This window comes from Thalassolituus sp. UBA3500 (assembly GCF_002377545.1).
Classification (GTDB): domain Bacteria; phylum Pseudomonadota; class Gammaproteobacteria; order Pseudomonadales; family Oceanobacteraceae; genus Thalassolituus.
Genome location: NZ_DFQB01000024.1, coordinates 19800 through 135142 on the forward strand (window position 1 = coordinate 19800; position 115343 = coordinate 135142).

100 protein-coding genes and 5 tRNA genes (1 of these 105 only partly in view) are annotated in these 115343 nt (G+C 50.5%); 49 read left to right on the plus strand and 56 right to left on the minus strand.

From position 1 onward, the window contains the following. The 4 genes from B2R29_RS05135 to B2R29_RS05150 form a co-directional block, all read left to right on the plus strand. On the plus strand, positions 1-513 hold a 513-nt coding region (locus B2R29_RS05135; protein WP_301180084.1), incomplete at its 5' end, for a histidine kinase. A gap of 33 nt (positions 514-546) precedes the next feature. Continuing rightward, positions 547-1488 (plus strand): GGDEF domain-containing protein, encoded by a 942-nt coding sequence (locus B2R29_RS05140; RefSeq protein ID WP_301180085.1) that lies wholly within the window; start codon positions 547-549, stop codon positions 1486-1488. A gap of 43 nt (positions 1489-1531) precedes the next feature. Next, a complete protein-coding gene (locus tag B2R29_RS05145) occupies positions 1532-2536 on the plus strand; it encodes an AraC family transcriptional regulator (protein WP_301180086.1) in 1005 nt (334 codons plus the stop codon). 73 nt (positions 2537-2609) lie between these two features. After that, entirely contained in the window at positions 2610-5291 is a 2682-nt protein-coding gene (locus B2R29_RS05150) for a hybrid sensor histidine kinase/response regulator (protein WP_301180087.1), read from the plus strand. 2 nt (positions 5292-5293) lie between these two features. On the opposite strand, the gene B2R29_RS05155 is transcribed toward B2R29_RS05150, so the two are convergent. Next, on the minus strand, positions 5294-6142 hold the full coding sequence (locus B2R29_RS05155) for a prephenate dehydratase (RefSeq protein WP_301180088.1): 849 nt from the start codon (positions 6140-6142) through the stop codon (positions 5294-5296). 189 nt (positions 6143-6331) lie between these two features. On the opposite strand from B2R29_RS05155, the gene B2R29_RS05160 reads away from it, so the two are divergent. From B2R29_RS05160 to B2R29_RS05170, 3 genes are read left to right on the plus strand one after another with little or no spacing between them, the layout of a single operon-like run. Next, positions 6332-7267, plus strand: coding sequence for a hypothetical protein (locus tag B2R29_RS05160; RefSeq protein WP_301180089.1), 936 nt, complete (start codon positions 6332-6334; stop codon positions 7265-7267). Further along, positions 7267-8082: an HAD-IIB family hydrolase gene (locus tag B2R29_RS05165; protein WP_301180090.1), complete on the plus strand. Its 816-nt coding sequence runs from the start codon at positions 7267-7269 to the stop codon at positions 8080-8082. The genes B2R29_RS05160 and B2R29_RS05165 overlap by 1 nt, the downstream gene beginning before the upstream one ends. Beyond that, positions 8075-9301, plus strand: a complete 1227-nt coding sequence (locus B2R29_RS05170; protein ID WP_076516155.1) for a glycosyl transferase — start codon at positions 8075-8077, stop codon at positions 9299-9301. Before B2R29_RS05165 ends, B2R29_RS05170 begins: the two co-directional genes overlap by 8 nt. Before the next feature lie 78 nt (positions 9302-9379). On the opposite strand, the gene B2R29_RS05175 is transcribed toward B2R29_RS05170, so the two are convergent. Genes B2R29_RS05175 through zwf form a run of 5 tightly spaced genes read right to left on the minus strand, consistent with a single transcriptional unit; the run spans position 9380 to position 15776 of the window. Beyond that, a complete protein-coding gene (locus B2R29_RS05175; protein ID WP_301180091.1) occupies positions 9380-11122 on the minus strand; it encodes a sugar phosphorylase in 1743 nt (580 codons plus the stop codon). A gap of 9 nt (positions 11123-11131) precedes the next feature. Continuing rightward, on the minus strand, positions 11132-11740 hold the full coding sequence (gene eda, locus B2R29_RS05180) for a bifunctional 4-hydroxy-2-oxoglutarate aldolase/2-dehydro-3-deoxy-phosphogluconate aldolase (protein ID WP_301180092.1): 609 nt from the start codon (positions 11738-11740) through the stop codon (positions 11132-11134). An 18-nt stretch (positions 11741-11758) separates the two neighbouring features. Beyond that, positions 11759-13585 (minus strand): phosphogluconate dehydratase, encoded by a 1827-nt coding sequence (edd, locus tag B2R29_RS05185; protein WP_301180093.1) that lies wholly within the window; start codon positions 13583-13585, stop codon positions 11759-11761. Further along, a complete protein-coding gene (pgl, locus tag B2R29_RS05190) occupies positions 13585-14286 on the minus strand; it encodes a 6-phosphogluconolactonase (RefSeq protein ID WP_301180094.1) in 702 nt (233 codons plus the stop codon). The genes edd and pgl overlap by 1 nt, the downstream gene beginning before the upstream one ends. A 32-nt stretch (positions 14287-14318) precedes the next feature. Next, positions 14319-15776 carry a glucose-6-phosphate dehydrogenase gene (gene zwf, locus B2R29_RS05195; protein ID WP_301180095.1) on the minus strand — a complete coding sequence of 486 codons (1458 nt, stop codon included), beginning with the start codon at positions 15774-15776 and terminating at the stop codon, positions 14319-14321. 327 nt (positions 15777-16103) lie between these two features. Here zwf and galU point away from each other — a divergent pair, with 327 nt between their 5' ends. The 4 genes from galU (at position 16104) to B2R29_RS05215 (ending at position 17588) form a co-directional block, all read left to right on the plus strand. After that, a complete protein-coding gene (gene galU, locus B2R29_RS05200) occupies positions 16104-16940 on the plus strand; it encodes a UTP--glucose-1-phosphate uridylyltransferase GalU (RefSeq protein ID WP_068440867.1) in 837 nt (278 codons plus the stop codon). 140 nt (positions 16941-17080) lie between these two features. Next, positions 17081-17156, plus strand: a tRNA-Asn gene (locus B2R29_RS05205). Between the two features lie 10 nt (positions 17157-17166). After that, positions 17167-17243 (plus strand) — tRNA-Pro (locus B2R29_RS05210). Positions 17244-17285: 42 nt separating this feature from the next. Then, positions 17286-17588: a hypothetical protein gene (locus B2R29_RS05215; protein ID WP_301180096.1), complete on the plus strand. Its 303-nt coding sequence runs from the start codon at positions 17286-17288 to the stop codon at positions 17586-17588. Positions 17589-17684: 96 nt separating this feature from the next. Here the strand turns inward: B2R29_RS05215 and B2R29_RS05220 are convergent, their stop codons facing one another. Continuing rightward, complete coding sequence (locus B2R29_RS05220; protein ID WP_301180097.1) at positions 17685-18374, minus strand: FKBP-type peptidyl-prolyl cis-trans isomerase; 690 nt, start codon at positions 18372-18374, stop codon at positions 17685-17687. 441 nt (positions 18375-18815) lie between these two features. Between B2R29_RS05220 and B2R29_RS05225 the strand changes: the two genes are divergently transcribed. Further along, complete coding sequence (locus tag B2R29_RS05225; protein ID WP_301180098.1) at positions 18816-19643, plus strand: hypothetical protein; 828 nt, start codon at positions 18816-18818, stop codon at positions 19641-19643. A gap of 140 nt (positions 19644-19783) precedes the next feature. Here the strand turns inward: B2R29_RS05225 and B2R29_RS05230 are convergent, their stop codons facing one another. The 7 genes from B2R29_RS05230 to B2R29_RS05260 form a co-directional block, all read right to left on the minus strand. Further along, positions 19784-20542: a TIGR04219 family outer membrane beta-barrel protein gene (locus B2R29_RS05230; RefSeq protein WP_301180099.1), complete on the minus strand. Its 759-nt coding sequence runs from the start codon at positions 20540-20542 to the stop codon at positions 19784-19786. 147 nt (positions 20543-20689) lie between these two features. Further along, positions 20690-21400, minus strand: coding sequence for a phosphoribosylaminoimidazolesuccinocarboxamide synthase (gene purC / locus B2R29_RS05235; protein WP_301180100.1), 711 nt, complete (start codon positions 21398-21400; stop codon positions 20690-20692). A 27-nt stretch (positions 21401-21427) separates the two neighbouring features. After that, positions 21428-22195 (minus strand): MBL fold metallo-hydrolase, encoded by a 768-nt coding sequence (locus tag B2R29_RS05240; RefSeq protein WP_301180101.1) that lies wholly within the window; start codon positions 22193-22195, stop codon positions 21428-21430. Then, a complete protein-coding gene (gene bamC, locus B2R29_RS05245) occupies positions 22192-22833 on the minus strand; it encodes an outer membrane protein assembly factor BamC (protein ID WP_301180102.1) in 642 nt (213 codons plus the stop codon). Before bamC ends, B2R29_RS05240 begins: the two co-directional genes overlap by 4 nt. Positions 22834-22842: 9 nt before the next feature. Then, the gene (gene dapA / locus B2R29_RS05250; RefSeq protein ID WP_301180103.1) at positions 22843-23718 is read right to left on the minus strand and encodes a 4-hydroxy-tetrahydrodipicolinate synthase; all 876 of its coding nucleotides are present in this window, start codon (positions 23716-23718) and stop codon (positions 22843-22845) included. Between the two features lie 124 nt (positions 23719-23842). Further along, on the minus strand, positions 23843-24916 hold the full coding sequence (locus B2R29_RS05255) for an AI-2E family transporter (RefSeq protein ID WP_301180104.1): 1074 nt from the start codon (positions 24914-24916) through the stop codon (positions 23843-23845). 1 nt (position 24917) lies between these two features. Continuing rightward, entirely contained in the window at positions 24918-25151 is a 234-nt protein-coding gene (locus tag B2R29_RS05260) for a sulfurtransferase TusA family protein (protein WP_301180105.1), read from the minus strand. A gap of 162 nt (positions 25152-25313) precedes the next feature. Here B2R29_RS05260 and B2R29_RS05265 point away from each other — a divergent pair, with 162 nt between their 5' ends. Next, on the plus strand, positions 25314-26762 hold the full coding sequence (locus B2R29_RS05265) for a M48 family metalloprotease (RefSeq protein ID WP_301180106.1): 1449 nt from the start codon (positions 25314-25316) through the stop codon (positions 26760-26762). 5 nt (positions 26763-26767) lie between these two features. Here the strand turns inward: B2R29_RS05265 and nadA are convergent, their stop codons facing one another. Continuing rightward, positions 26768-27805 carry a quinolinate synthase NadA gene (nadA, locus tag B2R29_RS05270; RefSeq protein ID WP_301180107.1) on the minus strand — a complete coding sequence of 346 codons (1038 nt, stop codon included), beginning with the start codon at positions 27803-27805 and terminating at the stop codon, positions 26768-26770. Positions 27806-28563: 758 nt separating this feature from the next. Here nadA and B2R29_RS05275 point away from each other — a divergent pair. The 21 genes from B2R29_RS05275 (at position 28564) to B2R29_RS05375 (ending at position 58876) form a co-directional block, all read left to right on the plus strand. Beyond that, the gene (locus B2R29_RS05275; RefSeq protein ID WP_301180108.1) at positions 28564-29151 is read left to right on the plus strand and encodes a DUF4255 domain-containing protein; all 588 of its coding nucleotides are present in this window, start codon (positions 28564-28566) and stop codon (positions 29149-29151) included. Next, on the plus strand, positions 29151-29942 hold the full coding sequence (locus tag B2R29_RS05280; protein WP_301180109.1) for a hypothetical protein: 792 nt from the start codon (positions 29151-29153) through the stop codon (positions 29940-29942). Before B2R29_RS05275 ends, B2R29_RS05280 begins: the two co-directional genes overlap by 1 nt. 12 nt (positions 29943-29954) lie before the next feature. Next, positions 29955-32105 (plus strand): phage tail sheath subtilisin-like domain-containing protein, encoded by a 2151-nt coding sequence (locus tag B2R29_RS05285; protein WP_301180110.1) that lies wholly within the window; start codon positions 29955-29957, stop codon positions 32103-32105. A 62-nt stretch (positions 32106-32167) separates the two neighbouring features. Next, positions 32168-32629: a phage tail protein gene (locus B2R29_RS05290; RefSeq protein ID WP_068435592.1), complete on the plus strand. Its 462-nt coding sequence runs from the start codon at positions 32168-32170 to the stop codon at positions 32627-32629. A 7-nt stretch (positions 32630-32636) separates the two neighbouring features. Next, positions 32637-34136: a hypothetical protein gene (locus B2R29_RS05295; protein ID WP_301180111.1), complete on the plus strand. Its 1500-nt coding sequence runs from the start codon at positions 32637-32639 to the stop codon at positions 34134-34136. After that, positions 34129-34662, plus strand: coding sequence for a phage tail protein (locus B2R29_RS05300; RefSeq protein ID WP_301180112.1), 534 nt, complete (start codon positions 34129-34131; stop codon positions 34660-34662). Before B2R29_RS05295 ends, B2R29_RS05300 begins: the two co-directional genes overlap by 8 nt. Next, positions 34659-35537 (plus strand): hypothetical protein, encoded by an 879-nt coding sequence (locus B2R29_RS05305; RefSeq protein ID WP_301180113.1) that lies wholly within the window; start codon positions 34659-34661, stop codon positions 35535-35537. The genes B2R29_RS05300 and B2R29_RS05305 overlap by 4 nt, the downstream gene beginning before the upstream one ends. A gap of 32 nt (positions 35538-35569) precedes the next feature. Continuing rightward, a complete protein-coding gene (locus tag B2R29_RS05310; protein ID WP_301180114.1) occupies positions 35570-35734 on the plus strand; it encodes a hypothetical protein in 165 nt (54 codons plus the stop codon). Positions 35735-35739: 5 nt separating this feature from the next. Beyond that, positions 35740-36792 carry a phage late control D family protein gene (locus tag B2R29_RS05315; protein ID WP_301180115.1) on the plus strand — a complete coding sequence of 351 codons (1053 nt, stop codon included), beginning with the start codon at positions 35740-35742 and terminating at the stop codon, positions 36790-36792. Beyond that, positions 36789-37427 carry a phage baseplate assembly protein V gene (locus B2R29_RS05320; RefSeq protein ID WP_301180116.1) on the plus strand — a complete coding sequence of 213 codons (639 nt, stop codon included), beginning with the start codon at positions 36789-36791 and terminating at the stop codon, positions 37425-37427. The genes B2R29_RS05315 and B2R29_RS05320 overlap by 4 nt, the downstream gene beginning before the upstream one ends. Positions 37428-37440: 13 nt before the next feature. Further along, complete coding sequence (locus tag B2R29_RS05325) at positions 37441-39150, plus strand: hypothetical protein (RefSeq protein WP_301180117.1); 1710 nt, start codon at positions 37441-37443, stop codon at positions 39148-39150. After that, positions 39147-39542 (plus strand): GPW/gp25 family protein, encoded by a 396-nt coding sequence (locus B2R29_RS05330; RefSeq protein WP_301180118.1) that lies wholly within the window; start codon positions 39147-39149, stop codon positions 39540-39542. Before B2R29_RS05325 ends, B2R29_RS05330 begins: the two co-directional genes overlap by 4 nt. Positions 39543-39557: 15 nt before the next feature. Next, the gene (locus B2R29_RS05335) at positions 39558-41819 is read left to right on the plus strand and encodes a baseplate J/gp47 family protein (protein ID WP_301180119.1); all 2262 of its coding nucleotides are present in this window, start codon (positions 39558-39560) and stop codon (positions 41817-41819) included. After that, positions 41819-44167, plus strand: coding sequence for a phage tail protein (locus B2R29_RS05340; protein WP_301180120.1), 2349 nt, complete (start codon positions 41819-41821; stop codon positions 44165-44167). The genes B2R29_RS05335 and B2R29_RS05340 overlap by 1 nt, the downstream gene beginning before the upstream one ends. A 37-nt stretch (positions 44168-44204) precedes the next feature. Further along, positions 44205-45116 (plus strand): hypothetical protein, encoded by a 912-nt coding sequence (locus B2R29_RS05345; protein WP_301180121.1) that lies wholly within the window; start codon positions 44205-44207, stop codon positions 45114-45116. Positions 45117-45143: 27 nt separating this feature from the next. Next, positions 45144-46910: a hypothetical protein gene (locus tag B2R29_RS05350; protein WP_301180122.1), complete on the plus strand. Its 1767-nt coding sequence runs from the start codon at positions 45144-45146 to the stop codon at positions 46908-46910. 10 nt (positions 46911-46920) lie between these two features. Next, positions 46921-50571, plus strand: a complete 3651-nt coding sequence (locus B2R29_RS05355; protein ID WP_301180123.1) for a hypothetical protein — start codon at positions 46921-46923, stop codon at positions 50569-50571. 2 nt (positions 50572-50573) lie between these two features. Further along, positions 50574-52391, plus strand: a complete 1818-nt coding sequence (locus tag B2R29_RS05360; protein WP_301180124.1) for a hypothetical protein — start codon at positions 50574-50576, stop codon at positions 52389-52391. After that, positions 52384-54306 carry an ATP-binding protein gene (locus tag B2R29_RS05365; RefSeq protein WP_301180125.1) on the plus strand — a complete coding sequence of 641 codons (1923 nt, stop codon included), beginning with the start codon at positions 52384-52386 and terminating at the stop codon, positions 54304-54306. The genes B2R29_RS05360 and B2R29_RS05365 overlap by 8 nt, the downstream gene beginning before the upstream one ends. Next, on the plus strand, positions 54306-57914 hold the full coding sequence (locus B2R29_RS05370; protein WP_301180126.1) for a DUF4157 domain-containing protein: 3609 nt from the start codon (positions 54306-54308) through the stop codon (positions 57912-57914). Before B2R29_RS05365 ends, B2R29_RS05370 begins: the two co-directional genes overlap by 1 nt. Next, complete coding sequence (locus B2R29_RS05375; protein ID WP_301180127.1) at positions 57914-58876, plus strand: tetratricopeptide repeat protein; 963 nt, start codon at positions 57914-57916, stop codon at positions 58874-58876. The genes B2R29_RS05370 and B2R29_RS05375 overlap by 1 nt, the downstream gene beginning before the upstream one ends. 108 nt (positions 58877-58984) lie before the next feature. Here B2R29_RS05375 and B2R29_RS05380 read toward each other — a convergent pair. The 14 genes from B2R29_RS05380 to clpB all read right to left on the minus strand — a co-directional run bounded on the left by B2R29_RS05380 (position 58985) and on the right by clpB (position 69885). Continuing rightward, a tRNA-Lys gene (locus B2R29_RS05380) sits at positions 58985-59060 on the minus strand. Positions 59061-59147: 87 nt separating this feature from the next. Then, a tRNA-Lys gene (locus tag B2R29_RS05385) sits at positions 59148-59223 on the minus strand. Between the two features lie 95 nt (positions 59224-59318). Then, positions 59319-60101: a YbgF trimerization domain-containing protein gene (locus B2R29_RS05390; protein ID WP_301180128.1), complete on the minus strand. Its 783-nt coding sequence runs from the start codon at positions 60099-60101 to the stop codon at positions 59319-59321. Continuing rightward, a complete protein-coding gene (gene pal, locus B2R29_RS05395; RefSeq protein ID WP_297532085.1) occupies positions 60101-60664 on the minus strand; it encodes a peptidoglycan-associated lipoprotein Pal in 564 nt (187 codons plus the stop codon). Before pal ends, B2R29_RS05390 begins: the two co-directional genes overlap by 1 nt. Before the next feature lie 35 nt (positions 60665-60699). Beyond that, positions 60700-61980 carry a Tol-Pal system beta propeller repeat protein TolB gene (gene tolB, locus B2R29_RS05400; RefSeq protein ID WP_301180129.1) on the minus strand — a complete coding sequence of 427 codons (1281 nt, stop codon included), beginning with the start codon at positions 61978-61980 and terminating at the stop codon, positions 60700-60702. After that, the gene (tolA, locus tag B2R29_RS05405) at positions 61974-62936 is read right to left on the minus strand and encodes a cell envelope integrity protein TolA (protein WP_301180130.1); all 963 of its coding nucleotides are present in this window, start codon (positions 62934-62936) and stop codon (positions 61974-61976) included. The genes tolB and tolA overlap by 7 nt, the downstream gene beginning before the upstream one ends. Before the next feature lies 1 nt (position 62937). Further along, positions 62938-63387, minus strand: a complete 450-nt coding sequence (tolR, locus tag B2R29_RS05410) for a protein TolR (protein ID WP_301180131.1) — start codon at positions 63385-63387, stop codon at positions 62938-62940. Then, the gene (tolQ, locus tag B2R29_RS05415) at positions 63387-64094 is read right to left on the minus strand and encodes a protein TolQ (protein ID WP_301180132.1); all 708 of its coding nucleotides are present in this window, start codon (positions 64092-64094) and stop codon (positions 63387-63389) included. The genes tolR and tolQ overlap by 1 nt, the downstream gene beginning before the upstream one ends. Before the next feature lie 10 nt (positions 64095-64104). Continuing rightward, positions 64105-64527, minus strand: coding sequence for a tol-pal system-associated acyl-CoA thioesterase (gene ybgC, locus B2R29_RS05420; protein ID WP_301180133.1), 423 nt, complete (start codon positions 64525-64527; stop codon positions 64105-64107). Further along, a complete protein-coding gene (gene ruvB, locus B2R29_RS05425) occupies positions 64517-65548 on the minus strand; it encodes a Holliday junction branch migration DNA helicase RuvB (protein ID WP_068434573.1) in 1032 nt (343 codons plus the stop codon). Before ruvB ends, ybgC begins: the two co-directional genes overlap by 11 nt. Beyond that, positions 65545-66156: a Holliday junction branch migration protein RuvA gene (gene ruvA, locus B2R29_RS05430; protein ID WP_068434570.1), complete on the minus strand. Its 612-nt coding sequence runs from the start codon at positions 66154-66156 to the stop codon at positions 65545-65547. The genes ruvB and ruvA overlap by 4 nt, the downstream gene beginning before the upstream one ends. A gap of 70 nt (positions 66157-66226) precedes the next feature. Beyond that, positions 66227-66745: a crossover junction endodeoxyribonuclease RuvC gene (gene ruvC / locus B2R29_RS05435; protein WP_068434567.1), complete on the minus strand. Its 519-nt coding sequence runs from the start codon at positions 66743-66745 to the stop codon at positions 66227-66229. 9 nt (positions 66746-66754) lie between these two features. Then, positions 66755-67153, minus strand: coding sequence for a protease complex subunit PrcB family protein (locus B2R29_RS05440; protein WP_301180134.1), 399 nt, complete (start codon positions 67151-67153; stop codon positions 66755-66757). Positions 67154-67287: 134 nt separating this feature from the next. Then, entirely contained in the window at positions 67288-69885 is a 2598-nt protein-coding gene (gene clpB / locus B2R29_RS05445; protein ID WP_301180135.1) for an ATP-dependent chaperone ClpB, read from the minus strand. Between the two features lie 288 nt (positions 69886-70173). Here clpB and B2R29_RS05450 point away from each other — a divergent pair, with 288 nt between their 5' ends. Both B2R29_RS05450 and B2R29_RS05455 read left to right on the plus strand, forming a co-directional pair. After that, complete coding sequence (locus B2R29_RS05450; protein WP_301180136.1) at positions 70174-71031, plus strand: DMT family transporter; 858 nt, start codon at positions 70174-70176, stop codon at positions 71029-71031. A 140-nt stretch (positions 71032-71171) separates the two neighbouring features. Beyond that, entirely contained in the window at positions 71172-72068 is an 897-nt protein-coding gene (locus B2R29_RS05455; RefSeq protein ID WP_301180137.1) for a LysR family transcriptional regulator, read from the plus strand. A 2-nt stretch (positions 72069-72070) separates the two neighbouring features. Here B2R29_RS05455 and B2R29_RS05460 read toward each other — a convergent pair whose 3' ends face one another. Then, positions 72071-72517, minus strand: coding sequence for an acyl-CoA thioesterase (locus tag B2R29_RS05460; RefSeq protein ID WP_301180138.1), 447 nt, complete (start codon positions 72515-72517; stop codon positions 72071-72073). A gap of 213 nt (positions 72518-72730) precedes the next feature. On the opposite strand from B2R29_RS05460, the gene B2R29_RS05465 reads away from it, so the two are divergent. Continuing rightward, a complete protein-coding gene (locus B2R29_RS05465) occupies positions 72731-74854 on the plus strand; it encodes a carboxy terminal-processing peptidase (protein ID WP_301180139.1) in 2124 nt (707 codons plus the stop codon). A gap of 83 nt (positions 74855-74937) precedes the next feature. Here B2R29_RS05465 and hda read toward each other — a convergent pair whose 3' ends face one another. After that, on the minus strand, positions 74938-75660 hold the full coding sequence (gene hda, locus B2R29_RS05470; RefSeq protein WP_301180140.1) for a DnaA regulatory inactivator Hda: 723 nt from the start codon (positions 75658-75660) through the stop codon (positions 74938-74940). Further along, on the minus strand, positions 75644-76651 hold the full coding sequence (locus B2R29_RS05475) for a DUF2066 domain-containing protein (protein WP_301180141.1): 1008 nt from the start codon (positions 76649-76651) through the stop codon (positions 75644-75646). The genes hda and B2R29_RS05475 overlap by 17 nt, the downstream gene beginning before the upstream one ends. A gap of 151 nt (positions 76652-76802) precedes the next feature. Here B2R29_RS05475 and purM point away from each other — a divergent pair, with 151 nt between their 5' ends. The 7 genes from purM to B2R29_RS05510 all read left to right on the plus strand — a co-directional run bounded on the left by purM (position 76803) and on the right by B2R29_RS05510 (position 82481). Then, positions 76803-77852 (plus strand): phosphoribosylformylglycinamidine cyclo-ligase, encoded by a 1050-nt coding sequence (gene purM / locus B2R29_RS05480; RefSeq protein ID WP_301180142.1) that lies wholly within the window; start codon positions 76803-76805, stop codon positions 77850-77852. After that, the gene (gene purN / locus B2R29_RS05485) at positions 77849-78532 is read left to right on the plus strand and encodes a phosphoribosylglycinamide formyltransferase (protein WP_301180143.1); all 684 of its coding nucleotides are present in this window, start codon (positions 77849-77851) and stop codon (positions 78530-78532) included. Before purM ends, purN begins: the two co-directional genes overlap by 4 nt. Before the next feature lie 42 nt (positions 78533-78574). Then, complete coding sequence (locus B2R29_RS05490; RefSeq protein WP_301180144.1) at positions 78575-79354, plus strand: DUF3108 domain-containing protein; 780 nt, start codon at positions 78575-78577, stop codon at positions 79352-79354. Between the two features lie 12 nt (positions 79355-79366). Next, complete coding sequence (dcd, locus tag B2R29_RS05495; protein ID WP_068434531.1) at positions 79367-79948, plus strand: dCTP deaminase; 582 nt, start codon at positions 79367-79369, stop codon at positions 79946-79948. Between the two features lie 13 nt (positions 79949-79961). Further along, on the plus strand, positions 79962-81011 hold the full coding sequence (gene galE, locus B2R29_RS05500; RefSeq protein ID WP_301180145.1) for a UDP-glucose 4-epimerase GalE: 1050 nt from the start codon (positions 79962-79964) through the stop codon (positions 81009-81011). 85 nt (positions 81012-81096) lie between these two features. Then, positions 81097-81172, plus strand: a tRNA-Asn gene (locus tag B2R29_RS05505). A 286-nt stretch (positions 81173-81458) separates the two neighbouring features. Next, positions 81459-82481, plus strand: a complete 1023-nt coding sequence (locus B2R29_RS05510; RefSeq protein WP_068434524.1) for a sugar transferase — start codon at positions 81459-81461, stop codon at positions 82479-82481. An 87-nt stretch (positions 82482-82568) separates the two neighbouring features. On the opposite strand, the gene B2R29_RS05515 is transcribed toward B2R29_RS05510, so the two are convergent. The 23 genes from B2R29_RS05515 to gyrA all read right to left on the minus strand — a co-directional run bounded on the left by B2R29_RS05515 (position 82569) and on the right by gyrA (position 109590). Continuing rightward, complete coding sequence (locus tag B2R29_RS05515; RefSeq protein ID WP_068434521.1) at positions 82569-83666, minus strand: glycosyltransferase family 4 protein; 1098 nt, start codon at positions 83664-83666, stop codon at positions 82569-82571. 14 nt (positions 83667-83680) lie between these two features. Beyond that, the gene (locus B2R29_RS05520) at positions 83681-84760 is read right to left on the minus strand and encodes a hypothetical protein (protein WP_068434518.1); all 1080 of its coding nucleotides are present in this window, start codon (positions 84758-84760) and stop codon (positions 83681-83683) included. Between the two features lies 1 nt (position 84761). Beyond that, complete coding sequence (locus B2R29_RS05525; RefSeq protein ID WP_068434515.1) at positions 84762-85874, minus strand: glycosyltransferase family 4 protein; 1113 nt, start codon at positions 85872-85874, stop codon at positions 84762-84764. After that, positions 85871-87028 (minus strand): hypothetical protein, encoded by a 1158-nt coding sequence (locus tag B2R29_RS05530; RefSeq protein WP_068434512.1) that lies wholly within the window; start codon positions 87026-87028, stop codon positions 85871-85873. The genes B2R29_RS05525 and B2R29_RS05530 overlap by 4 nt, the downstream gene beginning before the upstream one ends. Before the next feature lie 31 nt (positions 87029-87059). Then, positions 87060-87992, minus strand: coding sequence for a glycosyltransferase (locus B2R29_RS05535; RefSeq protein ID WP_068434510.1), 933 nt, complete (start codon positions 87990-87992; stop codon positions 87060-87062). A gap of 1 nt (position 87993) precedes the next feature. Beyond that, the gene (locus tag B2R29_RS05540; protein ID WP_301180146.1) at positions 87994-89493 is read right to left on the minus strand and encodes a lipopolysaccharide biosynthesis protein; all 1500 of its coding nucleotides are present in this window, start codon (positions 89491-89493) and stop codon (positions 87994-87996) included. A gap of 26 nt (positions 89494-89519) precedes the next feature. Then, on the minus strand, positions 89520-90056 hold the full coding sequence (locus B2R29_RS05545) for a GNAT family N-acetyltransferase (RefSeq protein WP_068434502.1): 537 nt from the start codon (positions 90054-90056) through the stop codon (positions 89520-89522). Then, positions 90034-91011: a hypothetical protein gene (locus B2R29_RS05550; protein WP_301180147.1), complete on the minus strand. Its 978-nt coding sequence runs from the start codon at positions 91009-91011 to the stop codon at positions 90034-90036. Before B2R29_RS05550 ends, B2R29_RS05545 begins: the two co-directional genes overlap by 23 nt. Next, the gene (locus B2R29_RS05555) at positions 90995-92188 is read right to left on the minus strand and encodes an ATP-grasp domain-containing protein (RefSeq protein ID WP_068434499.1); all 1194 of its coding nucleotides are present in this window, start codon (positions 92186-92188) and stop codon (positions 90995-90997) included. The genes B2R29_RS05550 and B2R29_RS05555 overlap by 17 nt, the downstream gene beginning before the upstream one ends. Next, positions 92185-93276 (minus strand): DegT/DnrJ/EryC1/StrS family aminotransferase, encoded by a 1092-nt coding sequence (locus B2R29_RS05560; RefSeq protein ID WP_068434497.1) that lies wholly within the window; start codon positions 93274-93276, stop codon positions 92185-92187. Before B2R29_RS05560 ends, B2R29_RS05555 begins: the two co-directional genes overlap by 4 nt. Further along, the gene (gene rfbA / locus B2R29_RS05565; RefSeq protein ID WP_301180148.1) at positions 93273-94154 is read right to left on the minus strand and encodes a glucose-1-phosphate thymidylyltransferase RfbA; all 882 of its coding nucleotides are present in this window, start codon (positions 94152-94154) and stop codon (positions 93273-93275) included. The genes B2R29_RS05560 and rfbA overlap by 4 nt, the downstream gene beginning before the upstream one ends. After that, on the minus strand, positions 94151-95233 hold the full coding sequence (gene rfbB / locus B2R29_RS05570) for a dTDP-glucose 4,6-dehydratase (protein WP_301180149.1): 1083 nt from the start codon (positions 95231-95233) through the stop codon (positions 94151-94153). The genes rfbA and rfbB overlap by 4 nt, the downstream gene beginning before the upstream one ends. Positions 95234-95349: 116 nt before the next feature. Next, complete coding sequence (gene pyrF / locus B2R29_RS05575) at positions 95350-96042, minus strand: orotidine-5'-phosphate decarboxylase (RefSeq protein ID WP_301180150.1); 693 nt, start codon at positions 96040-96042, stop codon at positions 95350-95352. Beyond that, positions 96039-97232 carry a hypothetical protein gene (locus B2R29_RS05580; protein ID WP_301180151.1) on the minus strand — a complete coding sequence of 398 codons (1194 nt, stop codon included), beginning with the start codon at positions 97230-97232 and terminating at the stop codon, positions 96039-96041. Before B2R29_RS05580 ends, pyrF begins: the two co-directional genes overlap by 4 nt. A gap of 71 nt (positions 97233-97303) precedes the next feature. Beyond that, positions 97304-97594 (minus strand): integration host factor subunit beta, encoded by a 291-nt coding sequence (gene ihfB / locus B2R29_RS05585; RefSeq protein WP_301180152.1) that lies wholly within the window; start codon positions 97592-97594, stop codon positions 97304-97306. Positions 97595-97762: 168 nt separating this feature from the next. Further along, the gene (rpsA, locus tag B2R29_RS05590) at positions 97763-99445 is read right to left on the minus strand and encodes a 30S ribosomal protein S1 (RefSeq protein WP_301180153.1); all 1683 of its coding nucleotides are present in this window, start codon (positions 99443-99445) and stop codon (positions 97763-97765) included. A 138-nt stretch (positions 99446-99583) separates the two neighbouring features. After that, positions 99584-100279, minus strand: coding sequence for a (d)CMP kinase (gene cmk / locus B2R29_RS05595; protein ID WP_374047318.1), 696 nt, complete (start codon positions 100277-100279; stop codon positions 99584-99586). Continuing rightward, positions 100266-102506 (minus strand): bifunctional prephenate dehydrogenase/3-phosphoshikimate 1-carboxyvinyltransferase, encoded by a 2241-nt coding sequence (locus tag B2R29_RS05600; RefSeq protein ID WP_301180155.1) that lies wholly within the window; start codon positions 102504-102506, stop codon positions 100266-100268. Before B2R29_RS05600 ends, cmk begins: the two co-directional genes overlap by 14 nt. Then, entirely contained in the window at positions 102503-103618 is a 1116-nt protein-coding gene (hisC, locus tag B2R29_RS05605; protein ID WP_349677989.1) for a histidinol-phosphate transaminase, read from the minus strand. The genes B2R29_RS05600 and hisC overlap by 4 nt, the downstream gene beginning before the upstream one ends. Positions 103619-103623: 5 nt before the next feature. Then, entirely contained in the window at positions 103624-104718 is a 1095-nt protein-coding gene (pheA, locus tag B2R29_RS05610) for a prephenate dehydratase (protein WP_301180156.1), read from the minus strand. Positions 104719-104720: 2 nt separating this feature from the next. After that, positions 104721-105812, minus strand: a complete 1092-nt coding sequence (serC, locus tag B2R29_RS05615) for a 3-phosphoserine/phosphohydroxythreonine transaminase (protein WP_301180157.1) — start codon at positions 105810-105812, stop codon at positions 104721-104723. A gap of 14 nt (positions 105813-105826) precedes the next feature. Continuing rightward, complete coding sequence (locus B2R29_RS05620) at positions 105827-106987, minus strand: Wzz/FepE/Etk N-terminal domain-containing protein (protein WP_301180158.1); 1161 nt, start codon at positions 106985-106987, stop codon at positions 105827-105829. Further along, positions 106984-109590 (minus strand): DNA gyrase subunit A, encoded by a 2607-nt coding sequence (gyrA, locus tag B2R29_RS05625; RefSeq protein ID WP_301180159.1) that lies wholly within the window; start codon positions 109588-109590, stop codon positions 106984-106986. Before gyrA ends, B2R29_RS05620 begins: the two co-directional genes overlap by 4 nt. Positions 109591-109852: 262 nt before the next feature. Here gyrA and B2R29_RS05630 point away from each other — a divergent pair, with 262 nt between their 5' ends. The 5 genes from B2R29_RS05630 to B2R29_RS05650 all read left to right on the plus strand — a co-directional run bounded on the left by B2R29_RS05630 (position 109853) and on the right by B2R29_RS05650 (position 114606). Next, positions 109853-111157 (plus strand): TRZ/ATZ family hydrolase, encoded by a 1305-nt coding sequence (locus B2R29_RS05630; protein ID WP_301180160.1) that lies wholly within the window; start codon positions 109853-109855, stop codon positions 111155-111157. Between the two features lie 63 nt (positions 111158-111220). Further along, positions 111221-111940, plus strand: coding sequence for a bifunctional 2-polyprenyl-6-hydroxyphenol methylase/3-demethylubiquinol 3-O-methyltransferase UbiG (gene ubiG / locus B2R29_RS05635; RefSeq protein WP_301180161.1), 720 nt, complete (start codon positions 111221-111223; stop codon positions 111938-111940). Next, entirely contained in the window at positions 111937-112593 is a 657-nt protein-coding gene (locus B2R29_RS05640) for an HAD family hydrolase (protein ID WP_301180162.1), read from the plus strand. Before ubiG ends, B2R29_RS05640 begins: the two co-directional genes overlap by 4 nt. Before the next feature lie 68 nt (positions 112594-112661). Continuing rightward, a complete protein-coding gene (locus tag B2R29_RS05645) occupies positions 112662-113405 on the plus strand; it encodes a YciK family oxidoreductase (protein WP_301180163.1) in 744 nt (247 codons plus the stop codon). A 214-nt stretch (positions 113406-113619) separates the two neighbouring features. After that, positions 113620-114606, plus strand: a complete 987-nt coding sequence (locus tag B2R29_RS05650) for a GGDEF domain-containing protein (protein WP_301180164.1) — start codon at positions 113620-113622, stop codon at positions 114604-114606. A gap of 67 nt (positions 114607-114673) precedes the next feature. On the opposite strand, the gene rluB is transcribed toward B2R29_RS05650, so the two are convergent. Continuing rightward, positions 114674-115343 carry the 3' portion of a 23S rRNA pseudouridine(2605) synthase RluB gene (gene rluB, locus B2R29_RS05655; RefSeq protein ID WP_068439579.1) on the minus strand. Its footprint extends 164 nt past the window's final position, so 670 of the gene's 834 nt are visible here — the last part of the coding sequence; its start codon lies off the right edge, out of view; the stop codon is at positions 114674-114676.

Sequence of the window (115343 nt, forward strand, 5' to 3'; positions counted from 1 at the left end):
CTGAATGCCTATGTGGTGCTCCCTATTCCCAAAATCAGCGTGATCGAGAACAGCGATCTGAATATGGCGCTTCAGGGCGCCACCAGCGACAGCAGTGTATCCGCAGTATGCCAGGGCTTTATTGGCGCGGGTATCTCTGGCGAGGCAATGTTGATGTTCAATGATGCTTCATTCGCCAGCCTCGCGTCTCTGATGAAGTACTCAGGGCCGCTGACTCAGTCTGCAGAGCTGGAACTCCTTATGGATACTGCGTCGGTATTGATCGGTGCTTGCATCCATGGCATCGGCGATCAGCTGGAAATTGTATTTAACCAGGGGCACCCCGTCGTGCTGGGGCAACATTGCGATATGGCTGATTTGGTTGCATACGGCAATAACGGCTGGGACAAAGCCCTGGCGATAGAAATCCACTACACCATTGAGCATGTAAATATAGAGTGCGAGCTCCTCTTGTTGTTCACCGAGGAATCTGTGCGAGCACTGAACAAGAAGATTGACTACCTTCTTGATTAATACCGGTATCCGACAGAGAGAGACGCTAACCACATGAGTGATAAGGGCCAGGTAGACACGATTAAAGACATTCACTGGTTGATGGATATTCTCCAGAATATCGACGTCGGCCTGGTGGTGCTTGATCGTAATTACGAGGTTCAGCTCTGGAACGCCTTTATGGAAGGACACAGTGGTGTCAGCCCGCAACTGGCCAAAGGGAAAAACCTGTTCTCGTTGTTCCCGGATCTGGACGAAACCTGGTTTAAACAAAAAGCAGAACCGGTATTCCAGCTCAAAACGCGGACCTTCACCATTTGGGAGCAGCGTCCTTACTTATTTCACTTCAGAAACTCGCGCCCGATCACGGGCCGTAGCAAGTTCATGTATCAGAACACCAGTATCATCCCGCTGGAGTCGGTTACCCGACAGGCTGACCATCTGTGCGTCATTATTTACGATGTGACAGATACTGCCGTCGGTAAAATTGATATTTCCCGTGCAAACCAGACACTCAGTGAAATTCAGGTTCGCGATACCCTCACCGGCTTAACGAATAAATCCGCGTGGCTCAATGTTCTGGAGAACTACTACGCCAGTCAGCAGCAAGGCTGCTTGCTGTTACTCGATATGGATCACTTCCGCGACCTGAACCATGCGCTCAGCCACCAGCAGTGTGATGAAATCCTCCGCCGGATTGGGACAGGCCTCAAAACTCTCGGAGATGAACAGCACGCAGCACGTTTTGGCGGTGAAATTTTCTCTGTCATTCTCGCCGGTAAAGGTGCCGACGAGGCGATGCAGATCGCCGAAAAACTGCGCCGCTCGGTTTTAAGTCTCGGGAAAAACTCGCAATATACCATCAGCGCGAGTATCGGCGTAGCAGAACGTCTTGACGATACACCTAGCGCCAGCGAATGGCTGAGTAACGCGGACAAAGCGCTGTATCACGCCAAAGAAAGCGGTCGCAACCGCACATCCCTGTTTAAACGCTGACCTGCTATCATAGGCCCCTGACACTTCACATCAGCTTGCTGTTATGGCCTCCTTTTCAGTTCCAGCTCCGTTTATTGATGCACCTTTAAAAGGGGTTGAGCGTCATGGCTATGCCCGCGATGCAATCTTGAGAGAAGCCGGAATCGGGCCCGATTCGTTTAACAGGGATGGATCGCTTGCACCCGAGTCATACGCAAGATTGATGCTCACTATCTGGCGCCAGACTAACGATGAAGCGATGGGCCTGAACCCTGAGCCCGTTGTGTTCCGCACCTTTGCCATGATGGGGCGTTCGATTATTACCTGCGCCACGCTTGAGCATGCGATACGCAGAGCCAGTTCCTTCTACCGGCTGCAGCCTCACTCTCCCCAGATTACTATCGAGAAAGGCGAACACAGAGCCAGGCTGATTATTACCCACGAGACAGACTTCGATCCTGATCATTTTCTTAGCGAGTCTCTGCTGGTTATCTGGCACCGCTTCTGTAGCTGGCTTATAGGCCGGGGCATCCCTTTGTTAAAAGTTGAGTGCCCATACACTGCGCCACGCCATGCCGACCTGTACGATGATCTGTTCGCAACACCGGTAAACTTCAATTGCGATAGCTTGTCTCTGACGATTCCTCTACAGGCGATTCACGCCCCGGTAGTGCAGTCAGCAACCAGCCTTGAGGAATTTCTGGGGCACTCCCCGGCTGATATTCTCGCCCGCCCGAATCCGCATGAAAGCATCAGTGCTAAAGTCCGACACCGCTTGATGAGTATGGCCGGCAGTGACATGCCAGACCTTGCAGGCATGGCTGACGCATTATCATTGTCTGGAGCAACACTGCGACGCAGGCTCCGTCAGGAAGGCACAACGTATCAGACCATTAAAGACAGCGTGCGGCTGATGGAGGCCAAACGCTTACTGACCGGTTCAGAGTTAAGTGTTGCGGACATCGCAGTCACGACAGGGTTCTCGGAGACCAGCGCCTTCACCCGGGCTTTCTCACGCTGGACCGGTGACTCGCCCGCTCATTTCCGGCGCAGGAACGGCAGCCGTTAAGGCCAAAGCAATCAGTGACAATGACAGTACTGCAACTAAACTTTAAACTCAGAACATTTGCGAGAGACTTATCGTGGCGGTAAGGATACTTCTGCTTCTGCTTTTACTCCCCTCTTACGCCGCCCAGGCTCTCACGCTGACGGACGATATTGAGGGTCGCCTGCTGGGAAATTCGCTCCAGGAATGGTCTGAGTCAGAGCAAATAAACCCAGACGACATACACTCGCATGCATTGCCATGGACTCAAGTCAGGGCCATGGTCCCGAATCCCGGAGTATCAAGCCCACCTCACTGGTATCGCCTGCCAATTAATATCAATGAAATCGGAGATCGCTGGTTCGCAGATGTGGACTACCCAAGAATTGAACGTGTTGATATGAAGTTGTTCCGCGGTGATGAACTCATAGCCTCCTCAGAAGATGGCAACCCTGTTCATTCAAAAGCGACAGAAAAAGCAAAACTCTCGTTCAGTTTCGAACTACCATTTGATCAACCCGGTGACTACGTTCTTTATCTGCGCGTTGAAAACAACGTATTGCTGAACCTCCCCTTGCGCCTTTACAGAGATGCCGGGCTGCGTAGCGCACATCAGCAGAAACAACTTTATTTCGGCCTGTACTCCGGGTTTCTGTTCGCACTTCTGCTTTACAACCTGGCGGTCTACCTGGTCATACGCGAACGCTATATGCTCTTGTTCTGTGGCTTTATTTCGACCTACCTGCTGTTCTTCTGGGCCCATACCGGCTTAGGTTATCGGTACTTATGGCCGGGTTGGCCGGGGTTTGAAGAGCAGTCCAGTTTTCTGACTTCCTGCTTTGCCATGCTGTTAATCATATTATTCAGCATGAGTTTTCTGAAAGTCGCAGGGCCAAACAGGCGCGCCCTGACGCTGGTTTATAAAATCGCGGTACTGCTCACCGGTGCTGGTGCAGTATCGGCTCTGTTCACCGATGTACACACCACCGCGCTGATTATGCGGGTTGTTACAATAATGACGCCCATATTTCTGATCATCTCAGCGAGTCTGTCTCAGCCGCTGCTATCCGCATCACGAGCCGTGTATACCCTTGGCGTCTATGCGCTCGCTATCGCGATCGTTATACACAGTCTTGCGCGCCAGAGCGTTATTCCTACGAACGACATTATCGCTCATGCGGCGCATATTGGTGCAGTGAGCCTGATCGCTATACATAGCCTTGCCATTGTCCTGCGACTGTACGAGCAACGCCTCGAACAGATTCGAGCACGCAAAGATATTATTGCAGCACGCAAACGCTCGATTCAAAGTGAAGAGAAGTTACGCAAGTCAGAGGCATCGTTAGCGGAAAAAGATGCCGAAGCGAATGCTAAGTCTGCATTTCTGGCGATGATGAGCCACGAAATCCGGACCCCTCTCAATGGCGTGCTGGGGATGGTAGAACTGCTACAACACACCCGTCTCGACAACCAGCAAAAACGCTACATCAGTACCATCGCCAGTTCGGGCGAAAACCTTTTGTCACTTCTCAACGATGTACTCGATCTTTCAAAAATTGAATCGGGTAAAATGATTATCGAACGGCGACAGGTTGAGCTGGCTCCTCTAATCAACGAGTGTTTGATGCTGCACAGCCAGAAAGCCCTTGATAAGCAACTGACCTTAACGGCCGATTTGGGGACACCGCTGTACACCACCATCAATACGGACGAAATGCGTCTCCGACAAGTACTGAATAACCTGATCAATAATGCTGTGAAATTTACCGAGCACGGTCAGGTTGAAGTACGGTTGGAATGGCGGGAACCTGAGCTGCAGATTCATGTTATCGATACTGGCATCGGCATATCAGAAGAGCAACGCAGTCGCTTATTCCATAGTTTTACCCAAGCGACGCCGAACACAAGCAAGCAATACGGTGGAACAGGCCTGGGGCTCACTATCAGCCAAAGGCTTGCGCATTTATTAGGAGGCGAGATCTCGCTCAACAGCGCTCCGGGCATGGGGTCCACCTTCACCATAAGACTGCCTGATGTTGCACCGGGGGCCCCTCAGGCACTACCAGACTTGTCTGGGCGCACCTGTTTTATCGAGTTATCAAATCCTGTCGAACGACGCTTTGTTAAGATGATTGCAAACCGGCTTGGCCTCGAAGAGATGACGAGTCGCTTCCACACACCGCTGGACTGTATGATCGTCGATACGCTGCCAGTGGATAAAACGATTCCAGAAAACCTGATATGTGTTGTTGACGACTACTGGCCTCGCATCGGTATTGAACGCCAGAGCGAACGTCCTCTGCGCTCTCATGTTCTGTTGCATCAGATATCAAACCTGATACAGGTTCAAGCAGAATCCACCGATGTGACGAAGGGCTATCGCAAAGGCACAATCTGGGTCGCTGAAGACAACATCGTCAATCAAAAGGTAATTTCAGGAATGCTGCGCCACCTGAATATGGAGTGCGAGGTATTTTCAAACGGCGCTCAGATTCTCGCGGCCTATGGAAAGCGTCCGGAGCAAGTCGATCTTATTCTGATGGATTGCGAAATGCCGGTGATGGATGGCTACGACGCCTGTCGCGAAATCCGCCGCTTACAGGACAGCGACTCAAACAGCATCACCCGCCGCACGCCTATTATTGCTCTGACTGCCCATTTGGGCGGAGAGTTCGAACAAATGGCGCGTCACGCGGGGATGGATGACCTGGTGACGAAACCCATTCGCAAGAACACGCTCAGCAACCTGTTCAGCATCTGGCTGCCTGAGACGGAGTGAGTTCAGACAAACGCCGCTGACTTACGGTAGGAGTGCATCGGGTAGCTGCCCAGTATACGCACCTCCCGCGCAAAATAACGCAAGTCCTCCATGGCATTAGCAACAGCAGGTTGATCTGGGTGACCGTAGATATCCAGATGAAAATGACTCGCCTCCATCGTACCGCCATCCATATAACTCTCGAGCTTCACCATGTTCACGCCATTGGTGGCAAAACCGCCCAATGCTTTGTACAGCGCCGCCGGAATATTCCGCACAGAGAAAAGCACACTCGTAAGGTAGCGCTTCCCGGGCTCATACTTCTGATGTTCTGCCTCTTTCGAAAACACCAGAAAGCGTGTGGTATTGCCCATCACATCCTGAAAATTTTCATGAAGAACATCCAACCCGTACAGTTCGGCGGCGAGCGATGACGCAATAGCACCAACGGTAAGATCGCCCTGGTCTGCGAGCCCTTGGGCCGACATCGCGGTATCCACTGCCGCTTCCTGCTTCAGACCCAGATTGATCATCCGCTGATGACACTGAGCCAGTGCCTGAGGGTGCGAGCGGACCCGCTTAAGCTGGTCAAGTGATGCTCCGGGAAGCGCCAGTAAACAGTGATTTACGGGTTCAAAATGTTCTGCAATAACAAACAACTGCGTTCTGGGGATCAGACGATAAATCTCTTCCACGCGCCCTGCGGTCGAATTCTCGAGTGGAATCATTGCCCGTTCTGCAAAGCCATTACTTACCAGGTCGAGAGCACCGATAAAATCGTCGCAGGCAAGGTGCTCCCAATCCGGAAAGACCTTGGTACAAGCAAGATGAGAATAAGCCCCTGCTGTCCCTTGATATGCCACTCTACTCATAACTACGCCCCAAAACTGTGCGCTCTGAAATCAAAATTACTGAACGCACCAAAATAACGCACTGCAATCCCGTTTTTATCCACAAACCGCGCGCTGTGCCTGATTGCGTCAGTGTATCTCAGCGCCCTCGTAAGTGGCATAGTGCGTGCAAACAATTCAGACAATGAAAAATAACCTCGGAGTCTCGCTATGCCCGGATGGCCTACCTCGCTGCAACCCGATAGCGACACGCTGAAGAAAATACAGCAACATCCCCCGCGCGATGAACGCATACCGCCCGGCTGGCACAGCCAGTGGGACGAAATATGGGCACCGCTGGCCACTTGCCTCGCAGAAAAGATAACAGCGTCTGATACGCCTTTGATCATTGGTATTCATGGCGGTCAGGGCTCGGGCAAAAGTACCTTATCTCTGGCACTGAAAGATATCTACCAACAAGTCTTTGGCTGGAACGTGGTCGTTGTCTCTATTGATGATCTTTACCTGAGTCACGCCGACCGTACTCACCTGAGCCAGACAGTCCATCCGCTCTTACAGACGCGTGGCGTTCCCGGTACCCATGAAGTACAGCGAGGCATCGAACTTTTCAACACTCTGCGTTCTCTGGCGCCAGAGGCCAGATGCCAGATTCCGGCATTCGATAAAGCCAGTGACGACCGCCTTGCTGAAGCTGACTGGCATAGTATCACTGGTCCCGTTGATGCCATTCTGTTTGAAGGATGGTGCGTTGGTTGCCAGGCAGTGGATGATACTCTTCTGACCGCACCGGTGAATGAACTGGAAGCGCAGGAAGACCCGGATGGCACCTGGCGTGGTTGGGTTAATCAACAGCTTGCCGGTGACTACAAAGCCTGGTTCGATATGATCGATTTCCTGCTGATGCTGAAAGTACCGGATATGAGTGCTGTACAGCGCTGGCGTACAGAACAGGAAATCGGCAATAAAAAAATGGCAAAAGGTGGCACCGACCGCAGTCTGGATAACGCTGGCATCAGACGTTTCATTCAACATTATGAACGACTGACTCAACAAGCGTTGACCCGGCTCCCGGATATTGCCAATCTGGTACTCGTGATTAACGACGCGCACAAAGTTGCGGATGTCCAACCGGGAACCCCATCGTAATGAGCTCTACTCCTACATTACCTGTGATCGTCCTGACCGACCTGGACGGGACTCTCCTCGACCATAATGACTACAGTACTTCTGCCGCACGGGATGCTCTGAGTTTTCTGCAGCAACATAATATTCCGCTGATATTCAATACCAGTAAAACGCAGCCAGAAGTGACTCAATTACGGCGTCAACTGGCTAATACATCGCCCTACGTCTGCGAGAACGGTGGCGCCATCTACTACTTCGATAACGAAGACGCGTGGCATTGTGAGCTTCCGGGCGCGGGGTATACGGATATTCTGAAAGTACTCAACCAGTTGCGTAAAGACGGCTTCAATTTCCGTGGTTTTAACGACATGACAGACACCGAAGTCGCTGCCATTACCGGATTGTCTATCGATGATGCTCATCACGCGCGTCAACGAGCAGCCACGGAGCCACTTCTGTGGCGTGATGAAGAGGATAAGATTCCTGCGTTTCGCGAAGCACTAATGGCGCATGGCCTCAGACTGCTCAAAGGCGGACGTTTTTATCACGTGATGGGAGACGCCGATAAAGCCTCTGCGGTGACTTTTTTCAAAGAATTCTATCAACAACACTGGGGGCTCGATGAGGCCCCACTCGTGATTTCATTGGGCGATGGAGAGAACGACCGGGCCATGCTTGAGGCCTCCGACTACCCAGTTGTGATACCGGGCGAATCCGGTACCCTTGAACTGACGAACCCAAGGGCTCAGACAGCCGACTTTAAAGGCCCCAAGGGCTGGAACCACACCTTATTACCATTATTAGAAAAACTGCTTAAGGAGAATTGCGGTGGCTGATTTTTATCAGAACGGCATTGTAACCACGCTACACAACCTGACTGACCGTCCGGTGGAAGATCTTGAACGTGAATTAATGAGCTTTTCACGCCTGCGGCCCATGTCACTGGTTCTGCCATCTCTGTTCTCTGAACTGGAAGGCCCCGCACTGTCAAACATCATTGACGAAGTTGCTCAGGTTCCATATCTGAACGAGATCGTTATCGGCCTTGATCGCGCCGACCAATCTCAGTACGAGTTCGCTCAAAAGTTTTTTTCGAAACTGCCACAACATCATCGGATCCTCTGGAACGACGGCCCACGCCTTCGCAAACTTGATGAAATGCTTGCGGAGAAAGGCCTCTCCCCTACTGAAATGGGTAAAGGTCGCAATGTCTGGTACTGCTATGGCTATGTGCTCGCCAGTGGTCGCGCCGAATCCGTTGCACTTCACGACTGTGACATCGTCACGTACGACCGTAGTCTGCTGGCACGCCTGATTTATCCAGTTGCGCATCCAGGCTTCAATTACGTTTTCGGTAAAGGCTACTACACACGAATAGCAGAACAGAAAATGAACGGTCGCGTCAGCCGTCTGCTCGTGACACCTTTGCTTCGTGCCCTTAAAAAAGTCTACGGTTCACTCGACTTTCTCGAGTACCTGGACAGCTTCCGCTATCCGCTCTCTGGTGAGTTTTCGATGCGTGCCGATGCACTCAACGATATTCGTATTCCTAGCGATTGGGGCCTGGAGATTGGTGTTCTGTCAGAGATGAAGCGTAACTACGCAACCAACCGCATCTGTCAGGTTGATATTGCCGATGTGTACGACCACAAACACCAGCCGCTGTCAGAAGCGGATGCAAGCGCGGGTCTCTCGAAAATGAGCACGGATATCTGTAAAGCCATCTTCCGTAAGCTAGCAACGCAGGGGGAAGTTTTCACAACCGAAACCTTCCGCACCATTAAAGCGACTTATTTCCGCGTGGCTCTCGACTTCATTGAGACCTACCACAATGATGCACGGATGAACGGTCTGGAACTTGATCGTCACTCCGAAGAAAAAGCCGTTGAGCTCTTTGCCGAAAATATCATGAACGCGGGTGAGCACTTCCTGGCGAACCCAATGGAAACGCCGTTTATCCCAAGTTGGAACCGCGTAATTTCTGCCGTGCCTGATATTCTTGATCGCCTGTATGAAGCGGTAGAAGCAGATAATAGTGAGTTTGGTGATATCTGATTAGTCAGGCACACCTATACTGTAAAAACGCCCCGCAATGCGGGGCGTTTTCAGTTAAACACGTCAACAAGCATCATCTCAGGTGTTTGATAGCCACACGGTCTGATACGGATACAGAACCAGCTCATCCTCGACAATGCGTTTCTCATGCGCCAGTAAATCAGACAAACCATTCTCCAGAAAGCCGAGTGTGGCCAGCGGCAACTTCAGTATGCGCTCCGTCACGTTGGAAATCGCGAAGATTCGCTGACTATTGTCTTCGCTCGTTCGTTTCAGAATAAACAGGTCGGTATTAATTTTGACTACGTCCTGGCGAGCATCAGGGCTGAAGGCTGGCTGAGCTCGCCGAATTCTCAGCATTCTGGTCAGCTCAGTAAAGACTTCTGCCTGAGGTGTCACCGGATTCGAGAGCAGATATTCCAGCTCATGTTCCTCCCAGATACGACGATTAATCGACCGCGTACGCCCTGTTTGTTCGACGTGCTCAAGATCGTTAGGAGAGGCCGTTAAGCTGTGAATATACACGGCAGGAATACCCTGCATGGCCAACATGATTGCCTGAGAACACAAGAATCTCTGAACCTGATGATGATCTGGCCCACGGCGGGTTCCCATGCAGGCATCGAACAAAGTGATATTGATTTCATACGGGCTTTCGGAGCCGTCGCTGTTGGCTTTCATACTGACAAACCCACCGAAACGGTGCATGGAATCAATCAGGTCCTGAACTTCTCGCTCAGGCAGCAAACCTTCTACCGGTCGCACGCCAATACCGTCATGCGACGCGGTAAAATTAAGATAAGTACAACCCTCGGGCAGAGGTGGAATCGCATCCGCCCAATCACTCAGAAAAGATGCATTCCCCCGGTTCAGCGCATGCAACACCAGAGGCGGCAGCCCAAACTGATAAACCATATGGGCTTCGTCTGAATGTCCGAAGTAGCTCAGATTCTCTTTAACCGGTACATTGGTTTCAGTAATCACAACGACTTCAGGCGCTACATAATTCACAATGTCACGCAGAAGTTTTACCGCGGCATGGGTCTGACTCAGATGCAGACAGTTAGTACCCAACTGTTTCCAAAGAAACGCCACCGCATCCAGGCGAATAAAACGCGCGCCCTGCTCTATGTAAAAAAGATAGATTTTTACAAACTCGAACAGAACATCCGGGTTGGCAAAATTGAGATCAATCTGATCCTCAGAGAATGTCGCCCAGACATGACGGACCCCGCGATGCGTGTGTACAGGCGTCAGTAGCGGAGTGTTCCTTGGCCGGGTAACCAGCGACACATCGGTGCTGGGATCGACTTCAATAAAATAATCGGTGTAAGGCTCACGATTGCCGATATAGTCGATAAACCAAAGGTTCTCACGCGAGCAATGGTTAATCACCAGGTCGATCATCAGATCGAAATTATCAGCGATCGAGGCAACGTCTTCCCATGTTCCCCAATCCGGGTGTACCTGCCGGTAATCAATCACTGAGAAGCCATCGTCCGAGCTGTATGGAAAGAACGGCAGTATATGGACCGAGTTGATAACATCCGCCAGACGCTCTTTAAGAAAGTCCGACAACGTTTTTAATGGCATCTCATCGGCAGTCTGAACACTGTTGCCGTAGGTAATAAGAATGACATCTTCTTCCGACCAGCGCTTGTGATCAGTCGCGGTCGGAACATCGAGTACGCTGCGGGAAGTTTTATCTGCGAAACACTGACAAATGGTCAGAATTTCCCGCGCAATCTGTTGGTTATTCTGCGCGTCACCATAAATTTCTGTAACACGTTGGGTAAATTGATCCAGTGCCGCCTGAGCCATGCGTTTCCCTTAAATTTCTGAAGCCAGATCTTTTATGGCTTGCCAGTTCCGTGCCGACATCAGATTCGACGGTGTCAGCCAGCTACCTCCGACAGCAAATACATTGTCGAGGGCGAGAAAATCACGGTAGGTTTCGGCGCTGATCCCCCCCGTCGGACAGAAGCTCACCTCTGGCATCGGAGCTCCCAGCGCTTTCAGCATGGAGCGCCCACCGCTGGGTACCGCTGGAAAGAACTTCATTCTGCTGAAGCCCGCTTCCCGAGCTTGCATGACCTCACTCGGAGTCGCGACACCGGGGAGAAACGGCCCCCCCCACTCAGCGGCAGCCGCCAGCAGGTTGGGCGTAAAGCCTGGGCTGACAGCAAACTGAGCGCCCCGATTCAGTGCAGCGTGCAGCTGATCAGGTGATGTTACAGTGCCTACACCAATAATCGCCTCTGGTACATTGCGACTTATTTCACTGATGGCAGCCAACGCGGCCGGAGTTCGCAGTGTGACTTCAAGAAGTTTCACACCGCCGGCGACAAGCGCCTGAGCCATAGGCACTGCAGTATCAATGTCATCAATTACGATCACCGGCATCACAGGCTTTGATTGTGTTAGCCACTCATCCCACATAGTTATAACTCCACATAGTTACACGCCTCCGAGGCTGATCGCACCTTCATCCGCTGGCCCTGCCAACGTTCTGAATCCGGCAAATAATTCACGCCCGACACCCTGTGACGACGCACTGACATCAAGCGCCTCACGCGTTTCTTTTAAGCGTTCGTTAAATCCTTCCGTAACGACTTCAAGTGTTCCTGCATGACCATCCAGACTGATAAGGTCACCGTCTTCGATATAGTGCAGTGGGCCATCGGCCAGGGCTTCTGGGCTGAGATGTATTGCCGCTGGTACTTTGCCTGATGCACCCGAGAGTCGCCCATCAGTGACCAGTGCGACACGATATCCGGCCTCCTGCAGGTTAGTCAGTGCGGGAGTAAGCTGATGAAGCTCCGGCATGCCATTCGCACGCGGCCCTTGCCCTTTGACGACCACAATAACGTCCTGATTAAGCTCACCGGCCTGATAGGCCGCGAGCACCTGTTGCTGATCAAGGAAAACACGCGCAGGCGCTTCAATCACCCAGCGATCATCAGGCACCGCAGATACTTTCATCATCGCCCGACCGAGGTTGCCGCTGACCAGCTTCATACCACCTTCGCGCAAAAAAGGCGCGTTCGCAGGAGCAAGCACCGATAAGTCTGCAGATTCGCTGGCGACATTCTCCCAAATAAGCTCTCCCGCCGGATCAAGCGCAGGCCTCTTGCACCATTGGCGCAATCCTTCGCCGAGAACCGTATTCACATTCTCGTGCAAAAGCCCGGCGTCGAGCAGTTCCCGAATCAGGAACGGCATACCACCTGCCACCTCAAACGCATTCACATCGGCACTTCCGTTCGGGTACATCCGCGTCAACAAGGGAACAACGTCTGACAGTTCGGCCAGATCCTGCCAATCAATAATGATGCCGGCCATTCGCGCTATAGCGACCAGGTGAATACTGTGATTGGTTGAACCTCCTGTTGCCAGCAGACCGACCATGGCATTGACCATGACCTTTTCATCAACGATTCTGGCGATCGGCATATAGCCGGGTTCAAGCGCGGTAATCTCAGCCAGCTGATGCGCTGCGGCTCGGGTTAAGGCATCTCTTAACGCACCATTCGGGCTAACGAACGACGACCCCGGCAGTTGCAGGCCCATGATCTCCATAAGCATCTGATTGGAGTTAGCTGTTCCGTAAAAGGTGCAGGTACCCTCACTGTGGTAAGAGCCCATTTCACTCTTTAGCAGCTCAGCTTCACCGACATCGCCCTTCGCATACGCCTGACGGGTTTTGGCCTTATCTGAATTACTGATGCCACTGTGCATGGGGCCAGAAGGTACAAAGACAGCAGGCAGATGACCAAATCGCAATGCAGCCATCAGCAGACCTGGGACAATTTTGTCGCAGATGCCGAGCATCAAACTGCCGTCGAATACCTGGTGGGATAATGCCACCGCCGTACTCATGGCGATCACGTCACGGCTGAACAGCGACATTTCCATCCCTGTCTGTCCCTGAGTCACGCCATCACACATCGCAGGCACACCACCTGCAACCTGTGCAACATGATGTTTTTCTGCCAGAAAGGTTTTCAGTTTTTCTGGGTAATGACGATACGGTGCGTGCGCAGAGAGTACATCGTTATACGCATTAATGATGGCGATATTGGCGCCGCGGCTACTACTCGTAAGAATCATTTTCTCGTCATCACTGGCCGAGGCGTAGTCGTGTGCCAGATTTGTACAGCTGAGTGCAGTTCTTACTGGCCCCTGCTGTGCTGCGGCCTCCATTTGAGAGAGGTACGCAGCTCTCGTTGCGAGACTTCTTTGGCGAATTTTTTCAGTAACGTCTTCAATAATGCGATGCGTCATTACTCGCTCCGGAAAATACTTAATGGCACCTGTGACTGATACAGCACAGTTCGGACAGGCATGGCACTGATATTTTGTCGCTCATCTTCTTTCTGCGCCTTGGCATAAACGCTATTTTTTTCATCCCCCTCAAAGTGCAGGTAGAGGTGACGGCAATTAGAAAGAAGCCCCCAGGTCAACGTCATCCGAGGTAAATCCACAGGCTCATCGGTGACAGGGCAGCACCATGCAGCGTTGCCCTCATCCAGGCATTTTGGCAATGCCTCGGAACCCGGAAACCAGGATGCTGTGTGTCCGTCATTTCCCATTCCCAACACCGCAAAATCGAGCCTGACCATCAGTTCGTGCAGACTATTTTCACACTCCATAAAACCGTCAACCGGATTTGGTGCTGAGTTTTTTAATGGTAAGAAATACGCTTGCTCAGCTTCATTCTGTAACAGGTGCCTGCGTACAAGCGCAGCGTTGCTTGCCGCATCATCGAGAGGTACCCAACGCTCATCAACCAAAGTGATGCGCACTTTGCTCCAGTCGAGCTTACGTTTGGAAAGTTCTTCCATAAACCGAACTGGTGTTGAACCACCGCTCACTGCAATGCAGACACGACCACGAGCTTCGATTGCTTCGCGCATTTTTCCTGCGAGATCATCCGCTAATTGACGGGCAAGTGAATCTGATGATTTAAATCTGTTGTCTGTCATTTATCGCTTCTCCATTTTTATTATCGACGTGCTCAACTGTTCTCATCCCACAGGCGGCCATCGCGCGCAAGTAACAAGGTGGCCGCAGCCGGCCCCCAGCTACCTGCAGTATAAGGTTCTGGTCGTTGTTCCTGCTCTTCCCAGTGCTTAATAATTGGGTCAACCCAGCGCCAGGCCTCCAACAATTCATCGTCCCTTAAGAACAATGTAGCGTTTCCGCTGAGCGCATCAAACAGGAGTCGTTCATAAGCTTCCGGGACACGGGTCTGCCGTTGATTAGACGGATTCAGACTCAGGTTCATTGGCCGAACATTCATGCCAGGGCCTACGCGTTTTTCACACAACATCAAGCGTACACCTTCATCCGGCTGAAGCCTGAAGATCAACTTATTTGCCATGGTATTTTTATGCTGAAGCGGAAAAATAGAATGTGGAATTTCTTTGAACTGCACCACTATTTCACAAGCCCGCTCCGCAAGGCGCTTGCCCGTACGAAGATAAAATGGCACACCCGCCCAGCGCCAGTTATCAATTTCTACTTTGGCTGATATAAAGGTTTCGGTCAGAGATTTATGGTGCACACCCGGCTCATCACGGTAGCGCGGAACGGGCTTACCTTCGGCAACACCGGAGTCGTATTGACCACGTACTACATTCTCATTAATTGCAGTACCGGTAATCGGCTTCAGCGCCTTGAGAACTTTTACTTTTTCGTCGCGTACGGCATCCGGCTCCAGCTTGGCCGGTGGTTCCATCGCCGTAATACACAGCAATTGCAGTAAATGATTCTGAAACATGTCTCGCATGGCACCGACATGCTCATAGAAACCCGCCCGCTGCTCGACACCCAGCTGCTCAGAGATCGTGATCTGTATATGGTCGATGTAGTTCTGATTCCACTGCGATTCAAACAGTGAGTTGGCAAATCGCAGCACCATCAGGTTCTGAACTGTCTCTTTACCCAGGTAGTGATCAATGCGGTAAATCTGCTGTTCTTTAAAGTACTCTGCCACGGTCTCATTGATGGCCTGAGCCGTATCCAGGTCGTGACCGATCGGTTTCTCAAGAACAATCTTGCTGTGACTCTTAATCAGCCCCGCATCATGCAGCCCCTTGCAAACGGGCGTGTACAGGTCAGACCCCGTGGCCATGTAGTAAAGCCGGTTGATGTCTTCCGACGACAGCGTCTTACTCAGGTTTTTATAGCCCTCATGATCATTTACGTCGTGAGTAAGGCAGTGCACCTTGTTCAGGAAGCGATCGAGAGGCTCTTTTTCAAGGTAATTGGAGGGAACATGTGACTTCACCGAGCTCTCGATTTTACTGACAAACTCGTTCCGTTCCATATCACGACGGGTGACTGCGTAGATGGCGCCATCCGGGAGACGTCCATCTCTCTCCAGTAAGAACAGTGCGGGCATCAGCTTACGCAGAGCCAGATCTCCCAGCCCACCGAACAGAACCAGTTCAAACGGTGCATCTATGTGCATTCATTACCTCCGGTGATTCATTTTGGGGCGCAGCTTCATCCTCTCACGGCTTCCACTTACCTTCCAATTAATAGTTGAAGCGTGCCTGCTTCGCTTTAGCCCCCACACAGAATGCTTCATGGGCTCAGGCTAACTTCTCTTTAATAACAAGCACGTTCCATACCGTCGGCATCATACTTGCACCATTGTGACTCAGGGCGAGCGTTTTTGTGCTCGATAAAAAATCAGGGCGATACCGCAGGGTGACGCAAAACGGTAACAAATCTGCCATAATCTGCCCCCTAATCTGAGGTTACAAACTACATGTCTGAACAAGGAAAGATGCCAATGATTCGCAAATGCCTATTCCCGGTAGCCGGCTACGGAACCCGCTTCCTTCCAGCCACCAAAGCAATGCCCAAAGAGATGCTCCCAATCGTTAACAAGCCTCTCGTACAGTATGGCGTAGAAGAAGCAACTGAGGCTGGTATTGATCGCATAGGTTTCATCACCGGCCGTGGTAAACGTGCCATTGCTGACCATTTCGATATCTCTTACGAGCTCGAAAAAGAAATTGAGGGGTCAGGCAAAGAAAGCCTGCTGACCTCTATCCGTACCCTCATTGACGAGAATGAGTTCGCCTTCAAGCGCCAGAACCACATGAAAGGTCTGGGCCACGCTATTCTCTCTGGCAAATACCTGATGGGTGATGAGCCATTCGCTGTTGTGCTGGCCGATGACCTCTGTGTTGCCGGTGACGACGGTGAAGGTGTACTGGCTCAGATGGTGAAAGTCTTCTCACAGTTCCGCTGCTCTATCGTTGCAGTTCAGGAAGTACCGGAAGACGAAGTCCATAAGTACGGCGTTATTGCTGGCGAAGAAATGAAAGATGGCCTCTTCCGCGTCACTGACATGGTCGAAAAACCAGCGAAAGAAGATGCACCAAGCAACCTGGCGATTATCGGTCGTTACATTCTGACGCCGGATATCTTTGATAAGATCGAAGATACCCCTCCAGGCAAGAACGGTGAGGTACAGATCACTGATGCTCTGCTCAAGCAGGCTCAGGAAGGCTGTGTGCTGGCGTATAAGTTCCGTGGTACCCGTTTCGACTGCGGTAGCATTGATGGCTTCGTTGAAGCCACTAACTACGTCTATGAGAACATCTTTAAACAGGGTAAATAAGCCCTCGCTTGAAGTTCAGCGTCGGGGCTGCTCTGCAGCTCCGACGTTCCCTCTATCTTTTTGTTTTCTATGATTTTTTGAAACAAAGGTGTTGACGGCATCCGGCGAAATCCGTAATATTCGTCCCGCTGTTGAGATGTTCCCCGATAGCTCAGTCGGTAGAGCAGTAGACTGTTAATCTATTGGTCGCTGGTTCAAGTCCAGCTCGGGGAGCCAACACAGCATTCGGGGTATAGCGCAGTCTGGTAGCGCGCCTGGTTTGGGACCAGGATGTCGGGAGTTCGAATCTCTCTACCCCGACCATTCTTACACTTCGCACGCAATGCCCTTCAAACAATACCTTTAATGCTGTATAAATCAGCTTCAACACTTGTTATTGTTTATTTATTGCTTATGTCTTCTGTTGCTTCTGTTGTTCAGTACCCGCTGCCTTGCCCTGAGTGTAAAAACTACACATCACAGCCTGCTGAGAAATTACGGATAGATCGCAAATCCACATGCCGCGTTTGTGGCAACATCATCCGCTTAACCGACCAACAACTGGAAAGTCTGGAGAGAACCCTTTCTCACATGTCTGGTTGTGGACTGCGTGGCGGCCAAGCCGAAGAAATACCGGAAGAAACCGAAGAAGAAGCCTTTGCCCCATAGCATGGCACAAGATGCCGCCAGGCGAAGGTAACTAACAGGCACAAAAAAGCAGACACAAAAAAGCCCTCCGAAGAGGGCTTTTTCTGAAAGGCTGCCTTACTTAACAACTTCCAGAAGTTCTACCTCAAAGACCAGCGCTGAATTCGCTGGAATTTTCGGGCTTGGGCTACGAGCGCCGTAGGCCAGGTCTGCCGGGATGAAGAGTTTCCACTTCTCACCTGGCTTCATCATCTGGAGTGCTTCAACCCAACCACGAATAACGCCGTTAACTGGGAACTCAGCTGGCTGACCGCGCTGAACAGAACTGTCGAACACTTCTCCGCTGATCAGAGTACCGTGGTAGTGAACACGGACAGTATCCGTTGCCGCCGGTGATTCACCCTCTTCTACAGAGGTGATAACTTCGTACTGCAGGCCCGAATCAGTCACTTTAACTTCTTCACGCTCAGCGTTCTTAGTCAGGAATTCTTCGCTGGCTTGAGCAGCTTCATCATCCAGAGCTTTCTGCTTACGCTCTGCGTCTTCACGCAGTGACATAAATGCTGCCTGAATATCTTCATCGCTGACTTGCTGCTCAGCTTTAGATACAGAGTCACGGATGCCCGCTACCAATGCATCAAGATCAATATCTGCGCCTTCACGTTCGATCTGACGACCGATGTTCAGACCCGCACCGTAGCTCGCCTTTTGAGCGGTGGTCTCAAGTTTCACTTTTTCCTCCTGGCCGCAACCAGCCAATAGCAGTGTTCCCAACGCAATCGCTGGAACCAGTTTATTCATTTTCATAGTATTTCCTGATGGCAGTTAAAATCTAAGTACCTATGTGCAGATCAGCACACGAAATTCCCTTTCTCGGCACGCGCATCACATTCCCTTCGAATATTTTTGCACACCTGGATTTCCGGTGCCGATAACGAACTGGCCATCTGACATCTGTAGTTACGCTCTCTCAGCTCTTTGTCGGGAGTATCCGCAAAAGGGCTTTCAACCAGGCCACACCCGGAAATAAAGGTAACCATAACTATCAGTAGAGTTCGCAATTCGCACGTCCCCAAAGCATTGAAAACAGGCTGAAGAGTGTCATAGTCACCATTCTTTGTCCACAGCACGCGGATTCAGTTCAACGAGTCCCCTTTTTCGTTCGTCGACGGTATACTGTGAGCGCTTTTTACCCAGCTGAGGTCAGCATTGCTCCGGGTGGGTCAGTATAATAAGTAAGGAATTAACATGCTCCGTCTAGCTGTATTGGTGCTTTGCGCTATCGTCATTTCTGCCTGTGGTCCATCAAAAGAAGAATTACGCCGTCAGCAACTGCTGGAAGCCCAACGACTCGAAGAAGCCCGCCTTGAAGCCGAAAGACTCGCCGCCGAGCGGGATGCCCGGGTTCAGGAACGCCTGAACGATGCCCGCGAGGCATGGTCCGGCGCTGAGTACCTCTCTGTATCCGACATCGATACGTTATTCAGCGGCGACATTACTTCTGATCTCCGTGCCGGTAAAATTTACTATATCGAACTTGAACTTCAGGCAGCCAAATACAACTACGGCGAACGCAAGCAAAGCTTTGTTATTGTAGGCATGCGGAACCTCCCGAACAGCACTGTATACAGCCCGCTCTTTCCGGATAAAGACGCCGCTTATCAACCGGGTCAGAAAGCGAAATCGGTTCTGGAATTTACGCTTAAAAATCAGCAAACCGAGAACCGTCTTGGTCAGATGGTTGAACGTGAAGATGGCCAGCGCTGGGTTGCTGCGACGCTGAATTTCAAAGACTACGACGTGCTCGCCACCATGCAGAGCAGCTGGCGCTGGGAGCCGGGTTTGTTTGAAGATCTGAGCTGGTACATCAGCCCGGAAAAAGCATACGAGCACACCAGTGAGCGAGCGCTGACGATGCAGATTGGATTCCGCTTTTGCCCGCTACAGCGCTGCCGCCTGGAACATGAGTATCGTAAACATCCGATCAGTGCGATCCGCACCGATGTGATGAGCATTCTGGTTGGTAGCCGGGCATCTGACCGGGTTCTTTCTGAATTCGTCCGCGAGGACAAATAAACAGACAACTGGCATGTAGACCGAAGTGAAAGTCACGCACAGAGCGTAGCGAAAGCGGTTCGGATTAATCGCCACCGGCAAGGCGAACAAAAAAGCCGGGCTGAGCCCGGCTTTTTTTCAAATCAGCATGAGTTATGCGATCAGAAACCTACAGCAAATGACGCACCGTAGAAGATACCTGAAACATCAAAATCAGTTTCAATATCGGTGGTGTCTTTGTTGGTCTTCATGCTCAATGCGCGGTGACCGACTTCCAGCCCCAGATCAACCACTGGCACAGGAAGATCATATCCCAGCGTCAGAACGGTATCTGTCAGTGAATTACCGTCATAACCGATGGCATTGATTTCTGCTGCAGCGTAGATGCCGAACGGCGTTCCTACCTGTGCTTCAACAAAACCCATAGGCAGAGTGAAATCGAGTTCGACTTCTTCACGACGACCAGTTTTCTGGCCTTCAACGATGACGTCACCACCGAACATACGCGCTGTCAGACCCAGGTTAATATCAACGTAAGGTACTGGCAGCGGCAGCCCCCAGTAAAGAGTCGCATCTGTGTGGCTGAGATCCAGATCACTTTCAACCTGTTCAGCATAACCGATGCCATTGAAGTCTGCAGTCAGAAAGCCGGAACCGTCCATTTCGAGACTGGTCTGACGCAGTCGCACATTAGGAACAACCGGTACAGGGTGCTCAAAGAACAAAGTAATGTTAGTGCCTGAGTTTGAATCCAGCCCAAGGCCGTTATTCTCACCATCCGCAGATACTCCCTCGTCCAGCTCACCACTAGGTTCCGCAGTCCAGGAGTTTGCCTTAGCACCTACTGTGAAAAGCAGGTCAGCCTGAGCGGCGACCGGAGTCATCGCGACCAGAAAAGCCGCAAGTGCTGTCTTTTTCATGAATTATTCCCGTAATTTATTGTGTTCCAGAGCACCGGCCTATCGCCAGCGCCCTTAGTGTGCACAGAGAATCATGAAAAGCCAATAGTTATGGAAATATCCGACAAGGTTAGCCTTGTCGGATACATAAGAAGATAGATTCGGAATTCAGAATTCCATACCGAGACGACGACCAACTTCTTCGTAGGCTTCGACAACGCCACCCAAGCCCTGACGGAAACGGTCTTTGTCGAGTTTTTCGCGTGTATCTTTGTCCCAGAGGCGGCAGCCGTCAGGTGAGAATTCGTCACCCAGTACAACCTCGCCATTGAAGACACCAAACTCAAGTTTGTAGTCGACCAGCAACATATTGCCGTTCAGGAACAACTCCTTCAGAACGCCATTGACCTTAAACGTCAGCTCTTTCATTTTGTTGATTGTTGCTTCGTCTGACCAACCGAACGACTGAGCGTGATACTCGTTAACCATAGGATCACCGAGCTCGTCGTTTTTCAGGAAGAGCTCAAACGTCGGTGGGTTCAGATCCATGCCCTCTTCCACGCCCAGGCGACGTACCAGGCTGCCTGCAGCAACGTTACGAACGACACACTCCAGAGGAATCATATCGAGGCGCTTTACCAACGACTCATTGTCTGACAACAGTTTTTCGAAGTGTGTCGGTACACCTGCTTCGGCAAGCTTGTTCATGATGAACGCATTGAACTTGTTGTTCACCATGCCCTTGCGGTCGAGCTGTTCTACTTTCTTACCATCAAACGCGGAAGTGTCATTACGGAATTCAAGCACCATGTAATCCGGATCATCTGTTGTGAAAACAGACTTGGCTTTGCCTGAGTAAAGAAGTTCGCGTTTTTCCATGGGTTTCTCCGGGAATGAGGGTCGGTTTTAATCGTTCAGTGCTACCCAGTCGGACATCTCATCCTGCGACAGCAGGGGAACATCCTGAGGGGGGCACCCAATTGCTTCAGCCAGAACCTGGGCTACCAGATTCCGGTCATTGTTCTTTTCGCTGATGTGTCCTGCAGACACATGCTTCAATCCAGGCCATTTTACCCGGCGAATAAAGTCAGCGCACTGTTCATTGCTGAGATGACCGTAGGCACCCGCTACACGCGCTCGTAAGCTCGGTGGGTATGGGCCGTTCGCCAGCATCAAAGGATCATGATTGGCTTCGACCTGAAGCGCATGGCACTCACGATAACTGTTCACGACGTGCGGCGTCAGTGAGCCGAGGTCGGATAATATACCAAGCCGGCGCCCTTCTGCACTCTGAATAACAAATTGCAGCGGCTCGTGAGCATCATGTGGAACCACGACGGGCGTCACTTGCATGTCAGCAACACCAACAGGCACATCACTGACCAGACAACGCCACAAAGAATGGCCTGTCCATTCCATGCGCCGGGCAGTGCCGAACGAGGCATAAAACGGGATATTCAGGTACTCACAGAGTGACTGGATGCCTTTTGCGTGGTCACTGTGTTCATGTGTGACAAAGGCCGCCTTCAGGGCGCTGTGCTCGACGCCAGCATCAGTAATACGCTGAAGCATGGTGCGCCTGGCAAAACCACTGTCAATCAACAGGGCCTGCGAGTTGCACTCAACCAGAGTGGCATTACCTCGACTGCCACTGCCTAAGGAACGGAATCTCACTTTTCGAGCTGGAGCTTAACCTGTGTCAGAAGGTCCCGCGTCAGGCTGTCTTCCGCGAGGGTTTCTGCATCTTCCTGCAGAGTCAGATAAACGCCATCACCCGCTTCGATCATTTTCAGCTGATACGGCAGAACTTCTTCAATTTTTTCGCCCCAAAGGCGCCCCCACCAGCTACGCTCATCTTCCTCTGCCGCTGGATTCGGCAACTCAAGAAAGTAGGTACCAATGCTGCGGTTAAGGTCGGTTAACTTCACGTCGGTGGCTGCCAGTGCGTCTGCAACACGCGACCACGCCAACGCAAAACGCGCATTAATCTGCAGCGTCAGAGTGCCTGCACCGTCACGCACAAAACGAGGATTAAGCTCGCGTTTGAAATCGCTCAGAGAGGTTGGCTCAGTATCTTCACGAGCGACGGTCAGAGGGGCTGGAACAGGGATCTTAAACTCTTCTCCCGGACCCGGATTACCCTCAAGTTCAGGCACAGGAAAGCGATCGTAGGTATACAGGGTCATTCCTTCAGGAACCTGCGTTTCTGCAGCTTCCTGAGCATCAAGATACGAAAGCGCCTGGTTGTCGCCGAGAATCCAGCTGCACCCTGTTGAGAGTACAGCCAGAGCAGAGAGAAGAATAAGTCTCATTGTTTTCCGTCAGATGATGCCAGCGTCTTTCAAGGCCAGCTCTACTTTCGGCTGTAAGCGCTCGTCCAGGGTTACCAGTGGCAGGCGAATACCTGAACCACTCAGTCCCATACGCTCAACAGCCCATTTAACAGGGATTGGGTTCGCTTCAACGAACATCGCGTTGTGCAGGTGCATCATACGCTCGTTCAGGTCGCGAGCCTCGTCAGCTTTGCCATCAAGAGCCAGCATACAAAGCTCGTGCATCATAGCGGGCGCCACATTAGCGGTCACAGACACATTGCCTTTGCCGCCCAGCAGAATCAGCTCGTAAGCAGTTGCATCATCACCGGAGTAGACAGCCAGTTTATCCCCCACCAGATCAATCAGCTGACGCGCACGATCCATGTCTCCGGTCGCTTCTTTTACCGCAGTAATCTGCGGCACTTTCGCGAGCTCGGCGATCGTCTCAGGCAGCATATCGATGCCTGTACGACCAGGAACGTTATACAGCCACTGCGGAATATCCACCGCTGCAGCAACCGCTTCGTGGTGTTTAATGATACCGCGCTGAGGTGGCTTGTTGTAATAAGGTGTCACCAGCAGGCATGCGTCAGCGCCTACGCGCTTGGCTTCCTGAGTCAGCTCAATAGCTTCTGCGGTGTTGTTTGCACCGGTACCAGCGATAACCGGGCGACGGCCCGCTGCCGTCTTAACTACACGTTCAATAACCGCAACGTGTTCATCCGTTTCAAGAGTCGCCGACTCACCGGTCGTACCGACCGCGACGATGGCGTCCGTCCCTTCCTTGACGTGGAAATCTACTAATCGATCAAGGTTCTCCCAATCTACTGAGCCATCAGCGTTCATTGGAGTAACAAGAGCAACGATACTACCGGTAATCATAGTTACCTATCTCCTGATTTATTGTTATACGAGGCATTACGTGGTGATAAGGGGCGCAAGTCTAAAGGTGCCCGGTATCTGTGACAAGTCAGCCCGGGGGTCAGAGCCAGCCAATTTATCACGCTCACTGTGCCTCTTCGGTACCAGCTGACAAAGCAACCGGCCATGCACGCAACACCGCTTTAAACAGTGTCGCCAGCGGAATAGCGAAGAATACGCCCCAGAAGCCCCATAATCCACCAAAGACCAGCACTGCAACAATAATTGCCACTGGGTGAAGATTTACAACTTCAGAGAACAGCAAAGGGACAAGAACGTTGCCGTCCAGTGCCTGAATGATGGCATACACAACAAGAACCCAGGTGAACTCATCCCCCAAGCCCCATTGAAAATAGGCGACAAGTGCAATAGGAATCGTGACCACCGCCGCACCGATGTACGGCACCAGCACTGAGAAGCCCACGGCAATGGCCAACAAAGCCGCGTAATTCAAGCCGAGAATAACAAAGGCTATGTAGGTCACGCCGCCGACAATGACAATCTCAAGTGCTTTGCCACGAATGTAGTTGGCAATCTGCTCATCCATCTCTGACCAGACGTTCTTCAACAGACTGCGTTTAGCGGGCAGAAACCCTGTAATCCACATGAGTATCTGGCTGGAATCTTTCAGCAGGAAGAATACAAGAATCGGTACCAACACACAGTAAATCAAGACCGCCATCAACCCTGTAATACCGGTCAAAGAGAAGCTGACAGCCAATTGCCCAAGTGATGCGACTTCGTCACCCACTTGCTTGGTCCACTCTTTCACTTGCTCCACCGACACCAGCTCTGGGTAACGTTCAGGCAGCAAAAGAAGGAGTTCCTGCCCCTTCGAGGCCATCCTCGGAACTTCAGAAATAAACTGAATTAACTGATTCCAGGTCGCGGGCAAAATGATCAGAAGCAAAGTAAGCATCACCGCCATAAACAACAGAAATACAGCGATGGTCGCGGTAAGGTGACTGAGCCCGCGCGCCTTACAATAGTTCATAGTGCCCTGTAGCAGATAAGCAATCACAAGTGCGGTCAGAAAAGGAGCCAGTACATTGCCGAGCAGCATGACGACTAGCATCAAGGCAATCAGGATAAACAGTAGCCCCAGCGCTTCTTCATCTGAAAAGTAGCGATCAATCCACCCTTTCACGACCTTTAACATGTCATACTCCGCAGGAAATCAGAAAAATGTAACGATCGGCGTCTGCATCACTCTGACTCAGCAAAGTATGAGGACTCTTCTCCAGATAACGAGGAATATCAACCAGGCTGCCCGAATCGGTAGCCGTCACCTGAAGCACTTCTCCGGGTGAAAGATCGCGCAGGGCTAACTTAGTTTTGAGAAGAGGCATGGGACATTGCAGTCCGGTTGCATCGAGAGTCGAGTCAGGCGTCATCGGGTTAGACACTTGTATCAGGGTTTGTCATGCTCAGATTATACGGAAACAGCCGCGACAATGAACCTAAGACGCTGAAATCAGTCGAATTTTTTACTGGCTCAGGTAAGACTGCGACAGCATCAGGCAAGTTAACGACAAGATAATGAACAGGAACGGGCATTGAACATCAGGAATTGGCTATCGGCACTGGGGGTAACCTTTTGCGCGACTTTGAATCCGGTGCAGCAAGTCAGTGCACAGGATTCGCAGCAATTGCCCTCTCTTGGCGATGCAACGTCAGGACTGATCTCATTACAGGAAGAACGAGCGCTGGGGCAAAGCTGGCTAAGGAATCTGAGGTCACAGGCGCCGACGCTGGATGACCCGGTTCTTCTCGAGTGGTTCCACGACCTTATTTATCAGCTTGTTCCCGACTCTGACTTACAGATCAGTGACCTGCACCTGGTTACCGTCGACAGCCCTCAACTCAACGCGTTTGCGGTACCTGGTGGCATCGTCGGTATTAATTATGGCCTACTCCTATACGCCGACAATGAAGATCAGATCGCTTCTGTACTCGCTCACGAGCTTGCTCACCTCAGTCAGCGACACTTCGCGCGCCAGGTCGAAGCCGCCCGAAAGCGAGACCCAGTCACTCTGGCGACATTACTGGCCAGCCTGATCCTGATTGCGACCAGTAATGGCGAAGCAGGTATTGCCGGCATCATGACCTCACAGGCTGCCGCTGTTCAGGATCAACTGGCCTATACCCGCGAATTTGAACGTGAGGCAGACAGGCTTGGCATGTCGACACTGGTTAGCTCTGGCTTTTCTCCCGAAGCCATGCCCGCTATGTTTCAGAACATGCTGGATGCCGCTCGCTATCGTGGCGAGGCGCCTGAATTCCTTCAGACTCACCCACTGACAGCAACACGGGTGGCAGATGCCGCCGGTCGTGCAAGTTCATTCCGCAACGTTAGCCCATCGGCTAGCTTTCGCTTCCGGATATTAAAACTCAGCGCAGAGACCCGCCATCAACTGGGCGATGGCGCCATGACCGAACTGCAGGATCGCCTTGAGAACGCCAAAGGCGCTGAGGCCGACGCACTGAACTACATGATTGCCGTGTTGCACCACGACAAACGCCAGTATTCGGCTGCTGCAGAACAACTGGCCCTGGCTGATCAAAGCCACCTTCTGGTGAAAGTATTAAAAGAGCGGATTAACGCGTCCGCGGGTGAGACCGATAGCGCATTATCAGCGCTTGCCTCCCTAAGAAAGCTGCACCCCAACAGCCTTCCGCTGGAAAGCGCTTATGCTGACCTGCTTTCAGAAAGCGGAAATTACCCGGAGGCGACCAGAGTCCTGCGCAAGCTGACCGAAACCTACCCTGATGTACCCTCGTTCTGGGAAGCGCTCAGCCAGAATGCCAGCAAGCAGGGGGATCTGATTCTTGCCTCACGAGCACTCGCCGAGTACTACTTCACAACGGGCAGAAATCAGGAAGCCGCTCAACAGCTCAGAAACGCGATCAGAAAGGCGGAACAGGCGAAAGACCTGCAGCGGGAACTTGCTTTAAAAGAGAGATTGAAAGCAGTGGACGCACTTATACGTCCACCAAGAGGTTAAGTCTGTCAGGCTGCGCTGACAGGCTTGCGGAAGTTCAACATACGATCAAGGCTGCGTACCGCTTTCCGACGGATAGCCTCGTCGACCAGTATTTCCTGATCACCGTTCTTCAGAACATCACGTATGTTTTCTAATTGGTTCATGCCCATCCACGGGCAATGAGCACAACTGCGACAGGTGGCTCCATTACCCGCCGTTGGCGCTTCGATAAGTAGCTTACCAGGTGCTTCCTGTTGCATCTTGTAGAAGATTGCTTTGTCGGTCGCGACGATAAGGGTGTCATTCGGCAAATCACGTGCTGCGGCAATTAACTGACTGGTCGAGCCGACTACGTCCGCCAAAGCGACAACCGCATCGGGAGACTCAGGGTGCACCAGCACAGCAGCGTCCGGGTGAACCTTCTTCAGATCCTGAACGCCTTTAGAACGGAATTCATCATGGACAATACAAGCGCTGTCCCAAAGGATCATATCTACACCTGTTTGCTTCTGAATGTAGGAGCCAAGATGCTTATCTGGTGCCCAGATCAGCTTTTCACCCTGATCGTGAAGATACTGCACAACGTCCAGCGCGATACTGGAAGTGATCACCCAGTCAGCGCGGGCCTTTACCGCCGCCGATGTATTAGCGTACACAACAACGGTGCGATCTGGGTGTTGATCACAAAAGGCAGAAAACTCTTCCGCAGGACAGCCAAGATCCAATGAGCAGGTCGCCTCCAGCGTAGGCATCAGAATGCGTTTCTCAGGACTCAGAATTTTCGCGGTCTCACCCATAAAACGAACACCGGCGACCAGAAGCGTCGTGGCTGCATGATCATGACCGAAGCGAGCCATCTCCAGAGAATCTGAAACGCATCCGCCCGTAGCGTCGGCGAGCGCCTGGATTTCGGGATCGGTGTAGTAATGAGCCACGATCGCAGCATCCTCTTGCTTAAGGAGGGCACGAATTTCTTCTATCAGTGCAGCCTTCTCGGCGTCACTGCGGGGTTCCTGGCTACGGGCCCAGTATTCACGAACTACATTTTCCGGGGTCAGAGTCATGGCTATCGAATCAGTTCATCACGGTAAAGCGCTAAGATCACAAAGCGCAGAGAAAAAATAAGCGCGAAATTTTACCACACTCTTCTTAAATAGGTGCAACTGGTGAAATTTCAACCATTTATAGAGAGAAGCACCGGTCATAAGCCTTCTCAAGACCGTTCACAAGAAGACTCTGACCCGACGCCTGTTACTTCCATCGAATACAACCAGGTTGCGAGACCGTATACAAAGAGACAGCCGAAAAGCCCACAGTCTGCGAGCCTCCGCAAATGGACTACCGAGGGACCACGTATAACGCCCCTCAGGCGTGGCCCGATATGAAAAAACACATAGACCTTAAGCGACAGAATAACAAAAATTTTAGCGCAATCCTGTCAGACCAATGACGCACACCGTCTCATTCTTTGATCAATAAACAAACAAGAGCGTCCTACGGGGAATAACGCTCTATTTGTATGAACCTGAAAACCGCCTGCTCCAAAAACGAGTATCCCTTTCAAAGCAAGCACCTGATTGTTATAAAAAAATACATTTTTAACCCTTTACGACAACTGGAAGACTGGCCAAAAAAGTCTGTTTTGCTAAACATTTGCTCAGGTAATTCGGATACCTAATTATCTAGTCATATTGCGCCTCTCGAGCAATGTCGCCATAGTCCAAGGAGTCCTTGACCCCTGATTTTTTACCGTGTTTTTATCTTTGCCCGACCACAGGCACAGACCTTCGGATCTGGTCGGTAACGCAGCAAAGGAGCCTGCATGGCATCGTACAAAGGAGTACAAGGCGTTCTGACCGCACTGGAGGCGTTTTTTAAAAGCCGTCTGCCCAGTGAGCTTAGCGATGGCCCTACAAATGCCAAAGTCGAGGTACTCGGTAGCGCTGATATCGCTAACCGACTGACCGGTAACCTGCTGGGTATTTACCTCCACAGAATGACCATCGATGATCACGGTCGCAGCCGGTACTTTGCACCGAAGGGCACTGATACATCCGATGCCAGTGCCGAGCTGCCATTGAATCTGCATTTCCTACTGATTGCTAATGCGAACAGCGCCGCCATAGAAGCAGACCTGATGAGCTGGGCGATGGTGGAGCTTGCCAACCAGACTCAGCTGGATATTTCTCACCTGCAAACGTCGGACTCAGAGTGGGGAGAGTCAGAAATTCTGACCATCATTCCCGAAGATACATCGACCGAAGACCTGATGAGAATCTGGGATGTTTTTGAATCCCCTTACACCTCCACAATGGCGTACGTTGCAAAAACCGTTCGCTTGAGATTGCAGCCGCAGCGCACGGAAGGCAGCCCGTTGATTACACGGGTGATATCGGGAGGAACCGTCTGATGCGTTCGGTGAATGTACTCGAGTCCACCATTCTGCACGGAAGTGACCAGATATTCTGGCTCGATGGCAGCTCTGCTGAAAGCGTCTCTGACATGCGCAGAGTCAACGGTCAGATCCGCAGCGAAGTTACCGAAAAGCCTTCTGACCTTCATATTCGCGAAGGCGCCGGAAAGACTGTCTTATGGCGACGCTCTGTTGATTCATTTGTGTCAGGCAAACCAACCGAAGGCGAGAAGGATTTTGCTACAGCAGGCACCTACACATTTGCCGGTGTGGCTCGCGACCCCAAGGGCCTGTTTCTGCCGCGTACACTCTCTATCACTGTGGGTGATGCCCCTCCCAACGGGCATGCGGTTGTGCTCTACCCCTCGCCGGTTTCCGTACGTTTTAACTCTGCCGGCGGACTTCGCCTGACACTGGCACGCGACGCGGACGATTCAGCGCTTCCCTGGGCAATTGTGACGGTAACCGTCACCATCCCGGGATTGGGATCACAAGCCTACCGGGGGCAGACAGATCAGCATGGCGACTTGTTACTGCCCTTCCTTCGTCTTCCACCATTGCCGGAAGGCGTGAGTGATTACAGCGCTACCCTCGATGTACTCGGCAGACTCGACACTGACAGTGAAGTTCCCGCTGACCCCGACACCTTTAGCCCGCTTGATATTGGCGAGCTGAACAGCACCAGTTTTTCCCCAACCATCGGATTCTCAGTAGTACCCGGTGACATTTTAACCCTGCGGTCTGACGGCAGGAGTTTTCTTGCCCTGAAACCTGTATGCCCCGTCTGAAAGGAGAAGACCATGCCTGAATACTTAGCCCCGGGTGTGTTTGTAGAGGAAGTGAGCTTTCGCTCCAAATCAATCGAAGGCGTGGGCACAAGTGTCGCCGCCATAGCAGGCCCGACCCGTACCGGTCCGCTGCGGGGTAAGCCTGAGGTTGTTACCAGCTTCGCTGAATTCACCCGCATTTACGGCGATGTTCAAGACCTGAGTTTTTCTGGCTCAACGGTACTGAACCACACGGCATTGTCAGCCAAAGCTTTCTTCGATGGCGGCGGTAAACAACTGTTTGTTTCTCGGGTTGCTAATTTCAGCACACCTGCGTCGGGCTTCGCCTCAGCGACTGACACCAACAACCATGTCACCTTTGCCAGCCGCTTCCCCGGCGCCATGGGTAACCTGACTCTCGAACTGGACTGGCGCGACAGTGAGAACCTTCTGCTCTCTGTGATCACCAGCGCCCCCGCTGACGGTGAGGTAGTGTTCCTTGAAGCGACAGGCCTGACCGACGTTGCAACCACCGCAGACACCTCCGCAAGAGCCCACCCGTTTGAATTCCGTGGACTCGTACGCAAGGCTGGCAGCCAGTATGAAATCGTCGACGACCTCGCTGTGATCACCGATGCTAATGACGACAACGTAGCAGTAGCGGATGTTAAAACAGGCATCTATGGTCTGGAGGTGGCAGGCCTGGTGAACGATGGCACAACCAGCGTTACCTTCACCAAAGTCACCGCTCGCAGACCTTCCAGCGGTGCACTTGCTGACGGTACCGAGGCGGTGCTCTCTCTGAGCGAAATCGCAGGACTGAATGGATTCCATGAAGGTGATTGGGGGACGCTGACGACGCTTTACGGCACGTTGAACGCCGCTGGAACCGAATTTACAATCGAAGATTCTTCGCGCAATCCGGCTGTCGTAAATGCCCCCATCAAACTTTACCTGAGCGCGCTGGCGGCAGCACCCGGCAGTGTACGCGCCATGATGGTTCAGCGTTCGTTCAACATTAACGTTCGCAATGGTGGTGCCGATGGCGCGGTTATTTATACCTACGCCGACATCTCCTCTGCACCAGATGCTGAGAACAGCCTGAGTAACGTCATGAGTGCATCGCCAGCGAAGCACTACGACGAGCTCACCAGCCCCGTCAGCTGCACACTGGCGAACAGTGTCACTGGTGATCAGATCATTGCTGCGCTTTATAACATGTTCGACTCAGGGGCAATGAATCCAGGCCCGATGTCGGTTGAAGGCCCACGCTATCTGATCACCCTGTCCGGTGGCGATGATGGCAGCACGCCGGTTGCTGTGAATTATGGTGGTGAATCGGACGAAGTAAACGGTAGTACCGGCTTTGCTGCGTTTGAAGACATCGAAGACATTTCAATCGTGATGTGCCCAGCCGCTGCTGCCGATGAAACAAATCATCAGGCGATTGTCGCTGAAATGCAGAAGCACTGCCGTAAGATGCGTTACCGCGTCGGTATCGTTGACAGCCGCGAGGGCATGTCACTTTCTGAAGTGCGTGAATTCCGTTCTAACTTCGATGATAGCCGCCTGGCACTCTACTACCCATGGGTCGTCGCTGCTGACCCTCGCGGCACTCAACCAACGGTGAACCTCCCACCTGCTGGCTTTATCGCAGGTGTTTATGCCAACACAGACGTTCAGCGCGGTGTACACAAAGCACCAGCCAATGAACCTGTAATTGGTGCACTGGGCTTCACGCAGGAAATCAACCAGTTCCAACAAGAGCTGCTTAACCCTGCCGGTGTGAACTGCCTGCGTTCTTTCGCGGGTCGCGGTCACCGTGTTTGGGGTGGCCGAACGCTGTCGAGCGATCCTGAGTGGAAGTACATCAACGTGCGTCGCTACTTCCTGTACCTCGAGCGTTCTATCGAGAAATCCACTCAGTGGGTGGTCTTTGAACCTAACGGTGAACGCCTGTGGGACAACGTCCGGATTACCATCGAAAACTTCCTTTACAACGAATGGGCAAACGGTCGCCTGCTGGGGACTGCGAAAACAGCCTACTTCGTGCGTTGTGACCGGAGCACCATGACTCAAAACGATCTCGACAACGGTCGTCTGGTTTGTGAGGTCGGCGTCGCCGCTCTGAAACCAGCAGAGTTTGTGATTTTCCGCATCGGTCAGAAAACCGCCGATAGTTAAACAATATCCATCCCGACAGCGGCTTCTGCTGAAGCCGCTGGGACTAAAGAAGGAATAAAATCATGGCACAGTTTCGCGAAACCCCTTATGGCGTTTTTAACTACCTGGTCAACCTCGACGATGGTACTGAAGGTGAAGTAGCCGGAGGTTTTTCAGAAGTCTCCGGACTCAACGCTGAAGTGACCGTCGCCGAATACCGCAACGGTAATTCAGCGGTTAATTACGTCAACAAAGTACCGGCTTTACACAAAACCGGAGACGTCACTCTTAAACGTGGAGTCATCGGCGCTGGCAATATCTACGAATGGCTGGAAGAAGTTCGTGGCGGTAACGTGATGTCCAAGCGCGACGTCACGATCAAATTAAAAAACGAAGATCCAACCAGCTCTGCGGCAGTCGTCACCTGGAAACTCCGCGGCGCTATGCCGATTAAATGGACAGGCCCAACATTAACCGCCAAGGGTGGAAGTGATGTTGCGATGGAAGAATTGGTTCTGTCTGTTGAGCATATCGAGCAGGAATAAGTCGCCAATGATGCAGGATTTACTGGCACGACGGATTCAGCTGACCCCCAGGCCGCAGAACGACTCTGCGCTGCCACTGGAAGTCGCTATGCTCGGACACTGCCCGGGGCGTGTACGCCCTGAGCGGTTACTGGCGCTGAAAGATGCTCTTGCAGCCATTCGTCAGGCAGGGTTCGGTGAGGTCATTGATCAGATCCTCACCAATCCGGCCATTGCCACTTTGTATCACCTGCCGCTCCCTTTGCATTCAGCGTCGGAGTTTCACGATATCTTTCCGGATGCAGCCAGTGCGCCCGCACAGTATCGAAGTTCACTGGCAGGAAACCTCGCCTGGCTGGCTCCCTGCGTCGAAGATTTCTTTGCTAATGGAGGCCATCGGCTCTGGGTCGTAGTAATACCGGAAGAAGAATCGCAACAAGGCTTTTTCGCGACTGAGAATACCGATCTGACCGACACCAGCACCCTACGGGGCATTGCGACTCTGCTTGCAGTGCCCTCTGTGGGCTCTATTTGTCTTCCCGATCTTGAGCGACTACAGATTCCGGCAAGACTGCCCGACATTCCCCGTGTCCGTCTGGATAATCCAGAGCCAGCCTTTTTACCCTGCTCTCAGTCACTCGACGACGATCATCGCGAACGGCGGAACACCTCAGAAATGGCACTGGATGATCTTCCCGAACCGATAGAATTTCAGCGGGTTTTGCGCGAAGTCTTACACTGGCTTACCCGCTACCGCCCGGATATTCAGTGCCTGCTGACACTTCCTCTCGCCTACGCCAGTGAAATCGACAGCCCGGATGCCGATCCGGAGGCTCTTGAATTACTGACCAACATGCAACTGTCCGATGCTGCGCATCATCTACGGCAGGTACAGTTTTTTTACCCCTACCTTCGTGGTCAGGGGAGAGCACTACTCTCACCCGTTGGTATCGTATCTGGCAAACAAGCGGCGACTGCCAGGTCGGCAGGTCCATGGCGATCTATAGCCGGGCAGCCCATGGTGTCTAAAAACCTGCCCTACCCCCGCATAAAACGAGCCGGTGTCGTCAGCCTCAGGGAAAGGCCAGGAATTTCGATTCTTGAATTACGTAACAACCGGATCGAACTGGACGATGAACGGCTATGCGTCCCTGCCCTGCCTGCCGATGATTATCGCCACGCAGCCAGCCTCGATCGATTCGACGGATATCGCTCTGCCGAACTCATGCGCCTGATGGGATATCTACGCCGACAGTTGCGCCAGTTTGGTGAGCAACTCGTTTTTAATTCCGATGTTAACGACCCGCGGCCGAAACTCCTGATCGAGCATTTTTTACGGCAGCTCTGGCAAAGGGGAGCTTTGCGTGGAGAACGTTCAGAACACGCCTTTAGCTTGCGTCAGATTCCTGCAGGTGAAAGCACTCTGCTTCTGGAAATAGAAATTGCGCCGGCACTTCCGATTGACCGGATTCGACTGACGTTTACCAACTCAGGTACTGACTGGCAAACGGAGGTGCGCAGTGTCTAATCCTGTTGCCGACGTATTTGTTCCTTTCCGGTTTAAGGTCAACCTGTATGACTCAGAAGAAAATACACTCCTGTGCTCTGGAAAGTTCAGCGAAGTCAGCGGTTTCGAACTGACCATGGAACCAAAAACATTTCAGGAAGGTGGCCGTAACTGGGGCGAAATTCACCGCACGGGTCAAACCAAGTTTGCGCCCATGACACTCAAACGCGGAGTCACCAGCATCAATGATTTATGGAGCTGGTTCGATGCAACCACACGCGGTGCTAATTACGGTTATCGTCTCAGCGGCGAAATTATTGTTCTCGGACATCAGACCCAGAACGGTGAAGACAATCCAGTGATGACCTGGAAGCTCACCGGCGTGATGGCAACCAAGTTTAAAGGACCTGACCTGAATTCCACTGCCAGTCAGGTCGCGATTGAAGAGGTCCAGCTGGTTCACGAGGGGCTGGAGCTCGAGCGGACCAAGCAGGCTGATGACCAGTCTTCTACAGCAAACTCCAACACTCAAGGGGCCCTACCATGACGGTACCTGAGCGCGGCAAGCTAATCCCGGTGACGGGAGAAAACGATGAGCCGGATATGGAGAACGCCATTGATGTGCAGTTCAATCCGGTGACCTTGAAAATCAACCTGTCGAACACACTGAAAGCGAGTGAACAAAGTGGCAGCAGCAGTGCTGCTCAGTTCGTTGAAAAGAGCTCATCAAGTCTGAGCCTGGAGCTGATCTTTGATACCACACGGAAAGAAGAAGACGCGAATTACGAACAAGGCTCCGACGTTCGTAATCTGACAGGAGAAATTGCAACCCAATTCATTCAGCCAGAAAAGTCGGGCAGCGACATGAAGGCCCCGAAACGATGCTTATTTCAGTGGGGCGCGTTCGAATTCATTGGCATGATCGAAAGTTACGATGAAACGCTGGATTACTTTTCGCCGGGCGGTACGCCTCTACGAGCCAAGCTGGCCTTAAAACTGAAAGAAGATCGCTTTCAGTTCCGCCAGACCAGCGATTTTTCAGATCCTACAAAACCAGCCATGCCGCAGTTGTCCCCGCGAGGGAAAGATACGGACGCTGAATCGGGTGCTAAACCTGATACTCAGAATGATCCAGACAGCAATCAGCCTCCGGCAAAACCGAAAGCAAAAGAACAGGAAACAGAGCCTGTTCCGGGCCCGAGCGAAGGAAAAAGCAATTGGCGCGATACCGCAGAGTACAACGGGATTGAAAATCCGCGCATGCCCGGCGTACCGGTATTAGCGACGCCTACGCCAGATTGTAAGCCACGAGCCGGGCTGTCAGCGGCACTGAAAGCTGCCGTCACACTTAACGTAGAAGCAAAGGTTTCCACCTCGGTTAAATCGCGGATTAAAACGGATAACGGAGTTGGCTTTGAATAAATTCACGTCGATATTCAAGGGAAGGGAGAAACATGCCCGTCATCATTGATGAAGTTATCGCGGATGTTCCTGCAACCCCCGTTCAGACGGCTGCAGAACGACCATCATCTCAGCAGACTGTGCCACCGGTCGCGCAGGACATGCTGCGTCTGCTTGAAAAACAACAACAGCGCCAAGAACGCTTGCAGGTGGATTAATAGCAATGGCGATTCCTGAGGCATTTTACAGCAGTGCTCCGGCGATCAACGTCGACGGGGAAAATCGTGAAGACCTGAGCGATGCAATTGGCAGTATGGTAGTCAATCTGGGTCTTAGCGGCTGCGCACATGCGGAATTACAGGTGAATAACTGGGGACTCAGCAAAGACGCTCAGGAGCCGGATTTCCTGTTCAGCGATATCCTGCCCGGGGCAGCGATTGAAATTCATATCGGCCAGCCCGAGCCCGAGCTCATTTTCAGTGGCGAAATCACCGCAGTCGAAGAAGAGTATGGCCAGGGTGCTCCCCAACTGACACTTTTACTTCAGGATAAACTGCATCACCTGGCCCGCCATCGCCAAAGCCAGGCCTGGGAAGACCAGTCTCCTGACGACATACTGCAAACCATCGCCAGTGACGCCGGCCTGCAGAGTGATATTCAGGTATCTGCTATTACCGATACCTGGCACCAGATTAATGAAAGTGATCTCGCCTTTATACTGCGACTGTGTCAGCGCTTCGATATCTCTCCGCGTCTCGAGGGATCAAGTTTGCGGGCCCGGCCTGAGGCTGAAGATAACTCGCCTGTTGCGTTGGATGTTCAGGACAATATTTTACAACTGCGCCTGCTAGCCGACCTCAATCATCAGATCACCCAATCACGTACTCAGGGTTATAACCTCGCCACGGCTGAAGAAGTAAATTTCGACGCCGATAGCATGACGCCGGTCCCGGGCGAGACCTCGGCAGCTGAAAGCCTGGACCAATTATCCTGGGACGGCGAAGAGATTCTGCCCCACCCGTTTGCCCGGTCTCAGGCCGAAGCAGAAGCCTACGCTAAGGCACATTTTCAACGTCAGGCTAAGCGGTTTATATCGGGTGATATTGCATGTCAGGGCATTCCACAACTGACCTCTGGACGCGAGATCGAGCTGAGCGGTGTGTCCTCAAGGCTGCTTGGTAAATATCAGGTTATTCACTGCACGCACAGGTTTGATAGACGTTCTGGATTTGAAACACACCTGAAAGTAAATAAAGCCGACTGGAGTACGCAATGAATACGCACTCCGCCGGACAATTGCAGGCATTACAGATAGCCCAGGTCATTGATAACCAGGACCCGGACAGACGCGGGCGCGTCAAAGTCAGAATGCAGGCCAGCTCTCTCGAACTCTGGGCCAGTGTTGTCGTGCCTTCAGCAGGTCAGGATTACGGTACCAGCTTCTTACCGCGCCTCGATGAAATCGTGGTCGTCAGTTTTATCAGTCACGACATGCCCATGGTGCTCGGGAGTGTCTGGCAAGGCGCGGAAAGTCAGCCCGAAGAAGCCACACCCGTCGAAGAAAAATACGCAGTTAAAACACCATCAGGAACAGTATTTGAGTTCAGTGATGAGGAGCCAAAAGCATCCCTGACAACACGCTCTGGATACAACATCACTATTGATGAAAGCAGTGGTGGCGAAATTCGTATCGAAAGAGGCGCACAAACCGTAACGCTGAGCACATCGAGTATCGATATCGACAGCTCAGGGCCGGTGAATATCAACGCAGCTACCGTAAATGTCAGTGCATCCATGGTTCAGGTCGACGCTGGCATGTCTAAATTCAGTGGCGTCGTACAGTGCGACACCATCATTGCCACCTCCGTAGTAGGGACGACCTACACGCCGGGTGCCGGAAATATCTGGTAAAGGGGCATAGATAATGATGACTAAACGACACTCTCTGCACGATGTAAAACTTCAGCCTGCCTTCTTTGAGAATGGCCAGCAAGCGACATTATTACGCTACCTCGATCCTGATTTTATTAATCGTTTTCAGCAGGACATTCAGCAACAGCGGTTTAATGCCGTTCAGTTTGGCCGCTGGTTAGAGGAAGAGCGACACAGTCAGCACGATAGACACCCTGTGCTCAGATTACCCACCCACCGTGCCTTTCATATTGTCTGCTGCGAGGTTGCCTGTCACCGACCAGGAATGCCGGCGTTAGACCCACAAAAAATCAGCTCGGCGGGCTTTGTGATCCGTAAAGAAAAACCAACGGGACAGCAAGCCTGGATCATTGAAGAAGGGGAAGCAGTGGGATGGCAAAGCCGTCAACGCCCCGTTGCCGACCCGGATATCAACCGCAGGCTGTGCCCTAACGGTCTACTGCAAAAACGGACTTCATCCCCTGTATTCAGTGGTGAAGAAGTACACCCACTTCATCCTGTTAAGGTCCAAGACAGCAAGGGAAAGTGCCGCACCCTGCTCTTTGGATATGTACCCCTGGGTGGCTTCTATTACGAAAGAAACGTTCAGTTTGATACCAGTGATGTTCAGGATATTAATAATCTTGCTGTTGCAAACCTACCCTGGCCATTTGGATATTCAAATGGGGCCAACCAGACATGGAACCCCGATCAGGACCGCATTCACCTTGACCGTGGTCGGCCAACCGCTGCATTTGCAGAACTCTTAATGCAGTTGATACATCGGTATCACCTCGGAGAGGAAGACAGAGCGGATAACCAACAACTCGAAACCCTGTGTGATCAAATCTATTTCTATGATCCTGATGCCTGGAGACGTATTCCGATTTACCTACTAAAAATGCAGAAAATGCGCACTGGTATTCATAACCCGTTCGACTTCTCTCATGCAGAGTTTATTCCCGTTTACCGCACCACCAGCCTGATTGACTACCTACGGCTGTGCTTTGCCGATAAAGAAAATAACCCCTTGGTACGCTGGGCCGCACAGGTCAGCGATCTGGCTGATGCAGCGGGCGGCATGAATCGTCTTGGTAATATTCCTGCATTACCATTACATAACGGCCAGGGAAGCCTTAGCGATTCATTGGCATTTACCGAGAGTCAGGCGGAATCCATGCGTTCGTCACTCGGTCAGCGCCTGCGTGATCTGACTCTGGCAACCTCACTCGAAATTCCACTACCGAAATTTGCTCAGGGACCTGACGATTTATTCCGGATTATTCCCTTCGTCAGATCCGTCAATGATGAGCGGCACGAGCAGATTACCTGGGCGGATCAGAACTGTCAGTCAACGACCTTCCGTGTCGCTGCCACGTTTGATCCGGAGGCGAGTCGCCCTTCTCTGATTCCAATGCCCTCTATGCGTGACCTAAAGCGCGGCTTGGCTAAAGGCGCAAGCATACTGACTCCGGGAGACACCTTCTCTCTGGTCAACTCGCTTAAATTCAAAAAAGGCATCAGCGAAGACACGGTCAGCGGCAATTTTGATCTCGGAGCAGGCATTCAATGGATATGCTCTTTCAGCCTGCCTGTTATCACCATCGTCGCCATGATTCTGTTAATGATCATGGTATCGCTGCTGAATATTATTTTCTTCTGGATGCCGTGGGTAAAAATCTGCCTGCCCTTTCCGAAAATGCCAAAAGGATCTGATGGATGACGCTTCGTACACCGGTACCTAAAGTAATCAGCTGGCCTCTGGGTTCAATTAACAGTGACGGCAGCCTGAGCTGGTCGGAAGACGACAACAGTATTCGAGAGAATATGCTCAATATTTTACTAACCCGCCCCGGCGAACGTATTCAACGTCCGGAGTTTGGCGCTGGGCTGCTCAAGTTCATTCATCAGCCCAACAATGAAACGACGCGCAACCTGATTGCGGGCGTCGTAAAAAAATCACTGGCCGTGTGGGAGACACGCGTACAGGTAGACGGCGTTGATGTCACGACAGCAAAGGACAACCTGGCCGAAGTGCACATCAATATTCGTTACCGTCTGCGACATAACCAGACACCAGCGTCGCTGGGGTTGCGCCTGAATCTGGGCGTGTAAGGAGGATTTACGGCTATGCCATTACCTGTTCCAAATCTGGACGATCGCCGCTTTGATGATCTGGTTGCAGAGGCCAGAACACGCCTTGCCGGTCACTTGCCGGAGCTTACCCAAATTGCACCGGGAGATCCGGTGCATGCATTTGTTGATCTGTTTGCCTGGCTTACCGAGACCATTATCTATCGCGCCAACCTTATTCCTGAACGCCAGCGCAAAGTCTTTTTAAACCTCCTCCAGATTCCAGTTCGCCCGGCGGTACCTGCGACTGGCTTTGTAGCAATAGATGCCAGCCCTAACAGTCTGACGTTACCTGATTATCTTCCGGCAGGGAGTCAGCTACGTGCCGGGAAAGTCACATTATCGACGTCCAACGAGGTACAGCCTACCTGCCTGAGTCTAAGTGTATTGATTAAAGAATTGCTCAGCCCCGGCGATCTCGAAGCCATGGGGATGACACTCCAGGATCTGCACGAACAGTACGGATTACGTGCAGGCGAGATGCCTAAACCGTTTCGCGCCCGACAGTTTTCGCTGGGGCAGGAAACCCTGAGCATTGGTCATACACTGGATCAGAGTTTCTATCTGGCTTGTATTGCACCGAAACCCTTATCAGATCAGATGACCGCACTGCGCTCGTCTTTTTCAGGCCTGCGGCTTAATGTTGGAATAGCCCCTGCAGATTCGCTTCAGGAAGAAGACTTTATCGTCGACAGCGAAAGCACCCTGTATCCGCGTCATCTGGTCTGGGAGCTGATGTCTGAAACGCCAGACGGAAAAACCCGTTTTCTCCCTCTGGAAGTTATCCGTGATTCCTCCATGGGCGGACGTAAAACCGGTGTTGTTACGCTCAGGTTACCGGCGAATCCGGACTTATTCAGTGGTTTTGCTAATGCAGACCCGATGTTTAACGGTACGAGCAGTTTGCCCCCGGCTCCTGAGGACGATGAGGCCGCAGAGCGAGTGGCCTTCTGGGTCCGCCTTCGCTCTCCTGATGAACCCGACCTGAAGCTTGCTTACCTCACCATTAATGCGGTCGATGTCGTCGCTCAGGGGCAACGTAATGATCTCCTGATCGGCACAGGCACAGGACTACCTGAGCAGGTGCTTCAACTTCCCGATACAGATATTGATGCCGCATCTCTGGAACTTCAGGTCGAAGAAAATGGTGCCTGGTCGACCTGGCGCGGTATGGATTTCACGTCAGGTCAAAGTGAGGATGCCAGGGTTTATCGCCTCGATGCAGCATCGGGTCTTGTCTATTTTGGCGATGGTCTGGATTCTGGTTTCCGCCCCCCAAAAGGCGCTCGCGTACGCGTCGCATCATATCGTTCCGGGGGAGGAAACTCAGGTAATCTTCCAGCGGGAAAAATTAAAGAGATCGTTGATGGCAGCTCCCGTTTACGAGTGCGTCACGAGTGGCCATTGAGCGGCGGTCGCGATGCCGAGTCACTCGCTCAGGCCGAGAGCCGTATCCCCCAATTTCTCACTCACCGTAACCGCGCTGTTACCGCGACCGACTTTCAGGCGCTCTGCCTGAACAACCCAGTCAGTCCGGTTGCCCGTGCCGAAGTAAAAGAAGGCTTTTTACCCGGCGCAACGCTCGCCGCAGCGCAACGCGACGTTCCCGGAGCCATCAGTATATTTGTACTGCCGCCGACAGAAGTCAGCATTAATAACTGGCCTCGCCCTACCCGTGGACTGTTGAAAGACGTTTTTAATTATTTGATTAACCGCTGCATGGTGGGCACCGAGCTGTACGTGCTCAGCCCGCAATTTGTCCCTATGGCGGTCAGTATTCTGGTGTCGGTCAGAGATCCATCCACCGAACGCGAAACATTAAATGAAGTGGCCGAAACCGTTACTCAATATCTGTCGCCTCTCGCTCCGGGTGGAAGTAAAGGTACCGGCTGGCCTGTCGGCGCGACAGTCCGTGCGAATGAATTAATGACTCAGGCAGCACGCATTCCCGGCGTTTTGTCGGTTAATGCAATTTCAATATTTGCTCAGGGAACTAATGACGAAGGAAAACCAGCATGGCGCAGACTAACGGCAAATGAGAGCCTGATGCTCGATGATTTTCAGCTGCCTGAACTTGCTGGTATTTATGTGGGCGCCAGTGGCTCTGCTGGTGACGGATCACCGGGCTCGCCGAATGGACACGGCAGTATTGCCAACCATCTGTTACCGCCATTCCCTCAAGGAATTCGCGATGGTCTTACTGGCGATGATCAGGGCGACTACGAAATTGCGATACCTGTTGTTCCGGATGTGTGCTGATGGACGCGAACAATACTCCCTACTTTTTACTCCGTACCGAAGATGAACTGCGGCAAGGCTCCAGCAGAATGGAGTGGCACCCGGATCAACAGGCGTTAATGCTACGGCAGAAGCAATCGTTGCGGCTTCCGGAAACTCAGGCAGATGCTCTGACGCAATGGCAGAGCGCCGCCCCCATGGCAGTTGATCAGCACTATCAGGTCGCCCTACTCAACGACGACGGCGATACTGTAATCTGCAACGGTGGACGCGGTTGGGAGACACTGGATCACGACACGGGAACAAGTTTCTCATGTCCCGAGGGCTGCCAGTTTACCGATATGACGCTGAATTCGAGCGGCCGTATGGCGTTGCCTTACACTGATAAAAATGAACTGCATGGACTGACCGTATTTCATCTCGGCAAGCGTTGGTTAACGAGCTGCACCCTGCCTGAAGAACCCGTGCGAAGCCAGGTAGATAATGAAGAACGTATCTGGGTGGTGTCGGCGACCAGTCTGATGTTCTGCGATGGGCAACCTTTGCCCGCACCGTATGCGCCTGATTCGTCACGCTTCGAACCAGAATTTATCAACCCTGCGCCACTGACGTGCCACTGGCAACAGCAGCTGCCTGTAGGCTGGTCACCGCTAGGTCTGTGTTCTGACGATCATTACCTGTACGTCCTGATTCACGACGGCACAGGTAAGCAACGAATACTCTCGCGCACACTGAGCGATAATCCAGAGACTCCCTTACTTGCGTACTCAGTCGACGAAGCGTGTCCGTTTGCGATTGATATCGGTTTTGCCGGTAATGGCCGCCTCGCTTTACTGGCTCCGAGACAGAGTGATGATCCTGGCTTCGTTCAGCGGGACTGTCCGGTCGTTCGCCTTGAGGCGTCCGGTGATGATGGGTCAGGTTCTGCCCGGCTGATTTACGAACGCTACCCCATGGTCAACCTCGCGGTTCCACGTTTTGCCAGTAGCGCAGATGGTCAGCTTCGCTATCAAGCGCCAGAAGATGACGATTATCCGGGGTTCTCACCAAGACCGCGTGAATTGCATGTACTGCGCCAGCCACGCTATGAAGACAGCGCCTCAGCATTGCTCCGGGAAGTTCTGGACTCGGGCACGCCCGGTACTGTCTGGCACAGGGTATATATTGACGCCTGTATACCCGCTGGCTGCAGCGTAGAAATTGGTGCACGGGTATTCGATGATTACGACGCCCGCAGCCAGGCTGATATTCATATGCAGCCTGCTCCAGTATGGAATCCTCTGCCTTCAGAGCATCCTTTTCAGAATGCATTATCAGGTTATGAAAAAGATCGACGCGGACTGTTCGAGGTTCTCCTACAACGCCCAGAGGGGCGGGTCAGAAACCTCGAAGGGCGGTATCTGCAACTGCAATTGCACCTGACTGGTAGCGGACGGAGGACCCCAGAGATTCATGCTATCCGCGTTTATTCTCCGCGGTTTTCCTATCAGGAAGCGTATCTCCCCGAGCTGTTCCGTCAGGAAGAAAGCCCGACACCGGAAAATTCAATCGGCCCTGCCAACGGTGCCGATGTCAGGGAGCGTCTGCTGGCGAGCTTCGAGAGTATTCTCACCCCCCTGGAGGGCCGGGTCGCAGCAGCAGACCAACTCCTTCACCCGATGGCAGCGCCTTCCGGAAATCTGAACTGGCTGGCACAGAGTGTAGGAGAGGCAATTCCGTCTCACTGGCCAGAGCGACGCCGTCGCCGCTGGTTGGAAAACGCGACCCTGATACAACAGCGCAAAGGCACACTTCCGGCATTAAATCTTGCTTTGGATATCGTCACAGATGGCGGCGTTCAGAATGGTAGCGTCGTCGTGACTGAGAATTTCCGCCTGCGCAGAGCCATGGCCACCATTCTCGGGGTACACATGGATGATTCAGATCACCCGCTTACGCTTGGTACCGGAATCAGTGGGAACAGCATTGTGGGTGACAGCCTGATTCTTTCTGAAATGGGCGCCAAAGAATTCCTTGCGCTGTTCGCACCAGAAATAGCAACAGAAGATGAGCGTCAGGCCGTGACTGAGTTCTTCGAGAAATATGCGCACAGAGTAAGCATCCTGTTGCACGGCGATGCCCGTAAGCAACGTCAGGAAATTGAATCCATGTTGGAAGCGCAGCTACCCGCGCACCTTCAATGGCGAATTATCGAAACAGAACAACCCTTTATTCTAGGGACATCACCTCTTCTCAGTATCGATACCTGGCTTGAGCAACGCCCGGGTTATGAGCAAGTGAAGATTAATAAAACCCATATTGGTCGTACCGATCTGCTGATGAACCCATTGGCATTTTCACCCAGCGACATCAATCAACGCCTGAGTTGATAACACAAAATTAAAGGCAGAGTTAAAAGGAGGCCTTATGTCTGAGATGGATGATCTACCGACGCTAGAACAGGACGACCAACTGGCTGAACCCCTGCGTCGGGTGTCTTACGAAGCAGGCATGATGCTTGGGCTTGAAGCAACCCGTGACGAGCAGGCCTATCATCGTCGTAGACTGACACGCCACCAGTACTGGCTACAGGGCTTCGGTACCCTTGCAGGTCTGAACGTCACTATGACACCAGAGACTCATCCGGACGCCAACGACGACGTCAGTGTGCGTCTGCATGTAAGCCCCGGCGTCGCCATCGATGGGCTTGGCCGCGAAGTCATGCTGCACGAAGCCTACTGCATAGATCTGAAACAATGGGTTGAAGCTCAATCGGAAGCGCACCTGCTCGAAGGCTATGACGGCGGGCCAGAAGTATTGTGGCTTAAAGTCTGCATCCGTCACAAAGACTGCGCGATTGCCCGCCAGCCGGTATTAGCCCGCAAACTCAATCTGAATACAGACGCCGTTCAGCCGGCGCGTACTGCCGACAGTGTTCAGCTGGAACTCATCCCCGAAAGACTGCCACCCGAGGATGACCGTTATCACCCGTGGTCCAGTCACGAACCCGTCAGTGATGCCATGCCGCCACTAAGCAGTATTGAAACGCAGACACTGCAGGCTGCGACCGCCACCAGCCCCGAAGCCGAAGCACAGTTGAAGATGCACGCCCGACTGCTTCATGCGCTCGATGGAAGTGGACTCAGCACAACGAACCTCGCTGATGAATTAGATGCAGGCGCAAGACTGTTGCTTGCCCGGATCCGGATTGAAACCAGCCAACCCGGAGACCCGATTATCAACCCGATGCGAATCCAGATTAATAATCTTGTGCGTCCGTTCTTAACAACGCCCAGCCAACTCGCCTGGCTGAATCGCCAATCGCAGAATAACAACTAACGGACTCACAGAGCGCAAGGAGACACCATGACTGAGATACTCTTCCAACCACTGGGTAATCCGTTGGCCGCCAGCCGCCCGATGGAAAAAATTGCAGACATAGATTCCCGTCTGACACGAACGCATTACTTCGATGGACGCCTGCTGACGGCCGAAGATCTTGAGCGCGATCAGATATACCTGGATGAACGTCTCCGCGAGGCCGGTAAGGTGCTTGGTGAAGGTGTTGCCTCGGGTCTCGAACTCAGCTTCGACCGATACTCCGGTCTGCTTAGCCTGGAGGCTGGCTATGGTGTGACCCGACACGGGCGGATTCTTCAGCTTGATGAACAATTAACGGTCAACGTCACAGACTCCGCTCTGATATCTCAGCTGAACAAAGGTAAGTACCGCCGTTTTAACCGCGGACTGTACGCCGTGGTTCTCAATTATGTCGAAGTCGCGACGGATCTTGCGGAAGTATTTCCAACCGATCTGGCGAGCAAACGCGGCGCCGAATATGCGTCGGTAACTGAAGCGGTTCAGCTTGGGCTTGTGCCGCTTCCGATACCACTGGCACAACAGAGTGAACTTCATACCCGGGCCAGCCTCATCCGCGCGCTTCAGGATAATAAGCTAGTCGCGGATATGATTCCCGGCGATAGTTTGCCTTTAGGTATTTTAGCGGTGCGTGACGACACTCCGCTCTGGTTGGACTCTGAATTATTGCGCCACCCTAACCGTCGCGATGGTGCAGACCTTTCCATGAAACAAGACCTGTACCGTCAGCATGAAAGTCTGTTTTATGACGTGCTTGAACACAGAGAGTCAGGAGGCCTGGCACTGGATTTTTCAGCCAGTGATTATTTCAGTCTGATGCCCGCAGCCGGTTCTATGCCCAAAGCCTGCGTTGACCCTGAGCGCGCTGTTCAGAGTTACTTTCCCGATAATTACCAGATTCATATTGCTCCGGTGAGAATGGCCGAAGTCGATCTGCTTCTCCAGGAATCATTACCACTTCCTGCGGTTGACCTGACCTCCAGTGAAGCGGTCGATATTATGATCCTGGTGCCACTCAGCAATCAGAACTACGGGCGCTATGCATCTCAACTTGAGCGTGATCCCAATATCATTGAGCGCAAGCTGAAAGCTTTTGATCCCTTACGCCTTACTATTTACCCACGACCAGCACCGCACCAGCTGGATACCGATGAAGCCGGATGGCGCGCTATTTTTAATGCAACAGAAGAAGACACCCTGCTTTATGTGCGACGTCCGCTACGCGCTGCCGAAACCCAGGTAAGCGGTATTGTTTTAGCGAACGGGTTTGATTTCCCTCCTGTTAAGAAACCAACGAACAGTAATACCACGGTCAGCTCGTCAGACAATAATATTCTCAACATTGCCAACTCACCAACCGACCGAGGCGGCGTTATTGTTGATGAAGACGACGTTATAAAACGCTTCCTGAGCCTGCGTGTCATTGGTGAATTCCGCATGCCCAGAACGGAAGTCGAGAAAAAGGCCTTTACCTGGGTAGAAGAAAAACCTGGGCAAGAAGCAGAGGCGTTACAGCAAATACTGTTTCTATTGCTAAGAATCAGCCCTTGGTATGACCCAGTACTGTGGCGCACGATCAGAGCACTATTTCAGAAAAATCTGATAGAAAAAGCGCAGGAAATTTTATCCGAAAATGAAACAGGTCACCCAGTCATGACCGCGAAATTACTGGTTAAGCTCATGGCTAATCAGGGCGTCAGTAAAACTCTACTCAAGCAATGGGAAGAGTTGGCCATGAAACTGGAAAAAGCGTAAGGAGACGATCATGACGACTATCCTGCTGCATCGCCCTGTTGCAAGCCACCCAGACCTTGAACGGCTGCACCTGTTCGCAGGACGACACCTGGGAGAGGATGAATTCGACCAACAGCAGAACTACGCTGAAGCCCGTCTTTCGCCCATATTAAAACAGCAGTTGCCAGGTGTGGTTTCAGGGTTGCATGTACGATCCCGAGGCGAGCGTGGCCCAGTGGATGATATCCAGCTGGCAGTCAGTCCGGGCAGTGCTGTCACTTCCACAGGCGCAGCGCTCACACTGGAATCCCCCCTCTACTGTACCTGGCAGGATTTAGTCGAAGAGTATCGCGATCGAAAACAAGTGAGTAATGCCAGCGGTGTTTTCTATCTGACCTTACATCAGAGCCAATCGCATATTGACCCTCCCAACGTCGATCCATGCCAGCGCACTGCATTCGACCCGACACGGGATACACGCTTGGTCACACTCGCATCGCTCAGGCTGCGGCGCTTAGATATCGATACTCAAAAGATAAAAACAGAACCCCCTCATCGGCTACAGAATACTATCTGTGCCGATCGCGTCGATCTTGATTTTGCGCGTCAGTTTCCGAATTCTGTACCGCTCGCACTCGTTGCTATTAACGATCAGAATAAAACCACCCTACTTTGGGTATCAGAAGAGGCCGGACGTTACGAATCAAATAACGCTTCGGGTTACCTGACATTATTAAATCAGACTCAGGCAGCGTTCCGTCAGCTCGTTACTCTGCGTAATGAAGGCTCGAACCATCAGTTAACCCTGAAGAAGTTTCTCGATAAGCACCTGCAGCTGGACTATTTACCAGCGTCGGGCCAGTTGCCACTTTCCTGGCTGGAGGACATAGCCAGCAAAAAACCTAAAATGCACGGCCTTCCTGCTTATCTCGGCGTCGATGTAATACCGGTCGCGGCAGATGGCATTAACGAATTAGTACATAGACACCTGCCACGACGCGTCATTGATCTGACACAACCTGCGGGGGATCGCATTCGTCTATTACTAGCGATGAAGCGATCAGTATACAAGCCTGACCTGCTGGATATTCCAGAGCTGGACAACGATCTTGAGCTGGATCTTTACCGCTACTGTCAGAAGGCCTACATGCGCTGGTACGACTGGAAAGAAGTATTCTACAGCCTTTACTACATTGCTCCGACATCAGATTCGAAGTACGACAACAAACTGACCGCCGAAGATGTCAATAGTCTTAATCTTCCTGAGCCGGCGAAATCACCTCTGCTCCCTGATGCATTGTTCAATCGCGTGATCGTCGCAGCTATGAAGCGCTTTGCGCTGGAAGATTCAGAAAATGCTCCTTATCCCTACGACAGAACCGAGTTCGAAATACCCAAATTTTTTGAAAACTGGGCGCCTGAAATTGATGAAGAACGTATGCCGCCGATACCTGACCGCCCGGAGAAGCACGGTCTTATTGGCCAGTACGCCATCACTGAAAAAGATCTCGATACCACCGAAGAGAAAATCCGTGATGAACGTAAAAAGCTTGAGGCAACACGAGATATTCTTCTGTTAAAACGTCAGCAACTGGATTCTCAAACCGTCGCGCTGGCGGCGCTGGCCGGCGGCGTAGCAGGCGATGGTAAAGGTATGCAGGTGGCTCGCTGGCTGCCTTACGCAAGCCTGAATACGGATAACCTGCCAACCGAAAAAAGTAGCATTGCGACGTCAGTGGCTACCAGTTCGACGTCATCTGTTAAGGTAGCGACTGACTCGAAGACGACAGCGGATACTCAATACCGGATTGCTGAAAGAGAGATGTTATCACTCGAAGAGCAGAAGAAACGTGAGCTGCTCGGTACCCGCGACTATCAATATACAGAAGCTATTAAAGGGACTATTTATACAAAAATAGAGCCCGATAAATACTCTGCGTTCGAACTTACGCTGAATAAAGACCGGATAGACCGGCTGCAGATTCCCACCGCATCCGTGAGTAAGCCCGCGTTTAATGCCAAAGAATTCAGCTTTGGCGTCATGGATCACATCAGCCCGGACATTAACGAATACAAAAAAATCTACTCAGGAATGCATGACATTCTGACGACCGTTCTGGATATTTTCGAAGAACCTGATGCAACCGATCTTCATACCAAGCTAACTGGCCTGAGCACCGAACTGAAATCACCGTCAAATCTTGAGACAGACATTATCAATGAAACCAATAATAAATATACGGGCCTGCCTGCCGAGGGTAAGCCCACAAAAGCGCATTTCGGTAATCTGATCGCCAACCAACGAAGATACGAAGCAATCTTTACCGCGGGCAAGATTCTTACTCGCTGGATCAGCGTGGTCGAAAATCGATATAACGAAAGCGAACAGACACTTCAGACCCTGTTAAGAACTCAAAAAGAACTGATTGCGACGCAAGAAAAACGTAAGGCTGAAATTGTACGTACCCGCCAGACTCTTCGCCACCTCGACAGTATTGCCGATGAGGCACTCGGTGATTACACCGTCGCTCAACAGCTGGTTGATGAAGATTGGCAACGCGTATACAAAGAGTATAAGGAGCGCACTCGCGTGCTCACCACACAGGTCGAAGGGCTTTACTACGTTCGGGTACGGCAGGCTGAGATCAGCAGACCATTAGCAGACCCATTACCATTACGCCGTGATAACCCAGGCGACCTGGTTCCTGGCTGCTCTTTAGATGATGATGCTGATCTTCCAGAGGCCCTTCTTCCCTTCTGGCAGGCAACACTGGAAATTCCAGCCGGACACTGGCGTGCAATATCGCCTTTCGCCGCACGTCTTAATACCCAACCGAATATCGACTATCTCGCACAGCTCAGACAAGTACGGATGACTAAGGCGTATCCTGAGTTGCCGGTTCTGAAAGCAAAAGTTGCAACCTCTTATGCCAATGCCGCCATGCGATCTATTGAAGACAGCCCCGCCTTCGTAGAGCTGGCAGCGAATAGCAAGAAAAGAGTTCAACGTTGGGCGTCACTTCCACTTCAAATGACTGATTTTGTTCCAGCCCATAAAGTAGCTGAAGTACTTTCGCTGGAAGATCTCAACAACCACAGCCACCGGATTCTCAGAAGAGCAAGCCGCACACTCCAGGAAAAGCTGGAACAGTGCCAGCTTTGCCTTCAGAACGTCCTTGGATCGTTGCCGGGGTCAATCCGGCTGCGCTGGGGACAACTCGCAGAGGACAACCGCTTACCCGTTGAAGCGATCAGTCGCTGGCCGGGGCTTAAGAAAGCCGAAGAACTTGACTTCAACACTACTCGCACATTAGCAGAACTGATTGAGTGGTGGTTTAAGCAACTTGGCGAAAATGCAGACAGTGACAGCCGACAGGCCATGCGGGATATGGTTCGTGCAGCAGTTATCTATGCTTCGCTGGGTAATCCACAGGAAATAGTAAAAGGCAGTATCTTCAGCCCACCACGCCGCATGGCTTTCGGCGAGCGCTTCAGCGTCAGCCTTAACCAGATTGTGCGCATAGGTAAGACGCTGCAATTACTCAATAAAGAACAGGAAGTTGCAGCTGAACTGACCATTGAAGAGCACGATGAATCCAGTACCCGGGTAAAAATTACCAAGGTACTGCGGGAAGACATCGACTTTAAAGACAACATCACCGTCATTGGCCGGGTTCGCTGAGCATGATGTTTGATCATCAGGGAGCAGAGACGACTCGCATACGGGCTTTGACTATTAAAGCCCCGGAATCTTTGCATTCGAAGATCGAAAGGGACGTAGCCACAGCTGACTGGCCATCTACGGATGATGAGAGGATCATATTCATCAGGAAGATCACCGCTACGGGATCAGCCAACGATATCGCTCATTCTCTGCGTGAAGAAACACTGCGCCAGATCCGGGAGCAACCTGGCGATAACGTGCGTATTTTCCCCAATACTCATCAAATGCTTGCTCAGTTACTGATGGATGCCGCAAAAGGCGAGCTGGGTCATCACTGGTATTGGCGAAAATGGAATGAAAGCGTGCTTCGCTCTGCGCATAGCCCTGTGATGAGCATATTATCAGAGCATCTTCCGGCAATGAGCTCTGCGCTAACACTGCTGGCAAAACAAAACAAAGCTGCGGTAGTTATGGAGGCTATTTCAGAGAGAGAAGCCGGCGAACTACTCATACTGTTGAGCTCTCACTCAGGATACTCTTTGAATGCGGGTTACTTAAATAGCCATACAGCAATGGGGCGTGGCAGTCACGTTATCAGGAACACGCCAGGAGAAGACAATCCTCGGATGCACGAAGAATCAAATGATCCAGCGCCCGTATCAACGAATCGAATATCTGATACAGAATTGGATGATTTTACCTTCGATAAGGGATACTCATTAAATCAAATCCCCGAACATTACTTTCATATCTGGCAAGCTGCATTAGCCAATACCGTATCACGAGCACACCTGGTGCTTGTTGCCTTTTTGATCTCTCTGAAGCACCTGCCTCTTCCGCTACATAACCAGACAGAAGAGGTGTTATCTGGGGTCGCAGAAAAACTCAATAGATCTGTTTCTGATACGAGTATATTGTCTGAACGACCTGATACTGAGGAGCATACGAGCAAAAGCCATCAACCGCATCCATGCTTTTCGGGAGAGCCAGAAAGTAAACATCGACAACCAGTAGTAGATTCAGGAAACTCATCTGAGACTACAGACCATGGCTACGATAAATGCGCCGAAAAAGACACAACGCTTCCCGACGCGCCTATATCTCTACATAGCTCTTCTGGCAGTACATCATCAAGTAGAGAATCATTAATAAAACAAGCAACTCGTTCGTTAAAAGATGACACGGGAGATACACCTGTTTCAGCTCCGTGTAATAGCTTCGGTATAGATCAGGATGCCGATAGGAGCTTTGGCAGCCAATTCGGCGGAATACTCTACCTGCTTAACTTCTTAAATCGCCAACCAGTACAGGCAATCATCCGTACACATTGGCGAAGTGTTCCTTGCGTATGGACCTGGCTATCAGGCGCGGTAGAGACTTTCGGCGACAACGCAGTACTAAAGAATGACCCTTTATATGACTACATAATCCAACGCACACACCTAGCGCGTGATTTACACGATTCGAAACACATTGAACGAAGCAGTAACAGAAGCAGTGACAGAACCCGTTACACAGATACAGGTACCGAAACGGGTTCAAGCCCGATAAACACTAGCTGTTTACGGCCAGACCTCATCTGTGAGCTACGGAAGACTTCAGAAACTCTGTATCCACGCCATTTATGGAATACCGAATTGCTGTCGCTTTCTTCTGACATTGGTATTTCTCAGAATCGCATCGTCGTACGTGCTGATCTATCTGAAGCCAATATTAACGCCCGGCTACACGGCCTGGACATTAATCCTGGCTGGCTTCCATGGTTTGGATATACCGTCCAGTTCCAATTCGAACATGGCTTTCGACCTACGCCTGTTAAGAGAGGGCAGCATGAATGATCTCGCTGTAATAAAGCCTCAGGCAGACTGTTTCAATCCGCTTCAACAATGGACTGAGGCTGGTCTGGTGTTCTATACAGAATCGCTCACCCAGGATGCTACTGCTCAGCTGCCGTCAGGCGTTCACTTTCAGACACTGACTCATGATATTGAAGCGCAGTGGAAAAATCTTAACGGGCGAACCTCGCATCTCATCCAAGTTCTCAATTTATCTCCTGCCGAAGTCTTCGTTCTGTTTATTGCCGGTATGATGGAGACGCAGCCCAGAATTGCCTTTGCCATCAATGAATTGCAACAGCCTTCCGATCAGGCCCGACTGAGTATTCACCTCGCGCTTGATATGGTTCAGTTTCTGTTTCCGGATACGACAGACTGGGATGTTCTCGATCTCATCAACACACCCCTGTTTAATGAGTCCGTGATCACCGTATCCGGCAATGGCCCGCTCAGCCTCCGGGAATTGGCAATCTCTGTTCCCCTCTGGTCAGTCATTAAAAGCAAACACAACCGCTGGCAGGGCGTGCAAGAACTCGACTCTCATGAGCGGGAATTACTCCCTGCTGCAACACGAAAATTATTGCCTGATTTGTGCAAAAAGCTTACTTCAAGCGAGTTTCTGATTCTGCGCGGACAGGAGCACAGTGGCCGATCAATACTGGCCGCGGAGCTGGGGCTGCTCTCGGGTTACCGCGCCATGCGTATTCCCTACCAGAGCTGGCAAGATGAGCCGCAACTGCGGCTCGCAGCAGCAATCGCCGGCTGGCTTCCTGTCATCACACCACCTGATGTGCCAGGTGAAGACTACAAGCTCATCAGTTCTGGATATCAAACGCCCGCCATAATAATAACGGGGTTGCACACCTGTGTGATTGCAAGCCGCTGCTACAACTACGCGTTACCTATGCCAGATTCGACACTGCGCCAAAAGCTTTGGTCTGAACATGTTGAAGACAAGAGCTTAGCCGAAAAATTGGCAGGCTCCGCTTTACTCAGTGGCCCAATGATTAAAAACATCGGAGAGCAGATTACCCTACCCGAGGGCTTATCAGGGCTAAATCAGGAACAACAAGTTCGTACGTGGCGCTCTTTGAATATCGCCCCTGGGCTCACCCAGCTTGCGCAAGCGGTGACCAAAGATATTCCGAAAGAAGCAGTAATATTTCCAACGTTGATCAATGAACATCTGGATGATCTTATTGCCCGGGCGCTTCAGCGAGAATCCCTGTACCGGAAACTCGGCGATACTCTTGCCGCCAACCAAAACCCTGGATTGCGCGCTCTCTTTGTGGGAGCCAGTGGAACAGGAAAAACACTGGCAGCCAGTTATATTGCGAGCCAGATAGGTGCCCCACTGTTTCGTGTAGATCTTGGTTCTGTCATCAATAAGTACATTGGGGAAAGTGAGAAAAACCTTGGTCGGCTGCTCGACTACGCCGCGGCTACCGACACCATACTATTGTTCGATGAAGCTGAATCTGTATTTGGTAACCGTACTGATGCCCGTAGCAGCAATGAACGCTTTGCCAACAATCTCACTAACTACCTGCTTTCCCGCATTGAGACTCACCCAGGGATTGTCATACTGACATCGAACCACAGGGACCGTATCGACCCCGCGTTCAACCGCCGTCTGGAAATAATTATCGATTTTCCTCAGCCGGGCTTTAATGAGCGACTGGCTTTGTGGGGCAGTCACATGGGGCAACGCAGCCCAGATGACGATTTCCTGAAAGCTCTGGCAAGTCATTGTGACTTGTCTGGCGGGCAGATTCGTAACGCCGTTCTGAGTGCCGCCGCGAACAGCCCGGATTCTGAAGTACTCGGCAAAGCGGCAATTATTAAAGCAATATCCCGCGAATACCAGAAGCTGGGTAAATCCTTGCCCGCGGCATTACAAAGTCATGGAGTGATGTAATGGAATCAAAGTCGCTCAGCAAGAAGGGAAACAAAGCTACTGAACTCGCAAATAAGAAACCTGCGAGAAAGAAAGCCAGTCAACCCGAGTACCTTAAAAAGAAGATCCAGAAAAAAATGGCTGTCAGCGACCCGGCAGACAGCCAGGAGAAAGAAGCCGACAAAGTCGCAGCCGATGTGAAGCAGAACCTTCAGCGAGGCAACGACGAGCCTGCTGTTGCGGCCAGAAGCGTAAGCTCCTCTACGCCTTCCATTAGCCGAACAGAAGAAGACGATGTACAGGCTAAACTATTCAGAGCAGAGGAAGAAGAAGCGCAGACAAAAGTACATCGTGAAGAAGAGGAAGTTCAAACCAAAGTATTCCGGGAAGAAGAGGAAGAAGCCGCTCAGACAAAACTTTTCCGTAACATAGATGAACTCGCTCAGGCGAAGCTGTACCGGCAGGAAGAAGAGGAAGTCGCTCAAACCAGGTTGCACCGGACTGAAGAAGATCCAGTTCAAACCAAATTAATGAGAAAAGAGCGGGACGAACAGAAAGCTCACGATGAAAAAATGGATGAGGTAGAAGCCCGCATCGCCCAGTCACGTGGCAACGGCTCTCCCCTACCGGACGAAGTCCGTCAGAAAATGGAGCAGCAGTTTGGCAAAGATTTCTCGCGGGTTGTCATTCATACCGATATGCAGTCCGACGAGCTTTGCAAAGAATTGAACGCTCGCGCGTTCGCCATTGGTAATGACATCTACTTCGCCACAGGAGAGTTTAATCCGGATAGTGAGCGGGGCCAGGAGTTACTCGCTCATGAGTTAACGCATGTCGTTCAAACAGGAAGCTCCATAGCGCGAACAATATTCAGAAAGATTGCGCCTGAAGACACGCCTGCGGGAAATACTGCGGCCAGTTCTGCTCTGACAGAAATGCTTAACCTGCGTGTGCCCGCCATCAAACAGCGCCACCTGTCTCTATATTCCCAGCTAGCGAGTGAGGGGAAGCTAGGCCGTGTTGCGGGATATGATCGTCCTCACAAAGGCGGGGATACGACAAAGCAAAAACGCTTCTGGGAAAAGGATATTGTTTTTGATGAAGCAGAGGTCGGACGTAAGCTCGGGGCGCTTACCCCGGCTGTCAGCTGGCCAACAAATAACAGGCACCAAGTCAGATTCCAGATAAAGAACGATTCGAAAACCTACGCGTATACCCGTAAATCCTTCCTTAAGAAAATATTGAAGGTCCCGAAGTGGGACCGCGAAGGAAATCCGGTGCCTCAGTATCAGGTTGATCATATTGTTGAACTGCAGACTTCCGGCGCACATGGTACGCGCTATGCCGTAGGCAATAGCCTGCAAAATATGGAGCTATTGGACCAACCCTCCAACAGTTCCTCTGGTAGTACCATCATGTCTGGTATTCATGAGCGCGTGGATAACTATATAAAAACACTGGATGAATCTACCCGACCGACTAAGAAAGACTGGCTCAAGGATCACTCTATTTACTTCGACCAGGTAACTGTCGATAGTTCTATGGGTAAATCTGAAGGCAATAGCTCTTGGTGGACTCTCGATGAGATAAAAGCCCTTTCGCCGCTCGATGCCTTAAAAGGTGCTCCACCGATAACCTACGAGGGCGATGACCGAAGCTTTGCTCTATTTTCGGGAAAGGGAGGAATCGAGGTTGGTCGCTTTGGACACGCCAGGGAAGCAACCGAATTTTCTCCTCGAGGACGTAGCTCCCGCAGCCTGGCTGGAATGGTCATTTCCTCGATAACACTTAATGACAAAGCTGAACAAGATAACCTTCAATCGGAAGGCGTCCATATCGGTAAGTTAAATGGTAGATGGGATCTCCCTGAAAAGTGGGCGCCTGAAAATACAGATGTCGAGCTGATGCTCTTCGGGCTCGGTCCATATGCTGGATACGTTGTACCACCTGCCAACCTACCAGCGGACTTTGAGCCTACAAGCCCGGCCATCTTTTCTGACATTGAAATAGGCTCAGAAGGATTCATGGCTGAAGGCGAAATACCTAAGCCAACGATCCCTCTGTTGGAGAATCTATCCATCGGTGCCTCTTGGATTGGTAGCGATGTCATGCTGCGAGCCGAGTACTCGCCACAAGATCTAAAAATTCCCATGCCGGGACTGACCATCAATGGCGGGTCTATTGGTCTTTTCTACAGCGGTCAGGAGGGGTTTGGTGTCGATGGAACAATATTCGTAGAGGTCAGTAAATTAGGAGAGGGATCACTAACGGCTGGCTACTCGCAGCGATCTGGTTTCTTTGCCGAAGGCACGTTCGACTTCGACTCAAAACTATTTGATGAGGCAAGCGCTACTCTCAGGTATCGAGATAAAACTTTCAGCGGTGATGGCACACTAAAAATAAACAGCCCCGATAAAATTAAAGGCATAAAAGCGGCCGAACTCCAGGTTAGTTTTTCGGAGGAAGCTTTTTCTGCCGAAGGAACCGTCGACCCGGACATCCCTGGTGTTCAACAAGCAGGACTGACGGTCGACTATTCCGAAGAAGAAGGCCTGACTATCGGTGGAAGCCTTGAACTCACTGCGAATCCCGCTATCCGCTCAGGCTCAATCAACGTAAAAGTTAATAAAAATGGAGAAGAATGGAAAGTCAGTGGCGAAGGTACGGCGCAACCTGATATTCCGGGCATTGATTCAGAACTGAATGTCGGCTACGAAGACGGTGGATTTGTTGCGGAGTTCAGCGGTGGCTTCGAGCGAGGCATGCTCTCAGGAGACGTTACTGTAGGTGTGAGTAACCGGGCTGTCGGTGAAGACGGCAAGCCCAGCGGTGACCCACTGCCCGGCGGCGAACTATTGGTGTACGGCTCTGGGTCAGCCACGATACAGATTGCACCATGGCTACAAGGAACCGCCGGAGTAAAATTTGACCCTAACGGTGAGGTAACCGTCTCAGGTGAAATTGGTATTCCGGATGAACTGGAAATTTTCGCCCGAAAAGAGATCAATAAAACGATTTTCCAGGTTGCCGTTCAGGTACCTATTATTCCAGGCATTGTCGCAGAAGTTGGCGGTGGCCTTTCCGCCATTGCCGGTATCGGACCGGGTGTTATCGACGAGCTCAAGATTGGTATCGAATACAACCCGGCCCGGGAGCAGGATACTAAGGTCACCGGCGATGCTCATCTCAGAGTACCAGCCGATGCAGGGTTACGCTTATCGGTCAGAGCTGGCATTGGCCTGGGTATTACAGGTGCAAGTGCGACTGGTGGCTTAGATATCGGTGGAACGTTAGGCATATCAGGCGCGGCTACGGCAGGTGTGCACATTGACTGGACGCCCGCTACCGGTCTGGACCTGACAGCCGATCTCGAAGTTTATGCTCAACCTAGCTTTACCTTTGATATCGGCGGTTACGTCAGTGTTAAGGTCTTTGGGTGGAGCGTCTACGATGATCGCTTTGAATTTGCCTCTTATACATTCGGCTCTGATTATCGCTTTGGGATAAAACTGCCAGTACATTACAAAGAAGGCGAGCCGTTCGATATTTCCACCGATGATATCGAATTTGAGATACCTGATATTAGTACCAACGACCTGCTTAAAGGTCTGATTTCGAGGATTACCTGATGACCCTTGCTGACCACCTTCAACAAGGCGTTGCGGCGCTTTCACAAGGCAATATCTCTGCAGCAGAAGAGCACTTTCGTACCGCAGTCGATATAGACCCGGACAATGCCAACGCTCATAACAATTTGGGTTTTGCGCTTGCGCAGCAACAAGAGTGGCAACCCGCACTCATTCATCTTCGTTCGGCACTTTCACTCGACCCGGATTCGTCCATGGCGCACTGTAATATCGGCCAGGTTCTGATTGCGACAGGCGACACCAATACCGGGATGACACACATTGAGACTGCTGTTCAGAAGAATCCTGAGAATGCTATTGCCTGGGATACCCTCGCCCGCTTCCGGGTTCTGGCTGCAGATTTCACTACCGCTGAATACGCCGCGCAGCGAGCTATTGGTATTGCACCCGGAGAGAGTAGCTTCTATGTTCGCCTTGGCATAACGCAAGCCGCTCAGAGACGTTTCAAAGACGCTCTCTCCCAGTACCAGAAAGCGCTGGAGCTGAATCCGTCGAATTCAGAGGCTTGGGCCCAGGCCGGCATCACCAGCTTTATGATGAACAATATTGGCGATGCAAAAGAAGCACTTCAGCGAGCTCTTGCCCTGAACCCCTCGGATACCAATGCGCGACGTCATCTGGCGCTGGCTGCACTGACTCAAGGCGATAAGGAAGCGGCCATCGACCACTTTCAAACCATTTTGAGGCAAACGCCCAATGACCAGAATGCGATACTCGAATTGGCCGTTCTGTATATTTCAGAATACCTTGATTCAGAAGCCCGCGAATTACTCAACAAACTGACGGAGACATCGAGACAAAGTCCACGATGCCGTTATTACCATGGCCTTTTGTTGCGAAGAGAAGGTTTCACGGAACAGGCAGAAGAAGTATTAAACGCCTTGGCTCACGAAGATAACGATTACGCCATTCGCGCGGCCAGACTGACAGAAACTGTGCACTGAGTGTGCAGTTTCAAGTCTTCGACGCTTAGAAAAGGATCCTGTATCAACATGGATCTTAGCGATTTAATAGATTCTGAAAATCAGGTTTCTCAGACGAGAAAGGAAAGGTGGTGGGTCGTGCTGGATTCGAACCAGCGACCAATTGGTTAAAAGCCAACTGCTCTACCAACTGAGCTAACGACCCCCAGTTGCTGCTGCATTCTACAGAATGCTTTGAAAATGTCAACAATTTCAGCAACTTAACTCCTTCAACCCACCTGACGTGTGGAGGTGGTGGGTCGTGCTGGATTCGAACCAGCGACCAATTGGTTAAAAGCCAACTGCTCTACCAACTGAGCTAACGACCCGAAGGAGCCGCGTATATTACTGATATTTTCGCGGCTGACAACCCTTTTTCTGAAAAAAGTTTCAGATTCAGTAACTTAGACCCTGACAGCCCGTATTACTGTGACATTTTCTTCAGGTATGCCTGTGCCAGAGAAACGGTACTGTCGCTCTTGCCGGCGTACTGGCTGATGACTTCATGCAACAACGCCTTGCTCTCTGCCTTTTTACCCGACTTGTCGAGCACTACAGCAAGCTTGTATGAAGCATCCGCGGCTTTCGAGTGATCATTGTGATCCTCTTTCACGGTTCGGAAGCGTGCTTCCGCAACGTCGAGCTTACCCTCAACCATGCTGACTTCACCTGCCCAGTAAATTGCATTTACGGCCAAGGCATTGCCGGCGTAGTTTTCAGCAAAGCTATCGAAGGCCTCACGCGCTTCGGAAAACTTCTTATCCCGCACCAGCTGCATCGCTGACTTATAGGCCTCTCCTGCAGGCGGGAGATCCTGACCTGTAGTATCAGTCGCACTGTTTGTAACCTCTTGCTGCTCAGCGACTGGTTGTGCCAGTGTCAGCGCAGAAATCCGGCTATCGAGGTCCAGGTAGCGATCTTGCTGTGACGCTTCCATTCGCTTCACTTTGGCTTGCTGTTCTTCAAGCTGACCGCGTAAAGAGGCGATTTCCATCTTCATCTGCTCAACCTGGAGCATCAGTTCAGTCAGGAGATCTCCACCGGAGTTGGCGGATGGGGCAAGGATCGGGGATTGATCGGGAGTAACGACGGGTTCAGAACTGGCCGGGGCAACCACTTGGGTTGACCCGACCGATACCCAGCCGTCATCTGAAAGCGCGCTGACAGACGAGGCTGCCAGCGCCAGAGTAACGACAAGCCGCTTCATTAACGGCTCTGGTATTTAACTTCTACGCGACGGTTCTTAGCGTATGCAGAGCTGGTGCTACCAGTAACTGCTGGCTTCTCTTCACCAAAGCTAACAACTTTGACCTGGCTTGAAGAAGCACCTTTCGCCATCAGGAACTGACGAACAGCGATTGCACGACGCTCACCCAGAGCCAGGTTGTATTCAGGAGTACCGCGCTCATCAGCGTGACCTTCCAGAACAATACGTGCGCTTGAGTTTGATGCCAGGTACGCAGCGTGTGCACTCAGAGCGGCTTTGCCAGACTCTTTGATGCTTGACTGGTCAAAGTCAAAGTAGAAAACAGTGATGTCCAGCAGAGCCTGCTGAGCCGCTTTTTCAGCGTCTGACATCATTTGTTCACCCTGCAGTGACGCAGACTCAACACCAGTAGTAGCGCTATCAGCTGCTTCGTTTGCCTGCTGTTCGGTAGCAGTCGTTGCAGCGCCTGCACCCTCTTCCAGGTCACCATTGTTGGCACATGCAGTTACCAGAAGTGCGCCGAAGGCGATACCCAGTGCTTTGTACAGTGCTGTTTTTTGCATAGTTGCTTCTTCCCAATTGTGGTTAGTAGTTCAGATTAATTCAGTATCGGAGACCAGGCCGGTTCGCGTACGTCTCCGAATCTGGATGGCAGCCGGAATTTTACTTCCCCATCCACCGATACTGCCGCCAGAATACTTCGTTCTTTCTCAGTTGCCGCATAAATTACCATACTTCCGTTGGGGGCAACACTAGGCGATTCGTCCAAATTCGTGTCCCGGGTCAGTATTCTTACCCGGCCACTTTCCATGTCCTGAGAAGCGATATGAAACTGGTCTCCGTTACCGTGTACGTAGACCATTTTGCGGCCATCTGCGGTCATTCTCGCTCTGGCATTGTACCGGCCTTCAAAGGTGACCCGCTCTACCGAGCCATCGATAGTGTCCAGTTTGTAAATCTGCGGCCCACCAGCCCGGCTGGAGGTGAACAGAATATGGCGATTATCGGTCATCCACTGCGGTTCAGTATCAATGCCATAGTGTTTGGTAATTCTTTCCGCCTTACGGGTGTTCAGATCCATCACGTAAATATCCGGGTTACCCAACCTTGAGTGTACAAAGGCCAATTTGGTTCCATCGGATGAGAAAGATGGCGCACTATTTGATCCATCCCATGCTACGACTTTTTCACGTTTCCCGGTTGCCAGCTCCTGGAAAAAGATTTCGCTCTGTCCATTTTCAAAAGAAACGTACGCTACTTTTTTGCCGTCAGGAGACCAGGTCGGCGACAGGATAGGTTCGTCTGAACGGAAGATAAGCTGCTCCCGGGCACCGTCTGCGTCGGCAAAGTTCAGGTTAAAACGTGAACGTTCCCGGTTAGTAGTGACGTAAACCATCTTGGTCGAAAATACCCCCGGGATACCAGTCAGCTGCCCGAAAATATGATCGCTGATGTAATGCGCAAGATCCCGCAGCTGCGTCGCCTTCCCTTTAACACGGTGATGAATCATAGTTCGCTGCTGATGAACGTCCAGCACCTGAAATTCGACAGCGTATCCACCTTCTGCGGAACTTATCTGGCCAACTACCAGATAATCCTGTTTCAGCCGCTGCCAGTCGACGTAATTTACGTCTTGTGGAGTGTGCGGCGTCGCCAGCATAAGAGAGCGATCCAGCGTGCGGAAATACCCCGAGCTTCCGAGGTCATTATTAACTATGCCGCTGATGTCTTCTGGCAGTTCCAGTGCTCCGTTCCATTCGAAAGGCACAACAGAAATCGGCAAAGCGCTCTGTCTGCCCTGCGTTACTTCAATCACTAATTCTGCGTGTGCGACCTGGCCTAATACCAGCGCCAGTACAAATAATACTCGTGTTACCAAGAGGCATTCTCCGGTCTGAATTTCATGGTTAAGCGTCGGAAGTTTTTCTCAAACACCCGAATATCGTCAGGCACAGGAAGCGGCGATGCTTTCAGAATCGCCTGCTCTACCGAACGGTCCAGTGCATCATTGCCACTGCTACGCGTTACGGTGGCGGAAATAACTTCACCGGTGGGCACCATAACAAGACGTACTTCAACTTCCAGTTCGGCACTGACATTCGGTGGATAGTTCCAGACGGACGCTACTTGTGCGCGAATAAGATCCTGATACTCCGCCGTCATCTGGGCCGCTTTTTCTGCCGCTTCGGCAGCGCGCGCAGCCTCTTCCTGTCGGCGTATTTCCGCCTCTGCCTGCTCAAGTGCCATTTGTTCCATCAATGCTTGTTCAGCTGCAGCCTGCTCCCGCGCCGCTTTTTCGGCAGCGGCTTTTTCTGCCGCCGCCTTTTCGCGTGCTGCTTTTTCTTTCGCGGCCTTCTCTTTGGCCGCTTTTTCTCTTGCTAATTTTTCCGCTGCGGCTTTTTCTTTAGCTGCCTTCTCTTCAGCAGCTTTCTGGCGCGCTCTTTGTTCGGCTTCGGCTTTCTCTTTTGCAGCCTTGTCAGCCGCAGCTTTATCTCGAGCGGCTTTTTCTTTTGCTGCTTTTTCTTTTGCTGCTTTTTCTTTCGCTGCTTTTTCTTTCGCTGCTTTTTCGCGGGCAGCCTTCTCTCGCGCTGCTTTTTCGCGCGCGAGCTTTTGCTGCCGCAGACGTTCAGCTTCACGCTGGCGCTGCAGATCTCGCTCTTTTGCCGCCTTGTTCTCTTCCTGAACAACTTTCGCAATCATGTGCGGTGGAACAGGCTCAGACATCACCGGCTTATCACGCTGCCACTCGCTCACCAGCAGGATAACGGCGACCAGGTGAATGACTACGGCACCTACAACTGGCAGGGTATAACTGCCGGGCTCGCGCCAATTCATATCAGGGGCGAGCCTCCGGATCTGGCGCTTCGGTGACGAGGCCGACGTTGGTAATTCCTGCCCCCTGAAGGTTCCCCATCAGCAGCACCACCTTACCGTACGGCACAGACTCATCACCGCGAATCATGTAGCGAGTGTCCGGCTGAGCTTTCAGTAACTTTCCTGCGTAATCTGTCACGTCAGTCAGAGACATTGGCTCTGGGTCTTCTTCCCCACGCTCAACGTAATAAAGACCATCTGAACTGACCGAAATCATCACTGTTGTGTCGTCCGGATCAATTTCGGTCGGCGTGGAGTCAACATCAGGCAGGTTCACGGGCACAGATTGCACCAACATGGGCGCAGTCACCATGAAAATAATGAGAAGAACCAGCATCACGTCGATGTAAGGAACAACGTTGATCTCCGCCATTGGGCGGCGTTTCGTCATTTGCTGCTGAAGCGGTTCCATCAGAGAGCCTCCGCTCCGGCACGCTGAGTCTGACTTACCTTGTGCGCCTGGCGATACAGCAGAGCACTGAATTCATCGGCAAAAGTGACGAGAGCCGTCTGGAACTTCTCGGTTTTAACGACGTAACGGTTATAGAAAATTACCGCAGGAATCGCCGCCAGCAGACCCATAGCCGTCGCGACCAGAGCTTCAGAAATACCCGGTGCTACCGTTGCAATCGTTGCTTGCTTCACACTGGCTAAGCCCTGGAAGGAGTGCATAATGCCCCATACAGTACCGAACAGACCGACGTACGGGCTGGTCGAGCCAATGGTTGCCAGCATTGGCAGATGATTTTCCAGCTCTTCGGTTTCCCGGGTAATCGCGATGCGCATGGCACGCTGAACACCCGCCATCATGGCTTCAGGATCCCCCGGGCTTTGTTGACGCATTTTTCCGAACTCTTTCAGGCCGGCCATAAAGACTTTTTCGGCAGACGAATTTTCTGGCTGCTGCTGGCACTCACGATAGAGGTCGTTGAGGTCAATACCTGACCAGAAACGCTCTTCAAACTGACGCATAGATTGCTCAGTGGCAGAAATCAGGCGACCGCGTTGAATAATAATGACCCAACTTAATACTGACGCTGCCACCAGCATCAGCATCACCAGCTGTACTACAAAACTCGCATTTAAAATAAGATGCGTAATTGAAACCGACTCGTTCACTTTGGCTCCGTTAGGTTTTCATCAGGGCAACGATATCAGCAGGTATTGCTGCAGGCCGCCCTTCGTTGTTAATACACGCGACACGCACCTGCGCATCGACTAAAAGTTCTTCGATTCGTTCTTCCGTTTTTTCCGCTGATTCAGACCGCCGGATCACCGTCTGGTTCAACGTCATCCCGGCTTTCGTTATTTCAGCTAACTCTGTTGTCGCGACTATCTGGTCATCTAATACGGCTGCTTTGCGATATCGGATGTTGAGATCCCGAACAACAAAACGGACTCCCGCCTGCATCAGAGCTTGCTGCTCAAAACCGAGTGAGCGCAGCCATTCGCTTCGGGCACGCTCCATATAGCGCAGGTAGTTGGCGTAAAACACGATACCACCGGCGTCCGTATCTTCGATATAGACTCTCAGGGGCCATTCAAACGCCATCGTTATCCGACCCGAAACGTGCTGGCAGATCAATCCCGAAATGGAGATAAGCGAGCTTTGTCGCCGTTCGCCCACGAGGTGTACGAGTGATGTAGCCCTGCTGCATCAGATACGGCTCAAGCACATCTTCGATGGTATCCCGCTCTTCACCAATGGAGGCTGCAAGGCTTTCGACCCCGGCCGGACCACCGTCGTATTTTTCCATTAACGTCAGCAGCAGACGGCGATCCATGTGATCAAAGCCCTGCGCATCGACGTTCAGCATGTTCAGAGCGAGGTCTGCGACTTCTTTGGTCACACGTCCGTCCGCTTTGACCTGAGCGTAGTCACGCACACGACGCAGCAAACGGTTCGCAATACGGGGGGTGCCACGCGCCCGACGGGCGACTTCCTGCGCGCCTTCTTCTTCGACCTCCAGCTCCATCAGACGCCCGGAGCGGCTGACGATGCTTGACAGGTCATGAATGTTATAAAACTCGAGGCGCTGCACAATACCGAAACGATCTCTCAACGGAGAGGTCAGCAAACCTGCTCTTGTAGTCGCCCCTACTAAGGTGAACGGCGGCAATTCAATCTTCATTGATCGTGCGGCCGGCCCCTCACCCACCATGATATCAAGCTGATAATCTTCCATAGCGGGATAGAGCACTTCTTCGACCGCCGGGCTCATGCGATGAATTTCATCGATAAAGAGCACATCGCCCTCTTCGAGGCTGGTCAGAATCGCAGCCAGATCGCCTGCTCGCTCAAGTACCGGACCGGATGTCGACTTGATCTGAACACCCATCTCTTCGGCGATGATATTGGCGAGGGTCGTTTTACCCAGACCCGGCGGGCCAAATACCAGGGTATGATCCAGCGCTTCACCACGTCCTTTGGCCGCGCCGATGAAAATCTCCATCTGCTCCCGCACATGCGGCTGACCAATGTAGTCATCCAGCATACGGGGGCGGATAGCGCGATCCTGCTTTTCTTCACCTAGCTGCGGCGTCGGTGCGATAAAGCGATCAGTTTCTATCATTTGCCACCCATGGTGTTACGCAGAGCAATACGGATCATTTCTTCAGGGGTGCTGCACTGATCTGCCACTTTCATCAACATTTTTGACGCTTCCTGCGGCTTGTAGCCGAGGGCAACCAACGCACCTTCCGCTTCAGCGAACGCTTGCTCCTGAGTATTTTTCTCCGCCTGATCGGCAGCAGCCCAGAGAGGTGCTGGGGCCTGCCATTCTTTCAGACGGTCACGCATTTCTACAATCAGGCGTTCGGCAGTCTTTTTACCCACGCCGGGTAAACGCGTCAGGGATTTAACATCTTCATTGTGAACACAGTTAGCGAAGGCATTCACATCCATACCAGACAGAATGGCCAGCGCCAGCTTGGGTCCAACACCACTGACCTTAATCAGCGTACGGAATAAAGTACGCTGCCCTTTATCACTGAAACCGTAGAGCTGATGCGCATCTTCGCGAATGGCGAGGTGGGTATAGAGAGTAATGGGCTCACCAATGGAGCCAAGGACCGCGAATGTGGACAAAGGTGCCTGCACCTCGTATCCGACGCCCTGAACATCAATAAGTAATTCCGGGGCCTGCTTTTCGAGGATGAAGCCTTGCAGTCGACCAATCATGTATGAATTTCGCTTGTGTGCTGTATAAATTAACCGGCATAGACTACCAGCAAAATACAGTGCTGCTCAATCAGGAAGCGCGGCCACGACGATAGGTTTTTAAGCCAGCACGGCTGATCAGGCTGGCGTTGGTGTGCGCATGACAAAGCGCAATGGCAAGTGCGTCGGCGGCATCCGCCTGTGGTAGCCCCGGCAGCTTAAGCAGACGCTGGACCATGTGCTGAACCTGCTCTTTTCCTGCGCCACCGGTTCCGACCACCGCCTGTTTAATAGTGCGAGGAGCATATTCGTGCACAGGCAAGGACGCCAGCTGAGCAGCCAGAATCGCAACGCCGCGAGCCTGGCCGAGCTTGAGCGCTGAGTCAGCATTTTTCCCCATGAATACCTGCTCAATGGCAAATTCCTGAGGGCAATATTGCTGGATCAGCTCGGAGACGCTCTTGTATATGGTTTCAAGCCGCTCAGGCAGCTCGCCGGTGCCTGCGCGAATGCAGCCGCTGGCAATGTATTCGATTTTACGACCGCCAACCGAATTAATCAGACCAAAGCCTGTAATACGCGAACCAGGGTCAATACCGAGAATAATCACTAGTAAGGATCAGTTCGCTGCGTTCTCAAACACCCATTGCTGACCAGAATCTTTATTCTCGACGGTCAGACGCTGCCAGTCTTCGGTTAGGGTCACACGGGTGCATGGGCTTGTGATCATCTGCGCCAGTATTGCGCCCTCTTTTGGGCCGGAGACCTGATAAGCAATACGAATGCTGTCGCCTTTGCGGCTTTGCTCATTCAATTGAACGGCATAGCCCGGAGTCGGTTTTTCACCAGCGCCAATGGTGAGTACGTCATCCACCACGGTGACACTTGGAATTGATCCACAATGCAGGTCTGTACTTGCGACCAGGTCGAGCTGCGAAATCGTACCGGCACAGGCTGACAGCACGGCTGCAGACGCAGCGACCAATAAAAAGGAGAAGAAACGTACGCTCAACATCATGAATCCCTATAAAAAAGCCGATACCCAGAATAGATATCGGCAAGTATACAGGCCGCTCCCTGGCCTGTCAGGGGACACAAAGCACCGAGGTGCTGGTTAGCGTCAGGACTTGTCAGGCTTTACCACCATAGTGATCAGCCCTCTCGTGCGGAGAATATAAATTCATCATTCTCTACATCAGCGACAATCGTGCTGCCCGGCATAAAGCGCCCCGACAGAATATCCTGTGCCAATGGGTTTTCTATCCAGCGCTGGATCGCACGCTTCAGAGGGCGCGCACCAAACACCGGATCGTACCCTACATCCACCAGCTTACTGGTAGCAGCATCCGTCAGCTCCAGGGACAGGTCGCGCTCGCGTAAGCGCTCATGCAACATGTGCAGCTGAATGTCCGCAATGCCGCGGATCTGATCTTTTTCCAACGGATGGAAAACCACAGCTTCATCAATACGGTTGATGAATTCCGGACGGAAATGGCTACCCACGACTTCCATCACAGCGTCGCGCATCGTTTCATAATCGCTGCCGCTATCCGAGGCCATGGTCTGAATCAGATCCGAGCCCAGGTTCGACGTCATCACCAGTACGGTGTTTTTGAAGTCGACACGTCTGCCCTGACCGTCAGTCAGCTGACCATCGTCCAGCACCTGAAGCAGAATATTGAAGACGTCCGGGTGCGCCTTCTCAACTTCATCCAGCAGGATGACCGAGTAGGGTTTGCGACGCACAGCTTCGGTCAGGTAACCGCCTTCTTCGTAGCCAACATAGCCCGGAGGCGCACCGATTAAGCGGGCCACCGAGTGCTTCTCCATGTATTCCGACATATCAATACGGATCATGGCGTCACGGCTGTCGAACAGGAAACCGGCCAGCGCTTTACACAGCTCTGTTTTACCTACCCCGGTTGGCCCAAGGAACAGGAAAGAGCCGTTCGGACGATTCGGATCAGAGAGCCCCGCACGTGAGCGGCGCACTGCATTCGATACCGCCGAGATCGCCTGATCCTGACCAACCACAGAATCGTGCAGCACGTCTTCCATGCGCAACAGCTTCTCGCGCTCGCCTTCCAGCATTTTGGTCACGGGCACGCCGGTCCACTTAGAGACCACTTCGGCGATTTCATCTTCGGTCACTTTGTTACGCAGCAGCGTAAACTCCTGCGTACCTGTGGTTTCGGCTTCATTAGCCGAGGCCACCTGTTTTTCCAGCTCTGGAATACGTCCGTACTGAAGCTCTGACATTTTCTGCAGATCACCAGAGCGGCGCGCGGCATCCAACTCCAGCTTGGCCTGCTCGAGTTCTTCTTTTGCCTTACTGGCGCCTTCGAGCAGAGCTTTCTCTTTCTTCCAGACTTCTTCGAGTTCAACGTAGGCCTGACCGGCTTTGTTGATTTCTTCGTTCAGGTCGCTGAGTCGCTTACGAGCGGCATCGTCTTTTTCTTTGCGCAGGGCTTCGCGCTCTATCTTCAGTTGAATCAGACGACGCTCAAGGCGATCCATTTCCTGAGGCTTGGAGTCAATCTCCATACGGATAACCGATGCAGCTTCATCGACCAGATCAATCGCCTTATCCGGTAAACGACGGTCAGCAATGTAGCGCTGCGACAGCTTAGCCGCCGAAACGATGGCGCTGTCGGTAATTTCGACACCATGGTGAACTTCGTAGCGTTCTTTCAGACCGCGCAAAATGGCAATCGAATCCTCGACACTAGGCTCATCGACCAGCACTTTCTGGAACCGACGCTCCAGTGCGGCATCTTTCTCGATAAACTCCCGGTACTCATCCAATGTAGTTGCACCGACACAATGCAGCTCGCCACGCGCAAGTGCAGGCTTGAGCATGTTGCCTGCGTCCATTGCTCCGTCACTTTTACCGGCGCCGACCATGGTATGAAGCTCGTCGATAAAGAGAATGAGCTGCCCCTCTTCTTTGGAGACATCTTTCAGAACGGCCTTAAGGCGCTCTTCGAACTCACCACGATATTTAGCACCGGCCAGGAGCGCCCCCATATCAAGAGACAGAATGCGCTTTCCTTTCAGGTTCTCGGGGACTTCGCCATTGATGATGCGCTGCGCCAGCCCTTCCACTACCGCAGTTTTACCGACCCCCGGTGGGCCAATCAGAACAGGGTTGTTTTTGGTACGACGTTGCAACACCTGAATGGTGCGGCGAATTTCTTCGTCACGGCCAATCACTGGATCAAGCTTGCCGGCTTCCGCACGCTCTGTCAGATCCACACAATATTTACTTAATGCCTGACGGCTGTCTTCTGCGTTCGCGTCGGTCACTTTTTCTCCACCACGCATATCTTTGATTGCTTTTTCAGCGTTTTCGCGGGTAACGCCTGCTTCTTTTAAGGCCTGGCCTGAAGGGCCACGCTCATCCAGCGCCACCAGTAGAAAAATCTCGCTGGAGACAAACTGATCACCACCCTTCTGGGCTTCTTTATCAGCGAGATTCAGTAAGCGGCCAAGTTCTGGAGCCAGCTGCACATTGCCATCCGGCGAGCTGACTTTAGGCTGGTCACTGAGAATGGCACGTAAACGTCCTTCCAGGTTGCTAACGTTGGCACCGCAACGGCGCAGAACGTCTTTTACTGAACTGTCGGTCTGCTCGAACAACGCCAGCAGCACGTGCACCGTATCAATCTGGTTATGATCCTGCCCCAAGGCAATGCTCTGACTCTCTGCCAGCGCGTTCTGAAGACTCGTAGTCAAACGATCCATACGCATCTTTCTGGTCTCCTACCCCTGACCAGGGGAGCTACAAACGATTAAACAATGAAGTTGCAATCTATATGGTGGCCATTTAGTAAAATTCAACATCCGCCATTAAAACTTTAATTAAATTCATGTTGCGATCTTTGATACAGCGCAAGCTTACTTCGAATACCACTCAATTCATGAGCTGCGGAAATAAATGCGTATAATCCGACGCTTTCAGCGCTCTTCAGCATTGACCATTCTCTATATAGTGCCTGCCCCGCTCAGCTCAAGGGCACAGATACTTTTCTGGATGTTATGACTTCAAATTTACGACAAGCGGCTTTATTTCTGATCGGCGGCGAAGCGCTGTTGGCCATTATGGGTGCCCTGATCAAGTTTCTTTCTGAAAGCCTGTCGACCGAGCAGATCGTGTTCTTCCGTAATGCCGCTGGTCTGCTGATCCTGATGCCTTTGATTCTGCGGCAAGGCACCACCTTACTGAAGACCTCAGTGTGGCACTGGCACCTGATGCGAGGGCTGGTCGGCGTCAGCGCGATGTACTGTTATTTCTGGGCGCTCGGTCACATGCCCCTGACTGAGGCGTTTCTGGTGAAACTCTCCAGCCCCTTCTTTATGCCACTCATTGGTTTGCTGTGGCTTGGCGAGCGCGCAGGTAAGTACAGCATAGCCGCTGTCTTTGTCGGCTTTACTGGTGTTGCCTGCATTCTTCGGCCCGACGACAGCACATTTACTTTTATTGCGTTGGTCGCTCTGCTCGGTGCTTTTCTCGCTGCACTGGCCAAAGTCACGATTCGACGTATGTCTGAAACGGAATCCAGCCAGACCATTGTTTTCTACTTTGGGGTCATTGCCGCGCTGGTCAGTGCCCCCGGTGCGGCCGTGACCTGGCAACCTGTGTCTGTGGATCTCTGGGGCTGGATTCTGCTACTCGGTCTTGTAGCAACCCTGGGTCAACTGGCTCTGACCCGAGCCTACCGTACGGCACCGACAGGGAAGGTTGGCGTCTATGCTTATAGCGCTGTGCTCTATGGAGCACTGATGGGCTGGTTGATCTGGGATGAAATTCCGATGTGGACCACCTGGCTGGGGGCCTCGCTCATCATTGCTGCTGGGTTGATCAATCTGTATAAGCCCGCAAAAAAAGCCGCATAGCGAAGGTTTCTATCTGGCTTTTATTATTTCCCTTTGTTTAACTATGGGGCTGTTAAGGCCTCTATTTCAAACTTTGAGGAAAAACCTGAAAGCTCTTTAAGTTAAAGCAGAGCACAGGTAGCCAATCAAAAGGACTCCCCATGTCGCGCGTCGATCCGTTACAAACCTTTGTCTCGGTAGTCAGAGCCAGAAACTTCTCCAGTGCAGCGGAATCGCTTGGAGTAACCCCATCAGCGGTCAGTAAACAGATCAGTGCTCTCGAAGAACGTTTAGGCGTTCGCCTTCTAAATCGCACAACCCGGTCAGTCAGCCCTACAGAAGCTGGACAGATGTTCTATCAGCATTGCGAGAATATCCTCGACTCCATCACGGAGGCTGAAAAGCTGGTGACTGATTTTGACGATACTCCCAAAGGCCGGCTACGAATTACAGCAATGTCCAACTTCGGGCGTAAAGAGCTGGCGCGCATTTTCAGCGACTTTTCTGATAAGTATCCCGATGTCAGTTTTGACCTTCACATTTCAGACCGGCCACTGGATATCGTAAAAGAGGGCTATGACTTTGCACTGCGCATCGGTTCGCTGGAAGATTCGCGACTGATCGCCAAGCCTGTCGCAGAGCAAAGAATCGTTATATGTGCCTCTCCTGCTTACCTTGAACGATGGGGAACGCCCACAACGCTTGAAGAAGTGATGAATCATCGCATTCTGGTGGTGGCTAACGCCGAATACGCACGAATCAACTGGCTACGACAGTTCGAGAAGGAGAATAACTTCACCTTGGCGAATATCGAACGCAAGCTCACCGTGAACGACATCGACCTGATTTACGAGGCTTGCCTGGCTGGCATGGGGATTACTGCCCTACCGACCTACGTGGCCGAACGCCATATTCGTAACGGCGAACTCGTTAGACTGTTCAGCGACATGGAAATCCCGGTGCGTACCATCAAGGTGGTGTTCCCACAAAATCGCTATCTGGCCAACAAAAGCCGCGCTTTCCTGGATTTCCTCACGGCCTATTTCAATAACGGTTAACGCTACTCTGTGACGGGAGTTACGCCAGGGGCACAGCGCTCATAGAAGACTGGGGGAACCCGACTGATGCGGCGCTCGTCAAAATCGAAGAAGACAATACCGGTTTTTGCTTTTGCGACGACCTTATTTTGGCTTTCGTTGATCACCATATAGACAAAATCACAGCCATACTTGTTGAAATCCGTGATGCCGACCTTGAAAGTCAGACGATCAGCCACAAATGATTCAGAGACAAAGCTTACAACGATGTCAGTCACCATAAGGCCAACACCGCCGATGTTGAACTCACTGAAGTCGTAGTTATGCAGATAGCGCAGGCGCGCTTCGTGGAGCAGCGAGATCATACGGTCATTGCCAAGATGGTTACCGTAATTGATGTCAGAAACGCGAACCGTCAGGTGTGTTGAAAAGGTAAAAACGTCGGGCAATTCAAGATTAACGCGTGCCACTGATGGCTCCTGTTGTCTCATTTGGGTTACAAATTCGGCGTGAACCCGACGCTTCTTCACAAAACAACGGGGATTTACGTTGGTATCAGGCCCTCGGTTAGGGTCTACTATTAAGTATTAACGCATGTCCGGGCCTGACTGGACGAACGGCGCGCATGGTAGCGGCGCTGACTCATAAAGACAATCGCAGGAAACAAAGGATCAGGTAAAGCTATGATGCATACCGGCAAACGCCTTCTTCTCTCAGCCACCGCCGTCGTACTCACCCTAATCGGGATCAGTGCGAACGCTACGATTCCTGAGATCAAACCCGGCACCCCGTTCACTCCTCTGGAACCAACACGGGAAGAAGCAATCACGACTCAGCAAATCATGAGCAACCTGCTGCGCGGGCATTATGAGCGTAAGCGTCTCAATAATGATCTGTCATCTGAAGTCCTGAACACTCTCCTTGATGACCTCGACGGTACGCATAGCTATTTCCTGGCGTCTGATATCGAAGAGTTTGAGCAGTTCCGCAATCACCTCGATGAAGCTCTCAGTCGTGGTGATATGAAGCCTGCTTTTTACATCTACAATCGTTTTCAGCAGCGCGTCAGTGAACGCCTGTCTTTTATGCTGAACGAGCTGGAGAAGAAGGCGAAAGACTACGACTTCAAGAGCAAGGAAGTCCTTGAGCTTGATCGCGAAGATACACCGTGGGCATCTACCCGAGCAGAGTTAGATCAGCTGTGGCGCAAACGCCTGAAGAATTCGATGCTGAACCTGCGCTTGGCGGGTAAAGAGGATGAAGACATCCTCGAGCTGCTCACCAAACGCTACCAGAATCAGTTAAACCGCGTGCACCAGAGCCGTCCGGTAGACGCTTATCAGACGTTCATGAATGCGGTTACCCGTACCTTCGATCCACACACACAGTACTTCTCACCGCGTAACTCTGAGAATTTCAACATCAACATGAGCCTGTCACTGCAGGGAATTGGCGCGGTTCTGCAGACAGAAGACGAACATACCAAGGTAGTGCGTCTGGTGCCTGGCGGCCCGGCCTCCAAGGCAGGTAACCTGGAACCTGAAGATAAGATCATCGGTGTTGCTCAGGGCGATGAAGAGATGGTCGATGTCATCGGCTGGCGTCTTGACGAGGTTGTGGATCTGATTCGCGGCCCGAAAAGCTCGACAGTTCGCCTGGAGATTCTCAGTGGAGCCGTCGCCACCGCGGAGCCGAAAACGATAGCGATCGTACGCGACGAAGTGAAACTGGAAGAACAGTCTGCGCAGAAAGAAGTGATTGAAATTCAGGATGGCAAAGACACCCGCCGCATCGGTGTGATTGATATCCCGACGTTTTACATCGATTTTGAAGGCCGGATGAATAACCTGCCAGACTATCGCAGCACCACTCGTGATGTGCGTCGTCTGGTCAATGAGCTTCTTGATGAGAAAATTGACGGGCTGATCATTGATCTGCGTAGTAATGGTGGCGGTTCATTAGAAGAAGCTATCAACCTGACAGGTCTGTTTATTCCAACTGGCCCTGTGGTTCAGGTACGTGGCGCACGCGGCGATGTTGATGTTTTACGCGACCGCGACCCTGAAGTTCTTTATGCAGGCCCAATGACGGTTCTGGTTAACCGTTTAAGCGCATCAGCCTCTGAGATTTTTGCCGGTGCCGTTCAGGACTACGGACGAGGTCTTGTCATTGGTGGTCAGACCTTTGGCAAAGGCACAGTCCAGTCATTGCGCCCACTGACTGAGGGTCAATTAAAGATCACCCAGGCAAAATTCTATCGTGTATCGGGAGACAGCACACAGAATCAGGGCGTGATCCCGGACATTATGTTCCCTTCCCTCTTTGATAAAGACAAAATCGGTGAGAGCGCGCTTGAGAAGGCGCTCCCTTGGGATACGATCAAGCCCGCCCGCGAAACCAAGAGTAATCCGGTGCGCAGCAAACTATCCCGGCTTAAAGAGTTGCATGAGGAGCGCATCAACGATAATCCGGACTTTATCTTCGTCCGCGAGCAGAAGGCCCTGGTCTCTGAGATGCGAGATAAGACTCAAGTATCCCTCAACGAAGAAGAGCGCAAGGCAGAGCGTGAAGAAAACGATCGCCGACGTCTGGCACTTGAAAACAAGCGCCGCAAAGCGAAAGGCATGCCCGAGCTGGCCTCTCTCGATGATCCAGAAGAAGACGAAAAAGTTGAAGGCGACGAAGAAAAAGACAAGTCAGCTGAGGAAAAAGATGATGAAGAGCCTGACGCCATGCTGATTGAAACGGGTAATATCCTGCTTGATTACATGCGCATGTCATCCCCCGGAATGACTGCTCTGCGTTAACTCGCTCAAGCACTCAATAAAAACGGCGACCTCAGGTCGCCGTTTTTGTATCTGTCGTAATAACCTCAACCTGCTGCCAGCAGCTACCAGCCGAGCTCAGACTTAACAAAAGGAATCGTCAGTTTTCGCTTCTCTTTTAACGATGCCTGATCCAGTTGGTCCAATATCTGACAAAGCCCTGCCATGTCCCGCGGGCCGCGATTCATGATAAAGACCGCGACATCATCAAGAAGATCAAACCCACGCTGACGCGCACGCAGTATCAGCGCCTGAACCTTCTCTTCATCAGACAAGGTCTCGACCTGATAGGTGATCCCCCAACTCAAACGGGACACCAGATCCGGCAATTTGCCGCCGCATTGTGACGGTGGTGTATTCGCTCCAATCAACAGATGGCTCTGCCGGTCACGTATTCGGTTATAAAGGTGAAACAGTGCCTCTTCCCAATCTGCATCACCCATGACTTCCTGCAGGTCGTCGATAGCGACGAGAGGCAACTGGTCGACGCCCTCCAGCATGCCAGGACCGATCTCTTTCAGCTCAGCGAGCGGCAGGTACATACTCTGATGGCCGATCCCTTCCGCGTAATGACACGCGGCCTGAAGAAGGTGACTGACACCCGAGCCGGTAGCACCCCACAAGTAGATGAAAGGTTCACCCGCGGTCGTCCACTGTCCTTGCAGTGCATCCCGAACCTGCTGATTCACGCCTGGATAATAATTAGCGAATCTGGCGTCGTCTCTGAGTGTCACCTGCAATGTCAGCTGAGACGGTTCGCTATTGCGAACTTCAGCGCTGCCAGACATAGGCTACGCCCTCCTCGTCGGCAATGATCTTTTTATCAAGCGCCATACTATCGAGCACCTGTGACCAGCCGGTTGTTAAGTCGAGTGCCAGAGTCACTTCATCCCGATCAGAGGCAACCACGACGACATCACGAACAGCCACATTAGCGCTGAGGTATTCAAGCAGCGCGCGGTAATCAGCAAAGGTGTTAATGCCAGTGACACGTATCAGTTCATTGTTATCTATCCCAGCGAGAGGGATAACCGCGTAGCGCTCTGATAATTTTTCGGCGACCTCAGCAGCAATCTCCAAAGCCAGCAATTCAGGGGTATCAGCCTGCACTGACAGAGAGTGTCGGATATCTGAGTGATGGATATAGCCAGTAAAACTGTAGGCTCCGCCAACGGCCATAATGCGCCCTGCGAGGTAACCATCACTGGAATAGCGCGCGGCGGCAGAGGCAATATCCTCTTCAAAGAGCCCCCACAGGCTGGCAACAGGCAGAGCCATCTGATCTTCGAGATCCCAGGCGGGGAACATCCAGGGTAAGCCACGGCGACGCATCGCACCATCAAATGCTGCTTTCCACTCGCCTTCTTCCGGACCAACGGCGGTACGGCCTTCGTCTGAGTTCACCGCTAACCATAACTGGGTGCGAGGACGCGAGCTTCCCCAAACAGGCGCAGCCGCCCGCTCAAGTAGTTTCTGCATGGGCCCAGCCATGAATGTGACGCTGAGCAGCAGTTGCTCTTCCGTTCCACGCTCATAACGCAGACTGCTCATATAACTCTGAGCATTGCTCTGCTCGCCCATCAAGACCGGGTTTTCGAGCACCTGCTCAGTCCCCGAGAGACGGACCAGCATACGCTGGAAAGCCCCTCCAATCGCATCACTGCGACTTTCTTCTGTCTGATCTTCAACCGGGACTGCAACATCATAAAGGTCTTTAACCGTCGCGGCAGAAGCTGAAATACTTATGCAAAATATTGTTAGGAATGTCAGGAGACGCACTACTATTCCTCAGTCTTTCGTGTCCGCAGCTATTGTGCCACGAAGCCCGCCGATAAACAGTCTGCAGTTTGTTTTTATTTGCGGGATGCAGGATGACCGACAAATCGTTAGAATACGCGCCTTTCATAAGCCACTACCTGTGACAGACGGCATGAGTGATCAAAAATCCCTGAGCTACAAAGACGCAGGCGTCGATATCGACGCTGGTAACGCACTGGTTGACCGCATCAAAGGCGTCGCCAAACGCACTCGCAGACCGGAGGTCATGGCTGGCCTTGGCGGCTTCGGTGCCCTCTTCGAGCTACCACAGGGCTATCGCCAGCCTGTGCTGGTCTCTGGAACCGATGGCGTAGGCACTAAACTGCGCCTCGCGATGGACCTTAACAAGCATGACACCATCGGTATCGATCTGGTTGCCATGTGCGTTAACGATCTGGTGGTCGCGGGTGCAGAGCCGCTTTTCTTCCTGGACTACTACGCGACCGGCAAGCTGAATGTCGATGTGGCCGCGGCCGTCGTTGAAGGCATCGGCGAAGGCTGCTCCCAGGCGGGTGCCTCTCTGGTCGGCGGTGAAACCGCTGAAATGCCAGGAATGTACGAAGGCGAAGATTACGATCTCGCTGGCTTCTGTGTCGGCATCGCTGAGAAAGACGACCTGATTGATGGCACCAAGGTATCCGCCGGCGATAAGCTGATCGCCCTTGCATCCAGTGGCCCACACTCAAACGGTTATTCTCTGATCCGTAAGATCATTGAAGTATCTGGCGCAGATCTGTCAGCAGACCTTGACGGTCAACCTGTTGCTGACGCCCTGATGGCGCCGACAAAGATTTACGTAAAATCTCTCCTCAAGCTGATCAATGCTTCAGACGTTCACGCTCTGTCTCATATCACTGGCGGTGGCTTCCAGGAAAACATTCCGCGCGTTCTGCCAGAAGGCACTAAAGCGGTTATTGATACCAATAGCTGGCAGTGGCCTGAAGTATTCACCTGGCTGCAGAGTAACGGCAACGTGGAAACCCGCGAGATGTTCCGCACCTTCAACTGTGGCGTGGGCATGATCATCGCGCTGCCAGAAGAAAAAGCTGACGCGGCGATTGCACTACTCAATGCCGAAGGTGAGCAATCGTGGATCATCGGTGAAATCCAGGAACTCAATGGTGACGAAGATGCCGTTCAGTTCACAGGAAGCCGTGCATGAACGACGTAACGTCACGCTACCCCACTGAAGACGTAGAAAAGCCACGTATCGTAATCCTGATTTCTGGCAGTGGCAGTAATATGCTGACCATTGCCGATCAGGTGCTGAGTGGCGCAATCAATGCGGAAATCGCTGGCGTGATTTGTAACGAACCTGAGGCAGCGGGCGTGCAGAAAGCCCGCGACCGAGATCTGGATGTCAGTGTCATTGATCACCGCGGTTTCACCTCCAGGGAAGAGTTTGATGTTGCCTTGATGCGCACGATTGATGACTATCAACCGGATCTGGTCGTTCTTGCGGGCTTTATGAGAATCCTCACTCCGGATCTGGTACGTCGCTACGAAGGAAGAATGCTCAACATTCACCCTTCTTTGCTGCCAAAGTATCAAGGGTTGCACACTCACCGCCGGGCACTCGAGGCGGGCGACGATCTACATGGCGTCACAGTCCACTTCGTCACCGAAGTTCTCGATGATGGCCCCAACGTTATTCAGGCGGTGGTACCTGTAATGGATGGCGACACCGAAGAAACACTGCGGAAGCGCGTGCAGCTGCAAGAGCACATCATCTATCCGATTGCCGTAAAGTGGTTTGTCGAAGGTCGCCTGGAGATGGTCTCTGGACTCGCCACCTTTGATGGAAAGCCAATGCCAGACACAGGTGTGAAACTGGAAGGATAATCCGAGGTCTCACAAGAGACCTTTCAACGACAGGACGGCACCATGATTCAAGGCCTACTCCGCAAGCAGCTGACCAATGTACTGGCCGCCGTATGTGCCACCATCACACCTATATCTGCAATATCAGATGAATCTAAAGCTCAGGCTCCCCAGACGCTAACGCCCTACTCTGTTGAATACACGAGTGAGTACCGTATCGGGTGGTTCAGCTTTGATATCGATGCAACACGTACCCTAGAGCAACGCTCGGATAACCTCTGGCGAGTTGATTTTGATGCAGAAGCAAGCATTGCATCGCTGCGGGAAACCAGTGACTTCATCTATAAAGGCAATCAAATTACTCCAGTCAACTACAGCTATCGCGCATCAGGAATGATCGACGAGCCCGACCGTACTCTGCACTTTGTTGCCGACACAAAGAGCATTGAAGACTTAGAAAAAGACCGCAAGCGGGATGACCACTGGCAGGAAGGTATCCAGGACAACCTTACCTACATGCTGCAAGCAAGCATCGAAGTAGCGAAAGGCAATACTGAGTTCACCCTGCCCGTTTTTGAAAAATCGAAAACGAAACCCTTCCGCTTCCGAGTAGTTGGGAAAGAAGAAATCAAAATCAAAGCCGGAACCTTCGACGCGATCAAAATTGAACAGGTGCGCGACAGCAAGAAACGAGAAGTTTACGCCTGGCTGGCAGATGCCCCCGGCTACCCACTGATCCGCTTGCGTGATAAAAAAGACGGCAAACTCCGCTATCAAATTCAAGCGACGGAAGTAAATTACCCGCAGCACGACGCTGAACTTTCAGACAACAGCGCACAATAACGAGGCCAAGCCATGAGACTCAGCGATGTAGACATCGAACAGAAAATTGCCTCTGGCGATATCATCATCGACCCACCACCTGGGGATGATGCTATTGCAGGAATCAGCGTTGACCTACGCCTGGATCACCGTTTTCGCGTGTTTAATAACAACTCGGTTACTCACCTCGACCTGTCGGGAGACCGCGATCAGCTCAACCGCGATATCGACCGCATCATGAGCAAAGAAATCGAGATCCCAAGAGACGAGGCACTCTACATCCACCCTGGCGAACTGATCCTCGGCGCGACGATGGAGTCAGTCAGCATTCCGGACAACCTTGTTGGCTGGCTTGACGGCCGCTCGTCACTCGCACGACTGGGCCTGATGGTGCACGTCACCGCTGGCCGGATTGATCCCGGCTGGGAAGGGCAAATCGTCCTCGAGTTTTACAATAACGGCAAACTGCCTCTGGCACTAAGACCAGAAATGATAATCTGCGCCATGTCATTTGAAACACTCAGCAGCCCCGCTGCACGCCCATACAACAAGCGTGAAAACGCAAAGTATCGTGGTCAGAAAGGGGCTGTATTCTCACGAATAGCGAAGGATTGAGCGAAGGATCAATATGAGCAAAACAATTCTGGTAACCGGTGGCGCCGGATATATCGGCAGCCATACCTGCGTTGAACTGATTGAAGCTGGCTACAATGTTGTCGTTATCGACAACCTGAGCAACAGTTCGCCCGAAGCCCTCAATCGCGTTGAAAAAATTACCGGAACAGCCCCTGTTTTTATAGAAGGTGATGTTCGCGACGCCGCCTTGGTGGCAAGTATTTTCAGCCAACATCAAATCTCTGCCGTTATCCATTTCGCTGGGTTAAAAGCTGTGGGGGAAAGCTGTCAGATGCCATTGGCTTACTATGACAACAACCTTGGCAGTACTATCACCCTTTGCGCGGAAATGGAGAAAGCCGGTGTAAAAAAACTGGTCTTCAGCTCCTCTGCAACAGTGTATGGCGACCCAGAAAAACTTCCTTTAACGGAAGACATGCCTCTTTCAGCGACGAACCCGTATGGACGGTCGAAGCTCATTATTGAAGAGATGCTTCGCGACCTTCCCGAGGCAGACCGACTCACTGATTCTGAGCAGTCATGGTCAGTTATCCTGCTTCGCTACTTCAACCCCGTTGGTTCGCACCAATCAGGTTTGATTGGCGAAGATCCGAAAGATATCCCGAATAATCTGATGCCTTACATTTCGCAAGTCGCTGTGGGTAGACGGGAGAAACTTTCAGTATTTGGTGACGACTACGACACTATCGACGGTACTGGCGTACGTGACTACATTCACGTCGTCGACCTGGCAAAAGGCCATGTCAAAGCCGTTGATAACTTACTCAGTAGCAAACCAATAAGTGGCGTAGAGGCAATCAACCTCGGCACCGGCAACGGCACCAGCGTATTACAGCTCGTTAACACCTTCGCTGAGGTTAATAACACACCTGTTCCCTATGAAATAGCGCCGCGCCGTCCCGGTGACGTAGCCGCCTGCTATGCAGACGCAACTAAAGCGAAGCAAATACTTCAATGGGAAACTGAGCTTGATATCGCTGCCATGGTCAAAGACACCTGGCATTGGCAGAGCTCTAACCCCAAAGGCTATGCAGAATCTTAAAAACTCTATAAAAATCAAAATTTTGCGCATTACTGTATTGACAGAAAAAAAGATCCTGACATAATGCGCACCACTTGATTGATGTTCCCCGATAGCTCAGTCGGTAGAGCAGTAGACTGTTAATCTATTGGTCGCTGGTTCAAGTCCAGCTCGGGGAGCCACTTCTTTTGCAAGGTCGGCGGCATGGTACAAGGACACGCGATTGACAGCTCCCTGCAGCCAGCGTCACTCTCTCGAAAATCTTTTCTTATCCATAGCACTACCGTACTATTAGGCCTGTTTATTTGCGCCTCGTTGATAACAATTGGCTCTCTTATATTCACCGGATTAACGTTACAGGCACCTCAGTTTCTGAACGTCCTTTGTGGAGCACTGATTGGTTATCTGATATCTAGTGTCACTCTCCATAACTTAGGAAGATTTCCGGGTAACAGGCCTCTTTCTTACATGATCCCGGTTCTGACAGTTTCTCTGTTGTCTATTACTGCAGTTATCATATTCACTCGCATCGATTACTCTCGCTCGGTTCTACTACTGTCCCTTTTTGTCGTGCCCGTTGTTACCTACACCGAGTTCAAGCTTCGACAGCACTTGCAAACCGGTCGTTATGCCGTTATTCCGTTTGGCTTTTATCAGGAATTAATACGCCTGAACCCATCGAAGTTTTATGCACTTGAAAAGCCAGCATTAACCGCCCCAGACACTGTCGGCATAATTGTCGATAGCAATGAGCAGCTGCCTGCCGAATGGCAACAGTTCATTGCTGCAGAGTTGTCTAAAGACACCCCGGTAATGGACTCAGTGGCTGCTTATGAATCAATTTCTGGAAAAAGCCCATTACATCATTACGGCGAGCTCGCAGGCCACGAGTTACTCCCCTCTCAGGCATACCTCACTGCTAAGAGACTACTCGAGTCTTCACTTATACTAGCAAGCGCTCCAATAACGCTACCATTTATCGTAATCGTAGCAATCGCAGTGAAACTCGAATCAAAGGGCCCTGCATTCTTTGTGCAACGTCGAATAGGCAAAGGCGGTCGTGAATTCAGCATGTATAAAATACGCAGCATGCGCACTGACTCGGAAGTTAATGGTGCTCAGTTCGCTGGCGAAGATGACCCTAGGATCACGCGAATCGGTAAATTCATACGCAAAATGCGGATTGATGAGCTTCCACAATTTCTGAATATTCTCAAGGGGGATATGGCTCTTATAGGCCCACGCCCGGAGCAAGCAGCGTTTGTAAGAGAATTCGAGAAAGTTATTCCCTTGTATAGTTTCAGACATATTGTCCGCCCTGGAATTACCGGTTGGGCTCAAGTCACTCACGGGTACGCGGCTGATGAAGACGAAACCCGAGAGAAACTGGCACATGATTTTTATTACGTGAAGAATCTCAGCGTTTGGCTGGATTTAGACATCGTCTTTAAAACGATAAAGACGATGTTGACGGGGTTTGGTGCAAGATAGACGAATATAACTAATCAGCTAAAAGCGTTAAGCGTTAAGCGTTAAGCGTTAAGCGTTAAGCGTTAAGCGTCAAAATACTCTGAAAATCTACTCCGTATATATTTTTAAATAACTCTTTACCATACTGTCGAGAGAGAAATTACTCTCAACATACCTCATAGCACTCTTAGAGGTACTTTCCAATAAGTCCGGATCGCTTAAAAGCTCAAGCAAATGTTCGCTAAAGCCTTTGACGTCGCCGGGACTCGAAAGATACCCTGTGTGTCCATCAATAATTACTTCGGGCACTCCTTCAACATCAGAGGCAATACTAGGCACACCTAGGTATGCAGCCTCTACTATATTTAAGCCAAAAGCCTCCCATAATGAGGGTTGAAGTAGGACATCAATACTCGAAAGATACTCGGATTTATTATCGACCCAACCATGAAATTCGAAATACTCTTCAATTCCCTGATTTTTAACATATGCCTTAACATCGGACAATAAAGGGCCATCCCCAGCCATAACAAACTTAATATCAAGGTGGCCTCCTCCATGATTGATAATATATTCAGCCACTTTTATGAAAGTGAACGGGTCTTTCTGCTCATCAAATCTTGCAAAGAAACCCACTCTATATACATCTTTGCGATACGACCTTTCAGCGCGGACGAGATTGTCAAAATTGACTCCATTATATATACATTTCTTATACCCCAAAAATGTCGGGTAGTATCTCAAATAATAGTTGTTAACCGAAATATTAAAATTTCCAAAACGAACTGAAAACAACTCCAATAAATAGAATAGCACTCTTTTAGGAAGCCGAACATATCGATGGAATGCTACTCCATGGATAGTATGAACTATAATAGGAATGCCAGCGAGCCTCGCTGCTATACGCGCAATAATACCCGGCTTTGTAGAGTTAGTATGCACAATATCAAACTCTTCATTTCGAAAGATCCGATACAAACGAAAGAACGCTCTAAAATCATGAAGTCCAATCTCCCTTTTCAAAGACGGAATGAACACTACCTTAATCCCCAAATCTTGACAGATACGTTTAGTGTTCGAATTAGGTTCACCACCAAAAATTATCGTTTTATCGAATTCACTACCAATATTGGAGAGTATATCTAACGAAACACGCTGAGCACCGGCCAACCCGGAAAATACATTTACATGAACTATCTTTCTCATAAAAACCTATAAAACTACTGCCTGATAAATCTCTTTATTACTGAAAAATACCGAGAGACGAAACTCATCTCAAATATTCTTCTTAGGAAAAACTCGAAGTTAAAATTAAAACTAGAGTTAAGGATTCTATCAACTTCAGAGTCACGAAACTCCGAAACATTCGTACTAGATCGATATGCAGACAAATCCATAAAAACTTTATCAACCACGTCTTTAGGAGTCGCATTATCAAAGTTGTCTGAAACAGAATCCATCTGGTATTCCATTAATTGCTCTTGACAGTTTATAAAGCTTTGAAAGGTATCATCAAATATATCAATGGAAGGAATATTCCATGCTGTTGCAACAGCCGTTGGTTCAGATCGATATATTAACTGGGCAGTTGCCTTACCATGATACATTGAAGTAACTACAACGGAGCTAGGCGTAGATATAACATGGCTATATTTAGAAAGGCAATCCTCAAAAGAGCCATCTACATCATTAGAAACAGAGCCACCATGCAACAAAGAGTCAAGAATAGCTCTATCAAATATTCTAAATGAGAAATCAATACGTTTCTCAAACAAGTAATCTGATAAATCATTAATAAGACCAACGAGACGATCAAATTCTTTCTTACTAAAATAAGCGTTATTGGCTGTAGTTATAAGAATTCTTTCAAACTTAGCATGGATGTTCATCGGTTCTTTCATGGTTAACATTCGACCGGGCATGTAATTTATAAAACTTGTACTACCAGCGTATACATAGACTCTACTAACTGTCGCAAAATATGTAAATGGCAAAAAACCATACAATACCCTGTTGTTACCAGATAAGAGTGGGTTTCTTAATGAATTAGCAAGGTCATATAAACCATCTGAAAAGAATAGCGTCGGAACATCAGCACTCTGACACTTGCAGCATACCAAGTTTGAAATACTAGACGAGTAGTTTGTTGCAACAACAAGATCGAACTCGCGGAAAAAATCAGAATGCTTCCTAAAATACTTTCTACCGTCAAACTGACATTCCCACTCACCAAAACCGTCTAGTAAACCCAGCGACCTGCATTTGTTCTCGGATTCAACAAATAATATTCTCTTTCTCATTCTAGGACACTACTCTGATAAATTCTCTCGCAAATGACAACTTGTCGAATTCATCGGAGAGAGGACTATTTCTTAGTACCTCATAACTCCTCGAGCCTATGATATGCTTAACATCTTCATCCGTAGAACATACGTAACCGTCAACACCGTGCGATACAACTTCACTAACACCACCAAGATCGTTACCTATAGCGGGTAAGCCACAAGCAATCGCTTCTTTATAAACAAGTGGATAGGCCTCCTCAAAATCTGACAACAACCAAAACAGGTCAGCCTGGGCGTAGTAATATAATAGGGATTTTCGATCAACCCTTCCAAGCAAGGTTAATCTATTCTGCAAGCCATACTTAGATATATCGTTCTCAAACTCCTTGCGATAGTCACCGTCCCCTGCAATTACCCAATGGATCTCTTTATCGCCATCCTGAACTATTTCATTAAAAATTTTCAGCATCCGTGCGTACCCCTTCCCCTCGACCAACCTAGAAGCGGTTATCAATACTGTCTTTCCTTCCATGCCAGACAGCTGATATTCAGGAGGAATATCAGTAGTTCTATAAAAGAGAGACTTATCAATGTGGTTTTCTAGTACCTTAACCTTGCTCAAGTCTTGCGGTAAACCTAAATTGAGTAACCATCCCTTGATGAAACTACTAACACAAACAACTCTATACGAATCCCGGATGCTACGGCGGAATATTTTATCAAAAGAAAGTATGGTTGATTTCAAAAAGCCAGAAAACTCTAGATACTTCTCTTTACCATGGATGTAGTGTACATAGGGGAAATCCGATGATTTAGTTAAATAGCTAATAGCAAAGTCGTTGTAGACGAGAAGATCACAATCAGTTGGAACTACACGGCGGAAAATATAAGGATAACTTACAAACCAGGTATTCCGGAAAACGGGAATACGAACTATTTTGAATCCAGAGTCAGAGTCAATAATTACCCTTTTTCGCAAAACACTTAACAAGCTAGCGTCATATTGGGTAATAACTGAAACATAGTATCCGTCAAGCTGACTTAATGAAGTTGCTAAATCTCTGGCGACAATACCAGCGCCCCCAATTCTTGGCGGGTACTCATGGGTTGCGATAACAACATGTTTCATAACGACTTTCCAAACCTGGGCGGATACATGTAACAAAAAACGATATACAGATAGAAGGGAACGGTAAATATCAAATCAAGCGTCAAAAGACTTACAGCATATACTAAGTGGAGCGCGATCAACAATACAGATGTCTCAGTCAAGCCACACAATAGCAGCCTAACCAATCTGAGTAACCATAAACTCACTAACAAAACCGTTAAGCCTAAACCAAAGCAGTATACTAAGTAGAGAACAGTATTGTGTGTCGATTTATGAAACACACCCTCATTTAAGTAGCGAACAACGTCAAAAGTGATCCCATTTCCTATATATCCAACACCAGATTGAAGCGCATTATCCAAGTGTGAATACCAAACCCAAAGCCTGGAGTCTGCAATATCTCCATAATCAAAAACTGAGCGCCCCAGATAGACACTCAGTAGCGCCAGAACAGCAGCACCTAACGCCGCCATTGCTACAACCAATGTTTTCTTAGAGTAACCACTACCGCTCCACCCCGAAGCAAGAAGTAAAAGGAAAAGACATAAAACGCCTGCCCTTGAAAGCGTCAAGACAACCGAAATTATAGATACAATAATAAAAATTCTAGGCACCTTGAAATCATGAATCGCAGCCAGACACAACGCTACACCCAGAAAAATGTTAACGTAAAATGCATAAAAGTTCGGATCTAAAGCGAAGCCGTTATACCTGATCCGGGTACCGTCAAAAAAAACTAATGAGGAAAGTGTATTGACAAGGTCGGCTCGCTCACTGATGTCAGAGTGTATATTCACGTACGTTCCCGTGTATATACAATATGCGTAGACTACGATTCCTGAAATATAAACAAGCGTGTTAGCAAATACTACGGTCTCAAACGAAGCCTTCAAATCCCTTAGCAACAAATAGGAGTAAATCAGTATCATGCCAATAAAAATATAAGCAGAAGCATCAAAAGTAAGAGTTCCATTGTACAAATAAACTACCAGGGCATGAACTAACATGAACGCAGCCACCCCAACAATCACCTTTTTTGCTCTACCTTTATAGGAGAAAATAATAGCAACAACTTGGTATGGCTTAATAGCAACTCCCAGCACCGGAAATCCGATCGAGTGCAAAGCATACACGAAGCCGAGAATAAGGCTGTAAATCCTACCCAATTTCATTTATACCTCGCTTTCATCAGAGATTTGCACATTAAAATTTTAGAATCACATAAAGTGCAAATTGCTTAGCACTAATAAACCTATAGTACATCCATGACCTATCAATAAGAGCTTTGGCAAGATTTCTGTAGTCATTCTTATAACTAACCACGGCAAGCTGAAACAACTCCTTCGATAAGGCGTAATTAATATATTTAAGATCTATATTCTTCAATTCCATGGCTTTAAACGTAGAGACGTACTTTTCAGCCAAGTCTAGTATGTCACTCTCCGTAAACCTGGCTCTTGATTGACTCCATGATGCTTCAGCCTCTACTCGATAAGCCGTAGTTACGTCACAAAGGTACGATGCCCCTTTTTTCGCAGCCCCAAGCAATTGAACAAAATAGTCGCCAACAGGTGCCGATAGAAACCAATCAGGCAAGTCCTGAAGTATATCTCTCTTCACTAATATAGAGGCAGTCGGCATTGCGCCTCCCCCTCTTTTTAGTAAATCTAACACGCCCACAACACCAGTTGACTTATATTCTTTATCATAAAAAGGCGTTACATTTCCTTTCGCATCTACTTTAATAGCATTTGTAAAAGAGATATCTGTATCTGTAGATTTTATTTGATCAAATTGCTTCTGCAGCTTATATTCATCAATCCAGTAATCATCACCCTCACATAATGCAATAAATTCACCTCTCGCTTGACTCCAACAATTAATAAAAGGCAAATGCGGATTTATCGAGAACTGATTACGGGTCTGCAATATGCATTTTAATTTATTCGGATACTGTTTCTCGTAATTTTTTAATAGCAATGCAGTGCCATCGGTGGAGCAATCATCATGCACGACTATATCGAAAAAGAAATCAGTTTTCTGGCTCAGGATACTTTGTAAAGTCTGCTCGATGTAGCCAACCTGATTATAAGTATTAACGCAAACGGATATTCGGATATCAGAAGTCCTGTTCATACTATCTGAATCTCCGAAGAAAATGTAAATGTAGAGCCCTGGAAGATAGGATACTACTTGCAAAAACTAGCAAAGCGACTACAGAAAGAAGTATAAACAATTCTACTCTGTCCATATCAACAGGCAGAAGCAAAGAGATAATAGTTCCGAGAATCATCGGCGGAAAGTACACCCGCAATACATCGTTAAACAACCACTTCAGGTGCAACCCTGGTACAAGCTTCTTATGTACATAGCCCAACCAAAGTATCAAATAGCTAGTGTGAACGGTCAACCATGCCCAGCCGGCACCTTCAGCACCGAAGTTGCTCGCAGCATAAACCATTACTGGAATCAAAATTGCCAGCGTAAAAATATTGCCCGCTAAATGGTACCTTAGATCCCCCATAGCATACTGCAGGTAATAAGGAAATGCGGCAATGGCGAGTACACCATAGCCAGAAGCATAAAGTGTCAAAGTTATGGAAGAGTTTTTCGCAATATGAGCATCCCCGGTCCATACATATAAAATACTCTCAGAAAATATAGCAATGAATATTGCCGCCGACCCTGCGACGGCAGCGACGAGTTGTGTAGTCGCTCGGTAAATATTAATCATGCCATCAGCATCCCCCGAAGAGTATAAATGAGCCATCCTAGGCATAATGGCAGTACTCACAGGTGTACTAAGAGTAAGAATTCCAGCTGCAAACAATACAGCCAAAGAAAAGTAACCATATTCGGCTAAAGGCAATATTCCAGAAAGTACCAGTTTATCTACCTGCGTCACCATAACCCAAATAGAGGAAGTAAGAGCAACACTTAAAGAGAATTTGAGTAACGGTCTAACCGGCTTGAGAGACCAACCAATTGTCCCGCCACAACTCATCGGATCTGGTAAGGCTGACCTTGAAATCAAAAAGAGCGCAATTAATTCTATTACAGCAATGCATAACTGGTGGTAGAAAAAGACTTCTATATTAAAACCCAATACCGCCATGGACCCGAATACACCGATGAAACGTAGACTTGTCACAACGATATTTATAACACTCAACTGAATAATCTTTTCGTAACCGGTTATAACTCCTCTGTAAAGGCCTGAGAGCCATCTGATTGCTACACTAATGGCCATAATCTGGACAGCGAGTATTATTTCACTTACGCCCAAAGTACTGGTTTTCAGCCACTGAGTGGCCACTTCATCAGAGAAAAACCATAACGCGCCCCCACCTACGGATGCTATTGCGAAAAAGATTAAAGAAAGCGCACGATATAACTGCCTATATTGCAACGCGGATAATGAGCCAGCACAAAAACGCGCAGTTTCTCGACTAATGGTAGGGGTCAAGCCCAGATCAAGGAGTGCAAACCACGCCTGGAGCATTGTAAAAAAACCAATCAGACCATATGCCTCTGCCCCCATATACTCGACATACAATGGCAAGATGAATATACCTAATCCTGCCATGTACATCTGGCTCGCATAGCTTGCAACGACGTTAGCCTTAAAAGACATCATAACCCCACTAGTAGTAGTCAAATATGCTATTTGCACTGCTCTCGGTGGAAATCTGTTCGAAGGCAAGCCATTGATATCACATTCTTATATTCCCCTTCCTTATAGACAGACTCTCTGAACAGTCCTTCTTCTATAAAACCGAACTTCTTATAGAGTGATATCGCTGGGGAATTATTCTGCAAAACAGTTAGATACACTCTATGAAGATTAAGATCTGAGAAAGCATGCTCAAGAGCTTCACGAATCGCATAAGTTCCAGCCCCTTTCCCGCGATGCTGTTTCTCGCCTACCATAATTGCCAGCTCACAGTTTCTGTTTAACCAGTCGATCGCGATAAGGTACACGACCCCTACGACCGCCTTTGAAACCTTACAGCATACCGCTAACCTTACGTTATTATTTCTACGCTCCATATAGCTATCAAGCCACCGAGCATCTACTGAAACATCGATATAACGGAAGCCGGCTCCCAACTTAGATATTAGTTCACGATCAGCGCGCCATGAGTTAATAACAACAGCATCCTCTTTACACAGCTCCCTAAGAAAGTATTCTTGAGACATACCTTAACTCCATCAATATATCACTATCGCCTAGTCTCTGATCACAAGGTAAGGCCAAAAGGTTTTTGGCTAAAAATCTTTCTACCTCGCTACCTCTTTCGGTACACTCGGGCCAATAGCTGGCAACATAACACCTTAGATTTATTAATTCCGACTTCACCTTGCAGGAAGTGCCATCAGGAACATAAGGGTAAAGCATAGGACCTTCATTATCTACGGCGCTAACTTCTAACTTATTAGAGCCACACAAGCTATCTCGCAGTTTATTAAAATTCTTGTTACGTCTTTGGAGAACAGATGAATAGTCTATCGACTCTAATACCCGCTGAGTTAACAGAGACATTCTTTTCGGCGAAAGATCATCTAATGACTTTTCCGCTTTTTGATAGCTAGAGTATCCATCTTCAGGCTCTCCCGCTAACCTCTTCAATAAATGCTCGGTGCGATGAATCGAGCTCATATCAATTTCTTCTGGTTCTTTCAAAGGTAAATTTGTTACTAGCAAACCACCGTCCGGCACACCAAAAAATTTTCTTGGAGAGTAGAGTGTGGCTAAACAGTCCTTTGGCTGGGAAAAGAACGCCTGGGAGTGATCAAATACAACCCTTTCATTACCGTACTTAGATAACAATTCATCTTCATAGGATGAGCAAACACCGAAGTAGTTAACGTAAAGCAACAAGTCATTACTACGTAAATCAACCTGGCTTGATATTTCAAACTTTAGATTTATAGAATAGAACTTAACATCGATACCAAGATAAGCCATGGGTGTAAGCATAGAATTGCAAACGTAGTATGGCATCCAAACACATCTGGGCTTTTTATACTGCAACAGTGCTACGAAGGCAGCCCGTGCAGATTGGTATTTCAGTGTATCCGGGTAATAAAGCCCTGGACCTTTAGGCAGTTCAAGTTCGAAGTACCCGCCGATTGCTCTATTCTGTAATGACACGAATATCGTTTTCCATATTGTCAATCATATCGAGCATTACAGCCATATTCGGATACCTAAGTATCATAGTTCCAAGCGTATCATGTGATCCACTGTATCGATTAACGGGATCTCCGGGGCTAACTTGGATATTTTTCTCTACAATATATTTTTTTACGCGATCGGATAGCCATACATCTTTATACCGACCATTCTCTAACGAATGAAGCATGTAACTAGACCAGTATCCGTCTGTTTGTTGCTGCACTAACGCGCTACAATCGTTACCGAGTGCTGCTTCCACTGTGTAAGCAATTAAGTCCACATTTGTGGCATAACGTATGACTTCAGGGATCAAGCACCCACCATTCCTTGGACCGAGCTCAAGGAAATAGAACTCACCTTCGTCAGAGAATACAAAATCGAAGTTCAGCGCACCTGTTTTCATATCCAGCAGTGTCAATAACCTCTGACTATCAGCATGTGCTCTTTTAAGTAGCTCAGCAGAATGGGAGGTTGGGAATGTCTGGCCAATCGGAACCAGTCCATTGCATAACTTATCAAAATGCTCGTCAGCCCAGCAACGAAACACCAACTGCCCATCAACAACGAAACCGTCTCCAGCGACTTGATACCCAGCTCTGTGAATCTTTTCTTCGACCACAACCATCTTCTCACGGGAAAATGATAATGCATGCTCAAATGCAGCCTGAAACATATCATCGTCCTCCAAGTGGGTTACCCCTTTGCTGCCGGAGGAGTCAACAGGTTTTACGAAAACCGGTAAGCCAATCTCATCAAGCCACGCTCTTGCTTGTTCCACTTCGCGAAACGATTTGGATCGTGGCACGTTAAAGCCATTCTCTCTCAAGAACTCGCGAAACAGATCTTTCCGTGCAAGTATTTCAACTGACTTATATGGGTTACCCGGTAGTTCCAGCTGCTCGGCGACATAAGCAGCCGTAGGGGCTGCTGGATCCGAGGCATATGCAACAATTCCATCAATACCCAGACTATTTGCGAGTCTAAGAACGTCCTCTTTATCTGTAGTCGATACATTATGGTACTCATGAGCTAGTTTATGCCCAGGATTGTCCGGTAAGTAGTCGCACGTAATTACATAATATCCCTGTTTCAAGGCGTACTCTATCGGTGGAACCTGGGTAGGCGCACCACCTAAAAAAAGAATTCTTTTCATAACTCAGCCACCGTATTAACTATGCTAATGATCTTTGCAAGAGATAGCTCATCCAACTCCGAATAAATCGGTAAACATACGATCCTTCTTGATACATATTCAGATTCGGGGCAACTTGATCCGCTTCCATAAATAGTTTTATTTAAAGAAGGATAGAAATATCGCCGAGCCAATATACCTTCATTTTTCAGCCGGTCCAGCAACTGGTAAACCTGCGTCTCATCGTCGAATAAAATAGGCATATATGCATTGTTAGGAGTTGACTCATTCAGCTCCTGGACCTTTATAGATTTTGTTAAATTAGTTTTATAGTACTCCGCAATCCTTTTTCGTGCGGCCAGATTCTCATCTATTTCGTCGAGCACACACAATCCCATTGCCGCCTGAAACTCGTTCATTTTCGCATTAATTCCGATCTCGGATATCGTATGGGGATCCGAGAGCCCGAAATTTATTATTTCCTGAGCTCTTTTGAGGTCTGACTCATATTTGAATACTATTGCCCCACCTTCAACCGTATGAAAAAGTTTAGTTGCATGAAAACTTAAGGTTGACGCATCTCCCCAAGAGAGGATACTTTTACCTTTAATTCTCACATCGAACGCATGAGAAGCGTCATAAACTACTTTTAACTTATTTTGAGATGCTATCTTATCTATTTCCTCAACATCGCAAGCGTTACCGAATACATGCACGGGGACGATCACTTCAGTATCGGGTGTGATATTTTCTTTTATACTATCCGGTGTCAGGCACCACCCAGCTGGATCAATATCTCCAAAAACTGGTTTTATCCCTTCCCACTTAAGTGAGCTCACAGTAGCAACAAATGTAAAAGGAGACGTAATCGCCTCAGTAATTGAGCTACTACGGTTTCCAATTTCTAATGCTTTGTACGCAACCTGCAACGCAAGCGTACCGTTAGATACCAGTAACAAATTTTTAACGCCTAGATATTGTTCAAGGCGCCTCGTCAGCTCTTGCTGTAATGGCCCACCGTTTGTAAGCCAACCACGTTCGTATATGCCATCGATATAGGTGTTTAGTTTATCTCTAGAGGGCAAGTAAGGTTTAGTTACTGGAATCATGGCTCCGCACCTAGCAGGGCTAACAAATATTCCCCATAACTATTTTTACTCATACGCTTGGCAAGTTTTCTTAATTCGTCAGCAGCTAGCCATCCATTATTGAAAGCAATTTCTTCAAGACACGCTACTTTGTAGCCCTGGCGTTTTTCCAGTGTTTCTACAAACTGTGCGGCTTCCAGCAGACTTTCATGAGTGCCCGTATCCAACCACGCAAAACCTCGACCCAAAAGCTCTACATTCAGATCACCCGATTCCAAATAGGCATTATTTACGCAAGTAATTTCCAATTCTCCACGTTCGGACGGCTTAACATTCTTAGCTATCTCGATAACGCGATTATCGTAAAAGTACAGACCTGTTACGGCAAAGTTTGACTTTGGCTTATCAGGTTTTTCTTCTATTGAAAGCGCCTTCATCTGATCATCGAAATCGACAACACCAAAGCGCTCCGGATCTTTAACCTGATATCCGAAAACGGTTGCGCCTTTCCCGTCTTTCGCTCTTTTTACTGCATCTTTGAGCTTCGGTGTGAAGCCTTGGCCATAGTATATGTTGTCACCTAATACAAGACACACATCCTCTTTACCAATGAAGTTCTCTCCAATAGTAAATGCTTGTGCAAGCCCTTCAGGCCTTTCCTGAACAGCATATGACAAGTCTACGCCTAAATGACTACCATCACCTAACAATCGTTTGAAACCAGATTGGTCTTCGGGTGTAGTTATTATTAATATCTCTCGAATCCCAGCCAACATTAACACTGATAACGGGTAATAAATCATTGGTTTATCATAGATCGGTAACAGCTGCTTAGACACGCCCATGGTAATTGGATAGAGCCTCGTACCCGAGCCACCCGCTAATACGATACCTTTCATAATGCCTCACCAATTCGAGTCAATTTGTAGTCACCATTTAGAACGCGTGACCACCAATGTTCATTTTCAAGATACCAGTGAATTGTTTTCTCAAGACCAGACTCGAAAGTTTCAACAGGCTTCCAACCCAACTCCTTTTCGATTTTGCTAGCATCAATAGCATACCTGCGATCGTGCCCCGGTCTGTCTTTCACATTCTTAATTAAGCCTCCATAACCCTCGGACAGACCTGACTTTCCAATCTCCTGATCGAGGATCCGACAAATGGTTTTAACAACATCTATATTCATCTTTTCATTATGGCCGCCGATATTATAGGTTTCGCCGGCTACCCCCGTTGTCACCACCAGATGTAAAGCTTTTGCGTGGTCCTCCACATACAACCAATCCCTGATCTGATCCCCTGCCCCGTATACTGGAAGACTTTTGCCATGAAGAGCATTAAGAATTACATGAGGGATTAGCTTCTCAGGAAAGTGGTACGGGCCGTAGTTATTGGAGCAATTTGTAACGATTACGGGTAAACCGTATGTCCGCATCCATGCACGAACCAAGTGGTCCGAGCTCGCCTTGCTCGCCGAATAGGGCGAGCTAGGAGCGTATGAAGTAGTCTCTGTAAAAAGACGTTGACAAGCATTCGCTTCCTCTAACGGGTGTGGCAGGTCACCATAAACTTCGTCAGTACTAACGTGATGAAACCGGAATGAGTTCTTCTGCGTTTCAGGGAGCTTCGACCAGTACGCCCTAGCCACCTCAAGCAGGTTGCAGGTACCTACGATGTTCGTTTCAATAAAGGCAGCAGGTCCCTCAATAGAGCGGTCAACATGGCTTTCCGCTGCCAAGTGCATAACGGCATCGGGTTTGTGCTGATCAAACACTCTCTCAAGTTCAGGGAGATCGCAAATATCTACCTTTTCAAAGGCATACCTCTCGGAACTACTGACTCCTTTCAAGTTATCGAGATTACCTGCATATGTTAATTTGTCGACGTTAACAACAGAGTCATCAGTGCTATTTATTATGTACCTTATAACGGCAGAGCCAATAAAGCCTGCACCACCTGTCACTAATATTTTCATGATCAAAACCCAAGAATTTGGTCAAAACCGCTTAAAACTAATTACTTCTGATTATCTGATGCTTGGCAAATTATCAGCTTGCTAGCGATGACACCCTATAAGATATATAACGCCGATTACAGCGTTTCAAAGATCGAAACCAGGCTCTCTTGAGGGTATTGGCCCTGAGTAACCGGCCTCCCAATCACCATATAATCCACACCCGCCTCAACCGCCTGCTTCGGCGTCATCACACGCTTCTGATCGCCAATATCCGAACCCTCAGGCCGAATCCCAGGCGTCACCGTCAGAAAGTCTTTACCGCAGACATCTCGAATCAACCCGACTTCCCGTGCGGAGCACACCACACCATCAAGTCCAGATGCTTGAGCTAACTTAGCGAGTCGTTCTACTTGCACCATAGGCTGGATATCCAAACCAATACCGGCAAGATCGCTTTGCTCCATTGAGGTAAGAACCGTTACTCCAATAAGCAGCGGCTTGTGCGATTTCTTTTCGAGTTCGTTACGGGCAGCTTCCATCATTCGCTGGCCACCAGAGGCATGAACATTCACCATCCATACTCCCAGGTCTGCAGCAACGCCTACGGCTTTGGCGCAGGTATTGGGAATATCGTGGAACTTCAGATCAAGAAATACTTCGTAGCTTCGCTTGTAAAGTTCTTCGAGGATGGCAGGGCCAGTAGCGGTATACAGCTCCTTCCCTACTTTGACACGACATAAGGACGGATCGAGTTGATCTGCCATCGCCAGTGCCTGTTTCATATCGGGGAAGTCGAGGGCGACGACAATAGGTGAAGTTGTGGTCATAAGTCTGGCTTTTTCTGAGCAGGCGATGGTACGAATGGTCTTATGCTTGCCCAGTCTTTACAACTCGGGCAGCGCCAATGCGGTTCCTTCGCCTTAAATCCGCAATTTGAGCAGACGAATTTTGGTTCGGCTGCAACGATGCCGCGGAGAATATCATAGAGCTGTAACAACTGCGACTTGTCGAGCTGCTGACGCTGCGTAACGATGAGCTCGGCGAGTGCCAGAAACCCCTGATTTGACGGGCGCAACCTGAGTTCATCAAGAATTCTGCTTACTGCTTCTTCGGGAGTGCCCTGTGTAACAACAACCCCCATAGACGCCATCAGCGCAGGTACGTACCCGGTCCTGGCCCACTGATCGTGAAGATGCGTTTTCAGCCCCTCTTTATCGCCACTTACGCTGAACGCTTCGGTCATTCGCTCAACAACACTAACAACACTGCTTTCATCAATCTCTGCCGCCTTGAGGTAACAGCGGACAGCTTCCCGATGTTCGCTCTGACCGAACGCAAGATCGCCCTGAACGACGTAAGCGCGTGCGCAGGCAGAGTCAATCTTCAGCGCTTGCTTACATAACTGCTGAACCTCAAGGAAGTCAGACTTTTTAAGTGCTCTCTCTGCCAGTTCACAGGCCGCATGAGAAACACGGCGATTCAGGCGAGCAGTCGACGGTAGCTTTTTGTCTTTGTAGAGCTCAAGAATATTACTCCACTCCCCCTCTTCTTCGAGGAGCTCTATCAACAGAGTCGCTGCTCGATCTGAGCTTCGCCCTTTCGCTGCAAGTAACTCTCGTAATATGCGCTCAGCGCGATCGAGCAATCCGGCCGCCGAGTAGTCACAAGCCAGTTCGAACTGAATTGCATATAAGGCACTGCGCTCAAGATCAGCACGAGCAAAAAGCTTCTGGTGCAGGTGCATTGCCCTGTCTAGCTCACCTTTGTCTCTGAGACTCTTACCAAGCTTAAGCAGCAGATCGATAGACTCATCATCCATCTGATCTATTTTGATGAGTTTCTCAAGGGCGGCATCATTGCTCTCGGCAAGCAGGTAGTCTACGGAGGGGATCCAATCGGGGTAGTTTACTTTCTTGCCCTGCTGGGCGTAGCGATAGCCAAGGGTCCAACCCAACGCTACTGCGGCAAGTAGCAGGATATATAAGAGTGCGGTGTCGAACAGTTCAGCAGACAGCATGGTCGATGGGTACTTCGTTCAATGTCAGTATTCGAGTCGGCTTAAACCGATTAATTCCTCAGATCCGGAACTTATGCAGGCATACTGTCATTCACCTGATCACGCAATTCTTTACCCGGTTTGAAATGGGGTACAAACTTCCCCTGCAATTCAACTGTTTCACCCGTTTTTGGGTTACGGCCAACGCGTGGAGCTCTGTAATGGAGCGAGAAACTGCCGAAGCCCCGTATTTCGATACGGTCTCCAGAGGACAAAGTCTGAGACATATGATCCAGCAACGTCTTAACCGCCAGCTCGACATCTTTGGCCGACAACTGCGGCTGGCGACTGACGATTCTCTCTATTAACTCGGATTTCGTCACTGCATTCCCTCCTTGAGAACGAAGCTTTTGGATAATTCCAGTTAAATCATGCAGTTAGCCGATGAGTTTTGCAAGCTACAAGCCCAAGAAACGGTCAATTGTGGGCAATCCATTGTTTTCAGGCACAAAAAAACCCGCCGAAGCGGGTTTCTTTGCTAGCGTTAAGGATTACTCCTTGCCGCGAAGCTGCTCTTTCAGCAGGTCACCAATAGTGGTAGGACCTGTCATTTCAGCTTCTGCTTTCGCACGCTGCTCTTTCAGAGCTTCTTTATCAGCTACTGAGTCTTTCGCCTTAACAGACAGGCTAATGGTGCGGTTCTTGCGATCAACGGAGGTGATTGCAGCTTCAATGCTGTCGCCTTCGTTCAGTGCATTACGTGCATCTTCAACTTTGTCCTGGCTGATTTCTGAAGCGCGCAGGGTTGCCTCAACACCTTCAGCAATTTCAACAGTCGCTGCTTTCGCGTCAACTGCGATCACCTTACCAGTAACGATAGTGCCTTTGTCGTTTTCAGATACGAACTCTGAGAACGGATCGCTTTCCAACTGCTTCACGCCCAGAGAGATACGCTCACGCTCTGGATCGATTGACAGGATAACGGTTTCCAGCTCATCGCCTTTCTTATAGTTACGAACGGCATCTTCACCAGTATCGTTCCAAGAGATATCAGACAGGTGAACCAGACCATCAATGCCGCCGTCCAGACCGATGAAGATACCAAAGTCAGTGATTGACTTGATCTTACCTGCGATCTTGTCGCCTTTATTGAACTTGGTACCGAACTCTTCCCATGGGTTCATGGTGCACTGCTTGATACCCAGAGAGATACGACGACGTTCTTCATCGATGTCCAGAATCATCACTTCTACTTCGTCGCCAACCTGAACAACTTTGCTTGGGTGGATGTTCTTGTTAGTCCAGTCCATTTCAGAAACGTGGACCAGACCTTCAACACCTTCTTCCAGCTCAGCGAAGCAGCCGTAGTCAGTCAGGTTAGTAACGCGTGCTTTAACACGAGCGTTTTCTGGGTAACGGTCATTGATGTTCACCCATGGGTCATCACCCAGCTGCTTCAGACCCAGTGACACGCGGTTACGCTCACGGTCGAACTTCAGTACTTTAACGTCGATTTCGTCACCAACAGCAACGATTTCGCTTGGGTGCTTGATACGCTTCCAAGCCATGTCAGTAATGTGCAGCAGGCCGTCAACACCGCCCAGATCTACGAATGCACCGTAGTCGGTCAGGTTCTTAACGATACCTTTAACAGACTGACCTTCCTGCAGGTTAGCCAGCAGCTCTTCACGTTCCTGGCTGTTAGCAGCTTCGAGAACGGCACGACGAGAAACAACAACGTTGTTGCGCTTAGCATCGAGCTTGATCACTTTGAATTCGAGTTCTTTGCCTTCCAGGTGCGCGGTGTCGCGTACTGGACGAACGTCAACCAGAGAGCCTGGCAGGAACGCACGGATGTTTTTCAGTTCAACAGTGAAGCCACCTTTGACCTTACCGTTGATAACACCAGTAACCATTTCATCAGCTTCGAAAGCTTTTTCCAGCTCTTTCCAGCTTTCAGCGCGCTTAGCTTTTTCACGAGACAGTTTGGTTTCACCGAAGCCATCTTCAACAGCTTCCAGTGAGACGAAGGTTTCGTCGCCAACAGCAACTTCCAGTTCGCCTTTGTCATTCAGGAACTGGCTGCGCGGAATAACAGCTTCCGACTTCAGGCCTGAGTTAACGGTTACCCAGTCGCTGTCGATATCAACAACGGTACCAGCAACAATTGAACCCGGCTGCATGTCCAGTTCTTTAAGGGATTCTTCAAATAGATCAGCAAAGCTTTCGCTCATGTATATACACCTGTCTCATAAAACGCGCTGCTATCCGCAGTTCGCGCTGACCAGACTGCCAGCATCTGGGGTTAGTTAATAATAAAACGCTCTGTACCGACTTCCTTCGGGAAGCTGGCAGATACAGAGGTTTTAATCTCAGATCAGTCCTGCCTGGCGGACCAGCGATAGGATGTTTTCACGTACTTCTTCAATAGAAAGAGAGGTACTGTCAATCACTGTCGCGTCACTCGCTGGGCGCAATGGGGCGACGGCTCTGTTGCTGTCGCGTTCATCGCGAACCCGGATGTCTTCGATAAGGGCGGGCAAACTAGCATCAATCCCCTTTTCAGTCAACTGTTTGTAGCGACGCTGACCTCGCTCTTCAGCAGAGGCTGTCAGGAAGACTTTAATCTGAGCATCAGTAAACACAACCGTTCCCATATCACGGCCATCTGCTATCAAGCCCGGCGCCTGACGGAAGTCACGTTGACGCTGTAGCAGAGCGTCACGGACTTTTGGCAACGCAGCAACCTGCGAAGCAAGGCTACCAACCTCTTCGGTCCGGATCGTGGTGGTGACATCATCGCCTTCGAGAATCACCTGCACGCCTGTTCCGGTTGGAATAAAACGAACATCAAGATGTGCAGCGACGTCAGCAACTTCGTCTTCGCTATTCAGAGCGATGCCTTTGCGGTCTGAAGCCAGCCCGGTAATACGGTACAGAGCACCGCTATCAAGCAAGTGCCAGCCCAAGGCTTCAGCCAGAATCGCACATACTGTGCCCTTACCCGCACCGGAAGGACCATCAACAGTAATAACAACAGGCAGTTCAGCTGACTTACTCACCGTCACCACCTTCAACGACCAACTCCAGACCAGCGTTAGTTGATAGCTCGACAAAGCTCGGGAAAGAAGTCGCAACGTTTGCACAATCACGAATGACGATAGGTGCAGAGCCTCGCAGCGAAGCCATTGCGAAGCTCATGGCAATACGATGATCGTGCTGACTGTCAATCTCGCCACCACCAAACTTACCTTCAGCACCGAAGCCCTGAATGACTGCCCCATCCTCTGTGCCAACTGCGTTGACGCCCAAAGTTACCAGACCATCAACCATCGCCTGAATGCGGTCACTCTCTTTTACACGTAATTCCTCAGCACCAGTGAGAACTGTCTCACCTTCAGCGCAGGCCGCAGCGACAAAGATTGCGGGGAATTCGTCAATGGCCAGAGGCACCTGATCTTCCGGAATGTGAATACCTTTTAGTTGAGCACTGCGTATGCGGATATCAGCGACCGGCTCGCCGCCCACTTCGCGCTCATTCAGCACAACAATATTGCCGCCCATGGCACGCAGAATATTAATCACGCCGATACGCGTCGGGTTGATACCGACATGCTCAAGCGTGATATCAGAGCCCGGCATAATACTCGCGCCCACCATAAAGAAGGCTGCTGAAGAAATATCAGAAGGGACATCAATTTCAGTAGCCGTCAGCTCTCCACCAGAGCGCAGCGTAACCTTGCTTCCTTCAACCGTAACGTCGTAGCCAAAGCCACGCAGCATGCGCTCTGTATGATCGCGTGTTGGTGCTGGTTCAGTGATCGAAGTTTCACCTTCCGCATACAGGCCTGCCAGCAAGACACAGCTTTTAACCTGAGCACTCGCCATAGGAAGATCGTAGTGAATACCTTTCAGGGCACTGCCACCCTTGACCTTCAATGGCGGGCGACCACCCTCAGCCGTATCCACAATTGCTCCCATGAGAGCCAATGGATCCGCAACTCGTCCCATAGGACGCTTGGAGAGAGATTCATCACCGCTCATCTCAACATCAAATGATTGCCCAGCCATGAGCCCTGCCAGCAAGCGCATTGACGTTCCTGAATTACCCAGATAAAGCGCATTAGGGGGCGACTGCAGACCGTGCAACCCGACACCATGGATGGTAACGCGGCCACGATGTGGGCCTTCGATGACCACGCCCATATCGCGAAATGCCTGCAGTGTCGCCAGACTGTCTTCGCCTTCAAGGAAGCCTGTGACCTCGGTCGTCCCATTTGCCAGCGACCCCAGCATAATAGAACGGTGAGAAATGGATTTATCTCCCGGTACTCGGAAGCTCCCCGAAAGGGCTTTACCCGGATTGGCAATATAAGAAATAGAAGCTGTTTTCATAGGTTCAACGTAGGCCCGGCGGGCAAGTATTTTAGAAAAGTGATCTCGAGCCGCTTTCGCTCGGGTCAGCACACCCATCAGAGTGGTAGCGTCACCTTGCTCAACCGCAGCTCGTAAAGAAGAAAGGTCGTGACTGAAGAGGTCAAGCGTCTTCAGTAAGTGGTCTTTGTTGGCAGCAAAAATATCGCGCCACATGACCGGGCTGCTGGCAGCAATACGGGTAAAGTCACGGAAACCACCCGCTGCGTAATTAAAAATTTCTTTATTTTCATGACTGTTGGCCAGTGTATCAACCAAGGAATACGCCAGTAGATGAGGCAAATGACTGGTTGCCGCTAACACCTCATCATGATGATCCACCGACATATGTTCCAGATCCGCACCAACAGCCTGCCAGGCACGTCTCACCAGAGCCAGCGCCTCTTTATCGGTATGATCCTGAGGAGTAATAATGACCTTATGATGAACATAAAGATTTTCGTTGGCGGCCATCACCCCGCTCTTTTCTGAGCCTGCAATGGGATGACCTAATACAAAACGCGAGAAATTTGCGCCTAAGACCGCTGCCACGTCAGAGGCCACCGCCCCTTTTACTGAACCTACATCAGTCAGTACAGCTGATTCAGAAACGTGATCCCGCACCGACTCAAGTACACTCTTCACCGCCATGATAGGCACAGAGATGATAATCAGATCAGCATCCCTGACAACATCAGCGATATTTTCACTGTATGCGTCAATCAGGCCCTCTGATAACGCCAATTGCATGGAGTCAAGGTTACGGTCATACCCACGAACCTCTTCCAGGCAGCCTCGCACACGAAGCCCCTTAATCCAGGAACAGCCAATCAGTCCAAGTCCGATGACCGCAACACGAGGAATCAGCAGCTTGCCACTCAAGCCAGCACCTTTTTCAACGCACGTACGAATGTTTCATTTTCTGCTTCTGTACCGATTGAGACACGCAGATACTGAGGCATCTCATAATTTGCCAACGGACGAACGATAACGCCCAGCTTCAGCAAACCGGAATACACATCCATGGCACTGACACTTTCAGGGACCCGAAAGCTGATAAAATTACCCACAGAAGGAATAAAAGAAAGACCGAGCTCATCGAACGCAGACGTCAGGTAGGTCATACCCCGATTATTGAGAACAACACTCTCCCGAACATAATCTTCATCAAGCATCGCCGCATTTGCAGCTGCTAAAGCAAATGAATCAACGTTAAATGGCGGACGAACCCGATTCATCAAATCTGCCAGCTCTGGGCTGGAAACCCCAAACCCTACTCGAAGAGATGCCAGGCCGTATGCTTTCGAAAACGTACGCGTAACGACAAGGTTCGGATATTGATCCAGAAGCTCAAGACCATTTGGATAATCTGCCTCATCGACGTACTCGAAATACGCTTCGTCTAACAGAACGACTACGTTATCTGGCACTCTATTCAGAAACTCAACAACTTCGTTCTGAGTGTTCCAGGTTCCTGTCGGATTATTCGGGTTTGTCACAAATACGATACGGGTACGATCATTAATCGCACCCAGCATGGCTTCAAGATCGTGGCCGAAATCCTTTGCAGGCACGGCAATGCATTCTGCACCGACCGTCCGGGCGACGAGACCGTAAATTGCAAATGCATGCTGAGAAACAACAACGTTGTCGCCGTCGTTAACAAACACGCGAACAATGAAATCCAGAATATCACTGGAACCGTTGCCTAATGTAATTTGCTCGGAACGAATATTCAGTTTATCGCTGAGAGTCTTCTTCAGAACAAAGCCTGCACCATCTGGATATCGGTGCAATTCCGCGGTTTCCTGGCGAATTGCCTCCAGCGCAGCCGGGCTTGGCCCCATAGGGTTTTCATTGCTCGCCAATTTAACGATATCTGATTCATTCAGACCAAGCTCACGCGCAAGCTCATCAATGGGCTTGCCTGGCTGATAGGGCTTCAGAGAACGAACCCCTTCAACTGCGAGTTCAGAAAAATTAATTGCCATCATTCACCTCAAAGCACGGCTTTAGGATAAGAACCGAGCCACTTGTAATCTGTCGCCACATCACGCAGTCGTTGCAACAATGGAGAAATCACTTCATCGTCGCAGTGGCCTTCAAAATCAATAAAGAAAAGATAATTCCAGGTACCAGAAGGATCAGGACGGGTCTCAATGCGCGTCAGACTGACATCAGCCTCATGAAAGGGAGCGAGTACCTGATACAAAGCGCCCGGCTGATTCCTGCTCGAAACCATAATCGATGTTTTATCATCGCCGCTAGGCCCCGTCTCCTGACGACCAATAATAAGAAAACGCGTCGTATTGTCCGGGCGATCTTCGATATTGGCATGGAGAGTCACAAGCTCATAAAGCTCCGCCGCCGCTTCACCTGCAATCGCAGCTGCGCCTTCTTCTGCAGCCGCACGTCTCGCCGCTTCAGCGTTTGAGTTCACAGCGATACGCTCGACGCTTGCGGGGAAATTCTGATCAAGCCAGCGCCGACACTGCCCCAGAGACTGAGCATGAGAGTATACTCGCGTAATCTGCTGGTCTTCGCTTTTCACCAACAAGTGGTGATGAATACGCAACGTAACTTCACCGCAGATATGCAAGTTGGAATCGTAGAAACTATCCAGCGTGTGGGTAACAACACCTTCGGTCGAGTTCTCTACAGGAACGACACCATAGTTCGCCGCGCCACTCGCCACTTCGCGGAATACATCGGCAATAGAGACCTGTCCTTCGCAATTAACAGCATGACCAAAATGCTTGACTGCCGCCTGCTGTGTGAAGGTGCCCTCAGGGCCAAGATAGGCAACCTGCAGAGGCTCTTCTAATGCCAGGCATTGCGACATGATTTCACGAAACAGCCGGGCCATCGACTCATCACCAAGAGGGCCGCCATTGCGCTCCATCACTTTCCGCAATACCTGAGCTTCTCGTTCAGGCCGATAAAAGACAACTTTCTCACCCGGAGATGCGTACTTCTGTTTTACTTCAGCGACATCCTGAGCACACTGTGCACGCTGATTAATCAGATCCTGAATCTGCTTATCCAGCGAGTCGATCTTATGGCGCAGCTTATCCAGTTCCTGTGCTTCATTCATGATCAGACCTGTTGCCCGTGACGTTTAGCGAAGTCAGACATGAACGCAATCAATGCGTCCACACCTTCTTCAGGTACTGCGTTATAAATGCTGGCACGCATACCGCCAACACTGCGATGACCAGCCAGATTCATCAGCCCCGCCTGCTCGCTCTCTTCAAGAAACACCTTATCAAGGGCACCATCCGCAAGCGTAAACGGAACATTCATACGTGAGCGATTATTCACAGCAACCGGGTTTGCATAAAAGTCATTAGCATCAATAAAACCGTAGAGCTTGTCTGCTTTACGCTGATTAATCTCGGCCATGCCTTCAACACCGCCCTGTTCCTTAAGCCAGGCGAATACCAGACCAGCCAGATACCAACTGTAAGTCGGTGGCGTGTTGTACATAGATGCATTATCGGCAGCCACTTTGTAGTCGAACATCGTCGGCGTACCGGCAATAACATCACCCAGCAAGTCCTCACGAACAATAACGACACATAGACCAGCAGGACCGATGTTTTTCTGAGCACCCGCGTAGATCAGTCCGAACTTCGACACATCGATTTTTTCGGAAAGAATGGACGAGGAATAATCCGCCACCAAAGGCACATCACCCGTGTCTGGGATATAGTCAAACTCGACGCCACCAATGGTTTCGTTCGGCGTGTAATGCACGTACGCCGCATCAGGATTGAGTTTCAGTTCGGACTGTTGAGGTGCAGAAGTAAAGTTATTATCTTCCGTTGAAGCCACTACATTCACCGTACAGAAGTTTTTCGCTTCTTTGATCGCCTTAGACGACCACTGCCCGGTGTTAATGTAGTCAGCAGAGCTCTTACCGCGTAAAAGGTTAATAGGCACCATAGCGAACTGGCTACTGGCTCCGCCCTGCATAAAAAGAACTTTGTAGTTATCCGGAATATGCATTAGATCCCGGAGGTCCTGCTCGGCTTTATCAGCAACACCAACGAACTCTTTACTGCGGTGGCTCATCTCCATGATAGACATGCCTTTGCCATGCCAGTCTGCCAACTCAGCCCCAGCACGTTCCAGCACAGCAGTAGGTAAAGCAGCCGGCCCGGCACAGAAATTAAAAATACGACTCATAGTTATCTACACACTTAAAAATGCAAAGGGTTGCGTTCGTTACGTCTCAGATGTCGGGCGGATGCCGCAGCAATCAGAGCTGCCAGAAGACCAAACATAATGCCACCCACAGCTCCCAGCGCTATCACAAGAAGCTTTCTAGGTTTAGCAGGTTTTAAAGGCAACAACGCAGGTTGATCAAGCTCGACCAATTCAACGTTTGACCAGTCAACTTCTATACTTTCGAGCGTAGATATATAGTTTTTTAGCATCGAAAGACCCGATACAAAAATATCCTCAGATGCAGAGTCTGAACGTTTACGCAATAACTCAGCTTCCTGACGGAGAGCCTGCTCACCCATCATATACAAGGGTGGCTCGCTGCTTACAACGACATCGTTTGTATTGTAAAACGGTTTTTTCTGGCCAATGCTCGCAGCGATTTGCGCGGCCTCTTCAAGTCGGGCTATCTGGCGTGCTTTTTCTGACTCATAAACTCGTCTGAAGTTATCAACCCATGTCTGATACAGCTCCAGCTCAGCATGCACCTTGCGCTCAAATTCATTCTTCAAACGTTCCTCATGCAGAATTAACGCATAGGCAATGTAATTGTTCAGAACATCGCGTGACAGTTCAGCACTGCTGTGAAGTTCGAACTTGATGACCAGATAAGTATCCGAGTCGTTTTTGCCTGGATCATTAAAAGAGAAACGTTTTAAAAAATTAGCCAGATTCTGTTCGTCAGTAAGCATTGGAGAGGATATCAGTGCTAGTAACTCATCATTCGCCTGGCTTAATAAAAAATTATAGAAAGCCTTTCTTGTGGAGGCCGAGCGCAATACTGACCGGGCACTGGCAAACGCTGATTCAGCGTCCAGCTCAAAAACCGCTTCATCCGTTAAGGTAACGGGCTCATCTCCCGCGCCTTGACCCTGAGTACCTTTGAAGGATGCCGCGAGAGTCAGCTTGTTACGCAATGCAGGCTGATTAAATGGAAGCAGTTCTGAAGGCGCCGCTTCGGTAATGGTTGCTTCGGTCTGGTATTGAGGGGTTGCCGTCATCGCGTACGCGATAGCCAAAGCAACACCCACAACGAGACTACCAAGCAGCCAGTACCATTTATCACGAATATCATCGATAAGATCGAACAAATCGATCTCGTCGTCGTGTGGCTGATGATTCATATGTTCAGTCATTCAGCTTCGTCTCCATCAGAATCAACGCCATTCGCAGTGTCCACTTGCTCTCCTTCAAGAAGATCAGCTTCGTCTTCATCACAGATGCGCTCGACACCAACAAGCTTCTCTTTTTCAGATACTTTAATGAGCGTAACACCCTGGGTGTTACGCCCAAGCACGGAGACCTCATCGACACGGGTTCTGACCAGCGTGCCACGGTCACTGACTAGCATTACTTCATCGCCGTCGAACACCTGAACGGCACCTACGAGCGCACCATTGCGCTCGCTAGTGACCATAGCGATGACCCCCTGAGTGCCACGCCCTTTTGTCGGGAACTCTTCTACATTTGTACGTTTACCGAAGCCACGCTGAGATGCGGTAAGGATAGTGCCGTTTTCTTCTGGCACAATCAGCGAAATCACTCGCTGATCTTCAGCCAGTTTGATACCACGTACACCACGTGCTGTACGGCCCATGGCACGGACATCCGACTCTTTAAAGCGCACGGCTTTACCAGCATCACTCAGCATCAGGATGTCCTGCTGGCCGTCGGTAATGGCTACGCCAACCAGCCAGTCGTTCTCGTCCAGCTCACAGGCAATCAGGCCCGATGAACGAGGTCGACTGAATTGATCCAGCGTGGTTTTCTTAACCGTACCGCGAGCCGTTGCCATAAAGACGTACAGGTCATCACGGTATTCTTCCACCGGCAGAATTGCAGTGATGCGCTCGCCTTCAGAAGACAGATTGAGCACATTCACAATAGGACGACCGCGAGAGTTGCGGCTAGCCTGAGGGATATCGTAGACCGTCAACCAGTACACTTTACCAGCGTCTGTAAAACAGAGAACGGTGTCATGGCTGTTAACAACCAAAAGATGCTCAATGAAGTCTTCATCCTTCATCGACGTCGCCGACTTACCTTTACCGCCGCGCTTCTGTGCCTGATAGGCATCCATCGGCTGAGTCTTCGCATAACCCGTGTGTGATAGCGTCAGAACCAGAGTTTCCTCAGGAATGAGGTCAGCCATCGTCAGATCACGTTTCTGTGCAATGATCTCTGTACGACGCTCATCTCCATATTCTTCGCGGATCAACTCAAGCTCTTCGCGAATCACTTCCATCAGGCGCTCGGCACTACCTAGAATTTCCAGATATTCAGCAATTTCTTCGAGCTTCAGCTGATATTCAGCAATCAGTTTTTCATGTTCAAGGCCAGTCAGCTTCTGCAGGCGCAAATCAAGGATTGCCTGAGCCTGAACCGGTGACAGGTGATATTTACCATCACGGAAACCGTACTCTTCTGGCAGATCATCCGGGCGACAAGCGTCTTCCCCCGCACGCTCCAGCATATCCAGAACATCCCCTGGCGCCCATGCCGCCGCAATCAAGCTTTCTTTCGCTTCAGCTGCTGTTGGCGACTTCTTGATCAACTCAATAACCGGATCAATATTGGCCAGAGCAAGAGCAAGACCTTCGAGAATATGGCCACGTTCACGCGCTTTACGCAGATCGTAAATTGTGCGTCTTGTAACAACTTCACGGCGGTGCTTAACAAACGCATCAAGCAGTTGCTTAAGGTTCAAAGTCTTAGGCTGGCCATCGACCAGGGCAACGGTGTTGATACCGAAAACACCCTGCAATTGGGTCTGAGCAAACAGGTTGTTCAGCACAACCTCTGGCATTTCACCGCGGCGTAGTTCAACAACGATCCGCATACCATCTTTATCAGACTCATCACGCAGCTCAGTGATGCCTTCTATCTTCTTGTCTTTAACCAGCTCAGCGATCTTTTCGATCAGTCGAGCTTTGTTGACCATGTAGGGAATTTCAGTGAAAACGATGGAAACTTTGCCGTTCCTCTCGTCTTCTTCAAACTGATGACGAGCACGAAGATAAATACGACCTCGTCCCGTTCGGTATGCGTCAACGATACCATCACGGCCGTTGATAAATGCCGCCGTTGGGAAATCCGGCCCTGGGATGTACTCCATCAGGTCATCGACGGTCAGATTTGGATCATCAATTAAGGCGAGGCAGCCATTCAGTACTTCCGTCAGGTTATGAGGCGGAATGTTCGTCGCCATACCGACAGCAATACCCGACGAACCATTTACCAGCAGGTTCGGAATACGGGTAGGAAGTACTTCAGGAATCTGCTCGGTACCATCGTAGTTCGGCACCCAGTCAACGGTCTCTTTATCGATATCAGCCAGCATGTCATGACTGATCTTCTCCATTCGGATTTCCGTGTAACGCATCGCCGCAGCAGAGTCACCATCGACTGAGCCGAAGTTACCCTGTCCATCGACCAGGGTGTAGCGCATTGAGAAGTCCTGAGCCATGCGGACAATCGTGTCATAAACCGCAGAATCACCGTGCGGGTGATACTTACCGATCACATCACCAACAACACGTGCTGATTTTTTGTAAGGCTTATTCCAGTCGTTACCGAGAATGTTCATAGCGTGCAACACTCGGCGGTGTACAGGCTTAAGGCCATCTCTGACATCAGGCAGTGCCCGACCCACAATTACGCTCATCGCATAATCCAGGTACGATTGCTGCAGCTCGTCTTCAATATTAATTGGCAGAACTTCTTTGGCTAAGTCACTCATATAAACTCGGGCCTGTACTCTCTCCCGCCAACGGCGGATTTCCTTTGAATGGAGTTGCCGCTCACAGAGCGACAAACAAGGGTTGCGATCATACCACAAATCGAGCTGATACCTAATGAGAGCTCCTGAATGGCCCTCTGAGGCGTTTTCGCTTCTGAACAGACGTTCCCTACTGTTCAATTAACAGCCAGCCCTGCGGAACAATTCGCACCCAGCCCACTGCATTCGCTATAATCGCGGGCAAAGCGAAAGAGGAAGCACCATGCAGGCTGATCTGCGTATTGATGCTCGCTGGGTACTGCCCCTTGGCGACAACAACGAAGTGTTCGAAAACTACTCGGTGTACATCACCGACGGTCGGATTGTCGGGCTTCAACCCCAGAGCGAGCTGGGCCCGGAAGTAAAAGAGCACATAAAGCTTGAAGAGCATGTACTTCTGCCCGGTTACATCAATGCTCACGGACATGCAGCCATGTCTCTGTTTCGTGGTCTGGCCGACGACCGGCCTCTTATGACGTGGCTTCAGGATCACATCTGGCCGGCGGAAGCGCAGTGGGTCAGTGGTGACTTCGTTTACCAGGGCACCCAACTTGCCATTGCAGAAATGCTACGCTGCGGCACGACAACCTTCGCCGACATGTATTTCTACTCGGGCGACAGCATAGAGGCAGCGATTGATGCCGGCATAAGAACCGTCAGCCTCACGCCAGTGCTGGATTTTCCGACAAACTTTGCTCAGAACGCCGACGAATATATTCGCAAAACTCTGGATGTTCACAGCAAGTACCGCCACCAACCGCTGGCCCATGTAGGCATTGGTCCACACGCCCCCTACACAGTCTCAGACGAGCCCCTGAAAGAGATCGCAACCACCGCCAGCCAACTGCAGATGCCTGTTCAGATTCACCTTCATGAGACCGGATTCGAAGTAAGCCAGAGCATTGAAGAACGGGGGATGCGTCCGACCCAAAGACTGGCCGAGCTGGGCTTCCTTAACGAAAGTGTCAGCTGCGTGCACATGACTCAGATAGACGAAATCGATATCGACATTCTCAGACAAACCGGAGCCAGTGTTGTTCACTGCCCGGAATCAAATTTGAAACTGGCCAGCGGATTTTGCCCCGTCGGAACCCTACTGAACGAAGGGGTCAACGTAGGTATCGGTACAGACGGTGCCGCCAGCAACAATGACCTGAATATTCAGGGTGAAATGAAAACAGCAGCCATGCTGGCAAAGGCGGTCGCAAACGACGCGGCCTCCCTTCCCGCCATGGCTGCTCTGAAAATGGCAACCATCGGCAGTGCCAGAGCACTTGGCATTGATGAGCTGACAGGCTCAATCGAGCTTAACAAGTACGCCGACCTGCAGGCGGTGCGTATGAGCGAACTCACGCAAAGCCCGATGTACGATCCCGCGTCACAGCTTGTCTATACCGACAGCAGCCGTTACACGGAATACGTATGGGTGGCAGGTAAAGCTCGACTGAGTAAGGGTGAACTGACATCCATCGACGCCAGCCAGATACTCGAAAATACACGACTGTGGCAAAGCAAGATTTACCCCTGACCGGTTGTCACGAAAGGCACAACAGACCAGAGTCTAAAAGCGGAACAGAACAGCGGACACCTTATGACTGAACTAAAAAAACTGAATGTAGATCGTGCTGAAGTCGCCAAGTTTGAGGCCCTCGCCTCCCGTTGGTGGGATCGTGAGAGTGAGTTCAAACCTCTCCATGACATTAACCCGCTGCGAACCAATTACATTGACCGTCACGCATCTCTCGCTGGTAAAAAAGTACTCGATGTCGGCTGCGGCGGCGGCATCCTCAGTGAAGCCATGGCGCAACGCGGCGCAGACGTAACCGGCATTGATATGGGAGAAGCCCCTCTCAATATCGCTAAACTGCATGCGCTTGAGAGCGGTGTCACTGTGAAGTACCAGCAAATACCTGTGGAGCAGCTCGCCGACGAAATGCCAGCCGCGTTCGACATCGTAACCTGCCTTGAAATGCTCGAGCACGTGCCAGACCCTGCTTCTATTATTCGGGCCTGCTATAAACTGGTAAAACCCGGCGGCATGGTGTTCTTCTCAACCATTAACCGGAATCCGAAAGCGTACGCCATGGCCATCATTGGGGCTGAATACATCATGCGTATGCTTCCTGCAGGAACGCACGACTACGACAAGTTCATCAAACCCAGCGAACTGACACGCTGGTGCCGGGCCGCAGACCTCTCGGTACTTGATATGACGGGCATGATCTACAATCCGATCACGCAGGAGTACAGCCTCAAAGATCAGGATGTAGACGTAAACTATCTCGTTGCGACCCGCCGGGAAGAAGTATGACACCGGAAGCAGTACTGTTTGATCTTGACGGTACCCTGGTCGATACCGCCTTAGATTTTTTCAGTGTCGTAAACTCTCTACGACAAGAAGAAGGCCTGCCCGCCCTCACTGATTGCGTCATCCGCGAACAGGTAAGCAACGGTGGAGTAGCGCTGGCCTGCCTGACCTGGGAGATAGAGCGGAGCCACCCGGATATCCAGAACTATCGTCAACGCTTGTTAGATCGCTATGAGAATACCGTGGGCAAGGAAGCGCAGCTCTTTCCTGGGTTTACTACGCTCCTTAATGAACTGCAGCGCAATTCCATTCCGTGGGGTATCGTCACCAATAAACCACGTCTGTATACCGACCTTTTACTAGCAAGAATGCCACTGGCATGTGAGTTCGTCGTTTGCCCGGAAGATGTTGAGAGAACCAAGCCAGCACCAGATAGCCTGCTGCTATGCGCGTCCCAGATGAATGTGCATCCATCCAACTGCTGGTATGTCGGTGATCATATTCGCGATATCGACGCTGCCAAAGCCGCTGGAATGACCAGTATTGCCGCACTGTTTGGTTATATTGAGGAATCTCAAGATCCTCAGGCCTGGCAAGCTGATCATTATGTCAGTGAACCCAATGAAATTACGGTCCTCCTGAGCGGCAAAGCCTGACCGGCAGTTGCCACCCTTGTCGCACAGAAGCCCAATGACTTATCAGAGAATCAAACGGAAAACAGAAAATGACCGCAGATAAAGAGCACACCTTAAAGAATCGCGTCATATTAGTGACAGGCGGTGGTTATGGTATTGGTCGCGAAGCCGCTCTGACATACGCCAGAGCGGGTGCTACCGTTCTGTTGCTCGGCCGCACAGAAGAGGCACTGAACGACACCTACGACCTGATCGAGGCCGAAGGCCTGCCACAGGCAGCCGTACTGCCGTTTGATCTTGAGTCAGAAGACGAGAGCCTGTTTATCGAACTTGCTCAGCTCATCGGCACCCACTTCGGCCACCTCGACGGTGCGCTCCTGAACGCATCCGTTCTGGGGCAACGTACGATGCTCGACAACTACCACTGGGATACCTGGCAGAAAGTGATGAAAATCAACGTAAACGGCCAGTTTCTGCTAACTAAACACCTGATTCCGCTACTTCGTGAAGCCCCCGCAGACGCGTCCTTAATCTACACCACCAGCAGCGTAGGACGTGAAGGCAGGGCCTATTGGGGCGCGTATTCTGTCTCTAAATTCGCGACTGAGGGCCTCATGCAGGTCGCTGCACAAGAACTTGAGAACACCAGCAATATCCGAGTGAACTGCATTAATCCCGGCGCGACGCGAACAGGGATGCGTGCCTCAGCGTACCCTGCCGAGAACCCTGCGACGGTCAAACCGGCCTCAGAAATCATGGATCTGTACCTGCACCTGATGAGCCCAGCGTCGATTGGAACACACGGACAAAGCCTGGACGCGCAGCCAAAGTAAACGAGATCCTTCCGGCGGCAAACTTAGTCATCAATTTGGCTCGATTTTGCCGCTTTTTTCGTCAATGAACTGGCGTAAAATTTTCTCCATGCTTGAAAAAGCTCATAACCATTTGTTTTAAAACAACTTTTAAGATTTTAAAACACTGGCACAGAAATCGCTTATTACCTCACATTGATATCACCAATGTATGAGGTAGCTCATGGTCAGCCCAATGAATGGCAGAGCGGAACTGCGAGACGACAAGGTCATTACACCTTTCGGGGATCTGGCACCCCGGCCGGATATCCGCCCTGAAGTGCTGTTACGCCTGTCTGGCAAATTGCAGACCACGCTCGAATTAAGTCAGTTACTTGAGATTTTTCTCGAAGAAATTCAACAGGCGGTTCTGGTCGACGGCCTGACGTTTCATCACGAGCCTACCAACACAACATTAGCGGTTGGGCGAAACAGCCTGCATACCGCCAACTACCGACTTCAGACGCAACAGGATTACATGGGTGATATGACGTTCCATCGCTCTACTCGCTTCCGCGAACACGAACTGGCTAATATTGAAGGCTTAATGACAACCCTGGTATACCCATTGCGCAATGCGCTTCGGTATCACGAGGCATTGGCCGCGGCCTTCAGGGACCCTCTCACAGGTGCCGGTAACCGGGTCGCACTCGACAAAACACTCAGCCGTGAAGTCGAACTCTCTAAGCGTCACGACCAGCCTCTCTCTGTGCTGATGATCGATCTTGATCACTTCAAGCAAGTGAACGACGAATTTGGTCACAGCATGGGTGATAAAGTTCTGAAAGAAGCGGTGAAAGCCATGACCGGCTGCATTCGCCAGACCGACATGTGCTTCCGCTACGGTGGCGAAGAATTTCTGATTATGTTGAGCAATGCAGACCAGTCCGGTGCTTTGCGTATTGCCGAACGTGTGCGCATGGGTATTGGTCAACTGTCGTTCGCAGGTAAGAAAGATAAGCTGCAGGTTACCGCCAGCATTGGCTGTGCAACGCTACAAGCAAGCGACGATACAGAAGAACTGGTATCACGGGCCGATACCGCACTGTATGTCGCCAAAGACAGCGGCCGTAATCGCGTTATCAGCGACCTTGATATCGAATACACGCGCCAGGGCAACGCCAACGAAGAGCCAGGCCAGGAGCCAAGTAAAGAAGCTAGTAAAGAGAGCAGCGGCCACTGACCAACCCGATCAAGCCGCAACAAAAAAGCCGTGCAATGCACGGCTTTTTCAATTTGCGCAGGTGTGATTACCGCTTTCTGCGACTCGCAGTCTGGCGAACTTTCTGTCGGCGCATCTGACGCAAATACTGCTCTTTTTCTTTACCGACAAACTTCTTCACGGTGCGACGACGCAGATCCACCAGATCATAAAGATCGTTCACTTCTTTTTGCCCAAGCTCGACCCAGGTCCCAACCGGAACATTCGCAGGCATAAAGATACAGCCATAACGAACACGCTTCAGACGACTGACTGTAATTTCCTGGCTTTCCCAAAGGCGACGCACTTCGCGGTTCCGGCCTTCCATGAGAACAACGTGGTACCACTTATTCTGACCTTCACCATCAAAATATCGAACGTCGGTAAAGCTTGCCATGCCGTCTTCGAGTAGTACGCCCTCTTTCAGGCGGTTAATCATGTCCTGATCAACATCACCACGAACTCGCACCGCATACTCGCGGTCGACACCACTGGATGGGTGCATCAGCTTATTCGCCAGCTCTCCGTCGGTGGTAAAAAGCAACAGACCGCTGGTATTGATGTCGAGGCGGCCGACATTGATCCAACGCTCATTCTTTGTTTTCGGCAGATGGTCAAAAACGGTCGGTCGACCTTCAGGGTCATCACGAGTACAGACTTCACCTACGGGTTTGTTGTAGGCGATCACACGGGTATTGACCCCTGCTTCTTCAACAGAT

Excerpts from the sequence above, each read along its gene's own strand:
- B2R29_RS05140 (WP_301180085.1), top strand. The coding sequence starts at position 547 with ATGAGTGATAAGGGCCAGGTAGACACGATTAAAGACATTCACTGGTTG.
- B2R29_RS05145 (WP_301180086.1), top strand. The coding sequence starts at position 1,532 with ATGGCCTCCTTTTCAGTTCCAGCTCCGTTTATTGATGCACCTTTAAAA.
- B2R29_RS05155 (WP_301180088.1), bottom strand. The coding sequence starts at position 6,142 with ATGAGTAGAGTGGCATATCAAGGGACAGCAGGGGCTTATTCTCATCTT.
- B2R29_RS05160 (WP_301180089.1), top strand. The coding sequence starts at position 6,332 with ATGCCCGGATGGCCTACCTCGCTGCAACCCGATAGCGACACGCTGAAG.
- B2R29_RS05165 (WP_301180090.1), top strand. The coding sequence starts at position 7,267 with ATGAGCTCTACTCCTACATTACCTGTGATCGTCCTGACCGACCTGGAC.
- B2R29_RS05175 (WP_301180091.1), bottom strand. The coding sequence starts at position 11,122 with ATGGCTCAGGCGGCACTGGATCAATTTACCCAACGTGTTACAGAAATT.
- eda (WP_301180092.1), bottom strand. The coding sequence starts at position 11,740 with ATGTGGGATGAGTGGCTAACACAATCAAAGCCTGTGATGCCGGTGATC.
- edd (WP_301180093.1), bottom strand. The coding sequence starts at position 13,585 with ATGACGCATCGCATTATTGAAGACGTTACTGAAAAAATTCGCCAAAGA.
- pgl (WP_301180094.1), bottom strand. The coding sequence starts at position 14,286 with ATGACAGACAACAGATTTAAATCATCAGATTCACTTGCCCGTCAATTA.
- zwf (WP_301180095.1), bottom strand. The coding sequence starts at position 15,776 with ATGCACATAGATGCACCGTTTGAACTGGTTCTGTTCGGTGGGCTGGGA.
- galU (WP_068440867.1), top strand. The coding sequence starts at position 16,104 with ATGATTCGCAAATGCCTATTCCCGGTAGCCGGCTACGGAACCCGCTTC.
- B2R29_RS05215 (WP_301180096.1), top strand. The coding sequence starts at position 17,286 with ATGCTGTATAAATCAGCTTCAACACTTGTTATTGTTTATTTATTGCTT.
- B2R29_RS05220 (WP_301180097.1), bottom strand. The coding sequence starts at position 18,374 with ATGAAAATGAATAAACTGGTTCCAGCGATTGCGTTGGGAACACTGCTA.
- B2R29_RS05225 (WP_301180098.1), top strand. The coding sequence starts at position 18,816 with ATGCTCCGTCTAGCTGTATTGGTGCTTTGCGCTATCGTCATTTCTGCC.
- B2R29_RS05230 (WP_301180099.1), bottom strand. The coding sequence starts at position 20,542 with ATGAAAAAGACAGCACTTGCGGCTTTTCTGGTCGCGATGACTCCGGTC.
- purC (WP_301180100.1), bottom strand. The coding sequence starts at position 21,400 with ATGGAAAAACGCGAACTTCTTTACTCAGGCAAAGCCAAGTCTGTTTTC.
- bamC (WP_301180102.1), bottom strand. The coding sequence starts at position 22,833 with ATGAGACTTATTCTTCTCTCTGCTCTGGCTGTACTCTCAACAGGGTGC.
- dapA (WP_301180103.1), bottom strand. The coding sequence starts at position 23,718 with ATGATTACCGGTAGTATCGTTGCTCTTGTTACTCCAATGAACGCTGAT.
- B2R29_RS05255 (WP_301180104.1), bottom strand. The coding sequence starts at position 24,916 with ATGTTAAAGGTCGTGAAAGGGTGGATTGATCGCTACTTTTCAGATGAA.
- B2R29_RS05260 (WP_301180105.1), bottom strand. The coding sequence starts at position 25,151 with ATGACGCCTGACTCGACTCTCGATGCAACCGGACTGCAATGTCCCATG.
- nadA (WP_301180107.1), bottom strand. The coding sequence starts at position 27,805 with ATGACTCTGACCCCGGAAAATGTAGTTCGTGAATACTGGGCCCGTAGC.
- B2R29_RS05275 (WP_301180108.1), top strand. The coding sequence starts at position 28,564 with ATGGCATCGTACAAAGGAGTACAAGGCGTTCTGACCGCACTGGAGGCG.
- B2R29_RS05280 (WP_301180109.1), top strand. The coding sequence starts at position 29,151 with ATGCGTTCGGTGAATGTACTCGAGTCCACCATTCTGCACGGAAGTGAC.
- B2R29_RS05285 (WP_301180110.1), top strand. The coding sequence starts at position 29,955 with ATGCCTGAATACTTAGCCCCGGGTGTGTTTGTAGAGGAAGTGAGCTTT.
- B2R29_RS05290 (WP_068435592.1), top strand. The coding sequence starts at position 32,168 with ATGGCACAGTTTCGCGAAACCCCTTATGGCGTTTTTAACTACCTGGTC.
- B2R29_RS05295 (WP_301180111.1), top strand. The coding sequence starts at position 32,637 with ATGATGCAGGATTTACTGGCACGACGGATTCAGCTGACCCCCAGGCCG.
- B2R29_RS05305 (WP_301180113.1), top strand. The coding sequence starts at position 34,659 with ATGACGGTACCTGAGCGCGGCAAGCTAATCCCGGTGACGGGAGAAAAC.
- B2R29_RS05310 (WP_301180114.1), top strand. The coding sequence starts at position 35,570 with ATGCCCGTCATCATTGATGAAGTTATCGCGGATGTTCCTGCAACCCCC.
- B2R29_RS05315 (WP_301180115.1), top strand. The coding sequence starts at position 35,740 with ATGGCGATTCCTGAGGCATTTTACAGCAGTGCTCCGGCGATCAACGTC.
- B2R29_RS05320 (WP_301180116.1), top strand. The coding sequence starts at position 36,789 with ATGAATACGCACTCCGCCGGACAATTGCAGGCATTACAGATAGCCCAG.
- B2R29_RS05325 (WP_301180117.1), top strand. The coding sequence starts at position 37,441 with ATGATGACTAAACGACACTCTCTGCACGATGTAAAACTTCAGCCTGCC.
- B2R29_RS05330 (WP_301180118.1), top strand. The coding sequence starts at position 39,147 with ATGACGCTTCGTACACCGGTACCTAAAGTAATCAGCTGGCCTCTGGGT.
- B2R29_RS05335 (WP_301180119.1), top strand. The coding sequence starts at position 39,558 with ATGCCATTACCTGTTCCAAATCTGGACGATCGCCGCTTTGATGATCTG.
- B2R29_RS05340 (WP_301180120.1), top strand. The coding sequence starts at position 41,819 with ATGGACGCGAACAATACTCCCTACTTTTTACTCCGTACCGAAGATGAA.
- B2R29_RS05345 (WP_301180121.1), top strand. The coding sequence starts at position 44,205 with ATGTCTGAGATGGATGATCTACCGACGCTAGAACAGGACGACCAACTG.
- B2R29_RS05350 (WP_301180122.1), top strand. The coding sequence starts at position 45,144 with ATGACTGAGATACTCTTCCAACCACTGGGTAATCCGTTGGCCGCCAGC.
- B2R29_RS05355 (WP_301180123.1), top strand. The coding sequence starts at position 46,921 with ATGACGACTATCCTGCTGCATCGCCCTGTTGCAAGCCACCCAGACCTT.
- B2R29_RS05360 (WP_301180124.1), top strand. The coding sequence starts at position 50,574 with ATGATGTTTGATCATCAGGGAGCAGAGACGACTCGCATACGGGCTTTG.
- B2R29_RS05365 (WP_301180125.1), top strand. The coding sequence starts at position 52,384 with ATGAATGATCTCGCTGTAATAAAGCCTCAGGCAGACTGTTTCAATCCG.
- B2R29_RS05370 (WP_301180126.1), top strand. The coding sequence starts at position 54,306 with ATGGAATCAAAGTCGCTCAGCAAGAAGGGAAACAAAGCTACTGAACTC.
- B2R29_RS05375 (WP_301180127.1), top strand. The coding sequence starts at position 57,914 with ATGACCCTTGCTGACCACCTTCAACAAGGCGTTGCGGCGCTTTCACAA.
- B2R29_RS05390 (WP_301180128.1), bottom strand. The coding sequence starts at position 60,101 with ATGAAGCGGCTTGTCGTTACTCTGGCGCTGGCAGCCTCGTCTGTCAGC.
- pal (WP_297532085.1), bottom strand. The coding sequence starts at position 60,664 with ATGCAAAAAACAGCACTGTACAAAGCACTGGGTATCGCCTTCGGCGCA.
- tolA (WP_301180130.1), bottom strand. The coding sequence starts at position 62,936 with ATGAATTGGCGCGAGCCCGGCAGTTATACCCTGCCAGTTGTAGGTGCC.
- tolR (WP_301180131.1), bottom strand. The coding sequence starts at position 63,387 with ATGGAACCGCTTCAGCAGCAAATGACGAAACGCCGCCCAATGGCGGAG.
- ybgC (WP_301180133.1), bottom strand. The coding sequence starts at position 64,527 with ATGGCGTTTGAATGGCCCCTGAGAGTCTATATCGAAGATACGGACGCC.
- ruvB (WP_068434573.1), bottom strand. The coding sequence starts at position 65,548 with ATGATAGAAACTGATCGCTTTATCGCACCGACGCCGCAGCTAGGTGAA.
- ruvA (WP_068434570.1), bottom strand. The coding sequence starts at position 66,156 with ATGATTGGTCGACTGCAAGGCTTCATCCTCGAAAAGCAGGCCCCGGAA.
- B2R29_RS05440 (WP_301180134.1), bottom strand. The coding sequence starts at position 67,153 with ATGATGTTGAGCGTACGTTTCTTCTCCTTTTTATTGGTCGCTGCGTCT.
- clpB (WP_301180135.1), bottom strand. The coding sequence starts at position 69,885 with ATGCGTATGGATCGTTTGACTACGAGTCTTCAGAACGCGCTGGCAGAG.
- B2R29_RS05450 (WP_301180136.1), top strand. The coding sequence starts at position 70,174 with ATGACTTCAAATTTACGACAAGCGGCTTTATTTCTGATCGGCGGCGAA.
- B2R29_RS05455 (WP_301180137.1), top strand. The coding sequence starts at position 71,172 with ATGTCGCGCGTCGATCCGTTACAAACCTTTGTCTCGGTAGTCAGAGCC.
- B2R29_RS05465 (WP_301180139.1), top strand. The coding sequence starts at position 72,731 with ATGATGCATACCGGCAAACGCCTTCTTCTCTCAGCCACCGCCGTCGTA.
- hda (WP_301180140.1), bottom strand. The coding sequence starts at position 75,660 with ATGTCTGGCAGCGCTGAAGTTCGCAATAGCGAACCGTCTCAGCTGACA.
- purM (WP_301180142.1), top strand. The coding sequence starts at position 76,803 with ATGAGTGATCAAAAATCCCTGAGCTACAAAGACGCAGGCGTCGATATC.
- purN (WP_301180143.1), top strand. The coding sequence starts at position 77,849 with ATGAACGACGTAACGTCACGCTACCCCACTGAAGACGTAGAAAAGCCA.
- B2R29_RS05490 (WP_301180144.1), top strand. The coding sequence starts at position 78,575 with ATGATTCAAGGCCTACTCCGCAAGCAGCTGACCAATGTACTGGCCGCC.
- dcd (WP_068434531.1), top strand. The coding sequence starts at position 79,367 with ATGAGACTCAGCGATGTAGACATCGAACAGAAAATTGCCTCTGGCGAT.
- galE (WP_301180145.1), top strand. The coding sequence starts at position 79,962 with ATGAGCAAAACAATTCTGGTAACCGGTGGCGCCGGATATATCGGCAGC.
- B2R29_RS05510 (WP_068434524.1), top strand. The coding sequence starts at position 81,459 with ATGATCCCGGTTCTGACAGTTTCTCTGTTGTCTATTACTGCAGTTATC.
- B2R29_RS05515 (WP_068434521.1), bottom strand. The coding sequence starts at position 83,666 with ATGAGAAAGATAGTTCATGTAAATGTATTTTCCGGGTTGGCCGGTGCT.
- B2R29_RS05520 (WP_068434518.1), bottom strand. The coding sequence starts at position 84,760 with ATGAGAAAGAGAATATTATTTGTTGAATCCGAGAACAAATGCAGGTCG.
- B2R29_RS05525 (WP_068434515.1), bottom strand. The coding sequence starts at position 85,874 with ATGAAACATGTTGTTATCGCAACCCATGAGTACCCGCCAAGAATTGGG.
- B2R29_RS05530 (WP_068434512.1), bottom strand. The coding sequence starts at position 87,028 with ATGAAATTGGGTAGGATTTACAGCCTTATTCTCGGCTTCGTGTATGCT.
- B2R29_RS05535 (WP_068434510.1), bottom strand. The coding sequence starts at position 87,992 with ATGAACAGGACTTCTGATATCCGAATATCCGTTTGCGTTAATACTTAT.
- B2R29_RS05540 (WP_301180146.1), bottom strand. The coding sequence starts at position 89,493 with ATGATGTCTTTTAAGGCTAACGTCGTTGCAAGCTATGCGAGCCAGATG.
- B2R29_RS05545 (WP_068434502.1), bottom strand. The coding sequence starts at position 90,056 with ATGTCTCAAGAATACTTTCTTAGGGAGCTGTGTAAAGAGGATGCTGTT.
- B2R29_RS05555 (WP_068434499.1), bottom strand. The coding sequence starts at position 92,188 with ATGAAAAGAATTCTTTTTTTAGGTGGTGCGCCTACCCAGGTTCCACCG.
- B2R29_RS05560 (WP_068434497.1), bottom strand. The coding sequence starts at position 93,276 with ATGATTCCAGTAACTAAACCTTACTTGCCCTCTAGAGATAAACTAAAC.
- rfbA (WP_301180148.1), bottom strand. The coding sequence starts at position 94,154 with ATGAAAGGTATCGTATTAGCGGGTGGCTCGGGTACGAGGCTCTATCCA.
- rfbB (WP_301180149.1), bottom strand. The coding sequence starts at position 95,233 with ATGAAAATATTAGTGACAGGTGGTGCAGGCTTTATTGGCTCTGCCGTT.
- pyrF (WP_301180150.1), bottom strand. The coding sequence starts at position 96,042 with ATGACCACAACTTCACCTATTGTCGTCGCCCTCGACTTCCCCGATATG.
- B2R29_RS05580 (WP_301180151.1), bottom strand. The coding sequence starts at position 97,232 with ATGCTGTCTGCTGAACTGTTCGACACCGCACTCTTATATATCCTGCTA.
- rpsA (WP_301180153.1), bottom strand. The coding sequence starts at position 99,445 with ATGAGCGAAAGCTTTGCTGATCTATTTGAAGAATCCCTTAAAGAACTG.
- hisC (WP_349677989.1), bottom strand. The coding sequence starts at position 103,618 with ATGATGGCAATTAATTTTTCTGAACTCGCAGTTGAAGGGGTTCGTTCT.
- pheA (WP_301180156.1), bottom strand. The coding sequence starts at position 104,718 with ATGAATGAAGCACAGGAACTGGATAAGCTGCGCCATAAGATCGACTCG.
- serC (WP_301180157.1), bottom strand. The coding sequence starts at position 105,812 with ATGAGTCGTATTTTTAATTTCTGTGCCGGGCCGGCTGCTTTACCTACT.
- B2R29_RS05620 (WP_301180158.1), bottom strand. The coding sequence starts at position 106,987 with ATGACTGAACATATGAATCATCAGCCACACGACGACGAGATCGATTTG.
- gyrA (WP_301180159.1), bottom strand. The coding sequence starts at position 109,590 with ATGAGTGACTTAGCCAAAGAAGTTCTGCCAATTAATATTGAAGACGAG.
- B2R29_RS05630 (WP_301180160.1), top strand. The coding sequence starts at position 109,853 with ATGCAGGCTGATCTGCGTATTGATGCTCGCTGGGTACTGCCCCTTGGC.
- ubiG (WP_301180161.1), top strand. The coding sequence starts at position 111,221 with ATGACTGAACTAAAAAAACTGAATGTAGATCGTGCTGAAGTCGCCAAG.
- B2R29_RS05640 (WP_301180162.1), top strand. The coding sequence starts at position 111,937 with ATGACACCGGAAGCAGTACTGTTTGATCTTGACGGTACCCTGGTCGAT.
- B2R29_RS05645 (WP_301180163.1), top strand. The coding sequence starts at position 112,662 with ATGACCGCAGATAAAGAGCACACCTTAAAGAATCGCGTCATATTAGTG.
- B2R29_RS05650 (WP_301180164.1), top strand. The coding sequence starts at position 113,620 with ATGAATGGCAGAGCGGAACTGCGAGACGACAAGGTCATTACACCTTTC.